This window comes from Salinivibrio sp. PR932 (genome assembly GCF_001996125.1).
In the GTDB taxonomy this organism is placed as follows: Bacteria; Pseudomonadota; Gammaproteobacteria; order Enterobacterales; family Vibrionaceae; genus Salinivibrio; species Salinivibrio proteolyticus.
This window is the reverse complement of the sequence record NZ_MUFM01000003.1, coordinates 1-115343: the sequence shown is the minus strand read 5'-3', so window position 1 is coordinate 115343 and position 115343 is coordinate 1. Positions and strand designations below refer to the sequence as shown.

The window sequence follows — 115343 nt, the reverse complement described above, 5'->3', positions numbered from 1 at the left end:
TTAATTTCAGTGCGCGTAGGGCTGCGGTTTGTAATTCGTTCATGGGTATCTCCAGTCCTCATTCTTTTGCCAAACAGTTATGGGTTGGCCACTGTGTAAACAACCTATTAGCAGGTTGCCGTTCAGCGGACTTGGCTCCTTGAAGTTTGAGGCTGGACATCTCGCCGCCTTCAACCAACCATCCTTGTTGCCGCGTGCAAACGTGATGTGTTTGCGTATTCCGCCGTTGGACGTTCTAGATTGGGGCTAGCCACACCTTGTTGCTAACCATAAGAGGAAAATAAGGGATTGTGGCACCCTCAAACTATGACGGTGTTCACTTATTTTACCAACGCCATCCAAGCAAAACTAGATTTTACCGTTTCTGTTGAAATACACACTGTTGCCCACCAGCACCAATCGCAAAGATGGAGAATATTTAGCCGGTTAAGAAAAGAAACGCTCCACCACCCACTGGTAACCAACGCCTCCCAAATAGACACCGACAATCCCCATTATTCCTGATAACACCGGTGGCGCGGGGATAGGGAGTTTAATCGCACTGAATAACACTCCGACCAAAAAACCTGCTACAAGTGCCAGTAAGACTTCCTGCATAGTGTTTCCTTATTTTGTTGATAGATATCGCACTAACTAAGTATGGCCACCAAAAATAAAAACGCCACACAGTCTCCTGCGTGGCGTTTTTGATGACACATGGTTGGGGGAAATTAACCCATCATGGTCAAGGTTAGGAACAGACCAGCAATGGTTGCAGACATCAGGTTAGATAGCGTACCTGCCGCAACGGCTTTCATACCAAAGCGTGCAATGTCTGGACGACGGTTTGGCGCAAGGCCACCCAGACCACCTAGCAGGATGGCTACCGATGACAAGTTTGCAAAGCCACACAATGCGAATGAAATGATCGCTTGTGTTTTCTCTGTCATCAGTGCACCTGTTTGCGCGACTAACTGACCGTTTTCACCTAGGTACTGGGTGAAGTTCAAGTAAGCGACGAATTCGTTCACAACCAGTTTCTGACCGATGAAAGAGCCGGCAACGATGGCTTCTTCCCATGGCACACCAATCAAGAAGGCAAGTGGAGCGAAGACATAACCTAGGATTAGCTCAAGCGTGATGTCTGGATAACCGAACCAGCCACCGATGCCGCCTAGCATGCCGTTAATCAGTGCAATCAAGCCGATGAATGCCAGTAGCATCGCGCCCACGTTTAGCGCCAGTTGCATACCTGATGATGCACCCGCTGCGGCCGCGTCAATCACGTTCGCTGGTTTATCAACACCTTCAGCAGTTGCATCTGCCATTTGCTCGACAGGCTCTTCCGTTTCAGGCTTGATGATTTTCGCAAACAGAAGACCACCCGGTGCCGCCATAAAGGATGCCGCGATGAGGTACTCAAGTGGCACGCCCATTGATGCATAACCGGCCAGTACACCACCAGCAACAGAGGCAAGACCACCACACATGACGGCGAACAGCTCAGATTGAGTCATACGCGGTACGAATGGACGAATCACCAATGGCGCTTCAGTTTGACCCACAAAGATGTTAGCGGTTGCTGACATAGACTCGGCACGTGATGTACCTAGTGCTTTTTGTAGGCCACCACCCAGTACGTTGATCACAACCTGCATGATACCTAGGTAGTAAAGTACGCTGATCAATGATGAGAAGAAGACGATGACAGGCAGAACTTTCAGCGCGAAGACGAAACCGCCACCGCCGAACAGTTCAAACATTTTGCCAGAAACCAGCCCACCGAAGATAAAGCTGATCCCTTCATCACCATAGGCGATGACGTTGGCAACGTATTGTGATGCACCGTACAAGATGTCACGACCCACGTCGACATACAGTACGAAGGCACCGAAAAAGAGTTGGATAGCGAATGCGCCACCCACGGTACGGAGGTTAATCGCTTTGCGGTTATCGGAGAGAAGGACTGCAATCCCCAGCAGCACCATCATCCCTACCACGCTCATCAGCAGGCTCATAGTTTTGGCATCCTCAAAAATAAAAATTGGCGTCTCGACAAAGTGGAATTTGGTTTCCGGGGGGGATTATACGCATGCAAATCACATTAAAGTAATATTCCAGTCACAGTTCGCTGTAAAACTATTCTGTAATGCATCAATAAGTATGACTTTGATCTACTTTTGTGAGCTTATACGAGTGCAAACGTTTGGCTTTAGATGATAGCGGCTTATTTAAGACTAAACAATCGCTCAGCATTGCCTGATGTTTCAGTCAATAGACGATCTTTATCACAGTCTTTTAACTCACAGAGAACGTCTGCCACCCGAGAAACCTGTGCTGGGGTATTGGCTTTTCCTTGAAACCCTGCCAAAGGCATATCCGGCGCATCGGTTTCCAGTAACAGGTGTGAGAGGGGTAAATGTTGAATCGCTTGACGGGTCTTATTGGCACGCGGATAGGTAATGGTTCCGCCCACGCCCAACATCAAACCCGCATCGATAAATTGTTTGCCTTGCTGCGTACTACCACTAAAGGCATGAAGCACGCCGCGAACCCCAGGATACGCTTTAATCACACGCAATAATTGGTTATGGGATTGGCGACTGTGCAAAATAATGGGTAAATCATAACGGCGAGCCAGCCATAATTGCCCTTCTAGCAAGGCGTGCTGGCGCTGCTTCATCTCAGCGGTATTCGCGACAAAATAGTCCAAGCCGGCTTCACCAACCGCCACGCAAGATAGCGGCCGTGACACCAGCGCGTCTTCTAATGCGGCAAGACTCGAGTCGGTGTGCGTGTCGACAAAACAAGGATGCAGCCCAAGCCCGGCATAGATGCCAGCAAAGCGCTCCGTCAACGCTAATACCGCCTGCCAGTTTTGTTCACTCACGCTGGGCACTATCATCCGCGTGACGCCCATCTCACGTGCCGCTTGCCAATATTGCGCGGGCGCTTGGTTAAACGGAGAAAAATCAAAATGACAATGGGTATCAATCATGCTTGTCAGTGCGATTTATCTGAGTATGTGATTCGCGTTTCACCGGCACGCAACTGCGTCGGTTCTCAGGAGTGAGCCCCATGCGTTGGCACCAGGCATCATAACGCGCTATCCACCTTTTGATGGCCAAAGCTATCTTCATCGCTGTCCTCTTAAAAGTAAAATGCCGCCCTATACAGACGGCATTATAGAAGGTTTGACCCTCATCCGCAGGGAGCCTCACCCGCAGGGAACGAGCTAGCTCCCCTCCATGAGTGCGATGCCTTTGGCATCAACCCGCTTACTTAGTGCTCACGCGTTGCCCGCAATTGAATGTCCGGGAAGCGCTCTTGGGTCAGGTTGAGGTTGACCATGGTCGGTGCGATATAGGTAAGATTGTCACCACCATCCAGCGCGAGGTTGGCTTGGTTTTTACGCTGGAAGTCGTCGAGTTTTTTCTCATCCTCACATTCGACCCAACGTGCCGTCGCCACGTTAATCGACTCATAAATCGCATCAACGTTGTATTCCGCTTTCAAGCGTGCCACCACCACATCAAACTGCAGCACACCAACCGCACCAACGATAAGATCGTTCGATTGTAGCGGACGGAAGACCTGTACCGCACCTTCTTCCGAAAGCTGGACCAGACCTTTAAGCAGCTGTTTTTGACGCAAAGGGTCGCGCAAGCGAATACGGCGGAACAGTTCAGGCGCAAAGTTAGGGATCCCAGAAAACTTAAGATCTTCGCCTTGTGTAAAGGTGTCCCCAATTTGGATAGTGCCATGATTGTGCAAACCGATAATATCGCCAGCGTAAGCATCTTCGGCACGCGCACGATCACCCGCCATAAAGGTCACGGCATCAGAGATATTAATCTGTTTGCCCAAGCGCACATGTTTTAACTTCATGCCTTGCTGGTACTTACCGGATACCACACGAACAAAGGCAATGCGGTCACGGTGACGGGGATCCATGTTGGCCTGAATCTTAAAGACGAAGCCGGTGAATTTTTCTTCGTCGGCATTAACGACACGATCCGGCGTCGGACGAGAGAGTGGTTTCGGCGCCCAAGCCGTCAACCCATCCAACATATGATCGACACCAAAGTTACCCAGTGCCGTACCAAAAAAGACCGGTGTTAAGTCGCCACTGAGAAACAGCTCGCGATCAAATTCGTGCGACGCGCCCATGACCAGTTCGAGCTCATCACGCAAGTCTTGCGCAATATCTGCACCAATTGCCTCATCCAATTCAGGGTTATCCAACCCTTTAATGATGCGAGTTTCTTGAATGGTGTGACCTTGGCCAGACTGATACAAGATGCTTTCATCGCGATGAATGTGATACACCCCTTTAAACCCTTTACCACAACCAATTGGCCATGACACTGGCGCACAGGCAATATTGAGCTCACTTTCTACTTCATCCAGCAGCTCCATCGGATCGCGAATATCGCGGTCCAATTTGTTCATAAAGGTAATGATCGGGGTATCGCGCAAACGCGTAACTTCCATCAACTTACGAGTACGATCCTCAACACCTTTTGCTGCATCAATCACCATCAAACAAGAGTCAACCGCGGTGAGGGTTCGATAGGTATCTTCCGAGAAATCCTCGTGCCCTGGGGTATCAAGCAGGTTGACCAAACAGTCATTGTACGGGAACTGCATCACTGACGTGGTCACGGAGATCCCCCGCTCTTTCTCCATATCCATCCAGTCAGATTTTGCATGGTGGTTAGAGCCGCGCCCTTTGACCGTCCCGGCGGTTTGGATCGCACGTCCGAATAGCAGGACTTTTTCAGTAATCGTGGTTTTACCCGCATCCGGGTGCGAGATAATCGCAAAGGTGCGTCGTTTATCAACTTCCTGTTGCAGCGGTGTATTAGACATAGCAAGTTATCTTCTTGATTTATTCAGGCGGCAATCAGGCGCCAACTGAGGGGGTTAATCACAAAGGGAACGTATTTTCGCTGATCTTGTAGCCAGCTTCAATTCACAAATCTGACTTGGCACTGTTATCTGTATTCGTTAGGGTCAAGATTGCTTGCCAAACACATCACAAATGTTGCCAATTGAACGCCGCGTGGTGTCGTTATTGGTGAAGCACGTGTATAATTAGCGCCACTTTCAGTTGTGACACAGTCAACGAAGTCGACCATCCGGTCGCGGCTATTGACAACACATTGCACGTCCGCCCGCGGGACAAGCCCGCAGTGTGTTGCCATTAGTCGCGATGGTGAACAGCTGAAAGCTTACATTTAGCTCGATAAATCGGATGATTTATCTCCTCAGCAACAAGGAAACATTCTGTGAATCCAATCGTAAAAACATTCCAATACGGCAACCATACCGTGACGTTGGAAACCGGTGTGATGGCACGCCAAGCCACCGGTGCGGTAATGGCAAGCATGGACGATACCTCGGTATTCGTCTCTGTCGTCGGTAAAAAAGAAGCGGCAGAAGGCCAGGGCTTTTTCCCACTGACCGTGAACTACCAAGAGCGTACTTACGCGGCAGGTAAAATCCCAGGTGGTTTCTTCAAGCGTGAAGGTCGTCCTTCTGAGTCAGAAACCCTGACAGCACGTTTGATTGACCGCCCTATTCGTCCGCTTTTCCCTGACTCGTTCAAAAACGAAGTTCAAGTGATTGCGACCGTAGTATCGGTAAACCCAGCTGTTAGCCCAGATGTGGTTGCCATGCTAGGTACCTCTGCGGCACTAGCGATTTCTGGTATCCCATTCAATGGCCCAATCGGTGCGGCACGTGTTGGTTATATCAACGATGAGCTGGTATTGAACCCAAGCGAAGCAGAGCTGGACAACAGCCGTCTTGACCTTGTGGTTGCCGGTACTGAAGGCGCGGTGCTGATGGTTGAATCTGAAGCCGATCGCCTAAGCGAAGAACAAATGCTGCAAGCGGTGATGTTTGGTCATGACCAACAACAAGTCGCTATCAACGCTATCAAAGAGTTCGCCGCGGAAGTTGGCACCCCAGCGTGGGATTGGCAAGCACCAGAAGTGAATGCTGCACTGCAAGCGCGTGTTGCAGAAATGGCGCAAGGCCCACTCGCACAAGCGTACCAAATCACTGAAAAAATGGCGCGTTATGAGCAAGTCGGTAACGTGAAGCAAGAGGTGGTTGCCGCTCTGCTTGAGCAAGACGAGACCCTCGACGAGCGTGAAATCCTCGATATGCTTGGCGATCTAGAGAAGAAAGTCGTGCGTAGCCGCATCATTGCCGGTGAACCACGTATCGATGGTCGCGAAAAAGACATGGTTCGTGCGCTAGACGTACGTACCGGTGTGCTGCCTCGCACACACGGCAGCGCGTTGTTTACGCGTGGTGAAACGCAGGCGCTGGTGACCGCCACACTGGGTACCCAACGTGATGCACAGATCATCGACTCAATCATGGGTGAGCGTCAGGACAGCTTCATGCTGCACTACAACTTCCCTCCATACTGTGTCGGTGAAACCGGTTTTGTCGGTTCACCAAAGCGTCGTGAAATCGGCCATGGCCGTCTTGCAAAACGTGGTATTGCTGCGGTAATGCCAAGCCAAGACGAATTCCCATACACCGTCCGTGTGGTCTCTGAAATCACTGAGTCAAACGGCTCATCGTCAATGGCGTCGGTATGTGGTACCTCTCTGGCACTGATGGACGCCGGTGTACCGGTGAAAAAATCAGTCGCGGGTATCGCGATGGGTCTGGTTAAAGAAGGGGACGATTTTGTCGTACTTTCTGACATCCTCGGTGATGAAGACCACCTTGGCGACATGGACTTTAAAGTCGCAGGTACCGATGACGGTGTTACTGCACTACAGATGGACATCAAAATCGAGGGTATCACCAAAGAGATCATGCAAATCGCCCTGAACCAAGCAAAAGGTGCGCGTCTGCATATCTTGGATGTGATGGATCAAGCGATTGGTTCAGCACGTGATGATATCTCTGAGTTTGCTCCACGTATTCACACCATCAGCATCAACCCAGATAAGATCCGTGATGTGATCGGTAAAGGTGGCGCAGTGATCCGTCAGCTAACCGAAGAAACCGGTACCACAATCGAAATCGATGACGATGGTACAGTGAAAATTGCTGCAACTGACGGCGCGGCGGCACAAGATGCGATTTCTCGTATCGAAGCTTTAACCGCTGAAGTGGAAGTGGGCCGCATCTACACGGGTAAAGTCCAGCGTATCGTTGATTTCGGTGCATTCGTGTCTGTGATCGGTGGTAAAGATGGTCTGGTACACATCTCACAAATCGCGGATCAGCGTGTTGAGAAAGTCTCTGACTTCCTCGAAATCGGCCAAGAAGTTGAAGTGAAAGTGCTAGAGATCGACCGCCAAGGTCGTATCCGTCTAAGCATGAAAGAAGCAGCTTCGGATAAGGCAGCCACTGACGCTGCACCTGCCGATGACGCACCTGCAACTGACGCTTAGAGTCTGATTGTAATTCATGCTATAAAGGGGGGCCGTGGCCCCCTTTTTTTATATGGAGACGCACCGTCATGACCGTTTTTTTGAAGTCGCTGGTCATTGCAGGCCTTTTACTACTCACAGGCTGCACCAGTCAGTGGACTTTCCCGCCCATGGCCGTGCCATTGCAACCCACGTTGCAACAGGAAGTGCATCTTGCTCGTATTGACCAACTACTCGCTCGCGACGATCTGAGCGACGATGCGCGCGCCCAACTCCACTATGAGCGCGGTTTGCTGCACGACAGCCTCGGAATGCGCGATCTGGCACGGCTCGATTTTAATCAGTCACTCTCATTAAAGCCGGATCAACCCGATGTGTTTAATATTCTGGGCGTCTATTTCACCCAAACCGGCCACTACGATGCCGCATATGAAGCGTTTGACTCTACCTTAGAGCTAGATAACACACACACATATGCCGAGCGTAATCGTGGTATCGCGCTTTACTATGGTGGACGCTACCGCCTCGCCTATCAGGATCTTCTCACCCATTACCAAGACGACGTGGACGATCCGTATCGTGTGATTTGGCTGTACTTGGTGGAACGCGATTGGAAAGGCGATGACGCGGCCAAAACACATTTAGCCGAGCGGATAGAAAACAGCGACCAACTGGATTGGGGATGGCAACTGGCGCGGATGTTTTTGGGCAAGGTGAGCGAGCGAGAGTTGCTGGAGCAGTTGGCCACTCAAGCGAGTGATAACCAAGTGCTGGCGGAGCGTTTATGCGAAGCCTATTTTTATCTGGCTAAACACTATCAACATCTTGGCAATCAAGACAAAGCGGTTGCACTGTATAAGTTGGCCATGTCTGGCAATGTGTATGCCTTTGTCGAACACCGCTATGCCCTACTGGAGCTCAATCGTATTGCCTATCACCAATCTCAGCAAAACGACGAATAGCGCAAACCAATAACCGCCTTGTAGAGGCGGTTATTTGATCTGATTAGTCTGTCGGAGCTGGCACTGTCTGGGGTGGCTGCTTACGGGGCTTACTTTTTTGTAATAGCTTTTCAAATTCTCGCCGCGGCATGGGCGAGTGAAAATAATATCCCTGAATGGTGTCACAGTTTAAATTGGTCAGCACCGACGCTTGCTGGCGCGTTTCTACCCCTTCTGCTACCACCGTCATCTCCATGGCTCGCCCAAGGTTGATAATGCTTTCCACCAAGGTCACTTGCTTACTCAACGCATCCATATCGTGAATAAACGCGCGATCGATTTTCAATTCATCCAGCGGAAAACGCGCTAAGTAGGATAACGAGGAATATCCGGTTCCGAAATCATCGATAGACAAAGCAAAACCCAGCTCTTTGATTGCATTGAGCATTTGCATGGCATGGGTATCGTCGTTCATCACCGCACTTTCTGTAAGCTCAAACGTGATATCTTCGGGATTTGCACCGGTTGCGCGCAGCAGCTTTTCCATATGCTCGGTCAGTTTAGGATTACGAAACTGCTCCGGAGAAAGGTTGATGGCGACGCGGCCGGGCAAAACATCATGAAGACGCCAACGACGCACATTTTGAAACACCTCTCGCATTACATTGCGGCCCAGTTGCTCAATCAAGCCACACCGCTCTGCGACCGGAATAAATCGCGCAGGACTGATATATCCTTCGACTGGATGCTTCCAACGCACCAGGGCCTCCGCCCCGTTGACGCGATAATCGCTCGTGTTGACTTTTGGCTGATACCACACCTCTAAACCATTATTTTGTAATGCTTTTTGCAGTTCAATCTCAAGCCAAAGCCGCATCCGAGCTTCTTTGCTCATTTGGTCGTCATAGGCGACGACGCGGTTTCGGCCGCGCTCTTTCGCCTCATACATGGCAGTATCGGCATTTTGCAGTAAACTGCGTGCATCTTTGCCATCTTCTGGATAGCGTACCAACCCAACCGAACACGCCAAGTACTTACTAAAATGGTGCAGCTCAAACGGCTGGCTGATCACAGAGACCACTTTTTCCGCCAGCTGGTCAGGTGCATCATCGGTCGCCGGTTTTGGCAGAATAATTGCAAATTCGTCGCCCCCCAGATGACCCACAATGGTGTCTGGTGACAGTAAACGGCGTAAGCGTTGGGCAATATCTTGTAATACCCGATCGCCAATATGGTGACCTAATGAGTCGTTGATATTTTTAAAGTTATCTACGTCAAGGTACAGCATGGCTAACGGTGTCCCGCTGGCTATCAAACCATCCAGCTCACGACTAAAGCCATGACGGTTATACAACCCAGTTAACGCATCCGTGTACGCCGAATGGAGCATCGCCGCAGGCTGAGGCTCAGCCACGACAGCCTGTGCATGCAAACGCACCATATGCGCGTTTTTACCTAAAATGTGAATAGGTGCACAAGACACCTCGATGGATGCCCCCGTGTTGGCAAGCACACACGAGGTGCTTTGATTGCCAGCAGGCTGTGAAAGCATGGCGACGAGAGATTGATTAGAATCTGCGGGACGCAGGAAGGTCGATAGCGACTCGCCCAATAAGGCGTCTGTGCTGTCAACACCGAGGCGTTCCACTGCCATGGGATTTGCAGAAAGGATCAGCTCATCTTCTACCAAACAGCAGCCGTCATCAATCAATTCACTCAAGCGGTAAAATTTTTCTTCGGCTTCTTCAAGGGCACTTGCAAGCACCTGCCGCTCTGATGTGTCAGCAGCATGAATGACTACATAAGGCAGCCCTTTACTGTCTCGATGCTCACTAAGCGGGGAGACACTAAAATGAAAGCTGGTACTGTGATAGCCATCAGACACCACCACTTCCCCTTCAGTGCTTTTCCCTCGCCGTGCTGACTCGTAATGCGGCTTTACAGCTGCATAAAACTGTTCTCCGAGCGTTTGCTGGTCGTTCGCCCCCACCAAGGCATCCAATGCGACTCCAGTTATATCCGCATATCGCTGATTAGCATAGAGGTAACAATCGTCACTATCGAGAATGGCAAAAAGAAACGGACTGCTGTCGGTTAAGCGGTAAAACCAATCGGTTAACTGCGAAATTGGCATGGATGGCTCACATCTTCCTCGGTACAGGTGCCGACCAACGTGTCGTGGCGAAAAATTCGTCTCACATGTTAGACACTTTCTATCAGCTTGTCAGTAGCACTCTATGTGGTGCTGCTTTAGCGTTCAAGCTTTTAACACTATATACCGTACGTCAACCCGTAAAAATAGATAAGGTGCTCAAAATCAGTCATTGGTGTTGAGTTTGCAGCGAAAGTGCGCAATTTATTACTCAACAATACAGGCTGTGAGCGTCGATATACTGAAACCTTGTTCGCACAGTGCTTGCACCGGATCGGGAATCCGTTATCCTGAGCGCATCATTTGTCATCTAGGCTTTTCGCTATGTTAATCCGCTCAGAAGCGCCCGCCGATTTGGTTCGCCTCGATCAATGGTGGCGAGATACACTCGCTAACCCTCAGCAAGCTGATCAGTTGCAACAATGGCGAGAGCACGGGCTGATCACACTGTCATTGGTCGCCACGGATGATATGGGTAGCACGCTAGGACACATTGCCGTCGTGGATGCACAATCCGAGGATAATGCGCAACTTATCGCGGTTTGGTTTAGCCCCGACCCTGAATTGATTGCTCCCCTTTTAGATGAGGCAGAATCCGTCTTGTTTGAACTTGGCTATTGTCAGCTTAAAATTGCGCCGAGCCCTCAAGCGGCCAATGCTGAATTTGCGCCGATTTCGACCGACAAGCATTGGTGGTACAAGCAACTCGCTGCCGCCACCGTTTAACGAGCACTCGATATGCTGACCGATATTCAACGTTTACAAGCCATGGGTTTATCCGTCTGGCAACTCCGCCATCCTGAGCTTTACGGCCGTGAACAGGAAGTTATCCAACTTCCCGAAAACTGCCAGCTATTGCTGGTTTGCGACGATCCTCTCAGCGAGCAAGATGCGTGGTTATTTGGCAATATCTTAAAAAGTATGAAGCTTGACGCTGATAAGGCGAGGCAACTACCCCACGCCGCGCTCGCAGCACTCGGCGATCACCACTTGGTCTGGTGTTGGTATATTGGTGAGCCGGAAGTCGTGATTGACGGTGTGCGCACACTCCGCTCTCTCCCCTTGGCACAGATGCATGATAACCCTGCGGCAAAACGCGATTTATGGCGTCAGATCTGCCAGTATGACTGATTACACGCTTCAGCCCATTGACGATAAGCACCTGAGCGATATCGTACGTATTGAACAATCCGTGCATATTGCGCCTTGGTCGAAGACACAGCTTTCACCGGCTCAGGGGCGCTTCGATCACCACTATGCGTTAGTCAACCAAAATGATCAGATCATCGGTTATTTTTACACGCGTTGCGTCGCTGGCGAAGCAGAGCTTTTAAACATTGCCGTTGACCGGCCTTTTCAAGGTAAAGGCGTCGGTCACCAGCTGCTCACCTTGCTAAAAAAGACACTCGTTGCTGCAGGCGCGAACACCTTGTGGTTGGAAGTTAGACAAAGTAACCGTGGTGCACGAGCGCTGTATCAAAAACAGGGATTTGAGCTGATAAGCCGCCGAGCAGGCTATTACCCCTGCCCGGATGGCACCACGGAAGACGCACTTATTATGCGTGCTCAGCTTGGCAATGGCGCTGACTGAGCAAGATTGCCCAGTTGAACCGGTGGAAAGATATAGCCTTGGTAACCATGGCAGCCCAATTGATGAAAATATTGGTGCTGGTCAGATTGCTCAATGCCCGTGGCAATGACGCGTATCTCTTGCGCCGCGGCAATATTGATCAGCATACGGATAAAGACATCATCAACATCACTCGACGGCTGTCCAAAGCCAATGTCGAGTTTGACATAATCGGGCTCAATATCGTGGATATAATTCACGTTGTCCATATCACGGCCAAAATGGTCAATCCCCACTTCAAACCCATGCTCTCGGATCATCTTAAACAGGGTTTGGCATGCCGCAATGTCAACCTGCACCGCTTCCTCTGCAACCTCGAACGCAAGCTTATCTGACAAGTAGGTTTTTAATAAGTAGTTGGCTAACCAGTCATAGAACGCGGTGCTTCTCACACTCTCTACCGTCAAGTTAATGGCAAGTTTGTCCGACTCTGGATGTGCTTTTATATACTGATCGGCGCGTGTCAGCACATGACGGTCAAACTCTTCACCCAGCGCGTACATTTCAATACGATTGAGCAGCTGCCCAGCAGACAACCAAGCCTCATCCACCCACAAATGGGCATAGACCTCTTGGTGCCAGTTAGTTTGATTATCACGATGTCTCACTGGCTGAGCATAAAGGGTGAGCGGGTTTTTATTGAGGGCATCAAGCAAAATATTGCGCCACTGCTCTCGGGTTCGACTATCGGCATTCGCATGGCTAGGCCAATGGTAAACCTCACTGCGTCGCTTCGCTTGCTGCAAAGCGTTATCCGCTTTGGCCAGTAACGACGCCGCATCATCGTCTTGTGTTTTCGCTACACCAATATGAAAACCTTGATTAGCAGGCAAGGAAATATTTTCCAGCTCTTGGTTTATCATACGCAGTAAGCGCTGTAGATAAGGACGAATATCCCCCTCATCAATACTGGTCAGGAGAATGGCAACTTCATTGTGGCTTAGACGAGCAACCAGTTTGTGTCGCTCAGCTAACTCACCGTGACTCAAGGCTTCACCCAGCAACCGCCAACATTGATCGCGATACTGATAACCATAACGCGCGCGCAGGCGGGATAACCATTCGGTCTCAATTAATAATAAGGTGCAGTTCACATCGTCTTTAATAAAACTTTGCAACTGATGTTGGAAGTAGCCTCGATTCGGTAAACGAGAGACGGGATCGATCATCAATTTATCGCGTAAACGCGATAGCTCTTCTTGCTGACTTTTGTGGACCCGAGCTACCTGCTGACCCGCGAGGTTAAATGCCTGCAACAAGGCTTGCAGATCCTTAACGCGGGTTCTCGACTTAGCGGGTTGATAATCACCTCGCCCTAACGCGTTTAAGCGCGTATCCAGTTCCGCCAAAGGAGTAGTCACGCGCCTAAACATGAAGGATGCGGCAAAAGGGATCACCGCACACATGGCCGCTAGCAGCGTCACCAGTTGCGACATGCGATTCCAAAGCGCCTCAACGGCAGGGAGTGGGCTGACCGCCACCGTGACCCTGGCCAATTGGGTCCAGCCATTACTGACTGATACCGTTTTCGACGCTGACTCAATGCCAGATAAATGCACAAACCAACTAGGCGTTGCGATCGCTCTTGCATCCGCCTGCCAAAGCTGTCGTTGACCAGAAAGCATCGGCATCACCGATACCGACTTAACTTGGGGAGCCGCCATAAAATGCGCCACGAGCTGATTGAGCCGCTCGTTGTCGCTTTGCTCAATAATAGGTGGCAGTGCCTCGGCTATCGCTGCACTGAGTAAACTGACTTGCTGTTGCTGTTCACTTTTCAGTTGGGTTATACCGAGCTGAAAAGCGACCGCCGCCGTCGCTAACGCAGTTAGCAAAGCGGCGGCGACAACAAACAGGACAACACGTTGATGTAATGTCATGCTTTCTCTTTTAGATCATTCTCTAAGGCGTCTGCTCTGAAGAATAAATTGTCCAGCGCATATGGGTTGAGCCATGCTCACCGGTAACATGAGCAATCACTCTTCGGTTCACTTCATTAGCGTAGTCGTTTTCTTGGTCAATCAACGGACGCGACTCACCATAGCCGATAGCCTCAATACGCGCAGCAGGAATCGCAAACTGTCGCGTCAATACGTCCGCAATGGCTTGAGCACGACGTTGTGAGAGTGCGAGGTTGTACTCTGCCGAACCCACTTTACTGGCATGCCCCTCAATCACCACCTGAGTATTCGGGTAGCGCTGCATAAAGTCAGCTAAGGTTTGGATATCGCCATATTGTGAGACATCCACATCAGCGGAATCCGTGTCAAAACGCACGTTTAACTCGAACGACTCACTGGTTTGCAATTGCTCAGGACAGCCGTTGTTATCAACCAAGGCGCCGTTTGGCGTTTGCTCGCATTGCTCACGGGCAGAAATCACACCATCGTAGTCGGCGTCGCTCAAATCTTGGCTTTGCGCAATGGTGGTTGGCATTGTATCCACCGCTTGCGGTGCACAGCCGGCAAGAAGCATGACGGCTAATCCCGCGATATAAAACTGTTTCATTGGCTGTCCTCCTGCTTCAGTGACGCAGTATTCCAAATAGCAGGGGTATCAACACGCAATGACGCTAAAAGACGACCGGTTGCATTTAAAATTCGGTATTGCGCGTAAAGCTCATCCGCCTCTTTGCTCAAGTATTCACGACGTGCCTCAAAAAGCTCGTTCTGAGAGTCCAATACATCCAGCAACGTTCGTGCATTTAGGCGAAACTCCTCACGGTAAGCATCGCGGGTATCGGTGGCCGCCTCAACATGTTGACGCATAAAGTCACGTTGCTGCTCAAGGTACGTACGCGCGTTCCAAGCAAGGGTTGCCCCTTCAATCACATCCCGATGCGTCATTTCATTAATCTCTCGCGCTTCAATGGTTTGATACGCCGTTTGCCGTTCACGCGCTCGATCCGCCCCCCCATTAAACAGGTTATAGCGCATGCGTAACATCGCTTGGACGTTATTGTTCTCTGGGCCCACGTCAGGCGGGCCCGCCCCATCTTCCCCACCGACGTTTTCGTTCCAATTTGCCGCCACTTCGACATTTAAAGTCGGCAAATACGCAGCGCGCGAACCATCTCGCGCGGCATTGGCCGCCGCAATATCGGATTGCGCAGCATGAATACGTGGATGCTGTTCGAGGGCAATATCCAGCATGGCTTCAAGCGTACGCGGCAGCAACTCAGCATCAGGCATCGGCAGACGCAATGCTTCTGGAGACTCGCCAACCATTTTGGTAAAGCGACTTTGTGCATCAGCAAGATTGTTACGAGCTGACATCAGGTTTGCATTGGCTCTCGCTAAACGCCCAGTAACTTGAGAGAGGTCACTGGCTTTAGCAAATCCGCCCGCATTGCTCTCCGCAATAGCATCATAGATTTCTTGGTGGTTTTGTAAGTTCTTCTCTGCCAAGGTCACCACTTGCTCTGCAACCAACACATCAAGGTAAACGCGAGAGACCTCTAAGGCTTTATCCTCGGCAGTAGCGACCATTGCCCACTGCTCCGCCGTCGCTTCGTTTTGGGTGCGATCGACTTCGTTTTGGGTACGAAAACCGTCAAATAGCATTTGCTGAAGAGAGACACCCAGCTCACGACGCGTTAGGTCCACTTCATCATCGGTGGTGGTATCACGCCGTGTCGCGGGAGAGTCGGTACGCTCCCAACCGATCCCCGCCGTCGCATCGAGCTTGGGATAATAACCGGCTTTCGCTTGATCAATGGCTTGCTCACTGGCTTTATAGCGGGCAAACGCTTGGCGGATCTGAGGGTGTGATTCGAGCGACTGGGCGACCGCTTGCTCCAGTGTCTGTGATAAAACAGCAGGCGAACTTAGCCCTAACATCAAGGCTATGGCAGTCACACGCTTTTTAAATACCACGTGTGGTAAGTGCAGCATGTTGTTTCTCCTATTTTTAATTAGCGCTCGCGGAGCGCATTTTCTTTTGCTCGCAGTATCGGGTTAAGTAAGTACTCAATCACCGTCCGCTTGCCGGTTATAATATCCACTGACGTTAACATGCCTGGTATGATGGGCATTGGGGTCCCATCTTTCTTAGTGAGATGGGAAGAATCCGTGCGTATTCTCACTAAGTAAAAACTGTTGCCTTCTTCATCTTGCGTTGTGTCGGCGCTAATGTGCTCGACAGTCCCGTCCAATCCGCCGTAACGGGTAAAATCATAGGCTGTGACTTTCACGACAGCAGGTAAGCCGGGATGCAAAAAGGCGATATCTTTTGGCAAGATTTTCACCTCAACCAGTAATTGGTCTTCGGTAGGGACAATTTCAATCACGTCTTCACCGGGTTGCACCACACCACCGAGGGTATTGATATGCACCGTCTTTACCGTGCCGTTCACCGGTGAGGTAATCACCGCTTTATCCACTTTGTCTTGCGCACCAACGGTCGCTTCCGTCAACCGAGACAGCCGTGCTTCCATTTCGCTCAGCTTGCCACGTGTTTCGCTGATAAACTGAAGTGCTGCTTCTCGTCGTTTTAGTATTGCCTCATCCAACGCTGCTTTGATTTTAGGTCGGGACAGCTTCAGGTTTGTTAACTCACCTTCCATATCATTGATCTGTCGCTGGAGTTTGAGAAGTTCCACTTCTGAGACAATGCGCTTTTCGACCAGTGGACGTGTGATATTGATCTCACGTTGCATAATCGTCATGCTATTGTTAAGCGTTTTGATCTTCGAGGCGACTTCTTGAAGCTCTTGGCCTTTTTGGACAATCTGGCGTGCCTGTATCTCTAACTGGTTACTCAAGCTATCTAATCGGCTGCGATATTCAGACTTTTGGCGAGCCACCAAATTGGGTTTTCGGCTGGTGAGGGTATCGGGGAAAGTGATCGTTCTGGGTTCAATCACAATTTGCTGTTGCCAAGGCTGGCTAGCGGGCAATAGCGATACGCTATCGAGCTCGTGATACATCCGAGTCACCGCCGCACGAAGGCTATCCACTTCTTGCTCTTGTTGAGCAAGATCAGAGCGGAATCGGGTATCATCAATCCGCGCCAACGGCATGCCCTTCTCGACGAGCTGGCCTTCATCAACGAACATGGCCTGAAGGATCCCTCCATCCAAGCTTTGAATCAGCTGAACATGAGACGACGGGATCACTTTACCACTGCCACGAGTAACGCGATCCAGCTCAGCAAAAGACGCCCAAACGATAAAACTCGCGACCAACAGGAGTGCTCCCCATACCACCGCGCGATAACGCAATGGTGCATCTGTCATCATCGCCCCATAGACATCATCGATCATATCTAGATCGGTATGACGGTCTTTTTTAATTAACCGCTTGATCATGATGCATTTCCTTTATTGAGCTTACTGAGCACCTGATCTCTGGGTCCATCCATGACCACGCGCCCTTTATCCATCACAATCACACGCTTAGCCAGTTTGAGCAGCGCCATATTATGCGTCACCATGATCAGTGTTCGCCCACGCGCCGCCACCTGCATGGCTTTAATGAACTGGTTTTCAGCATGGGCATCTAGGCTTGCAGTCGGCTCATCCATAATCAACATCGGTGGCTCATTGAGCAGCGCTCTTGCTAAGGAGACCGCTTGGCGTTGACCTCGGGACAGCCGCTCGCCTCGCTCACCGACTTGTTTGTCTAGCCCTTCATGATCTTGGGCGGTAAATAGGCTCACACCAGAAAGCTGCACGGCACGCATCAATTGGTGCTCAGTCACTTGCCGCGTACCAAACATTATGTTTTCACGGATAGTGCCATGAAACAGGGCCACATCCTGTGCGAGATACCCGACGTTTCGACGCAGATCAGCGGGGTGTATTTGCCGGCTATCAACGCCATCAAAGCGTAAGCTCCCTTGCTGCGGCTGAAATAGGCCAGCTAATAGTTTGAGTAAGGTTGTTTTCCCTGAGCCGTTTTTACCCAAAATAGCAATGACTTCCCCAGGCTGAACACGGAAGTTTAATGGATAGAGCGCTGGACGCTCTGATTCGGGGTAATTAAACGCCAAGTTGTCAGCACTGATCTCACCTTTTAAGCGTTTGCGACTAACGAGATGGCCTTTTTCTGCAAACTCATCTTCTTGCTCCATCATGGCATTAAGCTGACGAAGCGAGGAACTGGTTTGATTCCAGCGACTGAGCAGGCTCGCCATCTGTGCCATCGGCGACACGGCGCGGCTTGAAAGCATCACCGCGGCAATAATTCCGCCCATGGAAATATCACCATCAGCAACACGATACACCCCTAAAATCACCACCGCGATAGCCATCATTTGGGTCACAAATGTCGCGGTATAGGAGATGCTGTTGGTGATTTGCTTAACTTTAAAGTTCCAGTTGGCCGTGTGTGCAGTCATTTGTTGCCAGCTACGCTGCACAATACCTTCAGCAACATTGGACTTGATCCCCTCTAGCGCCGAGAGGCTCTCAATTAAATGTCCGTGTCGCTCTGATGCATACTTGTTGCTCTCTTCGATGGCCGCTTTTAGTTTGGGCTGAACCGAAATGGTGTAAGCCAATATGATAAAGCCTGCAAGCACCGGCACTATCGCTAAATCCCCTGCAACGAGATAAATCACCGTAATAAAAAATACCGCAAAGGGAAGATCGACAAGCGTGGTTATCGTGGCTGAGGTCAACATATCTCGCACAGCATCAAACTCACCGAGCTGTTTTGCGGTTGCTCCCACACTGGCTCCTCGATTGACCAAAGGGGTTCCCATCAGCCGCGCAAATAAACGAGATGACACAATGATATCGACTTTTTTCCCCGCAACATCAATCATGTAAGAGCGAAGTTTTCGCATTAAAAAGTCAAAACAATACGCTAGCGTCGCACCGCTTGCGAGCACCCACAGAGACTCAAACGCAAGGTTAGGAACCACTTTGTCATAGACATTCATGACAAATAAAGGAGAGACAAGCGCAAAAAGGTTTACCAAGATGGAGGCTAGTAACGCATCTCGATAGATAGGTGCCGCGTCTTTTACCGTCTGCCAAAACCAGTGGATCTTGGTGTCGTGCAAATGCAGATCCACAGACTGATCACCGCGATACTGACGTTTAATCAGAAAACAGTAACCAACGTACATGGCCTCAAGCGCCTCAAGCGCAATGGTCTCTTCGCCTGAATTTTCAGGCAGTTGAATAAGTGCCGTGCCCGCATCACTATCTATTTCACGCAATACACAGGCTTTTTGGTCAGAGAGCAACAGGACACAGGGCAACAATAGAGCGCCGACATTATCCAGATTACGTCGAGACAACCGAGCAGCCAGACCCGCTCGACCCGCGGCTTGTGGAAACATGTCTGGGGTAAGCAAGGCATTGGTCATCGGTAAGCCTGCGACTAACGCATCACCAGAGCAAGGGGTGCCATAGTGCTCAGTCAATAACACTAAGCAATCAAGCAAAGGATCGTCTGTGGGTTGCTCACCGGGCGCAATTCGCCATTGTGCAGTTTGACTATTGTTAGAAGGGTCAGTCACTTACGTCTCTCTTTTGACCGAAAATGAGCAGGCAGCGACATGATAGCCGCTGCCTGGTAGGGATTACCAGTCGGTATCGATCCGAATATCATCCAGTGCATCATGATTTGACGTTACTGAGATTGAACCATCGCTATGCTTATCGATCGTTAATGCCCCTCTTTCGCCATCAATCAGCGTGTTGATCACGACCGTTCCTCCTTCCATTTTGACATTGCTCAGCTCAATGGTCTGATCAGCATCTTGCCTGTTGTGATAATCGAACTTCAACGTTACATCGACTTTACCGTCATTGTCGTTATCATCACTGACCGTAACACTAAAACGACTGAACTCGCCGTTAACAGAATCACCTTTGAACAAGTCATTCAGGTTTAAGGTATCTTCTGCCGAGAAGTCACTGACCGTGTCGGTATATTCATGACCATTTTGTGAGTTCACATCGGCCATCGACCAAGAGAAAGTATCCGCGCCATCAGAGCCGGTCAGCATATCGCTGCCACGACCACCGATTAGGACATCGTCACCTTCACCACCACGGATATCATCATTGCCACCTCCTGCATCAATGACATGATTATCCGTCACCCGCCAGTCAGAGACAAACTCTGACATCCGATGATTCTCAGGTCCACCAATAGTAAAACTTTCGTCGTTAATGACGACTTTTTCAGACCCACTTAAACCGACATTCAGTGCTAACCAGCCACTGTCTGCACTCTGCAACATATCAATTTGATCGACACCATTACCGGTTTCTATCGAATGATTTTGGGGCTCAGGCACGTTTGCTGGCTGAACAGAAAATTCACCCGTTGCCGAATCACCATCGCCATCCGTAACCTGGTATGAGAAGTCGATATCGGCATCACCTTCTGGCGTTTGTACGACTTGATATTGATAGAACTCCCATTTACCTGTCGCAGGGGTCAACTGAACTTCAAAGACCAATGCTCCGTTTTCATCAGTAGCGATGAGGCGATTATTGCCATCAAAACGGGTTGTAATAGCTAACCCTTCAGCGGTGCGCAATCCATCCTCAACACCTGTGAGCTTGAGCGAGCCGAGTCCATCGGCGCCAGCATGGTATTGCAATGTGCCATCAGCAATAGCAATCGCTTGTTGATCAGATGCGCCTGTGAAAGTTATTGACTTGACGGTTAGGTCACTATTATCTGGGCCATTTCGGTTTCCATTGTCAGTGGCCTCAATAGTAATTTGGTCAAAGCCACCTTCCTGAATATCAAAGTTCTTCGCATAGTCACCACTGGCTTCATCGGAGGTGAATGCCTTTTCAGCAATAAGCTGCCCATCACGATAGAAGCGCACAATGCCTGACTCGAGCTCTCCGCCATACATTTTTGAGAACTCAATTTGAGCGCCGTAAGCCACTTTGCCATTTAATGAGAAAATGAGCTGCTCAGACACACCTTGGCCTGTTTCCGTGATGCGATATTCGATCTCATTGGACAACGGATGACCGTGTTCGTCAGGATTACTTGGCCATGGCCAAGGAGTAGGCGAAGACCCGCTATCAACACCGATACCATCAGACGATAGATTCACCTTATCGTATTCAAGTTGTGTGTTGTAATCATTCGCAAACCCGAGCGCGGTCACCGTAACATCACCAAAGGTGACACTATCTCCCGAACTTTGCCCAGTAAACGAGACTTTGCCAGTAAGTACATCTGGGATGTCTTGCAACTCGACAGGAATAGCCTCTGCCGCTGTCGTTTCAGGGCTATCATCCTCAATAGTGACACTCAACGGCTTACTCAAGCCCGTATGGTTGTCATCACTCACAACAACATTGATAGGAAGCGCGAGTGTATCTTCTGTCTCTGGGTCTGAATGATCGAGCGATCCATGCAACTCAACGTCATAAGTCCATACTTCGTTTCCGGGAGTAGGCTCATTGAGCGCAATAGAAACAACAGGGTTTGTGGTGCTCGTATACCCGATTAAGCGATTTGTAGATGCATCCCATGTCCAAGCTACCGCTTCACCGTTAGAGGTCAAACCGCTGCCGCCGGCAAGTGCGACGGTCACATTACCCACGCCTCCCGTCACAGCGAACTCGCCCGACACCGATGTGCTATTGGTCGTATCGGAACCCGTTGGAGAACTGTCGGCGTTCCCACCTTCCAGCCCCTCTTCGGACACGTTGACACCCGAGCCAATGGTAATCACAGGCGCGAAACTTTTCACAACTGAATCATCGAACCATTGACCACCGTTTACATTCGTGGCGACGTTACCATCTTGGTCGATAAATGATGCAAACGCGTCAATGCCGCCATCTTGCAGATTACTGACATCAATACCACTGATGGTAAACAGGCCATTCTGTCCAGAAAGAGTAAGCGCATTTGCGTCAAGCTCTCCACTGATGACGTTAATACGTGGACCGTTATTATCCCAGACCAGTTGCAGTTCAACATCTGGATCATTGCCTGAACTATCTCGCAAGACAATCGTACTGCTTCCAGCCGTTACCCCTTCACCAAAATCGATTGTTATTTCAGCCGTCTCTGAATTTGTGATCACATCATCATTGTCGTTAGCTGTGCTGTCCGTGATGACAATATTAGGTAAACGTATATCACTAGGATCTTCGCCATCTTCACCACCATACTGAGTATCGACGGTCGCGTTGTCGCTGCCTTCCTTCGACACGTTGCCGTAGCGGTCGGTCTGCGTCGCATCCACTTTGATGCTCTCGCCCTCGGCCACGGTTTCTGTCCAGGTGATGGTGCCATTCTCGTACGTGTATTCTGTGCCAGCCGCATCGACCAGCTTGCCTTCGTCGTTCAGGCTCAACGTCACTGTGCTCTCAACGCCACCATTGCTGATGGTCAGGTTCACTGAACCGCCTTTCGCAAGCTCTTCACCGTTCACCGATACGCTCACCTGAACGTTGTCGTTACCCAGCTCGTCTTTGTTGATCACGCCATCGTCGTTCGCGTCATCCACGATGCTCACTGCTGGCGCGTACTCACCGTCATTGATGAACACCGTATCGACGGTCGCGTTGTCGCTGCCTGGTTCTGATGTATTGCCGTCCTGATCTTCCAGCTCTGCAGTCACAGTGAAGGTTTCACCTTCCCCTGGCGCATCGAACGAGGTTGCTACGCGGCCGTTGTCGATGTCGGCCTCGGCCAACACGATCTCGTTGGTCGTGGTGCCATCGCTGACACGGATGGTGTCGCCCACAGAGGCCCCAAGAGGCAGACCGACAATCACATCAACGTCACCATTCAGCTCATTAGCAGTGATAACGCCATCATCGTTAGCGTCTTCACTAATAGTCACTGTTGGCGTAAAGAGTTCATCAATATGTTTTTCATCACCATCAATATTGATTGTCTCAAAATCACGCAGCTCGATACGATCTCCGGTATCACTGTTTTCGACGATGAGATAACCATTGCTGTCTTTACTAAAAGACAAATGATCAACACGAGTATTGAACACAGCTTTATCAGTACCCGCCCCACCATCAATCACCAATTGATCGTTCGCATCATCGGTAATGATATTGACCGTATCGTTACCTTCACCGGTTAGGACATAATCATCTCCTGCTTCGGTATTTGCATTCGCCCAACTACCGTGCCAGTAATGCACTGCATCCGACGGTTCACTTTGATTACCGGCAGCATCACTTTGTACTGCCTCTAGACGAACATTTTCGTTAATGCCAATACTGGCAATGTCCTCTAGAGCAACAGTCCACGAACCGTCTGTATCCACGGTTGCCTGGACAAGAGGCGTTCCACTCTCGCCTTCGAAATAAATCGAAATGGTTGCTCCAGGTTCACCCGTACCGTGCATAGTGACGTCGCTGTAATCACTACCCGCTGAGTCATCAGTAATATTGGTGATGATTGGAGGGTTGGGGGCAACAATATCAACCTCGTAGTCGCCATCTTTATTCTCACCACTCGGACTTGTCGTCGCCGTGAACGGGTTGCCCGCCTTATCGGTGCCAGTCACACTCGCAACAATCGCGCTGTCTGCATCCGATACCAACGCACTCCCCGGGACATTGATGCTATAAGTACCATCATCTTTGACGATACCTGTGTATGTTGTCACATCATCTCCGGCGGCTTGCAGCGTCAATGTCACCGTATCACCCGGTTTCGCATCGCCGCCTACAGCGCCAGTCACTGTCACGTCGCCAGAGGCTTCTTGCTCGTTAACAACGTCATCATCCGCTATCGTATCAATTGTGATCGTCGCTGAAGCTGATGTATCAATTGTGACCTGTAGCCCATCGGATATGTCACTATTACCTGCACTGTCCGTCACCTGCACCGTAAAGTTATACGCACCCGCAGAGAGCAACTTCTGAGGCGTAAACATCCAGTTATCGTTTGAATCTTTTCCAGCAAAGCCCAGTGACGTGCTGCCGAGGAACACTTCCACTCTCACAGCATCACTGTCGATATTGCCCAGTGCGAACGTCGGCGTCGTATCGTTGGTCAGGTTGTCTGTGGCGCTGTCGCCGCTGTCGCTCGACGCAACCAGATCGATGGTCGGTTTGGAGACATTGGTGTCTTTCGCAACCGTGTCGGCTGCGGTCTCTACGTTGCCATCTTGGTCGGTGAACGTCGCGTCCACAGTCAAGGTGCCATCTTTCAGGCTGCTCACGTCCACGTTTTCAAGCGTGAAGTTGCCATCGCTGTCCACGCTGACGTTTGACCACTCAAGCTTATTGCCTGCACTGTCGGTCAGTACCAGATCCACAGTCGCTGCGTCGGTTTCACCGATGTTGCCGCTGATGTTCGCGGTTTCGTCGCCCGTGATTTCATCATCACCGTCGTCAGCTGTGCTGTCGGTGATGAGCACGCTTGGTGCCGTGATGGTATCGCCATCATCGTCGCCGTCTTCGCCGTAAGTGGTATCTTTCGCAACCGTGTCGTCTGCGGTCTCTACGTTGCCATCTTGGTCAGTGAACGTCGCGTTCGCCGTTACGGTGCCATTCGACAGGCCGCTGACGTCCACACCTGTGATGGTGTAGTTGCCGTCTGCATCTGCCTCGATCGTGCTGCCGTCATACGTCAGCGTGCCATCCGCATTCAAGGTAACGTCTAACGTCACTGTCGCGTCGTTATCTGCATCGCTATCGCTGATGACCACTTGCGCTGAGCCTGAGCTCACGCCCTCGCCGAAGTTCACCATGATGGTCGCGGTTTCGTCGCCCGTGATTTCATCATCACCGTCGTCAGCTGTGCTGTCGGTGATGAGCACGCTTGGTGCCGTGATGGTATCGCCATCATCGTCGCCGTCTTCGCCGTACTCGGTGTCTTTCCCGACCGTGTCTGTCTTCTCGGCCTGGTTACCGTCCACGTCGGTGCTGACCGCGGTCACGGTCAACTCGCCATCCGCCAGGTCGCTCACGTCTACGCCGGTCACGGTGTAGTTGCCGTTTGCGTCCACAGTGACATCGCCCACATTGATGGTGATGCTGTTGGTGCCGTCGCTGATGACCAAGCTGTCTAGGCTCGCGCCACCTTCGCCTATGGTGCCACTGATGGTCGCGGTTTCGTCGCCCGTGATTTCATCATCATTGTCGTCAGCTGTGCTGTCCGTGATGCTCACACTTGCCGGCGTGATGCCATCGCCATCATCGTCGCCGTCTTCGCCGTACTCGGTGTCCAGCGTAACTACATCCGTCACGCTGCCCTGGTTTCCGGCTTCATCGGTCACCGTCATGGTCACCGTCAGCTCGCCATCGGCCAGGCTGCTCACGTCTTGGCCTATGACGGTCACGTTGCCATCACCATCCACGCTGATGTCGTTCGCATCCACGGTGATGTCGGCCGTGTTGGCGTCGCCGTCGCTGATCACGATGCTGTCTATCGCCGCACCGTCTTCCACCGTGCCGCTGAAGGTCACGGAGGTTTGTTCGCTCTCGTTGATCAGGTCATCGGCATCGTCGAACGCGATGCTGTTGCTGCTATCGCCACCTTCGCCTGGGGCCGCCGTATCAACCGTATGCTCTGATGAGCCAGTGCTTTCTACCGTATTGCCCGCGTCATCTGTCGAGCTCACAATCACCTCGAACTCGGTATCCGCCGCCAGGTCGCTGCCCGCCACATCCACTGTCCAGTTGCCACTACCATCCACGGTGGTGCTGTACTCGGTACCATTGATGGTCATGGTCACCACATCGCCTTCGCTGATGTCGCCACCTGTCGCCGTACCGGTCACCGTTATGGGCCCGCCTGCTTCTCGCGCGTTGATCACGTCATCGCTGGTGATGTTATCTACGCTTACTATGCCGGCGTCTGCGCTGGTATCAATTGTTGCACTATCACTGCCCGGTGCGGAGGTGTTACCGGAGGTATCGGTAATGGTGGCGTCTACGGTGAGGGGTTCACCGTCTGCGGGAGTATCAGGGAGGGTCACGACGACAGAGCCGTCGGTAATATTGTCGTCTGTCAGGGTGAAGGCTTGTCCATTCACCGTTAACACATCGCCCGGATTAGCGTTAGTGCCCGTTAGATCGATAGATACACGAATACCGTCGCCAATTTCTTGGCTGCTAATCACACCATCATTGTTTGCGTCATTGAGGATGGTCACACCTGGCGCGTTGGGTGCCGTTGCATCAACGAAGCGTCCAAAGCCGTCTTCTTGGTTAGTGCCAATCGCGCCTGCGTTGTTAGCAATCGAGTCAGAGTCAAATCCAGAGCTTGCGATGGTCTCGCTTCCATCACGCGCAATGTTCACATAGCTCCACGAGCCACTTCCGGTCGCGTCTTGCCCCGCAGCCGTCGCCTGATCTTCTTGAATGGTGATCTCGCCTTCACCGTCAAGGATTTGCTGCTGAATGTCTGCGATTTCGTCTTGGACGTCTTGTGGTAATGCGTCAAAAAGAGAGTCCGACGATTCACTCTGCGGTTCAATCATAAGCTGTGTCCCGTCACTCAAGGTGATAACAGTATCACTGCTATCCGGCAAGCCAAGCTGGGTTCCCGACGGGAGCGTAGCCCCTTCGCTGAGTGTGGTCAGTTCACCATTGACTAAAACACGGCCACTGCCTTGAATTGTGTCGATTGTAACGTTGCGAGAGAGCGAGATTGATTTCATAGTACGAGACTCTTTAACCGATAAAAGTGTGAGACGCATTCAAAATATCTATTACCTCAGATTATCTAAGTATATAGACATAGATAAAAGCGATTTTAACCAGAAATGTGCGACCCATACGGCTCAAAAATGAGACAAATAGGCAAGGGAGAACATGTCTTATGAGATCGAGCGAATGTGTCGCTAGAACAGTATGATAATCGACCTTGTATAAAGCTTACTTACTCGCAATGTTCTAGCGATATATCACGCGCCTTGACGATAAAATCATCAATGTAATCATCCCGTTTTTCTTCTCGCATCCCAAGATGAATGGCCTTGTGAATACCTTGTTCGCCCATACGAAGAATATGAAGGTTGAGTCGCTGCTGGTATTCTTGTGCCAGCCATTTGGGCAAAGCCGCAATCCCTCGCCCTGCGGCAACCATTTGCAGCATGATATCTGTGGTTTCAATCGTTTTGTGTTTGCGTGGGGCACAGTGCGCCGGCGCCAAGAACTGGGTAAAGACATCTAAACGCGATTGATCGACTGGGTAGGTGATCAGGACGTCTTGCGTCACTTGATGGGGCTCAACGTAGTCAAACGCTGCCAGAGCACTTTGGCGATGAGTAACCAGCACGAGTTCATAATCGAATACGGATACGTACTCTATACCTGGCTTGAGCAAAGGATCGGGCGTGACGAGTACATCAATCTCATGGCCAAATAATGCGCCCAAACCACCAAATTGGAACTTTTGTTTAACGTCAACATCCACATCCGGCCATTGATGCAAGAAAGGCTCAACCACCTTAAGCAACCACTGATAACAAGGATGACACTCCATACCAATGCGCAGTGTGCCACGCTGGCCTTGTGCAAATTGTTTAAGTTGCTGTTCAGCGTGTTCGAACTGAGGAAGCATACGCTCAGACAGTGTAAGCAAGTACTCACCTGCTTGCGTAAAATGAAGCTGTCGCCCCGACTTTTGCCACAAGCGAATCCCGAGCTGGCTTTCCAGTTTTTTCATTGCGTGGCTGATCGCGGATTGAGTGAGGTATAGCCTCTCTGCGGCTGCGGTAAGCGACCCTTGCTCTTTGATGGCACGCAGAATATGAAGGTGGTGACGTTCTAACATGTCTTTTCCATGACCAAAATTCATTGATTGATGAAATAATGCCATTTTAGTTCATAACGAGAAAGCCCTATGCTGATTTCAATCGAAAAGGAGGACGTATAGATGGCTAAAACTCATAATCTCGGCTTTCCACGTATCGGCGCACAGCGTGAACTTAAATTTGCACTCGAGCGTTACTGGCGTGGCGAATCATCACAACAAGACTTAACCGATCTTGCGAAAGATCTGCGCCGCAGTCACTGGCAACAACAAAGTGAACTCGACATCGCTCCCGTTGGCGACTTTTCATTTTATGATCATGTACTCGACACCAGCTTTTTAGTCGGCAATGTGCCTGAACGTGTTGCCTCGCACCAAGACAACGACCTTGACAACTACTTCCGCGTCGCTCGCGGTCGCTCAGCAAACGATAGTGCTTGCCAGTGCGTGCACGCCGGTGAGATGACTAAGTGGTTTGACACTAACTATCACTACATCGTGCCAGAATTTACCGCGCAAACAACGTTTAGTCTTCATGCTGAAAATCTATTGACGCAAATAGAAGAAGCCAAACAAGCTGGTGTTCAGGCCAAACCGGTTTTAGTCGGTCCCGTCACGTATCTGTGGCTAGGTAAGGAAAAAGATGCCTCTAACAAGCTAGATCTGCTCGATAAGCTCTTACCCGTATATCAAACCTTACTGAGCAAACTGGCAGAAAAAGGCATTGAGTGGGTCCAAATCGATGAGCCGATCTTGGTCACGGAGCTCGCGCCTGAATGGCAGACGGCGCTAAAAACCGCGTATCGTGCATTAAGCCAAACTAAGGTCAAGTTATTGCTGGCGAGCTACTTCGGCGAGCAAGCTGAAAATCGTCCATTAGCGCAATCGTTGCCCGTTGACGGCTGGCACTTGGATGCTATTCGTGGCCGAAGGGATGTGGATGCATACCGTGAAGCGCTTAGCGATCAACACGTTCTGTCTCTGGGTGTGATTAATGGTCGTAATGTTTGGAAAACTAACCTTGATGCTACGTTAGAGTGGCTCGAACCGATTCATCAATCTTTGGGGGATCGCCTCTGGCTCGCACCCTCTTGCTCTTTGCTGCACGTGCCAGTCGATTTGGCGAGCGAACAAAAGCTCGATCCTGAAGTAAAAAACTGGCTTGCCTTTGCCCATCAAAAACTCGAGGAGCTGGATGTACTCGCTCGCGCCCTTAATCACGGCCGTCAGACCGTTCAGTCAGCGCTGGACAATAATCGTGAAGCAATCGAAAGCCGTCAGCAATCACCGCGCGTACACAACCCTAAGGTGCAAGCCGCATTGGCAGCAATCACACCGCAGTTAGGAACACGGCAACGTCCATTTGCCGAACGTATTCGCGTGCAACACGAGCAGCTTAAACTGCCGCGCTTCCCGACCACCACCATAGGGTCATTTCCACAAACCAGTGCCATTCGCCAAACACGCTTGCAATACAAGAAGGGCGACATTGATGCCGCCACTTATCAAGACATTATGCGCAAAGAGATCGCCCATGCGGTGGAAAAGCAAGAAGCGTTAGGGCTCGATGTCTTGGTTCACGGTGAAGCTGAACGTAACGATATGGTGGAGTACTTTGGCGAACAGCTGGATGGGTATGTATTCAGTCAGTTTGGCTGGGTACAATCGTATGGTTCTCGCTGTGTGAAGCCGCCGATTTTATTTGGGGATATTGAGCGCCCGAAAGCAATGACAGTGGAGTGGACCCAGTACGCTCAGTCTCTGACTGATAAGCCGCTGAAAGGCATGCTCACTGGACCGGTCACCATTCTTAATTGGTCATTTGTGCGTGATGATCAGCCACGATCTCAGACCTGTAACCAACTGGCACTGGCGATCCGCCAAGAGGTGCAAGATCTTGAGAAAGCCGGCACTAAAATCATTCAAATAGATGAAGCGGCACTCCGTGAAGGCTTACCTCTGCGCCGCAGTGAGTGGCAACACTACCTCGATTGGGCCATCAACGCGTTTAAAATTGCCGCCAATGGCGTGAGTGACGAGACGCAAATCCATACCCATATGTGTTATTCCGAGTTTAACGATATCATCGCATCGATTGCTGACATGGACGCCGACGTGATCACCATTGAAACCTCACGCTCGGATATGGAACTGTTGGATGCATTTGATCATTTTGACTATCCCAATGATATTGGTCCTGGTGTGTATGACATTCACTCGCCAAACATTCCCAGTCAGGCACAAATCATTGCGTTAATGAAAAAGGCTGCCGCCCGTATTCCGGAAGAAAGGTTGTGGGTAAACCCAGATTGCGGCCTAAAAACCCGCCAATGGGATGAGGTGATCCCGGCATTAGAAAATATGGTTGCAGCGGCGAAAGCGCTTCGTCAGGAATAACGCGTCAGCAGCGTGCCGCTCCCCGCATTGACTGAACCCTATAACGACAAAACGCGCCACGGATAAAACTCCGATGGCGCGTTTTTTATCGCAAAAGAAAAGGGAGCCTGAGCTCCCTTTTCTCCAGAATCTTAGCGACGGATGCCTAGACGCTTGATAACGTCCAAGTAGCGGTCAACATTGTTCTTTTTCAGGTAGTCCAGCAGCTTACGACGACGTGAAACCATGCGTAGCAGGCCACGACGGCTGTGGTGGTCACCTTTGTGCTCAGCGAAGTGCGATTGCAGATCGTTGATAGATGCAGTCAACAGGGCGATTTGAACTTCTGGTGAACCAGTATCGTTCTCAGTTTTACCAAAATCAGCAACGATTTTAGCTTTTGCTTCTGCAGTCAGAGACATAATGCTCTCCTAATAAGAGTGTGTGATTATCATGCACTAGCCAATCTCTGATTCAGCCAGTGCCCGAAGGCGCGAATTCTACCCGTTTTAGCTGGGTATCGCAATGTTATTGCCGACTATCACGCCAATTTCTTACTGTCGCTACCTTACCGCTTGAAAATGCGACAAGTTTATTCGCAGCACGCCCGTAAACGCTCACGCCAGCTGTACTTGGAAAGCGCATGTCTTAGCTAAGCGTGCCGCCAACGTGTAGCTAGGCGTTGTCACTGCTCGCGGTTTGCGGCTCAGGTTGACGGCTCGCGACCAAACGGCGCGGCGCAACCAGACCATCAGCATCAATCTCACCCACACCGATAAACTGACGCTCATCGCCAGCCGTTAAACGCACATATCCTTCGGTCGGAGCGTTAGGCACTTGCACCGCTTGACCTTGTAGCGCATAACTTGCCACGACGGGCAGCAGGTTAATCTCGCGCAGATCTTGTACCGCCGTATCAAGTGGCAATAGCAAAGGATCGAGCAGTTGTTTTGGCTGGATCTCTTGCTCACGCGCTTGGTTAAGCAGGCTTTCAAGCTGCTCTAAGGTCACCATGTTTCGTGCTGGATAGCCTGATACACCAATACGACGCAGCGCCGTGACATGTGCACCACAGCCGAGCATTTCACCTAAATCGTCAACAATGGTCCGGATGTAGGTGCCTTTTGAACAATGCACTTCCATCTCGATTTCATGACCTTCAAAACGCAGCAGCTCAATCTGATAGACCTTAATGGTGCGCGCTTCACGTGGTACTTCAATGCCTTGGCGCGCGTATTCATACAAAGGTTTCCCTTGGTATTTCAACGCCGAAAACATCGATGGGATCTGCTGGGTTTCCCCGCGGAATTTTGCAATACAACGCTCAAGCAAACCTAGGTTTACTTTGACGTCACGGGTTTCTACCACTTCACCATCTGCATCTGAAGTATTGGTACGCTCACCCAGCTTGGCGACCACTCGATAACGTTTATCGGAGTCGAGCAGAAACTGAGAGAACTTGGTTGCCTCACCCAAACAGATCGGCAGCATCCCAGTTGCAAGTGGATCCAGTGCTCCCGTGTGGCCAGCCTTCTCCGCAAAGAAGATACGTTTTACTTTTTGTAAAGCATCATTGGACGTCATGCCGGTTGGTTTATCGAGTAGGATAATCCCATCCACCGGACGACCTCGACGACGTTGACGACGCGCCATCAGTTACTCCTCACCTTTTTCATCATCACCGCGACGTTCATCGTCATCGCGTACTGCCTTGCTGACCAAGTTCGAGATACGCATCCCTTCAGTCAGTGACTCGTCAAACACGAAGGTCAGCTCAGGGGTCACACGCAAACGAATCGCTTTGCCAACCAATGAACGGATGTAGCCACTGGCTTCGTTCAGCGCCTTTAGGCTCTCGGTAGGGGCTTGCTCATCGACGGTTAAAAAGGTCACGAAGACTTTGGCATACGCCAGATCACGTGAAATTTGCACATCGGATACGGTGACCATTCCGATGCGAGGGTCTTTGATTTCGCGTTGTAGGATCAGTGCAATCTCTTTTTGCAGCTGATGCGCAACGCGATCAGTACGGCTAAAATCTTTACCCATAATCTTTTCTCTCAACAAAATGGGGGTAAGCGCATGCGCCTCCCCCCACGGTGTATCCAAACAACCTCGTTGTATTGTCGCGTTCAATTAGTCAATTGAACGTTGAATCTCAACGGTTTCATAAACTTCGATTTGGTCACCAACGCGAACATCATTGTAGTTCTTCACGCCAATACCACATTCGTAGCCTTTCTTCACTTCGTTCACATCATCTTTGAAGCGGCGTAGTGATTCCAACTCACCTTCGTAGATAACCACGTTTTCACGTAGGACACGAATTGGGTTGTTACGCTTAATCACACCTTCAGATACCTGACAACCAGCAATGGCGCCCAGTTTTGGTGATTTGAAGACATCGCGCACTTCTGCCAAACCGATGATTTCTTGTTTGAATTCAGGCGCAAGCATACCGCTCATCGCTTGTTTCACTTCATCAATCATGGTGTAGATGACAGAGTAGTAACGCAGATCCAAGCTTTCCGCTTCAATGGTCTTACGCGCAGCGGCATCCGCACGCACGTTAAAGCCACAGATAATGGCGTTAGACGCGGCCGCAAGTACTGCGTCAGTTTCAGTGATACCACCAACACCAGAACCCACAACTTTCACTTTTACTTCGTCAGTTGAGAGCTTAACCAGTGCATCGTTGATCGCTTCCACTGAGCCTTGTACGTCAGCTTTAAGTACGATGTTCAGCTCAGCCACTTCACCTTCTTCCATGTTCGAGAACATGTTTTCCAGTTTGGCTTTTTGCTGACGCGCCAGCTTAACGTCACGGAACTTGCCTTGACGATACAGCGCCACTTCACGCGCTTTCTTCTCGTCACGTACCACCGTGGCTTCATCACCCGCAGCAGGCACGCCAGATAGGCCCAGAATTTCCACAGGAATCGAAGGTCCCGCTTCTTCTACTTCTTGGCCATTCTCATCGCGCATCGCTCGGACACGGCCATATTCCAGACCACACAGAACGATATCGCCTTTTTTGAGCGTACCTTCTTGAACCAATACGGTAGCAACTGGACCACGACCTTTGTCGAGGCGAGACTCCACCACAACGCCACGCGCCATACCATCTTTAACCGCTTTCAGTTCAAGAACTTCTGATTGCAGCAAGATAGCTTCTAGTAGCGCATCGATGTTTTGGCCTTGTTTCGCAGACACGTGAACAAACATGTTCTCACCACCCCAGTCTTCTGGGATCACGTCATGCTGTGCCAGTTCGTTCTTCACGTTGTCAGGGTTAGCACCCTCTTTATCCATCTTGTTCACCGCCACGATAAGAGGCACACCGGCCGCTTTTGCGTGTTGGATCGCTTCGATGGTTTGTGGCATTACGCCGTCGTCGGCAGCAACCACCAAGACAACGATATCCGTTGCACCAGCACCACGTGCACGCATCGCGGTAAACGCGGCGTGTCCTGGGGTATCCAGGAATGTGATCATGCCATTGTCGGTTTGTACGTGGTACGCACCAATGTGCTGGGTAATACCGCCCGCTTCGCCCGTGGCAACGTGTGCCTTACGGATGTAGTCAAGCAGCGAGGTTTTACCATGGTCAACGTGACCCATGATGGTAACGACTGGCGCACGTGGCGCAACGGGTGCATTGTTGTCACGATCAGACAGTACCGCTTCTTCCAGCTCGTTTTCTTTACGCAAGATAACCTTGTGACCCATTTCCTCTGCAACAAGCTGTGCAGTCTCTTGGTCAATCACTTGGTTAATGGTCGCCATCGCGCCCATTTTCATCATGGTTTTAACGACTTCAGCGCCTTTTACCGCCATTTTGTTGGCCAACTCGGCAACGGTGATGGTTTCACCGATTTCAACTTCACGGTTTACTTTTTGCGCTGGCTTTTTAAAGCCGTGTTGCATCGAGGTTGGCTTAGCCATGCGGCCTTTGCCTTTCCCACCTTTGCCACGACGGCCACGAGGTGATTTATCCTCAGCTTGAGTCGCTTTTTTCTTTTTCTTACGACGCGGTGCAGCACTTTCTTCGCGACGATCCGCTTCGTCTTCCGCTTCGCGGGCATACTGAGAGGTAACTGTATGGTGATCAGCTGCCTCCATGGTGGTTAGCGCTTGATCTTGTTCAGACCAGCGTTCTTGGTTTGCTTCTGCCATTTTGCGTGCCTCTTCTAACTGCCGCTGACTTTCTTCTTCAGCTTTACGCTTGGCTTCCTCTTCCTGGCGACGCTTAAGTTCATCAGCTTCTTTCTTCGCTTGCGCATCGGCAGCACGAGCCGCAGCAGTCTCCGCTGCGTCCTCTTCGGACTGCTCGTTTTGTGGTTGCGCTTGCGGTTTGGCTTCACGCTTAGCTTTCTCTTCGGCTTCGCGTTTGGCTTTCTCTTCAGCTTCGCGTTTGGCTTTTTCTTCAGCTTCACGCTTGGCTTTCGCTTCTGCTTCACGCTTCGCTTGCTCTTCAGCTTCTTGGCGCGCTTTCTCTTCGGCTTCACGTTTGGCACGTTCTTCCGCTTCTTGCGCAACCTTTTGCTCTTCAAGCTCGCTACGTTTCACATAGGTGCGTTTCTTACGCACCTCAACTTGGACATCTTTGTTCTTTCCGCCAGCTCCTGAGACGCTCAGCGTGCTGCGTTTTTTGCGCTGTAGCGTCAGACGCGTCGGAGCATTGCCGTTGTCGCCGTGCTCACGTTTGAGATGCGCCAACAAGGCTTGTTTTTCATCTTGGCTTACCTGATCGTCAGCTGACTTTTGCATACCAGCTTCTTTAAACTGCTTCAGCAGACGATCGACTGGCGTATCAATTTCCTTCGCCAGTGTATGTACTGTAACCTCTGACATTCTGCTCCTCCTTTGCCGTCTTTACGCTTCGTCGCTGAACCAGCAAATATTACGTGCTGCCATAATGAGCTCGCCCGCACTTACTTCGTCCAATCCTTCAATGTCCAACAGATCATCGGTGCCTTGGTCGGCAAGATCTTCCAGCGTTTTCACGCCTTTCGCCGCCAATTTAAAGGCCATTTCGCGAGAAAGACCTTCTAGCGCCAACAGATCGTCAGCAGGCTCAGCGCCTTCCAGCGACTCTTCTTGTGCCAGTGCGATGGTGGTCAACGCTTCTTTGGCACGTGAGCGCAAAATGTCGACAGTGTCTTCATCTAGGCCATCAATTTCGAGCATTTCACTCGTTGGAACGTAGGCCACTTCTTCTAGAGTGGTGAAACCTTCGTCAACCAAGGTCGCGGCAAAGTCTTCATCGATGTCGAGGTGTTTAACAAACAGCTCCAATGAGGCTTGTGCTTCTTCTTGGTGTTTTTTCTGAAGGTCTTCAACCGTCATGACGTTCAGTTCCCAACCGGTCAGTTGTGAGGCTAAACGTACGTTTTGACCATTGCGGCCGATCGCCTGTGCTAGGTTATCTGCCTCAACAGCAATATCCATGGTGTGGGTGTCTTCATCGACGATGATAGAGGCCACATCGGCTGGTGCCATGGCATTGATCACAAATTGTGCTGGGTTATCGTCCCAAAGCACGATATCAATACGCTCACCGCCTAACTCACCTGAAACGGCTTGGACGCGCGCACCACGCATACCGACACAAGCGCCGACAGGGTCAATGCGTTTGTCGTTGGTCTTCACGGCAATCTTCGCACGTGAGCCCGGATCGCGTGCCGCACCCATCAGCTCAATCATTTCTTCGCCAATTTCCGGCACTTCAATGCGGAACAGCTCGATCAGCATCTCTGGCTTTGAGCGTGTCATGAAGAGCTGGAAGCCACGCGCTTCTGGGCGCACAGCATACAGCAAACCACGGACGCGGTCGCCTGGACGGAAGTTTTCACGCGGTAGTTGATCGTCACGCTGAATCACAGCTTCTGCGTTATTACCCAGATCCACGATGATCACATCACGGTTCACTTTTTTCACAACACCGGTAACCAGTTCACCTTCGTTATCCATGAACTGCTCAACCACCTGTGCACGCTCAGCTTCACGTACTTTTTGTACAATCACCTGCTTCGCGGTTTGGGTGGTAATACGGTCAAAAGTGACAGACTCGATTTCATCTTCGATGTAACCACCAAGTTCAATCGTTTCGTCTTCGTATTGCGCCGCTTCCAATGTTATTTCACGGGTCGGCAATGTGACTTCGTCAACCACGAGCCAACGACGGAAGGTATCGAATTCACCGGTTTTGCGATCAATGGCGATACGTACATCAATGTCGGCTTCGTACTTCTTTTTGGTTGCCGTTGCCAGTGCGGTTTCCAGTGCCTCAAAAATACGCTCACGCGGAACGGCTTTTTCGTTTGAGACCGCTTCGACAACAGCCAAGATTTCTTTATTCATCTACTAATGCCTCATTTACTTTTAAAATGAAGGAACCAGGTTTGCTTTGGCGATATTACTCAAGGCAAACGCCTCATCTTGGCCGTCAACGCGAACCGTGATGGTGTCGCCATCGACAGAAAGGATTTCTCCTTTCCACTTACGGCGGTTTTGCATAGCCATTTTCAGCACGATGTTCACTTCATGCCCGATGAATTGCTGATAATGATCAGCGGTGAACAGTGGGCGATCCACGCCTGGCGATGACACTTCCAGGTTGTACGCCACTGTGATTGGGTCTTCCACATCCAACACTGCGCTAACCTGACGGCTTACATCGGCGCAATCGTCGACAGTAATGCCATTTTCATGGTCAATAAAAATACGCAATGTTGAGTGTTGGCCAGCCCGAACGAACTCTAGTCCAACTAACTCATAGTCCAACGCCTCAACCGGCGCGGTCAAAAGTTCAGTCAGTTGTTTCTCTAATCCTGTCATTCCAAACCCCAGAAATAAAAAAAGGGCTTAAAAGCCCAGTTACTATCCGAATGGTCGTTTTCAGATAACAAAAAACCCCGATAATCGGGGTTTAATGTAACTGGACCCTGATGCTATACCAGTGACGCATGTCTTTGGTATAGCCGTTATCGCTGGTCTCGGAAATATTTCAGCAATAACGAGAGAGTAACTCTCCGTGCCGATAAAAATGGTTTTTATTGGCACTGCCCCGAGGGCAAAACGGCCAGCCGTTGGCTAGCCGAGTTAGCGTAACTTTGTAAAAGAACGCTAACGCGTCTTTCAGTTTAGCAGTTGAGTAAACAGCTAACTAAATGTGGTTGCGGAAGATGGATTTTATCGCGAAGTTCAGCTTCGACGACCTTCGGCTATTCAGCAGCCTAACCTTCCAAAACCTAAATTGGTTGCGGGAGCCGGATTTGAACCGACGACCTTCGGGTTATGAGCCCGACGAGCTACCAGACTGCTCCATCCCGCGTCCGAGTGGCGATGATTATATCGCCTTTCCTTTCAAAGGTGCAAGTGATTGCACTTTGAGAACCTTGGTGCCGAGAGCGGGACTTGAACCCGCACGCCCATACAGGCACTACCCCCTCAAGATAGCGTGTCTACCAATTCCACCACCTCGGCAAATTTTTTACTGAGGGATCTCGCTGTTATCAACAGGGATTTCATTCTCAGTTGGTGTCGCTTGCTGTTCTACAGCAGGCTGACTTAAATCTTCAAAACCGCTTTTCGCTTTTGGCTTATGGGCTGTCATGTTACCTAGCACCAAGCTCAGGGCAAAAAATGCAATCGCAAAACCGGTTGTCATTCGGGTTAAAAAGTTTCCAGAGCCGCCAGAGCCAAATACTGTGTTTGATGCTCCAGCCCCGAACGAGGCTCCCATATCTGCGCCTTTACCTTGCTGAACCAGAACCAGGCCAATTACACCGATTGCGGCCAACAGATAAATCACAAGTAGAATTTCGTACATGGTTCCACCTATGCTCCAGGTTGTTGAGCCGGCAGTGTTACTTCTTAGCCAGCGCAGCCCCCTTCGTTGGGAGCGGGTGAATACTAGCGAAAGCCTGATGCCGAAACAAGAGAAAAATGCAAAAAACCCTGATTTCGGCACTGTTTGCGCATTCTATAACCACCCGCTGATGAATTATTAACAGTTTGCTTTGACTGCCTCTGCAATTTCAAGCGCATAAGCCTTTACGGTTTCCGCATCAGGCCCTTCAACCATGACACGGATAAGTGGCTCAGTACCTGATTTGCGCAGCAATACACGCCCTTTTTCACCCAGCTTTTCTTCCACGTTGGCTTTCGCGGCGAGCACGGCTTCGCTTTGTAGTGGGTCAACATCACCTTTAAAACGGACATTTTCCAGCACTTGCGGCAGAAGCGTCATACCGTCGGTCAGTGTTTTTAGATCCATGCCGGTCGCTGCAACACTGGCTAACACTTGTAATGCAGCCACAATGCCGTCTCCGGTGGTCACTTTATCCAACACAATCACATGGCCAGAATTCTCTGCGCCGATACGCCAACCTTTCTCTTGCAGCATTTCCATCACATAGCGATCACCGACTTTGGCGCGTGCAAAAGGAATGCCCAGCGACTTAAGCGCCAGTTCCATGCCCATGTTGGTCATCAGGGTACCAACGACACCACCTTTGAGTTCACCGCGACGCAGACTCTCACGCGCAATGATATAGGCGATTTGATCACCATCGACCTTGTTACCAAGATGATCCACCATGATCACGCGATCGCCGTCCCCGTCAAACGCAACGCCAAGATCCGCTTTTTCTTCCAGAACACGCTGCTGCAACGCACGCACGTCTGTCGCACCAACTTTGTCGTTAATGTTGGTGCCGTTGGGGGCGCAACCAATCGTCGTTACCTCTGCCCCCAACTCTCTGAATACCGAAGGAGCAATATGGTAGGTTGCACCATGCGCGCAATCGAGCACAATCTTTAGCCCGCTCAGGCTTAGTGCGCTGGGGAAGGTGCCTTTACAGAATTCGATGTAGCGCCCCGCGGCATCATTGATACGGCTCGCTTTACCCAGCTCGGCGGACTCCACACAGCTCAACGGCTTTTCAAGTTCAGCTTCGATAGCCAGCTCAACCGCATCGGGTAGCTTGGTGCCTTCCGACGAGAAAAATTTAATTCCATTATCGTAGTGCGGATTATGAGAAGCCGAGATCACAATGCCCGCTTCAGCGCGGAAGGTTTGAGTCAGATATGCGATCGCAGGGGTTGGCATCGGACCGGTAAATGCGGCCTCAAGACCTGCGGCAGATAAACCTGACTCGAGGGCCGATTCGAGCATATAGCCTGAAATCCGGGTATCCTTACCAATCAGTACCTTACGAGTGCCTTGTTGCGACAAGACACGCCCTGCTGCCCAACCAAGCTTGAGCATAAACTCAGGGGTAATTGGGAATTCACCTACCTTGCCACGTACCCCATCGGTACCGAAATATTTACGTTCTGCCATTATTTTTATTCTCCTAGTGCGCCTGCACGCTTTGTCATGGCGACCACACGCAGCGCGTCCGCCGTTTCTTTCACATCATGAACGCGAATAATTTGCGCACCTTTCTGCGCTGCCAAGGTCGCGCATGCAATGCTACCACCTAAAATGTCGTGTGGTGTCTTATCGACTAGCTTATAGATCATTGATTTACGCGACATGCCCGCTAACACCGGCAAGCCAAAATCATGGAAGCTGTCTAACTCGGCAAGCAATTGATAATTGTGGGCCAAGCTTTTACCAAACCCATAGCCAGGGTCAAGGATAATCTGCTGTCTTGAAATGCCGGCAGCTTCACATGCTTGGATTCGCTCGGTTAAAAACGCTTTTACGTCACGGGTAACATTGTCATAGGCTGGCGCAGCTTGCATGGTACGCGGCTGCCCTTGCATGTGCATAATACACACAGGCACTTGTCGTTCAGCTGCCACCTCGAGTGCGCCGGGCTCTTGCAAGGCACGTACATCATTAATCAAGTCCGCCCCCGCCTCTATCGCGGCACGCATCACAGCCGCTTTGCTGGTATCAATAGAAATCCAACAGTCCGATTGGGCACGAATGGCTTTTATGACAGGTACAACCCGATCGATTTCTTCTTGTTCTGCCACGTCAGCAGCGCCGGGACGGGTCGATTCACCACCGATATCGAGAATCGTGGCGCCATCAGCAAGCATTTGCATGGCATGTTCAATCGCTTTGTTCGATTGCTGATATTGCCCCCCATCAGAGAAAGAATCTGGGGTGACATTGAGAATGCCCATTACAACAGGGCTATCCAGGGAGAGTTGTTTATTTTTGTGTGTTATTTCCATGAGATGTCCCAACAAGGATCAAAAAAACCCCGATAAAATCGGGGTTTTATATCGCGTGGGCTTAGGCTTCAGATTGGTTTTCTGAGTCTAGCGGTTTTTGCTTTTTATCATCAGACGCTTCAGAGGAAGCCTCTGGTTTTTTCGGTGTGTCATCCGAAGATGAGCCACCACTGCCACCTTCCCAACCAGCTGGCTCGCGAACATCGCGACGTGCCATCAGGTCATCAATTTGGGCAGCATCAATGGTCTCGTACTTCATCAGTGCATCTTTCATCGCGTGCATGATATCCATGTTTTCTTCTAGGATCTCTTTCGCACGGTGATAGTTACGGTCGATGATGTCACGGATCTCGCTATCAATCAGGCGCGCAGTGTCATCAGACACATGCTTGGTCTGCGTCACAGAGCGACCAAGGAAGACTTCACCTTCATCTTCAGCATAAAGCAGTGGGCCTAACTTCTCGGAGAAACCCCATTGCGTCACCATCTTACGGGCGATATCGGTCGCGCGCTCAATATCGTTTGATGCCCCGGTCGACACTTTGTCTTTGCCATAAATAAGCTCTTCGGCCAAGCGACCACCATAAAGGCTCGAAATCATCGACTCAAGGTGCTGACGAGACATGCTGACTCTGTCTTGCTCTGGCAAGTACATAGTGACACCTAGCGCACGGCCACGCGGGATAATCGACACTTTGTACACAGGATCGTGCTCAGGCACTAAACGACCGACAATCGCGTGTCCTGCTTCGTGGTACGCAGTCGACTCTTTGGTCTCTTCCGACATCACCATCGAGCGGCGCTCAGCACCCATCATGATTTTGTCTTTGGCAAGCTCAAACTCGACCATCGACACCACGCGCTTGTTGCCACGCGCGGAGAACAACGCAGCTTCGTTCACCAAGTTGGCAAGGTCGGCCCCCGAAAACCCGGGTGTACCCCGCGCAATCAAAGATGCATCGACGTCATTACCCAACGGCACTTTGCGCATGTGTACTTTCAAAATATGTTCACGACCACGGACATCTGGCAGGCTGACCACCACTTGACGGTCAAAACGGCCAGGACGCAATAACGCGGGGTCCAGAACGTCTGGGCGGTTAGTCGCGGCAATCACAATCACGCCTTCGTTGCCCTCAAAACCATCCATTTCAACCAGCATTTGGTTCAAGGTTTGCTCACGTTCATCGTGACCGCCCCCAAGGCCCGCACCACGTTGGCGGCCCACCGCATCAATCTCATCGATAAAGATGATACACGGCGACGCTTTCTTGGCTTGTTCGAACATGTCACGTACGCGTGAGGCACCCACACCCACGAACATTTCTACAAAGTCAGACCCCGAGATGGTAAAGAAAGGCACTTTCGCTTCACCGGCAATCGCTTTTGCCAGCAAGGTTTTACCGGTACCCGGAGGACCAACCATGAGTACGCCGGTCGGGATCTTACCCCCTAACTTCTGGAAGCGGCTCGGGTCGCGCAAGTAATCCACCAGCTCTTTGACGTCTTCTTTAGCTTCATCACAGCCAGCCACGTCACTGAAGGTGGTTTTAACTTGCTCTTCACTCATCATTTTGGCTTTGGATTTACCAAATGACATGGCGCCTTTACCGCCGCCACCTTGCATTTGGCGCATGAAGAAAATCCATACCCCAATCAGCAGCAACATGGGGAACCATGAGATGAAGATCGAGGCCAGCATGCTTGGCTCTTCAGGTGGCGTGCCTTTTACGCGCACGTTTTTGTTGAGCAAGTCGTCCAGCAACTTAGGATCGTTATACACAGGCATGAAAGTGACATAGCGTGAGCCGTCACGTCGGGTAATGGTCAGCTCACGATCATCAAACGTTACTTCCTGTATTTGATCGTTGCCGATTTCACGTACGAAGGTGGTGTAGTCGACTTGACGACCGGCGCTGTCGCCTGGTCCAAAGCTTTGGAACACAGACATCAAGACAACGGCGATAACCAGCCACAAAATCAAGTTTTTTGCCATGTCACTCAAGGTGTTAGCCTCGCATAACTGAGATAGATAAATGTAAGGGTACTACAGTTTATAACCTGTAGCCACAATGTAGACCTCACGTGAGCGCGCACGTGACGAGTCAGGTTTCCGAATTTTGACCGCTTTAAACATTTTACGCACTTCGGCCAAATACTGATCAAAGCCTTCGCCTTGAAATACTTTTACAATAAAGGCGCCATCAGGCCCCAATACTTCACGACACATTTCGAGCGCAAGCTCGACGAGGTACATCGCACGAGGTTGGTCCGCCGCTTGATTACCACTCATGTTCGGTGCCATATCGGACATCACCACATCAACCATGTCCGGTTGGATACGATCTAACAGTGCATCAAGGACAGATTGTTCGCGAAAGTCCCCTTGTAAGAAACTGACACCGGGCAGCGAGTCCATTGGTAGAATGTCACACGCAATGACTTGGCCCTCGTCGCCGACTTGCGTCGCCGCGTATTGCGACCATCCGCCCGGCGCGGCCCCCAAATCAACCACTGTCATGCCCGGTTTTAGAATACTGTCTTTTTGCTGAATTTCTTCAAGTTTAAAGATAGCGCGTGAGCGATACCCTTTTTTTTGTGCTTCGTTGACGTATTTATCGTCAAAATGTTCTTTTAGCCAGCGTCCGGAGCTAGCAGAGTGCTTTTTTTTACTCATGGTTTTCCTAAAAGTGGCTCTCGCTTTGGGTCGCATTCAGCGGGAATTCAACGCGTTGTTCCTGCTTTCTCACCTTTCTGGCCATGTCGGCAATCGCGCTCAACCGCCAGCAACACGATGAGCACCATTTATACTGTTTCAGTTTGTGGTGAGATGGCGTTAGAATGGCATGTTTTCAACCCCTAGCAAATAGAAATCGAGCCAACATGAAACTCAGCACCAAACAAAAACAGTATCTCAAAGGACTGGCTCATCAGCTCAAGCCCGTTGTATTGATGGGCGCAAATGGCTTAACCGAAGCCGTGGTCGCTGAAATTGAGCTTGCTCTTGACCACCATGAGCTGATTAAGGTGAAAGTGGCCTCTGAAGACCGCGAGACCAAGAACCTGATTGTTGACGCCATTATTCGTGAAACTGGCGCAGAAAAAGTACAGGTTATTGGTAAAACCTTGGTGATCTATCGCCAAAGCGAAGAGCGTAAAATCGAGCTGCCGCGCAAATAACCGAATGGTTCGCGGTAACCTGCCGCATACCTTAACAAAAAGGCCGCATTGCGGCCTTTTTACTGTGTCAAAGTCAGAGAATGTTTACACTCTGTAACACTTTCTCTTAAAGATACTCGACTTTATCGATTTCGAATTCTTTTAACCCACCCGGTGTCGTGATGCTGACTTCGTCACCTTCATCTTTACCAATCAAACCACGGGCAATGGGGGAATTCACTGAGATCAAGTTCGCTTTGATATCCGCCTCATCGTCACCAACGATGCGATACGTCACTTCCTCGTCCGTGTTCACGTCAATCAGTGTCACGGTCGCCCCAAAAATCACTTTGCCGTTTTGTGGCATCTTGGTGACATCAATCACTTGTGCCACCGAGAGTTTATATTCGATGTCACGGATTTGCGCTTCGCAGATGCCTTGCTCCTCGCGAGCGGCATGGTACTCTGCGTTTTCTTTTAGATCGCCCAGTTCACGCGCCTCAGCAATAGCGTTGGAGATCTCAGGGCGACGCTTGATCAACTTATCCAGCTCTTCACGCAGCAGTTTCTCACCGCGTACGGTCATTGGCACTTTATCCATAAATGACATTACCTCTTTCAATCCGCAGCATAGGGATTTTGGCAAAACAAAGCCACGCCCAAACCAAAGATTCGGGCGCGGCGTAATTCAACTCTTTCATCAGATTGTAAACAAGAATCCGCGCAAAATCACCTTTGATCCAAGCAAAGCGTGAGGCCTATACGGCACGCACCGGTACAAAAGCACGTACAGCCGCAGCCGGCGTGCGTTTGACGCTTGTCTTCAATGCTATACAAGGTAGGATGAGCAAAGACAGAACTGACCGAGCACGCATTCATGACAGGTTTTATTCGACAAACGATTGTACTGGTTGGCGTTTTATTGATCAGCGCCCTTTCGCCCGCCCTTTCGCAATCACTGCGCGTTGAACAGCTCACCCCAGTCCTCCCCCAAGGTAGCCAACTGGCATTGTGGGTGAGTGATGTCAAAACCAATCATCCTCAAGTTGCCTTGCAAGCGGATGCATTACTGCCGCCAGCCAGCACGCAAAAGCTGGTAACCGGTCTCGCCGCTCGCTTATATCTGCCAGAGACCTTTCGTTTTTCTACTCGGTTAGTCCAAGCTGGTGATGATATTGCACTGGTGTTTAGCGGTGATCCGCTGCTCACACGCAAAGACTTGCGCCAACTACTTCGCCAGCTGCCCGCACGAGGGCTCACCACGATTAATAACGTCTTTTTAGATGGTCATATCTTTAGCGGTAAATCACGCGCCGTTGGCTGGCCGTGGGATATTCTCGCTGTATGTTATAGCGCTCCCTCGACGTCCATTGCGCTCAATCACAATTGTGTGCAAGGCGCGATATACAGCACACCAGACGCCGAGCATACCCGTGTCCATGTTCCTAGCCATCAACCGATCACAGTGACGACTGAAGCTCGAGCGGTCAGTGAAGAGCAAAAAGACGCGGCACACTGTGACTTAGACCTTACCGCAACTCCCCGCAATCATTATCGTTTTTCTGGCTGTTTAGCGCATCGAGAGCGACCGCTGCCGCTCAATTTTGCCGTGCAAAATCCGCCCGCTTATGTGAAAGCGATAATTGCCGATGAATTAGCCCGGCTCGGCGTCAAAGTAACAGGCAATATTGTACAGGCGCGCACTCCAAGCCAAGCCCGAGAGCTGGCGCGTCACGACTCCGTCAACTTGGAAGCCTTGCTGACCCGCATGATAAAAGACTCGGATAACTTAATTGCGGATAACCTGCTGAAAACAGTCGGCCAGCGGTATTTTCAGCAACCGGGATCGTACCGAAATGGCGTGGCGGCGGTGAAGGCGATCCTCGCCGAGAAAGGGCTGGATCTTACCCATGCCATCATGGTTGATGGCTCAGGGCTATCGCGGAATAATCGTTTAAGTGCACGGCAGCTTTCTGAGGTGGTGCACTATATTCTCACCCACCCAGAATTAGGCCTCAAAGCGATGCTGCCCATCGCCGGGATTGATGGCACCTTAAAATACCGCCAGAGTGTGCGTCGCGCGCCCATCAAAGGGCGGTTATTTGCGAAAAGTGGTTCACTTTATGGCAGTCATAATTTGGCAGGGTTTATTGAAACTGACGACAATCAGCAGCAAATTGTGGTACAGCTGGTTAGCCACTACCACCCTGATGACGAGGCCTTGCCAGATAACGTGCCAGCCCCCATCACTCAGTTCGAGCGAGAGCTTTATCAGGCGCTAATTCATCGTCGTCTGCAGCCTTAAACGCGCCTTTAGCAAAAAAAACGCCCACCGGATGGTGGGCGCTCTCTGTATCAGCACGTCGTCGTTTACTTATTCAATACGCGCGCATGAAGCGCTTGCACCGAATTGACTTTGCTCATGTCTGCCGCCGTCAATGCCATACAAGTGGCAAAGGCAGCATTGAGTGTGGTGGTATAGTTCACCTTGGCAGCGAGTGCGCCACGACGTAGCACTTTCGAGTCTTCAATCGCTTGGCGTCCTTCGGTGGTATTCACAATGTAGCTGTACTCACCGTTCTTGATCCGGTCAAGAATATGAGGGCGTCCTTCGTGAACCTTGTTGACCAACCGAGGATTGATACCCGCTTCGCCCAAAATCACGGCGGTACCGTGAGTGGCATCCAGCTCAAACCCTAATTTCAGCAGCTTAGCGGCCAAGTCGACCACACGTTGCTTGTCATTGTTACGTACCGATAGCAGTGCGCGTCCCCCTTCGCTGTAGGCTTTTCCGCACGCTAAATCCGCTTTAGCGAACGCTTCAGCAAAGGTGTCGCCAACTCCCATCACTTCACCGGTTGAACGCATTTCAGGGCCCAACAATGGGTCAACACCGGGGAACTTGTTGAAGGGTAACACCACTTCTTTGACTGAGTAGTAAGGCGGGATCACCTCTTGGGTAAAGCCTTGCTCAGTCAATGATTGGCCCGCCATCACTCGCGCTGCAATTTTGGCGAGTGGCACACCGGTTGCTTTCGACACAAACGGCACCGTTCGTGCGGCACGCGGGTTCACTTCGATCAGGTAGATCTCATCATCTTTAACCGCAAACTGCGTGTTCATGAGGCCACTGACCCCCAGCTCCAACGCTAACTTACGCACTTGCTCGCGCATCCGATCTTGAATGTCATCGCTGAGGGTGTAAGCCGGCAGTGAGCAGGCCGAGTCACCGGAGTGCACACCCGCTTGCTCGATGTGTTCCATGATGCCACCAATCACCACGGTTTCACCATCACACACCGCATCAATATCCACTTCCGTGGCATCGTCGAGGAAATGGTCGAGCAATACTGGGGATTCGTGCGACACACTTACGGCTTCGTTAAAGTAACGACGCAGATCGGTCTCGTCGTAGACAATTTCCATCGCTCGTCCGCCTAGAACATAGGAAGGACGTACCACCAGTGGATAGCCAATGTCTTTAGCCTTTTCAACCGCTTGCTCTAACGCGGTCACCGTTGCATTCGCCGGCTGCTTGAGCCCTAGGCGCTGCACGGCATCTTGGAAACGCTCACGGTCTTCCGCGCGGTCAATCGCATCTGGGCTAGTACCAATAATCGCTACCCCAGCCGCTTCAAGGTCACGTGCCAATTTCAGTGGCGTTTGCCCCCCGTATTGCACAATCACGCCTTCCGGTTGCTCAACACGTACAATCGCCAGTACATCTTCAAGCGTCACAGGTTCAAAGTAGAGACGGTCGGACGTATCGTAGTCGGTCGAGACGGTTTCAGGGTTACAGTTAACCATGATGGTTTCATAGCCATCTTCACGTAGCGCCAGTGACGCGTGCACGCAACAGTAATCGAATTCAATGCCTTGACCGATGCGGTTCGGACCACCGCCCAATACCATGATCTTTTTCTTGTCGGTTGGCTGCGACTCACACTCCTCATCATAGCTGGAGTACATGTAGGCAGTATCTGACGCAAACTCCGCAGCGCAGGTATCTACGCGCTTGTACACAGGATGAATGTTGAATTTATCGCGCAACTTGCGGACTTCAATTTCAGACACACCCAGCAATTTGGCAAGACGCGCATCGGCAAACCCTTTGCGTTTTAGCTGGCGCAATGCGGTTTCATTAAGCCCTGCAAAGCCATGCTCGCGGACTTGTTGTTCCTGTTTGACGATGTCTTCAATTTGCACCAAGAACCAGCGGTCGATGTTAGTCAGATTAAAGACACCATCAACTGACATGCCGGCTCGGAACGCATCCGCAATGAACCAAATACGCTCTGCTCCTGGCTCTTTGAGCTCATGACGAATGCGAGTCAGAGCATCGTCGTCGTCCAGATTCACCATCTCATCAAAACCTGACGCGCCCACTTCCAAACCACGCAAGGCTTTTTGCAGTGACTCTTGCTGGTTACGGCCAATAGCCATTACCTCGCCCACTGACTTCATTTGCGTGGTCAAACGGTCATTCGCTCCGGCAAATTTTTCAAAGTTAAAGCGCGGAATTTTGGTCACGACATAGTCGATGGTGGGTTCAAAAGAAGCCGGAGTCGCACCGCCTGTGATGTCGTTCATCAACTCATCAAGGGTAAAGCCGACAGCAAGCTTAGCCGCCACCTTGGCAATCGGGAAACCGGTGGCTTTTGATGCGAGCGCGGAAGAGCGTGACACACGAGGGTTCATCTCGATGATGACCATGCGTCCAGTTTTAGGATCAATACCAAACTGTACGTTCGAGCCGCCCGTCTCAACACCAATTTCACGCAGCACCGCCAGTGATGCATTTCGCATCAATTGATATTCTTTGTCGGTCAGCGTTTGCGCAGGTGCCACCGTAATGGAGTCGCCGGTGTGGACGCCCATGGCATCGAAGTTTTCAATCGAACAAACAATGATGCAGTTATCATTTTTATCCCGCACCACTTCCATTTCATACTCTTTCCAACCAATCAACGACTCATCAATCAGAAGCTCATTGGTGGGGGACAGGTCGAGACCGCGTTCACAAATTTCCTCGAACTCTTCTTTGTTATAAGCGATCCCGCCTCCGGTTCCTCCCATCGTAAAAGAGGGACGGATGATGCAAGGGAAACCGACTTCACCTAAAACCTTGTAGGCTTCATCCATGCTATGGGCAATCCCTGCACGAGGACACTCAAGGCCAATGCTGCGCATGGCTTCATCGAAACGGTGTCTGTCTTCGGCTTTATCAATTGCATCTGCTGTGGCGCCGATCATCTCCACACCGAATTCGGCGAGTACGCCGTGGCGCTCGAGATCTAGCGCACAGTTCAGTGCGGTTTGTCCGCCCATGGTCGGCAAAATTGCATCAGGACGTTCTTTGTCGATGATGTGTTTCACAACCTGCCATTGAATCGGCTCAATGTAGGTCGCATCGGCCATTTCTGGGTCGGTCATGATAGTGGCAGGGTTCGAGTTCACCAGAATGACACGATACCCTTCTTCACGCAGCGCCTTACACGCTTGTGCCCCTGAATAGTCGAACTCGCAGGCTTGGCCAATAATGATTGGGCCTGCGCCCAGGATAAGAATGCTTTTGATGTCTGTGCGTTTTGGCATGCTCAACGACTCCAATTAGGCGCGGTGTTGTTTGATGAGGTCGATAAAGTGATCGAAAAGGGGCGCAGCATCATGTGGCCCCGGGCTTGCTTCAGGGTGCCCTTGGAAGCTAAAGGCAGGCTTCTCGGTATGATGGATCCCTTGCAAGCTGCCATCGAACAAGGACACATGCGTCGCACGTAATGTGTCAGGCAAGCTGTCATTGTCTGCGGCAAAGCCGTGGTTTTGGCTGGTGATCATCACCACCCCACGCTCTAAATCTTTCACCGGATGGTTAGCACCATGGTGGCCAAACTTCATTTTGACCGTTTTCGCGCCGCTCGCTAGCGCCAAGATTTGGTGCCCCAAGCAAATACCAAATAATGGCACGCCTTCCGCTAAGAAGGTTTGGGTGGCCGCAATCGCATAATCACACGGCGCCGGATCGCCAGGGCCATTAGATAAGAAGACACCATCGGGATTCATCGCCAGCACTTCGTCTGCCGGGGTGGTTGCCGGTACCACAGTCAAACGGCAGCCGCGGTCGACCAACATGCGCAAGATGTTGCGCTTGGCACCAAAGTCGTAAGCGACAACATGGTAAGGCAATTCACTGTCCGGCAATGCATCTGGTAGACCCTGATGCAGCTGCCATGACCCTTGCGTCCAGCTGTAACGCTCCTGCGTCGTCACTTCTTTGGCAAGATCCATCCCTTTCAAACCCGGAAAATCTTGCGCCTTGGCCAGCGCCAGCGCTTCATCAACGCTCTCTCCGGCCACAATACAGCCATTCTGCGCCCCTTTTTCACGTAGCAAACGAGTGAGCTTACGGGTATCAATGTCGGCGATGCCAACAATATTGTGTTGTTTGAGGTAATCAGAGAGGGATTGTTGATTGCGGAAATTGCTAGCTAACAGGGGAAGATCGCGAATGACGAGGCCTTGGGCGTGGACTTGGGAGGATTCTTCGTCTTCGGTGTTGGTGCCGGTGTTGCCAATATGGGGATAGGTAAGTGTTACGATCTGACGGGAATAAGAGGGGTCGGTTAATATTTCTTGATACCCCGTCATCGAGGTATTGAAAACCACTTCTCCCACCGCGGTGCCATCAGCGCCGATCGGGGTACCGTGGAACACTGTCCCATCTTCTAGGACTAAGAGCGCAGACTTGCTCAAGACAACCTCCAGTTATATAGAAATGCACTTTTTACGACTAACGTTGCATTCACGTATTCCATCTAAGATCAAAACTCACGTCAAGCTGAATTTTGACAAATTGCGCGCATTCTAGAGATGCAAGGTTTGGCTGTCAATAATGCGTGCTACTTTTTATTGTATTTACTAAGCACTCAAGAAAAACAGACCACCTAAGCAAGATAAAGCACAATCTTGTCTTTATTTTTAAACCAAAGAGCTAGATAAATTGGCAGAGAAATAACTTTTTTACCCAAACCGAGAGAGAAACATAAAACTGGCGTGCGCAAACGTTTACTGCGCAACAAAGATCATAACTGGAAGAGTTATCGCGTCGAAATGCTGTCAACAAGGGGAAAACAAAGCAAAAATCACGACAATATGAAGTGCGTTGCATGAGAAAAAGAAAGGGGGGATAAAAAAACATCGCGCCGAAGCGCGATGCATAATTATTTAAGATTAAGTACATCCTGCATGGTATAAAAACCTTGCTGGTGTTGATTGAGCCATACCGCGGCACGGACCGCTCCCTTGGCAAAGGTGGAACGACTTGACGCTTTGTGCGTGATTTCAACACGCTCGCCAATATCCGCAAACATGGCGGTATGCTCACCCACGATATCGCCAGCACGAATGGTGGCAAAGCCAATCTCATTTTTGCTACGCTCGCCGGTGATCCCTTCTCGGGCATACACAGCGACATCACTCAGCTGGTTTCCCATCGCTCCGGCAATCGCTTCTCCCATTCCCAGTGCTGTGCCCGATGGCGCATCCACTTTATGGCGATGATGGGCCTCAACAATCTCAATGTCGCATTCCTCACCCATCACTTTGGCGGCTTGTTCAAGCAGTTTAAATACAAGGTTGACGCCGACACTGTAATTGGGGGCCATCACCACTGCCGTCGCCTCTGAGGCATCCTGGATGGTTTGCTTTTGCGCGTCATCAAATCCAGTTGTTCCAATCACCAACTGCTTGCCTTTTTGTTGGCACAACGCCAAGTTCGCGAGTGTGGCCGCTGGTGCGGTAAAATCAATGATCACATCGAAGTCATCCGCCACTTTGGCCAGATCGTCCACCACTTGCACGCCGAGACGGCCCACACCCGCCAGTTCCCCTGCATCCGTCCCAATCAAGCTTGATTCAGGCCGCTCACTCGCCGCCCCCAATGTTGCGCCTGCGTATTGCGTAACAGCTTGAATAAGATTGCGTCCCATACGGCCGGCTGCACCAGCAATGGCAATACGTACCATGGTTCTCCCCTTTTTTACTTCACCAGCAGCGCTGGCCACCTATCCATTAACCCATCACTGTAGCGCGTTCGTTTCAGCTTGTATATTGCTGAGAGTGGCTCAGAAGAGAGCTAACAAAAAGGGAAGCCTTCGCTTCCCTTTAATTTTGTCGATGGGTGACTAGGTCACCTCACGAATTTGTAACTCTTTCGGCACTTCGAAGAACATGTTTTCTTCACGGCCACTCAGGTTTTCTACCTCGGTGGCGCCCAACGCCTTCACGCGGGCGATGATCAAATCAACCAATTCTTCTGGTGCCGAGGCGCCAGCGGTGATCCCAACCGTGTGCTTACCCTCGAACCACGCTGGATCAATGTCTTCCGCACAGTCGGTCAAGTACGCCGGGGTTCCCAGTTTTTCCGATAACTCGCGGAGACGGTTTGAGTTCGAGCTATTCTTCGAGCCCACCACCACCATCACATCACAGCTTTGGGCGAGATCACGTACTGCATCTTGGCGGTTTTGGGTCGCGTAGCAGATATCATCTTTGCGTGGGCCTTGAATGTTGGGGAAAACCTGACGCAAGGTATCAATCACATCAGCGGTTTCGTCCACTGACAGCGTGGTTTGACTCACATAATGCAAGTTATCTGGGTCGTTGACTTGAAGCGTGTGCACATCCGCTGGCGTTTCAACCAAGTACATACCGCCAGTTTCACTGGCATATTGACCCATAGTGCCTTCTACCTCGGGGTGTCCAGCATGGCCAATCAGCACTACTTCCATATTTTTACGACTGGCACGTGCCACTTCCATATGTACTTTGGTCACCAAGGGGCAGGTTGCATCAAATACTGTCAGTTGACGGGATTTGGCTTCATTGCGCACCGCTTGCGAGACACCGTGGGCCGAGAAGATCACAATGCTGTCATCAGGCACTTCGCTTAATTGTTCCACAAACACCGCGCCGCGTTGCTTTAGGCCTTCCACCACAAATCGGTTATGCACCACTTCATGGCGCACATAAATGGGAGGCTGATAAATTTCCAGAGCACGTTCAACGATGCTGATCGCGCGATCGACGCCAGCACAAAAGCCTCGGGGATTCGCAAGTAGGATCTTCATGACTTTGCCTTATTGCACACTGATTATTTCTACGTCAAAAATCACGGTTTTCCCTGCCAACGGATGATTGAAATCGACCGTCACAGATTCGCCGCTGACCTCGGTCACGATACCGGGAATTTCTTGTCCTTGAGGACCGCTAAACGCAATGATGGCACCCACTTCAGCAGGCGTGTCTCCCCCAAACTGACGGCGGTCCATATAGTGGATATTATCCGGGTTTGGCTGGCCGAATGCATCTTCAGGTGCCAGCGTAAAGCTGCTTTGTTCCCCTTCATGCAGCCCTAACAGACAACGCTCAAAGTTCTCGGTCAAGCTGCCGTCTCCCATCACTAACTTAGCGGGTTTTCCGGCATTGTGGGTGCTGTCGGCGACCGAGCCATCTTCAAGCTTAATGGTAAAGTGCATCAATACTTCGCTGGATGCGCTAATCGCTTTCATGATCTGTCCTTATCGAAAGTCGTGTTGGGCTAATTACTACGAGCGACCCCTAGGTCGCCGATGACTGCTCATGACGAAAACTGTCTAGCACCACTAAAACGGCGCCGACACAAATGGCTGAGTCAGCGAGATTAAAAGCAGGCCAATGTGAATTGCCAATGAAAAAGTCGAGAAAATCGATCACATAGCCATGAACGAGGCGATCAAATAAGTTGCCCAATGCGCCGCCGATGATCATGGCATAGGCGATATTGAGCATGCGCTTGCTCGCCGGTGTCACTCGCATCCAGTATGTGAGCAAGCCGCTCACGCCCAACGCGATAACGCTAAAAAGCCAACGCTGCCAACCGCCGGCATCGCTTAAAAAGCTAAATGCCGCACCATGATTATGGACGTAAGTAAGATTAAAAAACGGCAGCAATTCAATGCGGTTTGCGGGACCATAGCCCATGGTATTCATCACCAGCCACTTACTGCCAATGTCTAAAACGAAAACCAGAGGCGCCAGCCAAAGCCAGCGCCATCCTGATTGCGAGAGTGAGTGAGAGGTCATCACGCAAATTGGCGAGTTTCGCCTTCTCCTGCAATGTTAGTCACACAGCGGCCACAAATTTCTTCGTGTCCTTCGATCGTGCCTACATCAGCAACATGGTGCCAACAGCGGTCACATTTTTTCGCTTCAGACGCCACAACGTCAACAGATAATCCTTCCACATCCGTTTGCGTCGCAGAAGATGGCGCCTCACCAGCGATCACTGTTGCTTTCGAGGTCAGCAGCACAAAGCGCAATTCATCGCCCATCATTTGCAGCTTTTGCGCAAATTCCGCTGGCGCGTACAATGTGACTTCGGCTTCGAGTGAACCACCAATGACCTTGTCATTACGGGCCTGTTCGAGGGTTTTATTCACCGCGGCACGCACATCCAGCAGTTTTGCCCAGAATGCATTGTTGAGCACCGCATCGTCTTCTAAGCCAAACAAGCCGTCATACCAGACATCGGTGAACACAAACTTGCCGCGTTCGCCAGGCATTTCATTCCAGATCTCATCTGCCGTGAACGACATAATCGGTGCCATCCAACGTACCAGCGCTTCGACAATGTGGAACAGCGCGGTTTGGCAACTACGGTGCGCGTGGCTCCCCGCTTTCGCGGTGTACTGACGATCTTTGATGATATCCAGATAGAAAGAGCCCATCTCAATCGAGCAGAATTGCATCAAGCGTTGGGTGACTTGGTGGAAGTTGCAAGCTTCAAACGCTTCGGTGATCTCTTGTTGTGCTGCTAATGCACGCCCTACCGCCCAGCGGTCAACCGCCACCAGCTCATCGGCTGCGACACTGTCTTGCTTAGGATCAAAACCATGCAGGTTTGCCAGCAGGAAGCGCGCTGTATTACGAATACGGCGATACGCATCAGCGCTACGTTTTAGGATCTCATCCGATACCGTGATCTCACCGGTGTAGTCGGTTGATGCCACCCACAGACGCAGGATATCGGCGCCCAGTTTGTTCATCACATCTTGCGGCGAGACAGTATTCCCCAGTGATTTCGACATCTTGCGGCCTTTGCCGTCAACCGTGAAACCATGGGTCAGTACTTTGCGATACGGTGCTTTGCCTTTGATCGCCACCGAGGTCATCAACGAAGACTGGAACCAACCACGATGCTGATCTGACCCTTCGAGGTACATATCTGCTTCTTGGCCGTTAAACTCGTCGCGCTGGTTGACCACCGCGTAGTGCGTCGCACCGGAGTCAAACCAAACATCCAGCGTATCGAGGACTTTCTCATACTGTTCAGCGTCATCACCCAACAGTTCATTCAGATCCAGATCCCACCAAGCTTGAATTCCCGCTTTCTCAACCCGTGCGGCAACTTGTTCAATCAAGTTCAACGTGTCTGGGTGCAGCTCTGCGGTTTCTTTGTGAACAAATAGCGCAATCGGCACGCCCCATGTACGTTGACGTGAAATACACCAATCAGGGCGACCATCTACCATCGACTCAATACGGTTTTGGCCCCACTCAGGGATCCAATCAACGTTCTTGATCTCTTGCAACGCTTTATCACGCAGGCCGGCTTTCTCCATCGAGATAAACCACTGCGGTGTGGCGCGGAAAATGATTGGCGTTTTGTGACGCCAGCAGTGTGGGTAGCTGTGCTCATAAGCATGGTGATGCAGCAGTGCATCGTGCGCTTTCAGCGCTTCAATCACACTGTCATTGGCTTTAAAGACATGTTGGCCGGCAAACAGTGGGGTATCCGGTAAATAGACCCCGTTACTACCCACTGGGTTTGCGACTTCAAGATCGTATTTTTGACCGACCACAAAGTCTTCTTGGCCGTGGCCAGGTGCGGTGTGTACCACACCCGTACCCGACTCTGTCGTGACGTGATCACCCAAGATCACGGGCACATCAAAATCGTAAAATGGGTGTTTTACGCGTTTAAGTTCAAGCGCGTCACCTTTACAGAAGCCGAGGTTGTGATATTGCTCAATACCCGCACGATCCATCACCTCTTTGACCAGTTCGGCCGCGACGATAAGGCGCTTAGGTTGCTCGCTTTCAACTTGTACTAAAACATATTCAAGGTCAGCGGCCACCGCTACCGCACGGTTAGCAGGCAAGGTCCAAGGCGTCGTGGTCCAGATCACCACACCCACTTCGCCTTCACCTTGATGATCACCGGCGAGGTTAAAGGCACTGATCAGTGCTTGTTCGTCAACCGCACGAAAGATCACATCAATCGATGGCGAGGTTTTATCTTGATATTCCACCTCAGCTTCTGCCAAGGCCGAGCCACAGTCCGTACACCAGTGCACCGGCTTAAAGCCTTTGTGCAAGTGTCCATTGGCGGCAATTTTACCCAACGCGCGGATGATGCTGGCTTCAGTATTGAAGTCCATGGTCAGGTAAGGTTTGTCCCACTCACCTAAAACACCAAGACGTTTAAAGTCCGCCTTCTGACCTTCCACTTGTTTGGCTGCGTATTCACGGCACTTTTCACGGAACTCAGCGGTTGAGACTTTTTGACCGGGTTTACCGACTTTTTTCTCTACCATCAGCTCAATCGGCAAGCCGTGGCAATCCCAGCCAGGTACATACGGTGCGTCGTAGTCCGCTAGCGTTTTTGATTTAATAATAATGTCTTTGAGAATTTTATTAACTGAGTGACCAATATGAATGTTGCCGTTCGCGTACGGAGGACCGTCGTGCAAAATAAATGTTTTTTTGCCTTTCTTCGCTTGACGGATAGCACCGTACAGATCTTCATCGTACCAACGCTTGAGCATATCAGGCTCGCGCTTAGCAAGATTACCTCGCATCGGAAACGCAGTTTCCGGCAGGTTTAAGGTATCTTTATAGTCACTCATTGATTATTGATTCCGTATGGAGGTTACACTCTAGACATTATTCACATCAGCCAGCCACGCACGCGCAGCTGATGCATCTCGTTGAATTTGCATTTTTAGTGCGTCAATAGACGCGAATTTGGTTTCATCGCGAAGTTTATGCAAAAGATAAACTTCCAGCTGTTTGCCATATAAGTCGATTGATTGATCAAATAGATGGACTTCGAGCTGCTGGCGTACACCGTCGACCGTCGGCCGTACACCAACGTTGGCCACGCCGGGTAACCGCTGTCCGGTCACGGCGCCTTCCACTTGTACGGCATACACACCTGAAACCGGGGAAACGCGGCGTTTTAGCAATACATTGGCGGTCGGGAAGCCAATCGTGCGTCCTAACTTACGCCCATGCGCGACACGCCCACAGATGCTGTAAGGTCGCCCCAACATGTCACCCGCCTCGGCAAGATGACCTGCGGCTAACGCATCGCGAATCGCTGTGCTGCTCACTCGGCGGTCACTGACGCAAAAACTTTCGGTACTGACCACATCAAAGTGATGTTCCTGGCCTGCTCGTGCGAGGCGCGCAAAATCACCGCTTCGCTTCAAACCAAAGCGAAAGTCATCGCCGACTACCAGAAACTTAACACCCAATTGTTCGACCAACAAGCGGTCAACAAAGTGATCAGCACTCATGGCCGCAAATGCAGGGGTGAAATTTACACACAGCAGGCGGTCAACGCCCAGCTTCGCTAACTGGGTATATTTATCTCGCAACCTCGACAGGCGCGCCGGCGCTTTTTCACCTTTAAACAGCTCTAACGGCTGCGGTTCAAACAGCATCACAGTCGCAGGTAGGTTCAGCGCTCGGGCCTTTTCCACCACTTGGCGCAACACCGCCTGATGTCCCAAATGGACACCATCAAAGTTACCGATGGTCAGGACACAACCTCGGTGGCGCGCTCGTATGTTATGGATACCTCGGATTAATTCCATCGCCTGCTGACTATTTGAACTATTGAAACTGGCGGATTATATACTAGTCAGGGCCGGCAATCAGCCCTGGATTCACATCCGACCCTTGAATTACCCGCGATGACGAATATCACCCAGTCGCACACCACATAACAGTGCGGTGCATAAATACACCACACTGCCACCGAGGATAAGTCCAACCAATACCATGCTGCGCATCGACAGTGACATCTCGACCCAGCCATTTAATGTCGGCATCAGTGTTATTAACACCGCCACCATTGCTGCTACCGCAACCACTAAACGGCCGATATATAAAGCCGTCGCTCGAGACAAACGGTAAACACCGGCACGGTGTAGGCCTTGATAAAGCAAGCCTGCATTGATCAGTGCCGATAAAGCCGTGGCGATCGCAAGGCCAACATAACTGAACAAATAGGCAAAGATAGCGTTAAACACCATATTGCTTATCATGGCAATCACACCAAATTTCACCGGTGTTTTGGTGTCTTGTCGTGCGTAGTAACCGGGCGCGAGGACTTTGATCAGCATAAAGTTGACCAATCCACAGGCATAGGCCACCAGCGATAAACTGGCCGCCTGCACATCGTCGACACCGAACTCGCCTCGCATAAAGAGTACCATCAGCATCGGCTTTGCTAACAAAATCAACCCCACCATGGCAGGAATGCCCAGCAGCAACACCATGCGCACCCCCCAATCCATGGTCGCAGCAAATTGGATGGGCGATTTATCGACATGGCGCTGGGAAAGCGCCGGCAGGATCACAGTCGCAATGGCAATGCCAAATAAGCCCAACGGAAACTCGAGTAAACGATCGGAGTAATAAAGCCAACTGATGGAGCCTGTCATCAAAAAGCTGGCAATGAAGGTATCAAACAATAGGTTAATCTGGCTCACCGAGACCCCAAAAAGAGCCGGGATCATCAGTTTGCGGATCTTTACCACCCCAGGATGGTGCCATCCCCACTTGGGTTTTACCAGCATGCCCTCTTGCGATAAGAAAGGAAGCTGAAACAGCAACTGAACCAATCCACCGATAAAGACCCCGACCGCCAAACCGATTTCAGGTTGTGCAAGATAGGGCGACAGCCAAATCGCCGCGGCAATAATCGCAACATTGAGGAATACAGGGGTAAAGCTCGAAACGGCAAACTTATTGAGCGTATTCAGGATGGCGCCCGATAGCGCCACGAAAGTAATAAACCACAAGTACGGGAAGGTGATTTTCAGCATCAAGCTCGCTAACTCGAACTTGGCCCCGTCAGGGCGACCATCCAACCAGTCGACAAACCAACCGGTCCCAAATAACGCCGCCAACACAGGCGAGCCAATGACACCGAGCAGGGTGACAATCGTCACTAACCCACCCAAGGTACCGACAACATTGGCAACCAGCTCGCGAGATTGCGTCCGATGATTATCGTCTTTATCCAGCGCCTGATATTCAGTCAATACGGGGACAAAGGCCTGTGAAAACGCGCCTTCTGCGAATAAGCGACGCAAAAAGTTAGGGATTTTATTGGCGAAGAAAAACACATCGGCGGCAGCCCCTGCCCCCATCAAGTTGGCAATCACCACATCCCGCACCAGCCCCAACACGCGGGACACCAGTGTCATGGTGCTAACGATTAGCCCAGAGCGTAATAGTCGCTTACTCACGGTTACCTCTTGAAAACACGTGCCTCTATTGTGTGCCATCCCATGCGTGTTGATGCTCGCTCACTCAGGCAGGCCAAGCGAATAATGACACGCGAAACGGAAATAAAGGTGACGTAGAGCCTGAAATGCTGATAGAATCAGCCGCCATATTAACCGTGATAACCCCGCAGCGCCAACACTACCTTGGGGCGGCGGATATTTGCACAAATGAATTGACAATAGAGGCAAAAAGAGGCATAGTCCTCCGCCTTGAAATGTCACCGAACAAAAGATTTGGGAGTTAGACCCTTGGCGAATATCAAATCTGCTAAGAAGCGTGCGATCCAATCTGAGAAGCGTCGCCAGCACAACGCAAGCCGTCGCTCTATGATGCGCACTTACATGAAGAAAACTGCTGCTGCTATCGCTGCAGGCGACAAAGAAGCGGCAACTGCTGCTTTTGCGCAAGTACAGCCTATTCTTGATCGTTCAGCCACCAAAGGCCTGATCCACAAGAACAAAGCAGCACGTTACAAAGCAAGCTTCGCAGCACAAATCAAAGCGCTGTAATAGCTTTTTGCTTTGCATCATGCATAAAAAAACCGGCCTCGGCCGGTTTTTTTATTGCGCGTTGATTGATGTGCTTTCTCAATCAACGCAATACAGATCGTGTAATAGCTGGATCACCGCTTTCACTTCTTCACTTTTCAGTGAGTAATAGACCGTTTGCGCCTCTTTTCGCGTATTCACCAAACCGTCTTTACGTAACCAAGCAAGATGCTGGGATAAGGCCGACTGGCTCAAAGGCACCCGTTCAACCAACTGCCCAACCGAAAGTTCGCCTTGCAGTAAATAGCACAGAATAAACAGACGCTTTTCGTTTGCCATGGCTTTCAGCAAGCTTACCGCTTTCGGCCCGTTTTGTTGCATTTGGGCTAAATCCATTTGACTACCACTTCAATTATTACCACCTTGCTCGAGTCTAGCACGATCTCACCACAAGCCTGTAACTAAACGAATAAGTGGCTGTAATCAGCTTCGCAAATCCGTTTGACGGCGGGGTGCTGAATCATTCGCTCAGCAAAAATCACATAGTACTCTTCCTTGACCGTCTCCAGGTTTGCAATCGGTGCAACATTACCGACACCACTGATTTCATTGGCATAGCTGCTGGGAGCGATAAACAATGCCTGATGGTTGATCCCAAACGCTTTCATTAACGCGGAGTCATCAAACTCCCCCAAAATATTGGGAACAATACCTTGTTGATCAAACCACTGCATCAGTTTGCGACCCATCGCTGTCGCGCGGCTTGGGATCAACAATTTCTGGCTCGCAAGCAGTGTGGCGAGCGGTATATCAGCCAATATATCTGGGTGAGAGGCAAACAAGCTCATACTGCACTCGCCCAGTTTGACGCTGAATAACCCCGCTTGCTGCGTCGAATCAACCGGACAGTCCGACAAAATCATATCCAATTTGTGCTGGGAAAGTTGCTCTAACAACATTTCATGTGTCGACTCAAAACAGCGCAAATGAATCGCGTTATCGTCAGGTACTGCGTGGAGTAAAACCTGACTGACTAACCGCTTGGATAATGCATCGGCGACACCAACGTCAAATAGGATATTCTCTTGCTGACTGTAATTAACGATATCGAGCATTTCGTAGCTCAAACCAAACATACGATCCGCATATTGAAACACCAGCTGCCCCAACTCTGTGGGCTCAACATGCCGGCCGTTTCGCTTAGTCAGCTTCCCATTAAGTCGTTGCTCGAGTGCTCGGATTTGTCCAGTGACCGTTTGAGGGGTTAAGCAAAGCTTATCGGCACCTTTGGTAATCGAGCCTTGCTTGCAAACCATCCAAAAATAGTAAAGGTGGTTGTAATTAAGATGCGCCATGACTTGCCATAAAAAAACGCCAAGCCAGCAGCTTACGCTGCCAACTTGGCGCCTTCAAGCGAAATGAATGGGTTAGTTTTTCATATCGTCTTTATCCAGTGGCTTTCTCACGCGCTCACCGGCGCGATGCTCTAACGCTCGCTCTGAGAAACTTGAGCTTTCCGCGTCGCGCGTAGACTCTACATCAGCGGACACCGCCGCTTTGCCGTCCTCGACGCCTGCAAGGTAGGCCTCGCATACTTGGCTGTTGTCGTTATTGCCTTGACAATATGTCTCGTAATTCGCCGCAAGCGCCGTTCCCGAGACACCCAACAGACTAGTAATCAACGCTAACTCCATTTTCTTCATCTTCGTCTCCTTCTTCAAAGGCGCTGGCTGGCGGCAACATAAAATGCAGAACCAAGTAGCCAATCACTGCCGACAAGGTTGATCCTATCAAGATCCCGAGTCGAGAGAATGTGACGAACTCACCATTCACACCGACGAAGGCCAGTGACGAGATGAAAATCGACATGGTAAAACCAATACCACACAGCAAGGACACCCCAAAGATTTGCGGAAATGTCACTCTTGCCGGCATTTTCGCAATACCAAGTTTTACGGCTGCCCAACTGAAGGTAAAGATACCGAGAGGTTTACCAATCAGCAGACCTAACGCAATACCGAGAGGTAGCATTTCGGTCAAGCTTGCTAGCGAGACGCCATCGAGCGAGACGCCGGCATTAGCAAACGCAAATATCGGCAGAATCAGATACGATACATAAGGATGCAGTGCATGTTCGAGCTTTTTCAGTGGTGACGGTGCATCCTCTGTTTTGCCTTTCAACGGAATCGCAAAACCTAATACCACACCCGCGAGTGTCGCATGCACGCCTGACTGTAAGACACTGAACCAAAGCACCAAACCAACCACAATATAGGCCGCAATATTGGTGACATTGCGCATATTCATCCCAACCAGTACCAAAGTTGCGACAAAGGCACTGGCGAGCGCCATGATGGAAAGGTCGCTGCTATAAAACAGGGCAATAATCACGATAACGCCTAAGTCATCGATTATCGCCAGTGCTAATAAGAACACTTTGAGAGCTAAGGGAACACGGTTACCTAACAGCGCTAATACACCTAAGGCAAAGGCAATATCCGTGGCTGCTGGAATCGCCCAACCGGACACAGCAAGCGGGTCACCCCAGTTAAACGCTAAATAAACCAGCGCGGGTGCCAACATACCGCCCACCGCCGCAACGGCAGGGAAAGTGGCTTTATCTTTGGTGTTTAACGCCCCTTCGATTAATTCCCGTTTAACTTCTAAACCAATCAGCAGGAAAAAAATCACCATCAGGCCGTCGTTGATCCAGTGACCCACGGACAGACCTGCAACATAGGTATGAAGCGTGCTGTCATATAAAGGCTGTAAACCCGAGTTCGCCACGAACATCGCTAGCACAGCCGCAATAATCAGCACAATACCTCCTGCAGATTCCATTTTTAGAAACTGACGAATGACATCAGTCATTTAAGCACTCCATACAAAAAAAGTGGATTTCCGTAGTCTAGACAGCCAGACCCGTTTTCTAAAAATCGTTTGTTCTGATAGTAAACATCGGAAAAACCGATGTAAAATCTCACTTACTATTGATTTATTCGCAGTCTAAACATTTGTCAACGAATTTTACCGTCCACCATTTAGCATAGTGGCAATCGCTTTGTTGTTGTTACATTTTTTATATCGGTTTTTTCTACTTGGGTGACACGGCCTAAATTTTAATTATAATCATACACATAACCCCATCCAACCCTACCAACCCATCGACCCAGATCGGATTTTATGAACACTGCAGTATTTGTGTCATATTTCTGAAATATTCCCTTCTTACTATCGCCGCTGATTTTGCTTTGACACAAAACCGACATCGAATTGTCACGGAGATAACTTATGACTCCCCATGCTACAGCGGTAGAGGCAACCCAAAGCTCCTCGAACTGGTTCCGTTGGACCAAGCTCGCCGTCATGCTTTATGTACTACTGGTGGCGGTTGCCATGGTAGGGAGCGGCTTTAAATTAGCCGTGGGCGATGAGGCCAAGACCTTATTCGAATTTGCTTCTCACCCCGTAGCTGGCTTGATGATAGGGATTGCCGCCACGGCGCTGATCCAATCGTCAAGTACGGTTACTTCTATTATCGTTGGTCTGGTTGCAGGCGGCTTACCGGTTGAAACAGCGATTCCAATGGTAATGGGCGCAAACGTGGGCACCACAGTCACCAATACCTTGGTGAGCTTGGGCCATGCGCGTTGCAAAGAAGAGTTCCGTCGTGCATTCAGTTGCGCCACGGTGCATGATTTCTTCAACTTATTCGCCGTGGCTATCTTCTTGCCGCTCGAAATGATGTTCGGCTTGCTGAACAAGTTGTCACAATGGTTGGTTTCGCCACTGTCACAAACCGGTGACATGAGCATCAAAGGCCTGAATTTCGTTAAGCCGCTGACCAAACCTGCTGTGAACATGGTGCAGTCTCCTTTAGAGTCAGTTCTACCCGGCAACCTAGGTGGCTTGTTGATGATCGGTTTAGGTATCTTTGCCATCGTATGTGCCATCACTGTGATGGGTAAGGTGATGAAGAAGCTAATGGTCGGTCGTGCCAAAGATATGCTGAAAAACGCGATTGGTCGTGGTCCATTGCATGGCATCTTCTCAGGCTCAGTGGTTACCGTACTGGTACAATCTTCATCCACCACTACAAGCTTGATGGTTCCGCTAGTTGGTACCGGCGTGTTAAAAATTCGCGATGTTTATCCCTTCACCCTGGGTGCAAACATTGGTACCTGCATTACTGCCTTGCTTGCAGCGACTGCTGTTACCGGTGAATTCGCGGTGTTCGCGCTGCAAATTGCGCTCGTGCACCTTTGCTTTAATATTCTCGCTACGGCGCTCATTTTCGGTATCCCGGTATTGCGTGAGTTGCCGCTAAAAGGCGCAGAATGGCTGGGTCACTTGGCCGCGAAATCGAAAATGGCGGTCCTGGCCTACATCACACTGGTATTCGTGGTAGTACCCGGCGGGATTGTGCTGTTGTCGCAATAACGCCCATCCAGACGCTTATCGAATCAAAGCCATCGCTCCTCGCGGTGGCTTTTTTGTTATGAATCGCAACCGCCCCGCCACGCAGAGACCACGCTGTAGGCATAAAAAAACGCAGCGGCTTGGCTGCGTTTGTACTGATGAATGCGTCCTACGTCATTAAATGGCAATCGGCGCTTTAATGGTGGGGTGCGGGTCGTAACCTTCAATCTCAAAATCTTCAATCTTGTAGTCGAAGATGGAGGCGGGTTTGCGCTTAATCGTCAGTGTTGGCAATCCTCGCGGCTCGCGCTTTAACTGCTCATACACAATCTCATCGGTCAGGTGATTGTGGTAAAGGTGCACGTCGCCAAATGTATGGACAAAATCGCCCACTGCCAAATCACATTGCTGTGCAATCATATGCGTTAGCAACGCGTAACTGGCAATATTGAACGGTACTCCTAAAAAGTAATCGGCACTGCGCTGATAAAGCTGGCATGAGAGCTTGCCATCGGCCACGTAGAACTGAAAAAGACAGTGACAAGGGGCAAGAGCCATCTTACCCTGCTCCGCGTTCTCAGAGGGGCTAACAGACTCGTCGGGTAAGTCTGCGGGGTTCCACGCCGTAATGATATGACGGCGCGAATGTGGTTTGGTTTTGATTTGCTCCACCAGCTGCGCAATTTGGTCAACCGTCGAACCATCAGGACACGCCCATGAGCGCCACTGGGCGCCATAAACCGGTCCTAGATCGCCTTGCTCTGTCGCCCATTCATCCCAAATACGTACTTTGTTGTCTTGTAAGTATTGGATATTAGTCTCGCCGTTAAGAAACCACAGTAATTCGTGGATAATGGCGCGGGTATAAAGCTTTTTGGTCGTGAGCAGCGGAAAACCTTCAGCAAGGTCGAACCGTAATTGGCGTCCAAACACTGAACGTGTACCTACACCCGTGCGGTCGCCTCTATCCGTACCATTGTCAAGAATATCCTGCATCAAAGCTAGATACTGCTTCATAGTGTTTCCTATCGTTGGACAAACAAAAGGCACCGCCCGCGGTGCCTTGGTGTGGTCAATAGTATATCTGATTACTCGACGTTGATCATCGAGCTGCAACAGAGCCTCGTCGGTACGCCCAGACAATCATGAGCGCCCCTACAACGACCATCGGTAATGATAATAACTGCCCCATGCTGAACAAGTCACCAAACAAGCCAAGATGCGCATCCGGCTCACGGAAGTATTCGACGATAAAGCGGAACGTGCCATACCCGACTAAGAATAATCCCGATACCGCCCCCATAGGACGAGAACGGCGAATAAACAGATTGAGGATCACAAACAAGGCCACCCCTTCGAGTGCAAACTCATAAAGCTGGGAGGGATGACGCGGCCAAGGACCGCCGGTGGGGAAAATCATCGCCCAAGGCACATCGGTAACACGTCCCCAAAGTTCACCGTTAATAAAATTGCCTAATCGCCCCGCGCCTAAACCGAAAGGAACGAGCGGCGCAATGAAATCAGCCACGGTGAAAAAATGACGTTGGGTTTTACGCGCATACCATGCCATGGCCACGATGACACCAAGTAAGCCGCCATGGAAGGACATGCCGCCAGTCCACACTTTAAACAAGAATAAGGGGTCGGCAACAAACGCATCAAATTGATAAAACAATACATAACCGATGCGGCCGCCCAGTACGACACCAAGAAAACCTGCGAACAGTAAATCACTGACTTCCTCTTTGCTCCAACCACTGTTCGGTTTCGTAGCACGGTGATTGGCAAGCCATAGGGCAAACACAAAACCAACTAAATACATCAGTCCGTACCAGCGAATGGCAATCGGGCCAAGCTCGACTAATATCGGGTCTATCGACGGAAAGGTAATGTAACCTTCTGTCATGGATTCCATCCTTTACTTCAACAACATGCTTGCGCCGACAATAACAAGAAAGCCAGCAAAAATACGTTTTATTTGCCGCGTTGGAAGCCTTACTGCAAGCGTGGCGCCAACACGTGTCATCAACACGGAAGTCGACACCACACCCAGCAAGGCGGGCAAATACAAATATCCGACACTGAGTGCCGGTAAGGGTTCCGTCTGTCGCCAGCCCAACCAAACAAAACTTACCATCCCTGCCAATCCAAGTACGGCGCCGCCAAGCGCAGAGCTGCCAATCGCTTTGTGCATCGTGACACCACGCCAATGCAAGTAAGGGACGGTAAAGGAACCGCCGCCAATGCCAGCCAAGCTTGATAGCGTACCGATCAAGGTACCCGCCAGAGATATTCGCCACGGGGGCGGTAAAGGGCGGAGGATGACTTGGGGACGGCTGAGCAACATTTGCGTCGCCATGGTCAGCACGATGACGCCAAAGATACGTGGCAGCCAGTCGGGGGGAAGTTTATCCGCCAATGAAGCACCTAATACGCCGCCTAGCATCATCCCGGGAACTAGGGCTCTAACCGCACGCATATCCACATTGCCCATACGAAAATGTCGCCACGCTGAGGCACTGGAGGTTAAGACAATGGTGGCCAACGATGTCGCCAGCGCCATCGGCATGACGATATCAGCAGACAGACCAAATAATGGCAGCAAAAAGCTTAACGCCGGCACCACTACCAAGCCACCGCCAATGCCAAGGAGTCCGGAGAGCGTGCCAACTAACGCTCCCAACAGCATACAAATAAACGCTAACAACAAGGTTGCGGTGGTGATCATCGCATCCGTCCAATTTGGACCAGCGCATCCAAGCCTTGTTCGGCTAAAAAGCCTTCCATCTGAGTACGGACCTGTCCGGGTTCACTCAAACTCAGCATCTGCTTGGTTTGCTTTTGTAAGCGTGGTAAGGAAAGACGACTGAGTAAGTACTTAATCTTCGCCACATTACGCGTATTCATACTCAATTGGCGATATCCCAGTCCTACTAATAATGCTGCGCCCACCGGATCGCCCGCGAGTTCACCACATACGCTCACCGGCAATTGATGACGATCACTGGTGGTCGCAATCAAACTAAGCGCATGAAGTACCGAAGGATGGAGTGCATCAAAGATGTTGGCGACGCGGGCATTGTTGCGATCCACAGCCAATAAATACTGCGTTAAATCGTTGGTGCCAACGGAAAGAAAATCGACTTCTTGCGCGATCCCATCGAGCTGATACAGCACGGAGGGCACTTCAACCATAATGCCAAGCAGCGGTTTCGCCAGAACTTCTCCCGCCAACTGTGCCTCTTGGCGTACTTCCTCAAACGCGCGAGCAATTAACGTTTTCGCTTCCAGCAGTTCATTCACACCGGAGATCATCGGCAACAAGAGTTTCAAATTATCCAAACCCAAACTGGCACGCAGCATCGCACGCACTTGGATCAGAAAAATATCGGGATGATCTAAGGTAAAACGAATGCCGCGCCAGCCAAGAAACGGGTTATCTTCATCGACACTCAAATAGGGTAATGGCTTATCCCCGCCAATATCCAAGGTGCGCATCACCACAGGTTTATCTGGGTAGCTGGCTAAAATCGCACGGTATTGTTTGACTTGTTCGTCCTCGGAAGGAAAACGGCGCTGCATTAAAAAAGGCACTTCGGTCCGAAACAAACCCACACCATCGACACCTTGGTTGATGGCGATGCTACTGTCGGCGCTCAAGCCAGCGTTCAAATGGATCTGGATACGGGTGCCATCTTGGCTTTGTCCGGGCGAGGCCAGCGCCGTATCTAAAGTCGATTGCAAACTGACTTCCGCTTGAACCAGCTGCTGATACTCCTTCAGCAAAGGTGCGGCAGGCTCAATCATCAACAGCCCTTTGTGACCATCCAAGATCACCGATTTGTTGTGGAGTCTTGGCGCGGAAAAGCTCACTCCCATCACCGCAGGAATGCCAAGTGCCCTTGCCAATATGGCCGCATGGGAATTCGCCGCGCCCTCTTCGGCTACGACCCCCGCGAGCAGCGCGCGTGGAATAGAAGCCAGCATGCCAGCCGTCAGTTCACGGGCGAGCAAGACGATAGGCGACGCGATAGGTTGATGATTGCTCGAGGCTTCAGAAAGAAAATAGAGTAAACGCTGACCGAGCTCCTTCACGTCAGCAGCCCGTGCCTTAAGATAGGGATCATCCATGGCCGCAAAACGGGATGAAAAGGTTTCCACCGTTTGTCGGACTGCCCACGCGGCTTCGTCGCCCTGTTGGATACGTAGGGTCATATCCTCGCGCAGCATAGGATCGTTGAGCAAATGGACAAACAAATCAAAGATTGCCAGCGCCTCTTTTTGTAGCTCCTTATCAAAGCGTTTTCTAAGGCGACGAAACTCCACTGACGCATCATCTAATGCGGCATCTAAACGATCGAGCTCTTTTTGAACATGCAAACAGCTAGCCGGTGCAATGTCCTCTAACCGTGGCTGAGAATCGTCACACCATGCATTCGCAATCCCTACCCCGGGTGATGCAGGAACCCCTTCCAACAACACGGGTGACTGTGACGCATTCAGCCATCCACCTTGTGCATTGGCATGGGCAAACACCACTGCCAGTTGCGCGGCAAGGGTGACAAGAAACGACTCTTCACTTTCGTCAAATTGACGCGGCTGGTGTTGCTGAACCACAAGTACGCCCAGTACCGTTTTGCGATAAATAATGGGCGTACCTAGAAAAGACTGGAAGGCATCTTCCCCTGTAGCCGGGAAAGGTTTAAACGCGGGATGCTCGCGCGCATGGGCCAAATTAATCGGCTCTGCGCGCTCGCCAACTAATCCTACCAAGCCTTCACCAAAAGACAGTGAAACTTGCGCGGCAGGATCCAAGCCTTGGGTGGCCATCAGATTAAAGCTGGCTTGCTCGGGATTGGCAAGGTACACAGAGCAACACTCGGTATGCATCGCAACACAGGTTTGCTGCACTAGGGTTTGCAGCGCCTGATGAAGATCCGCCGATGCGGCTACGCTCTGAACAATATTTCTAAGCTGTGTCAGCACCGGCTTCCTCCTTAAACGTTATCCTCGCTTGTTCCGACGTCGAGGCTTACGCTCCTTAAAAGGCATCGCTAACGGCGCAAACTCTTTCATTGCGCGGCGGTATACTTCGCGTTTGAAAGACACAACCTGACGTACCGGATACCAATAACTGACCCAACGCCAGCCATCAAATTCCGGGGTTCCCCCGCGGGACACATTCACTTTCGACTCATCGCATTCCAGCTTCAACAAAAACCATTTTTGTTTTTGCCCAATACAGACTGGCTTGGAGTCCCAACGTACCAAACGTTTCGGGAGCTTATACCGTAGCCAATGACGGCTAGTACCCAAGATGCGGACATCTTTTTTGGTCAGCCCCACTTCTTCGTAAAGCTCACGGAACATGGCTTGTTCGGGACTTTCCCCATCATCAATCCCGCCTTGCGGGAACTGCCATGAATGCTGACCATATCGACGAGCCCAGAGAACCTGACCGTGGCCGTTACATATTACTATCCCCACATTGGGACGATAGCCATCGCCATCAATCACTGGACGACCTCAATGATAAATCTCTACTGAGTCTGATTTTTTCACAAAAAGCCGCTAAGGGTAAACAAACATTGTGGATTAACCCGTGTTTTTGCGCACTCGTCGTCATCTGAGGATAACTTAGGGCCTAACAGGAAGTTATAAACATAGCAATGAGAGTTTGCGCACATTTATTCACGCTTTCTGTGGATAGATTTGTGAAGAAGCAACGAAAAAGTCTAAAACGTCATCAACTCAAGATCATAAAATCTGATTCACAATTAAACAAAGAACAAAATAATCGTTATAAATCAAATCATTGAATAGACAAAAACCAACAAAGATCCTTGTGGCGATCTTTCGATCATCCTTTGCACACAGATCGCTCAAAGATCCATCAGTTAGTAAATTATCCACATCGTTAGCGCAAAAATCCAACAATATCGTGGATTACACACTTAACACTGGCAAAAAGGGTACTGTATATATGATCATGGTCGTGAATCTTATACGCAACACTTATCTTTCTGTGGATAACTAAAGCAACGCCAGATAGATCTTCACCATGAGGATCCTTGCGCCTTGCTCGACGCTTAACGATAATGCCGGTCATCTTGTGCCAAACATTATCCGTTGCCGAAAAGCTATCCGTATGCAGTCACCACAGTCCGAATCAGAACTCATGCAGCGTGCCGCTGATTTAGCCGGTTTCACGCTAGGGGAAGTCAGCCAAGAGCATGGGATCGTCTGTCCGGCCGATCTGAGCCGAGAAAAAGGCTGGGTAGGCATGTTGCTAGAAACCTGCTTGGGCGCGACGGCAGGAAGTAAACCCGAGCAAGACTTTGCTCATTTAGGGATTGAGCTAAAAACGATCCCCGTAAACGCGCATGGCAAACCACTCGAAACCACCTTTGTATGTGTTGCGCCTTTGACAGGTATTAGTGGTGTACAGTGGGAGCACAGCCATGTTCGACACAAACTCTCCCGTGTCCTTTGGGTTCCCGTTGAAGGAGAACGCACCATCCCACTCGCAGAGCGACGCATAGGCACTCCCCTGCTCTGGTCACCCAGTCGAGAAGAAGACGCGCAGCTGCGTGCCGATTGGGAAGAGCTGATGGATTTGATTGCCTTAGGACGGGTGAATGATATTACCGCGCGTCACGGCCAGTATTTACAGCTGCGCCCTAAAGCCGCTAACAGCCATGCACTTACCGATGCGTTTGGGGCAAAGGGCGAACCGATCAAAACCCTACCGCGTGGCTTTTATCTGCGCACCCAGTTCACCCATCATATTCTAAGCCGATTTTTCGTCAGCTGACCGAACGGCTTAAAAGCGTATCGGCATATCCTCTTTGCAGGGCGGTTGATCACCGGTGGCAAACTCGTCGTAGGGGTCGAACAAGCGCAACACACCTTGTTCAATCCCCAGCGCCTTTAAGCGGTCTCCCACTTGACCCACATTATCAAACTGCATCACTTCACCAGTAGCATCGTCACGCAAAGGTTCGAGGTGGTGTTTCACCTCCACTTCAACGGAATATTTCGCACCACCGGCGTGGGCCATCACATAACACTGGGGGCAAGAGCGCGGGTCGGCGCGCATCCATGCCTTAAGTTGTCCATAGTTCATGATGCTCTCCTCATTATGATCTTTATCAGTTAAGAGCAGGATCTGAGAAACTGTCAAGCAAGGCACACAATGCTTTTGCTTCGCAATAAAATTCTCTACTATGGAATGCCATAGGTCGATTGCAGACAAGGAGACAGGATGCAATACCACCGCCTGCCCCATTCCACCTTAGATGTCAGTAAAGTGTGCTTGGGCACCATGACCTTCGGTGAGCAAAACACCGAAGCCGATGCTCATGCGCAATTGGATTTTGCCTTCGAGCGCGGCGTTAATTTTATCGATACCGCCGAAATGTATCCGGTTCCGCCCAGCCAAGCCACGCAAGGCCGCACTGAGGCGTATATCGGTAGCTGGTTAGAAAAGTCGGGGAAACGTGATCGTGTGATTTTAGCGACTAAGGTCGCAGGCCCACGCAATGTTCCTTACATCCGTGAGGATATGTCCCTCAATCGTCGTCATATTCATCAAGCGGTTGAAGACAGCTTATCGCGCTTAAAAACTGATTACATCGATTTGTATCAGGTGCACTGGCCACAGCGTCACAATAACTGTTTTGGCAAATTGAACTATCCGTATCAAGACGAGCACTCCGGCGTCACCTTGCTAGATACCCTGGATGCGTTAAATGATCTGGTGAAAGCCGGTAAAATTCGCTACGTCGGGGTGTCCAATGAAACGCCTTGGGGCGTGATGAGCTATTTGCACTTAGCCGAGAAACACAGCCTGACGCGGATTGTATCGATCCAAAATCCCTATAATTTACTTAACCGTAGCTTTGAAGTCGGCCTGTCTGAAATCAGTCATCACGAAGGCGTCGAGCTACTTGCCTACTCCCCCCTTGCCTTCGGGGCACTCAGCGGGAAGTATTTGGGCGGCGCGCGTCCCTCTGGTGCGCGTTGTACCTTACATCAGCGTTTTTCCCGCTATTTTACTGAGGCGGGACAAAAAGCGACGCAGGAATACGTTGAGTTAGCCCGAGCGCACGGCTTAGATCCGGCGCAAATGGCGCTCGCCTTTGTCAACTCTCGCCCTTTCGTTGCCTCCAATATTATTGGCGCAACCACCCTAAAACAGCTAGAAAGCAATATCGACAGCCTCGATATTACCCTCAGTGAAGACGTCCTCGCGGGGATTGACGATATCGCTACTCGCTATCCAAACCCATGCCCTTAAACCAGAAACGGCAGCCTTATAGGCTGCCGCGGAGAGGATGATTAGATAGGGCGGCGTTTGCTCTCAAACGCCGCTTTCTGGGACCCATTACAGCCACCGCCATCGTCGTCGCCATGTCACAAGATAGCGTTTTGCCGCGAAATGTGTACTCACAGGCAACCCATCTTGAAAGTCGGCGGTGATAGCAAGATCACGCTGCAAATGACGGTTCAATGCAACATTGGCAATTCGATAGCGGTTCGCGTTGGTACGACGCCGACGAAGTGTATCGATACGAACAACAACTTGCGCTAATGGGTATAAAGATAGTTGAGTCATGTTGGCTCTCCTTGTTGGTTAAAGGAGGCCACAGGCACAATACGTAGTGGGACTGCAATCTGGCCGCATTATGCCCGCGGCCAGTTACAATTGGTCGCAGAGTCAGATGTATAAGCGGGTATCTCGTGCGCAATGATTGGCACGACCCATCGCTGAGGCAAAGATGACACCCTGTTTTTGGCTCGGTATGTATGTCATGTTGCCTCCTAAATACACATGAATCTGCGTGACTTGAGGGTTTATTGTTCAACATCACGTCATTATATTCAATAACTTATTCGAAAATTGTGCAAATTTAACGCAATACTCTGCTGTCGTTTTTAGCAACCTTGTATTTGCACTGCTCTGGTTAACAAGGCTGTGACATAAATAGATAATTATTCTGTTCCTATCTCAGCATCAGCTGTCGCTTTCATCCCCTTCGAGCCTTAAACTCATTGAACGGGCGATAAGTTGACCTTTGAGGCAATAAGCTGTTGGCGCAACGCTTGTAGGGCTATCCCCATAGCCTGCTGAGGCAACCAAACCAAATCGACAAAAAGTTCCCAGCTATCTTGTGCAAGATCGGAAGGCAAAATCACTAACTCACCTTGTTGAACCGCCGTTTCCACCAATGAGAAGGGTAGCTCCGCCCAACCAATCCCCGCCTCAACCAAACGCAATGCCACACTCAAGTTTTCTGTTCGCCATGCGCTGTCTGCATATTGCCAACGCGGCGCCGCGTGCCTATCTCGTCCGGCCACCACAATTTGGCGATGCTTCACAATTTCAGGCCAATCAAAGTGCGTTAACCGCGCGAGTGGATGTTGAGCACTGCAAACCGCGCACATGCGCATCATCTCAAGGTTATAAAATTCAAAGGCGGTCGGCAGCTGTTGCTCCTGCACCAGCAGCCCTAATTGCGCGCGCCCTTGCTCAAGTAAGCTAATCACATCCACATAAGCGGCGGTGAGAATTTCAATTTCGACCTGTGGAAACTGCTGTTCAAACGCCGCCAGACGCGCAGCAATACTGGGCGAGATCGCGGCAGACTCTGCAGCAATGGTGAGGCGGGTTTCGACACCGGTTGCAAACGCATCTGCGCTGGCTTGAAGACGCTGCATTTCGGTTAAAATTCGTTTCGCTTTACCCAGCAGTGCCTCACCTTGCTCTGTCAGCACCGGGTAGCGCCCTTGACGGTCGAATAACGTCACCGCCCAATCAATCTCGAGATTCGCGACCGCGGTGCTGACCACAGATTGTGCTTTACCCAGCTTTCTCGCCGCCGCAGAAAATGAGCCAGTCTGTGCTGTCGTCACAAACGCGGCTAATTGATCCAATGAAAACGCCATCAAGCTCTCCCGAGAATTATCATCTATCTATTTATACGATAGTTAATAACTTAGATACATCGATTTTATCTATACAATAGTTCAGAAGCTCGATAGTGGACGAAACGGTGTCTTCTCCCTAGCGTCGCCACTATCGATCGCGAATAACGTAAATTGATTGGGTTGTGTGAGGTTGTAATGCGAACAAAAGCCGACCGCTGGCGCCATGCCATTGGCTTTGAATTAATAGGCCTAATTCTAGTGGTATTCGGGCTCAATTTGATATTGGGGGCTGATATCGGCCACTTGGGGGTGATGGGCGTGCTGTTTTCTGTGATCGCGACGGGTTGGAACTATGTGTATAACATCCTGTTTGATAGAGCCATGCTCGCGATGCGAGGCAGTGTCCTCAAAACCCTACCAATCCGAATCCTGCACGCCGTGCTGTTTGAAGCTGGGCTTTTGGTGGTCACCATTCCGTTTATTATGTGGTGGCTCTCGATGACCCTTTGGCAAGCCGTGGTGATGGATTTAGGTATGGTTGTGTTCTACTTGTTTTACGCCTTTGTTTATAACTGGGTCTATGATCAAATCTTTCCGATCCCTTCCCATTCGCCCCAAGCGTAATGGTCAGGCTGCACGGAAGCAGCCCAACCCAATCTCTTTATTGACGAAATGTGCGAGGGGTGGGGATCAAGTTATGTTTGTTGAGCAAGCGATACATGGTAGCTCGCGACACGCCCAACTCTCTCGCCGCTGCCGACACCTGCCCTTTGTTCGACTCGAGTACCGCAATCAATGCATCGCGCTCTGACTCTTCGCGTATTTTGCGCAGACTTTGTTTGTAGTCCCCTTGGCGAGGTAAATCGAGATGTTCCGCTTCGATGACCAAGTGATCGGCAAGAAGCACGGCCCGTTTGACTTGATTGATCAACTCCCGCACGTTCCCCGGCCATGAATAGGCGCTTAATACACTCTTGGCTTCATCTGAAAACGTTCGCGCTTGGGTATTATATTGACGGGCAAACTTGAGCAGAAAATAGTCGGCTAAGTCGATGACATCAGCTTGTCTATCTTTCAACGACGGCATGTTAATACGCAACACATTCAGCCGATAATACAGATCTTCGCGGAACAATCCTTCAGCGACCCGTTTCTCTAAATCCATATGGGTTGAGGCGATAACACGCACATCCAAATCACGATTGTATTTGTCATGACTGATGTCGAGCATCCCCTCTTGCAATAAATGCAATAAATGGCTTTGTAAGTGCAGCGGTAAGTCACCGATTTCATCAAAAAATAAGGTGCCTTGATGGCATTGGCGTATTTTTCCGGGCGTCTCGTCATCACCCAATAATTCTTGCTGCATTTGCTCGTCGGCCAATGCCGAGCATTTAATCGACTCAAACGGGCCTTTGGCGCGGGTAGATGCATTATGAATAGCCAGTGCGACCAGCTCTTTACCTGTCCCACTCTCACCGGCCACCAATACAGACACATCGGTTGGCGCGACACGTCGCACCTGATCGCGCAGCTTTTTCATTGCAGGGCTTTTGCCTTCCAAGCCCATATCACTGTGATCGCCCAAATGGGGCCACACCTGACGCTCCAAACGCAGCATACCCAATTGGTGACCAATGGTGCTCATCAACTGTGAGTTCGGCACTGGCGAGGTGAAGTAATCAATGCAAAAGCTGACAATAAACTGGCAGATTGCTTCATTCCCCAATTGCTCTTCGCGCACCAAGGCCAACCAACGCACTTGCTTGTTACGGTTAACCATAGACGCGACGCCATTGAGGCTAAAATCATCGTGGCTTAAGTCAACAATACCAATACAGGGGCCAATGTCTTGCAACAAAGATTGCGCTGCGCGCAAGTCGTAACAACGATGACACCGCCAGCCTGCTTGTTCCAGGGTTGCTATCCAAGGCTCATACGGGCCCCCGACGACCACCAATGAGCTCAAGTTTGTTTCACTCCCTGTGTGTAATCCCATAACCTCTGCCTTACATCCAGTCTGTGATACTGCGGAAGAACCAAAGCCCCATTATAAGGAGGCTCAGTCCTGATTCTGTCTCAATAAAGAGACATTGAGTAGGTCAGAATACGTATAATTTTAGTCACTCGTCGCAAAAAGCAGAATAAAATAAAGCTTTTAGCGCGGGCATGATGCCGCTGATAGAAAAAAAGCGGCTCGAAAGCCGCTTTTTGATCAAACCTGACGATTTAGCCGTTTTGTTGTGGGCGCATCGCTGGGAATAGAATAACGTCACGGATGGTATGCGTGTTGGTAAACAGCATTACCAAGCGATCAATACCAATCCCTTGTCCTGCCGTTGGCGGCAAACCATGCTCAAGCGCGTTGATGTAGTCTGCATCATAATACATGGCTTCATCGTCGCCCGCGTCTTTCGCTTCCACTTGGGCTTTAAAGCGCGCGTCTTGATCTTCCGCGTCATTCAGCTCCGAGAAACCGTTCGCCACTTCACGACCACCGACAAAGAACTCAAAGCGATCGGTTACAAACGGGTTGTCATCGTTGCGACGTGCTAGTGGTGAAATATCTGCCGGATACTCAGTGATAAAGGTTGGCTGAATCAACTGAGGCTCGGCGGTTTCACCAAAGATTTCTTCCATCAGCTGACCGGCAGTCCAAAATGACTCCACACTGATTTTCAGTGATTTGGCAATCGCCGCGAGATGATCACGGTCTTGCGCATTCTCGTAGGTCAATGCTTGGATCTCAGCATGATCGGGGTTGTATTGCTTAATCGCATCCAGCATGGTCATGCGTGGGTATGGACCAGCAAAGTTAATTTCATGCTCGCCGTATGGCATCACAGATTGCCCCAGAACCTCGAGAGCAACACGCGATAGCATGTCTTCGGTCAAGTCCATCAGATCATTGTAATCCGCGTACGCCATATAGAATTCCATCATAGTGAATTCTGGGTTATGACGAGGCGACAAGCCTTCGTTACGGAAGTTGCGGTTAATCTCGAACACACGCTCAAAACCACCCACGACCAAACGCTTAAGATAAAGCTCTGGCGCCACACGCAAGTACATATCAATATCTAGCGCATTGTGGTGAGTGATAAATGGACGTGCAGTCGCGCCCCCAGGGATGACATGCATCATCGGGGTTTCTACTTCCATAAAGTGTTTTTCTACCATGTAGTTACGGATGGCTGTCACTACACTGGAACGGATTTGGAACGCCTGACGCGATTCTTCGTTGACGATCAAGTCGACATAGCGCTGACGATAGCGCAGCTCTTGATCCGCCAAGCCATGGAATTTTTCAGGCAATGGACGCAAGGCCTTGGTCAGCAACTGGTAGCGTTCCATATTGACATACAGATCGCCTTTGCCGGATTTGTGCAGCGCACCGTGTACACCGATGATGTCACCGATATCCAAGCCGTGGTATTCGGCTTTCAGTGCCTTTTGAACGTCTTTAGAGGCATAGGCTTGAATACGGCCCGAGACGTCTTGTACCACCAAGAAAGGACCACGTTTTGCCATGATACGGCCTGCGATGGTCACTTTATGATCGAGCGCTTCTAGCTCAGCTTTTTCTTTTTCGCCAAATTCAGCTTGTAGGTCCGCAGCAAGGTGCTCGCGACGGAAATCATTAGGATGACCGTTCGCCTTGCAGTTTTCACGGATGTGATTCAGTTTGGCGCGACGCTCGGCTATCAGCTTATTTTCGTCTTGTAACTGGTCAGTCATAGAAAACCCTTTACTCAAAGTCGTGATTACAGGCCAGATTTGAGGCTGGCTTCAATAAATTTATCCAAATCGCCGTCAAGTACGGCCTGTGTATTGCGGTTTTCAACCCCGGTGCGCAAGTCCTTGATGCGTGAGTCATCCAGCACGTAGGAACGGATCTGGCTTCCCCAGCCGATATCTGACTTCGCGTCTTCGTTGGCTTGTTTTTCCGCGTTTTGCTTTTGCAACTCAAGCTCAAACAGTTTGGCGCGAAGCTGCTTCATCGCTTGGTCTTTGTTTTTATGCTGCGAACGGTCGTTCTGGCACTGCACCACCGTATTGGTCGGCACGTGAGTAATACGGACCGCTGACTCTGTGGTGTTAACGTGCTGACCACCTGCGCCAGATGCGCGATACACATCAATACGCAGATCGGCAGGATTGATGTCGATGGCAATATCATCATCAATTTCAGGGTATACGAACGCAGACGCAAACGAGGTATGGCGGCGACCACCCGAATCAAATGGTGACTTACGAACCAAACGATGCACCCCGGTTTCGGTACGTAACCAACCGTAGGCGTATTCACCTGTAATCCGCACGGTGGCAGACTTTAAGCCGGCGACTTCACCTTCAGATACTTCAATGACTTCCGCTTTAAAGCCTTTCGCATCGGCCCAACGCAAGTACATGCGTAACATCATGTTGGTCCAATCTTGCGCTTCTGTGCCGCCGGAACCGGCTTGCAGATCGATATAGCAATCTGACGCATCGTGTTCACCGGCGAACATACGGCGAAATTCCAGCTTCTCAAGTTTGGCTTCTAAGTCGGCAAGCTCTGGCTCGACTTCATCAAAGGTTTCTTGATCGTCTTCTTCAACGGCGAGCATCAAAAGCTCGTTAACATCCTCACCACCTTGGGTGAGTTGGTCAATGGTTTCAACCACAGCTTCCAACGAGGCACGCTCTTTGCCCAGTGCTTGTGCGCGCTCAGGTTCGTTCCAGACGTCTGGCTGTTCTAATTCGGCATTAACTTCTTCTAGACGCTCTTTCTTGGCATCGTAGTCAAAGATACCCCCGAAGAACATCGGTGCGTTCAGCGATGTCCGCGAGGCGGTTTTTGATTGGATTGATCTCAAACATGGTCAAGCATCTTCATTTGCGGAAATTTAACCGCCGAATTTTAGCGAATTGTGGGGTCAATAAACAGGGCATGACGGAAAAAGCCGCACAATTAAGCACTCTCCAGATGAGAAACAATCAATTGCGCACTGCGATTACCACGAAACTCGTTAATATCCAGCCGGTAGACTAACCGCATCTGCTTCACACTCGGGTCCGGCCAACGGCGCACATCGATATTAAACGCAATTGCATCAATCATGGCACCACCGTCTGGATGCTCCACCATTAATTTCAGATGCTTACTGCCAACCAGCTTTTGCTGTAACACCTTAAACGTGCCATCAAATTGCGGCTCCGGAAATCCTTGTCCCCAAGGTCCCCCCGCTTGGATAAGCTCCGCGGTTTCGATGCTCAAGTCACGACTCGACAGTTCCCCATCACTGAGTAGTACGCCTTTGAGATCATCCTCGCTGACTGCCTCACGGACTTGCGTATCAAACAGACGGGCAAAACGCTCAAATTCACTCTCATCGATAGTCAGCCCTGCCGCCATGGCATGCCCGCCAAACTTTTTGATCAAGCCGGGATGCTGAGTATCGATCCGATCCAGCGTATCGCGCATGTGCAATCCTGGAATCGAACGCGCCGAGCCTTTAATGGTGCCATCGCCCCCATCGGCAAAAGCGATCACGGGACGATGAAACTGCTCTTTCAGACGCGAGGCTAAAATACCAATCACGCCTTGATGCCAATCTCGTTGAAAGAGTGCAAGGCCAACGGGTAAGTCTTGTTCGCTTTTTTCGGCAATCAAGCGCTCACACCATGCCACCGCTTCTTGCTTCATCCCGGCTTCAATTTCTTTGCGAGTTTGGTTAAGTGCGTCCAACTCAGAGGCCATGCGGCGCGCGGCGTGGATATTGTTGCTCAGTAACAGCTCCACCCCAAACGACATATCATCCAGTCGACCCGCCGCGTTGATCCTTGGGCCTAAAGCAAATCCAAAGTCGCTGGCCACCAAGGTCGCCATGTTTCGGTTAGCGACTTCGATCAGTGCCTGAATACCGGGGCAACATCGCCCTGCACGAATGCGCTGTAAGCCTTGGTGCACCAAGATACGGTTGTTGGCATCCAATGCCACCACGTCAGCTACGGTTCCCAATGCAACCAAATCAAGCAGTTCCGCCAAGTTCGGTATCGCAATGCCTTGTTGCTCAAACCAACCTTGTTCACGCAAATGGGCCCGCAATGCCAACATCAAATAAAATGCTACCCCAACACCGGCAAGGGCTTTGGACGGGAAGCCACAGTCATTTAGATTAGGGTTTACCATCGCATCTGCGTCAGGCAGCTGCTCTCCGGGTAGGTGGTGATCGGTCACCACCACTTGCATGCCTAGCGCTTTGGCATGCGCGACTCCGGCCAACGATGACACACCATTATCAACGGTCATGATGAGATCAGCATCACGCTCGGCCGCTTGTTCGACGACGTCAGGACTCAGTCCATAACCATCGTCAAAACGGTTTGGCACTAAATAATCGACTCGCGTTGCGCCCATCATGCGAAGCGCCTTCACCGAGAGCGCCGACGAGGTCGCGCCATCAGCGTCAAAGTCTCCCACGATAAGAATCGACTTGTGGGTTGCGATCGCCTCCGACAGTAGTGCGACAGCGCCTTCGATACCGGTTAACGCTTGGTATTGATGTAAGCCTGCCACACTGCGGTTTAACTCACTGTCTTCGCGCAGTCCTCGATTGGCATACAAGCGTTGTAGCAAAGGGGGAATATCATCACTAAAGGCCGGCGTGACCGTCGGCATTCGTCGTTTTATCTCTATCATAATCACCAATCAGGGTTAGCCGCGTGGATGATGAGTTTGATGCAGCTGTTTCAAGCGCTCAGTCGCAACATGGGTATAGATTTGGGTCGTCGAAAGGTCGCTATGGCCAAGTAACATTTGTACCACACGCAAATCAGCACCGTGATTGAGCAAATGGGTGGCAAACGCGTGGCGTAACACATGCGGGGAGAGCGCGTCGCTATCAATCCCTGCCAGCTGAGCGTAATACTTAATACGATGCCAAAACGTTTGGCGTGTCATCTGTCGCGCCCGTTTGCTGGGGAAAAAAACATCGGTACTGGTTTCGCCAAGCAGCACAGGCCGGCTGTGTGCCAAATAATGCTCCAACCAATCTACCGCAGTTTCTCCCATCGGCACCAAGCGCTCCTTGTCGCCTTTACCAACCACACGGACCACACCTTGCCGTAAACTCACATTTTCAGTGGTCAAGCCCACCAGCTCAGTAACACGCAACCCCGTGGCGTAAAGCAACTCAAGCATGGCTTTATCGCGCAGCTCCAGCGGATCGTCGGTATTGGGCGCATCGAGTAATGCGTCAATTTGCTCTTCACTGAGATCTTTCGGCAAGCGTTTCGGTTGTTTAGGGCTAATTAAGGTGGCACTCGGATCATCCGGACGCAGCTTTTGACGGTATAGATACTGGAACAAACGACGCAGTGCCGACACCATACGGGCTCGGCTGCTGGGCTGATAGGCTTGCTCGTGCAACCAGTACTGATAATCCTGCAAGTCCTGTTTACTCACCGACAGCAATGCACGGCTATCAAGCCAGTGGCAGAGCTTAAGCAAGTCATTCCGATAAGAGCCGAGGGTGTTTTCCGATAGCCCCCGCTCCATCCACATGGCATCGAGGAACTGCTCGATTAATTCAACATTCTTGTTCACATTCAGCCTGCTTATTGGGGAAAACTCGAATAATAACGGCGCCACACGCGACTTAGCGCGGGTCATTATACAAAATGTCGGCGCCGCTTGCTGGATCAAATTACCCACCAGCAGGTAAACTGCAGGTAATCAAACCAAATGAGTCAAACTATGAGAATCGGTCTGTTTTATGGCTCAACCACCTGTTATACCGAAATGGCAGCGGAAAAAATCCGTGACTTTATCGGCGACGATTTGGTTGAGTTGCACAACGTCAAAGAAACGCCGCTGGCCAAAATGGCAGAGTATGACTTGCTACTTCTCGGCATTTCAACTTGGGACTTCGGTGAGCTGCAAGAAGATTGGGAAGCCGTTTGGCAAGACATTGATAGTCTGCAACTGCAAGGCAAAGTGATTGCATTATTTGGCCTTGGCGACCAAGAAGGCTATGCCGAATGGTATCTTGATGCCATGGGCATGCTCCACCAGCAGCTGCAAGGCAGTGGTGCGCAATTTATTGGCTATTGGCCCACCGAAGGCTACCGCTTTGATGCGTCTAAAGCTGTGACAGACGACGGAAAACAGTTTGTTGGCTTGGCCCTAGACGAAGACAGTGAGTACGACCTAAGCGACGAACGGATTCACACCTGGTGCGAGCAAGTTTTGGTTGAATACCAAGCGTTACTCGAACAGGCCTGATACCTCGCCTGTTGATATAAAAAAACCGCGCCTGAGCGCGGTTTTTTTATTGGGTAAGATCGTTACGCTTGCGCGAACTTGTCCGAACTTGTCCCAAGCCATTTCGCCACAATCATGGCCGCCACGGTCGGGAGCAACCATGCCATGCCAACATCGAACAATGGCAAGAAGTTAAAGGCGCTCATATCCACACCCATCACTTTCACCGCATCGAGCAGGCTAAACAGCAAAGCTACGCCAAGTACGACACGATAACCCAATGCTGGGTTTGGCAACCAGCGACGGATAAAGGTTAAACCGATCAGGGCAATTGCAACCGGATACAAGGCAAACAATACCGGCACTGAGATCGCGATCAGTTGTTTAAGACCCACGTTTGCAACAATTGCACACACTAAAGACACCACAACTACCCAGCGGCGATAAGTCCAACTGGTCAAAGTGCTAAAGTAATCGGCACAGGCGCTTACCAAGCCAATTACTGTGGTGAGACAGGCCAAGCCAATAATCGCCGCCAAAATCATTTGCCCTACAGGACCAAACAACGCATTAACGTAGGCGGCCATGATTTCGCCACCATTTTGCGTCCCAGCGGCCACTTCACTGGCAGTCGATCCCAAATAAAACAGAGAAATGTAAACAAACGCCAAGCCGGCTGCTGCAATCACGCCTGCATAAATCAGATACATACAGGTCGTTTTATTGTCTTCGATGCCTTTTTTGCGAATCACATCGACAATCAGCATACCGAACATCAGTGCCGCAAAGGTATCCATGGTGTTGTAACCTTCGAGGAAACCTGTAGTCAACGCATTGTTCACATAGGCGCCTTGCGCCGCTGCCACGTCACCCTGAGGATTGACAATCACAGCAATCGCAAGAGTTGCCAACGCCGCGAATAGCAGCGGAGTCAGTAGCTTACCAATCGAGTCAATCAATTTGCCCTGAGAGAGTGAGAAAAACATAGCAACGGCAAAAAAGACGATGGAGAAAGCTGTCAGTTCAACTTGACCTGGCTCGAGCAAAAAGGGTTTAAAGCCAATTTCGTAAGCAACGAGCCCGGCACGAGGCGCAGCAAAAGCAGGACCGATAATGATAAAAATCAGCACTGCCATTAAAGTGGCGAGTCCCGAGGGTAAATCACGCGTCAGGCCTTTCCAGCCGCCACCAGCGATGGCAACCGCAATGATACCAACCAGCGGGAGACCAACAGCCGTGATCAAAAAGCCCGTCATGGCGGATGTGAAGTGTTCACCGGCTAACATGCCAGCTTGAGGCGGGAAGATGATATTCCCTGCGCCTAAGAAAAAGGCGAAGGTCATAAAACCTAACGCTAAAATATCAACTAATTTTAAACGCTTAGTCACGATTAATTCCTACAGCTTTAGATGGTGTTTGCAATGAGTAATGATTCGCCCAGCTGAAACCTAGATTTATAATATTTTGTTTCATACAACGGGCAGAATTTAGAATAATGAACAAGATCATCATCACAGTAAAGCCATGACAGCAAAACCTTGTGATCTTCTGTTTTAAAAGTAACAGTTAGCTCAATAAACTGGCTGTGATGTTAAAAGCGATATTTTTTAACAGACCCCACCAGTAACATACTGATTACATAACAGTAAAAAACACTGCTCTTCGGGCAGGATGCATCAAGCGGAGAAGGCAACCTAGTGAGCGAGTTTCGATTCAAACAATTTAGCGTGACCCAAGACAACTGTGGAATGAAAGTCAGTACCGATGGGGTATTGTTGGGCGCTTGGGCTGATCCCAAACAAGCGAAAAGTAGTCTCGATATTGGCACAGGAACCGGCCTCCTAAGCTTGATGCTTGCGCAGCGTTTTCAACATTTATCGCTCACCGCCATCGAGTACGATCCCGCCGCTTATGCCTGTGCAACCCAAAATGTGCATGCCTCCCCCTTTGCAACGCAAATTCAGCTACGACAAGGCGACATTACACAGTGGCACACGAGCACACGCTTTGAGCATATCGTATGTAACCCTCCCTATTTTACCAGCGGACAAACCGCACGCGATGCAAAGCGTGCCACGGCTCGGCATGCACATACATTGACGCATGAGGCGCTGCTTCACGTGCTCGTTGCGCGATTAACCCCAAGCGGATGCGCCGATCTTATCTTGCCGGTTACCGAAGGCGAGCGATTGATTGCCGATGCGACACAATATGGCCTGCACCTCCATCGTCAGGTGTACGTTTACCCGACCCCTGGCAAACCCGCATCACGATTACTTTTTACCCTCAGCCCCACGACGCATCCATTGATCTCTGATACGCTGGTGTTACGTGATGACCATAACCACTTTACCCCCGCGTTTGCAGCATTAACGCGCGATTTTTATCTAAAATTGCCCTAATCAGTACACACCTTTCTGGTAGTCACTCGATGTGATCTATTTACTGATACTCTGCATATCGACGCGATTTACGTATATAATGCTGCTCTTAACTGTCCTTGGAGAAAAACCCTGTGCGAAGCTTTGCCGAACTTGAGCTCGATCCTGAATTGCTCAGTGCCCTCGACGATATGGGCTATCAACGTCCAACGCTTATCCAATCCGAGGTTATCCCCCACGGGATGGATGGACGCGACATTTTAGCCTCTGCGCCAACAGGTACAGGCAAAACCGCCGCCTTCTTGTTGCCTATGTTACAGCACTTGCTCGACTTTCCTCGCCAAAAGCCTGGACCGGCGCGCGTGCTGATCTTGACCCCAACCCGAGAGCTCGCGATTCAGGTCGCTGACGAAGCGCGCGCCTTGGCAGTCAACACAGAGCTCAAGATTTTCACCATCACCGGCGGTATTTCCTATCAAGATCATGCAGAACAGTTAGGCAAAACACAGGATATCGTCGTCGCCACACCGGGGCGACTCATGGAGTACATTGAGGCAGAACGCTTCGACTGTCGCGCCATCGAGTGTTTGGTGTTAGATGAAGCCGACCGCATGCTCGATATGGGATTTGCCAGTGCGGTAAACCGCCTCTCTGATGAATGTCAGCGTCGCAGTCAAACCATGTTGTTTTCCGCCACACTTGAAGGTCGCGGCGTCACTGGATTTACCGAAAGCTTGTTGACCGACCCTGAGCTTATTAATGTGGAGCCACCCCGCCGGGAACGCAAAAAAATCACCCAGTGGTATCACCGTTGTGACGATCTCGCGCATAAACGCGCCTTGCTGAAACATATTCTTACCGAGCAAGCCGAGCGCGCTATTGTGTTTGTCAAAACACGCGAGCGTTTAGCCGATCTGCGTGATTACATGCAGTCACAACAACTGGATTGTGCGTGGATCCAAGGTGAAATGCAGCAAGCCAAACGCAACAATGCAATTAGCCGGTTTAGTGAAGGTAAAGTGAACGTCTTACTGGCCACCGATGTCGCCGCACGCGGTATTGATGTGCCAGATATTACCCACGTGATTAACTACGACTTACCGCGTACCGCAGATGTCTACTTACACCGCATTGGTCGCACCGCACGCGCAGGTAAAAAAGGCTCAGCCTTGTCATTGGTAGAAGCCCATGATCAGCCGATGATGGAACGTATTTCGCGTTACATGGATGAAGATGTTAAAGAGCGAACCATTGATGGCCTGAAACCAAAACATAAAAAAGCAGAGCATAAGAAGAAAAAGAAGAAGCAAACCGGTAAAAAAGCCGTTTCTGCTAAAAAGCCGAAAAAGCGTAAAAAGAGCTAGACAGCCCTTGCCTGATGCGACAGCTTGATTGTCCATCGCTTATATGAAGGAGGCCGCATAAGGCCTCCTTTTGTTTTGTTATCCCGCCTATTTTTCTGAACACAAAACGATCAGATTCACACATCAAAAAACCAAATGACACAAAATATTAACAATTGAGCACCGAATCAGTTTAAGATGCGGGTGGATAAAAAAACAACATGATGCAAACACAGTAGAAGGAACTCACTATGCAATCGTTTGTCGATTTTTTAAATAGCATCATTTGGAGTCCAGCGCTGATCTATACCTGCTTGGGTGCCGGTCTGTTCTACTCCATTTTGACGCGTTTCGCACAAGTCCGTCACTTCTCAGAAATGTGGCGCTTACTCTTCTCCAATAAAAGCTCAAAAAAAGGGATTTCCTCCTTCCAAGCACTCGCGGTCTCACTTTCGGGGCGTGTCGGTACCGGTAATATCGCTGGGGTTGCTGCTGCCATTGGGTTTGGCGGCCCAGGTGCGGTATTCTGGATGTGGGTCGTCGCCTTTCTCGGTGCGGCTACCGCGTACACAGAGTCAACCCTCGCACAGATTTATAAAGAAGAGGACAACGGCGAATTCCGCGGCGGTCCGGCCTACTACTTTGAAAAAGCGTTAGGTCAAAAGTGGTACGCCATCTTGTTTGCATTCGCGACCCTACTTGCATGTGGTGTAATGCTGCCGGGCGTGCAGTCTAACGCCATTGGTAACGCAGTAGAGACCGCTTTTGGTTCTGGCGCTATGGTTGATACGGCGATGTTTGGCGCCCTAGAGGTGTCGAAAGTCATCACCGGTGCCTTTATTTCCGTTGTACTTGGCTTCATCATTTTTGGTGGTGTAAAGCGTATTGCCCACTTTACTCAAATCGTTGTGCCATTTATGGCGCTTGCTTACATCATCATTGCGTTCGTGATCATCTTGCTGAACATCAGCGAGATCCCTGGTGTCATTGCTATGATCATCGGTGATGCCTTTACACCGATGGCAGGTGCCGGTGCTGCGATTGGCTGGGGTGTGAAACGTGGCGTCTACTCTAACGAGGCCGGACAAGGAACAGGCCCTCATGCCGCCGCCGCAGCCAACGTTGAGCACCCGGCACAGCAAGGTTTAGTGCAGTCATTCTCCGTCTATATCGATACTCTGTTAGTTTGTTCTGCCACCGCGTTTATGATCATCATTACCGGTGCCTATAACGTACACGGTGCGGGTGACGCCTTTATTGTGCAAAATCTCGCGTCATCTGTTGCGGCAAATAGCCCTGAGTTTACGCAGCTGGCTATCGAGCAAGCAATGCCGGGCCTAGGTAAACCCTTTATTGCCTTTGCGCTGTTCTTCTTCGCATTCACAACTATCTTGGCGTACTACTATATTGCCGAAACCAACGTTGCATACTTGCGCCGCACTTTCAAAGTGCCCGGTATGATGTTTGCGCTTAAAATCGTGCTGATGTCAGCGGTATTCTACGGGTGTGTACGTAGCGCGAACCTTGCGTGGGCATTTGGTGATGCCGGTGTCGGTCTGATGGCATGGCTCAACATTGTCGGTATTATCATTATTTTCTTTATTGGTAAACCGGCACTCAAAGCGCTTAAAGACTATGAAGAACAACAAGCGAAAGGGGTTGAGACCTACACGTTTGATCCTGTGAAATTAGGGATTAAGAATGCAGATTATTGGGAACAACGCCTTGCTCGTCGCCAACAAGCGCAAAGCGACCAAGCAGAAGATGGAAAAGGTAAGCCGGTGAATCCCACCGCGTAACCACCGCTTAGTTAGCCGCAATAAGGGCGCCCATCGGCGCCCTTTGTATTAATGAAGAGAGGCAGGATTAATCGTCAAGACGAAAAATAATATCTACTTGATCACGCACTTCCATCGTCGCATCTTGATAACTGGCCGCCACATCCGCTTTAGCACCGCGCATTTCAGCCTGCATCATGACTGGGCGAGGCGAGCTTGAGCGATAGCGAATCTGCCATACACCATCTAACTTCATCGCTAAACTTTCGGCCAATGCGGCTGCTTTTTCTCGCGCATCTTTCACCGCCGCCTCTCGGGCTTTCGCTTCTAACGCGGCATAATCACTGCTCGTCAGTTGAATATGGCTAATACGGTTTATGCCATCACCTAACGCACCATCCAGTACCGCGTTTAGATTAGTGAGATCATTTAAGGTCACTGTCACTTGACGCTCGGCGCGGTAACCCGTTAATTCTGGAGCTTTATCTTTGGGATACTGGTAACGTGGTGACAAATTGATGTGCGCACTTTCTATTTGTTCACGCGTAACGCCTTGCTTATTCAAACGGTTAATAAACTCAGCTACCGCTTTATCCGAGGCGAGCTTGGCGGCTTTGGCGCTTTTTCTTTCTGTCACTACGGCCACATGGATCATCGCCATATCTGGCTTGGCTGTCACTTCACCGACCCCTGTGATTTCAAGATGGGGAAAATCGATATTAGCCATGGCGGCAGGTGCCATCACCAGTGCACTGGTCAACAGCACCATAGCTTTGAGTTTACGCATACGGTCTCCTTAAATGGATTCACGATTTTACTAACACTCAGGTAAGACTCTCGATGAGCCAAAAGGCTCCCTGTATTTGGTCAATTTCCGGTTAAGATTGCACTAATGCACGCTGTGCCGCTTGTTGGCAAGCATGGGTCATTTCCGACAACACACCACTTTCCATTGCCCAATAGTGCCAATAAAGATGGCGGGCCTCGACTTTACCCGGCATCACATCAATCAAGGTTCCCTCCTCGAGCTGCTTTAACACCATTAAACGGGGGATTAAACAATACGCCATACTTTTACTCGCCATCGCGACAAAGGCCTCAGACGAACGAACAATGTGACGCCGCCACCCTGCGGCAGGCATCGCAAAATGGGACGCAAGAAAGTCCGCATGCATATCATCATGCGCATCGAAAATGACGGCGGGTGCCGCCATTAAGGCCTCCCTATCAATCCCTTGGGAGAAATATCGCTGTGAAAATGCAGGGGTTGCCACACAGCTATAGTCCATGCGACCCAAATACAGGCAATCACATCCATGCATGGGTGTGGAGTCTGTGCTAATGGCTGCAATTGCCTCACCACTTCGCATCCGTTTCAAGGTGCGGCTCTCATCTTCAACGAGCAAATTGAGATCAATCGCTTGCGCGTCTAACAAGGGGGCGAGTGCCGGTAGCAACCATGTCGCGAGACTATCAGCATTGGTGGCAATTGATACCGAGAGTACGGAGCCATCCGCATCTGGAGCAAGCTCTGGCAATGTCTCTTGCTCCAAAAGCTGAACACGCCGGTACAAACCCAGTAGACGCTGTCCAATCGGTGTTAGCCGAGGTGGCTGCTCGCGAACCATCACAGGTTGCGCAATTTGTCGCTCCAGTTGTTTGATCCGCTGCGAGACCGCCGATTGGGTAATAAACAACGCCGCAGCGGCACGCTCAAATCCCCCTAAGGTGATCACCGCGTCTAACGCTTCCACGCCTCGATAGTCCATTCACACCCCCATAAGTTAAACTAATTAACCATAAATATAATTAAGTTCACTTAATAGCCATCCCTGCTTAAAGTGGGAGTCATACCTCGTGATAAAAGGATCAAACTGTGAGTAGTTTTTTTGTGGCGCTCCAAGGCTTGGGGCTAAGCCTAACCATGATTATTCCTATCGGCGCACAGAATGCCTACGTGATTAACCAAGGGATCAGCCGTGAACATCATATGACCACTGCTTCCATTTGCTTTTTATGCGATATCATACTGATTTCAAGCGGCATTTTTGGTGGAGGCGCACTACTGGCTAGCTATCCGGTGTTGCTCAACACCATTACATTAGCCGGTATCGCATTTTTAAGTATGTATGCATGGCAGTTTATTCAAAGTGCTCGCCAGCCTGCTGAAAATGACGTTTACACGCCCACGATGAGCCGAGGTCGACGTGCCGTGATTATTGGCGCGCTAGCGGTGACGCTACTCAATCCACATGTCTATTTGGATACAGTGGTCGTCCTAGGTGCCATTGGTGGACAGTTTGCCTTTGATGAGCGTGTAGCCTTTACGGTTGGCGCATTACTCGGCTCTTGCTTATGGTTTTATGGTTTATCCGCAGGGGCGGCGCGATTATCTCCTTGGCTATCAACCCCATCAATTCGCCGCCTGCTCGATACCTTAATGGCCAGTATGATGCTTTTTGTCGCGATAAAACTCGCATTAGGCTTGTACACGCGCCTCGTCGCAGGATAAGAAAACGGCACCTCGTAGGTGCCGTTCGATGACCAACGTCAAAGCACAAGTTATTCACTCACATCGCTTCGGTTGATATGCACGCTCATCTGCGGGAATGGGATCTCAATATTGTGTTCATCCAAGGACTCTTTTATCGACTGCAGCAGCTCATAATACACGCTCCAATAGTCGCTGGTTTTCACCCAAGGACGAACCACAAAGTTCACGGATGAGTCCGCTAATGTCATCACACCAATAGTCGGTGCGGGATCCTTCAATACCAAAGGATGATTGGTAACCACTTCCGTTAAAATGGCTTTGGTCTTTTTCAGATCCGCGTTGTAAGACACGCCAATGGTGTAATTAATACGACGCGTCGCATGTTTCGAATAGTTGGTGATTGGACTACTGATCACCGAGCCATTAGGCACCACCACCATCTTATTATCAGGCGTGGTCAGTACCGTGGAGAAAATTTGAATCGACTCGACCGAACCGGCAACGCCGGCTAACTCCACGTAATCGCCTGATTTAAAAGGCCTAAAGGTGACAATCAGGACACCAGCAGCAAAGTTGGCTAACGACCCTTGCAAAGCCAAGCCCACCGCCAAACCTGCCGCACCGAGAATCGCGATGACAGACGCGGTTTGTACCCCAATCCGGCTGAGCGCGGCAATCAATACAATGATAAAGAGCAGATAACGCACCAAGCCGTGAATAAACTCCACCACCGCGTTATCCATTTGACGCTTACGCATCACCGCAGCCAGTGAATTGGCCAAGCCTTTCACCACCAGATTACCGATAATTAGGATCAGTAACGCAGACAAGATGTTTACGCCATACTGGATCAATAGGTCCTGATGGTCGATAAACCATGTTTGCGCAAACTTAGCACCTTCTACTACCGCGTTTTCTTCACTCATTCCCTTGCCCCTCTTTTTGGACCATCAATGATAAAGCTATGCTAGCAGGGTTTGACCCACTTGTGTCTAGCTTTGTAGAACGAAACTGAGACAGTTATGACTACACCTTCACTGAGGCTCCCAGTGAAGATATAAAAAAACCCGCCAAGTGGCGGGTTTTGATGACCGGAGAGACAATACTTATAGTACGTCAATCGCGTTAAGGTCAGAGAATGCTTGCTCCAAACGGGCAACCATAGATTCTTGACCTTTACGTAGCCATACGCGTGGGTCGTAGAATTTTTTGTTTGGTTGGTCGTCGCCTTTCGGGTTCCCGATTTGGCCTTGCAGATAGGCTTCGTTCTCTTGGTAGTATTGACGAATACCGTTCCAAGTTGCCCACTGGGTATCGGTATCGATGTTCATTTTGATCACACCGTAACCGATAGACTCTTCGATCTCTGCTTGTGAAGAACCAGAACCACCGTGGAATACAAAGTTCAGCGCGTTTGGTGCTAGACCAAATTTCTCTGCACAGTAAGCTTGAGAGTCACGCAGGATGGTTGGTTTTAGAACCACGTTACCTGGCTTGTACACGCCGTGTACGTTACCGAATGAAGCGGCGATGGTGAAACGGTGGCTAACTGCAGACAGTTTCTCGTACGCGTAGGCAACTTCTTCTGGCTTGGTGTAAAGATCGGCGGTATCAACATCGCTGTTGTCCACGCCATCTTCTTCACCACCGGTGATGCCCAGTTCGATTTCCAGCGTCATGCCCATTTTGTCCATGCGCGCTAGGTACTCAGCACAGATTTCCATGTTCTCTTCCAGTGACTCTTCAGACAAGTCAATCATGTGAGAAGAGAACAAAGGTTTACCGTGTTCTTTGTAGAAAGCTTCACCAGCGTCTAGCAGACCATCAATCCATGGCAGCAATTTTTTCGCAGCGTGGTCAGTGTGCATGATCACAGGCACACCATAGACTTCAGCCATCGCGTGTACATATTTTGCACCCGCTACTGCGCCTTTGATTTGAGCTTCTTGACCGTCTAGCTTCAGGCCTTTACCTGGGAAGAAGCCAGCACCACCGTTTGAGAACTGGATAACAACCGGTGCTTTTACTTTCGCAGCGGCTTCCATCACAGCGTTGATAGAGTCAGTGTTCACCACGTTGACTGCTGGCAGCGCAAATTTGTTCTCTTTGGCGACTTCAAATACTTTCTGAACGTCATCGCCCCAGATAACGCCAGGTTTTACAAAATCAAAAACTTTAGACATGGCTCTCGTCCTATTAACTCGGGTTGTCTTTGCTTAAACTTCGTGAAGGTGCCACAGCACCTTAACTAGAAATGGTGCAATCGTTTACGACTCGGCCTATTGTAGTCAAACGAATGCGAAAACGGGAGACATCGCTCCCGTTTTATCACGTCAATTACGCGTCTTTGGCACGTGCTTCTAGCATTTCTACCGCTGGTAGTGGTTTGCCCTCAACAAACTCGAGGAACGCACCGCCACCTGTGGAAATGTATGACACGTCAGCTTTGATGCCAAACTTATCGATGGCAGCCAAGGTGTCACCGCCACCGGCGACAGAGAAGCCTTCTGACTCTGCAATCGCTTGTGAAATACCCTTAGTGCCCGCTTCAAAGTTCTTGAATTCAAACACGCCTACAGGGCCATTCCACAGGATAGTTTTGGCATTTTTCAGAATGTCAGCCAGTGCTTGGGTAGATTCTGGGCCTAGGTCGAAGATCATGTCATCGTCTTGCACGTCTTCAACACGCTTGATCTCAGCGTCTGCGTTTTCATCAAACGCTTTGGCACACGCCACATCTGTTGCCACTGGAATATGACACTCTTCCATCAGTGATTTTGCAGTCTCGACCAAGTCTGCTTCGTACAGAGACTTGCCTACATTGTGACCGGCTGCAGCGATAAAGGTGTTGGCGATACCGCCACCGACAACGAGCTGATCCGCCACGGTTGACAGAGATTTCAGCACAGTCAATTTGGTCGATACTTTTGAACCACCCACAATCGCCACCATTGGGCGCGCAGGGTTATCCATCGCTTTACCCAGTGCATCTAGCTCGTTCGCCAGAAGTGGACCTGCACAGGCAATCGGTGCATGCATACCCACGCCGTGAGTCGATGCTTGCGCACGGTGTGCAGTACCAAATGCGTCCATCACAAACACATCACACAAAGCAGCGTATTGTTTTGATAAAGCTTCGTCGTTCTTTTTCTCGCCTTTGTTAAAGCGTACGTTTTCTAGAACCACCAGCTCACCGGCATTCAGCTCAAGGCCATTCAGGTAGTCTTTGGCCAAGCTAACCTTGCAATCCAATGCATCGTCAAGGTAGTTCACAACAGGCTGTAGCGAGAATTTGTCTTCAGGCTGGCCTTCTTCAGGACGGCCAAGGTGAGAGGTCACCATCACTTTCGCACCTGCCGCCAGGCAGTGTTTGATGGTTGGTAGTGACGCCAAAATACGCGCGTCAGATGTGACTTTGCCATCTTTCACTGGCACGTTGAGGTCTGCACGGATAAAGACACGCTTTCCGGCAAGATCCAAGTCGGTCATCTTAATTACAGACATAAGGTCCTCTCTATAAGGTTGCAAATTGAAACTGACTTAATCAGGGCGATACCCCCACTTGCTGGCTACTGCGTTGTCGCTGCCATGGCAAGGGTGGTATCCAACATTCGGTTGGCAAAACCCCACTCGTTGTCACACCAAACCAGCGTTTTAATCAGCTGATGGTTACTCACCCGCGTTTGTGACCCATCGACAATGGCGCTGTGTGAGTCATGGTTGAAGTCAATCGACACCAAGGGCGCTTCGGTATAATCCAGGATACCGTCTAATGTACATCGAGATGCGGTTTGCAGAGCTTGATTTACGTCATTAACTTTCACTTTAGTACGTACAGTGACACTTAAATCCATCGCTGTCACGTTTATCGTCGGTACTCGAACCGAGATCGCCTCAAACTTGTCAGAAAATTTCGGAAAAATCCTACCAATCCCGACATGTAATTTGGTGTCTACCGGAATAATAGACTGACTTGCCGCACGTGTGCGACGCAGATCGGTATGGTAGGCATCGATCACTTGTTGATCATTCATCGACGAGTGAATCGTGGTAATGGTGCCTGACTCAATGCCAAAGTGCTCGTCAAGCGCTTTAATCACGGGCACAATGCAGTTGGTGGTACAAGAACCGTTTGAGACGATACGATCATCGCTGGTCAGTGCTTCGTGATTCACACCAAAAATAACCGTACGATCGACATCTTGGCTGGCGGGATGGGAAAACAGTACTTTTTTCGCCCCCGCGGCAATGTGAGCCTCACCATCGGCGCGCGTGCCGAATTTACCGGTACAATCGAGCACAATATCAACGTCTAGGTCGCGCCAAGGCAAAAGGTGGAGTTCGGATAAGTGAAGGAGACGAATGCTGTCAGTAGCAACGAACAGATGTTCTTGATTGAAAGACACCGGCCACCCGAAACGCCCATGGCTGGAGTCATACTGCAGCAGGTGGGCCATCGCTTCTGGTTCCGCGAGTTCATTGATCGCCACCACTTGGATGCGATCCTGTTTGCCGCTTTCATACAAGGCGCGCAATACACTGCGACCTATGCGACCAAATCCATTAATTGCGACTCTTAGTGTCATGTCCATCGGTGCTCGTTTGACAACGCCGCCCAGTGTATCTCAAGCACGTAAAAGACGCACGTCTTATGTGAGGCTAATCACGCGACTGATCACCCTACCCCATCCAAAAGCGCCCGTTTGGCAATAGACCAAAACGGGCGCGGCAGTGTTATCGCTGTCTCTATCCTGATGATAAAAGAGTCATATAGGGAAGAGCCTCCTTAGAAGTGGATATTCATCCCTACCCAGTAGCGACGCTCATCGCTGATGTAACCGTAGTCGTCATAGTCCAGCGATTTATCCAGCAGATTGTATATCGCCCCTTGCAACTCAATGGCATCGGTCAGTTGGTAGTTCGCCCCGGCATCCACCATGGTATACGCAGGTTCGATATTGCTGCGCGATGATGGGCCTGTTACCGGATCCATTTCTTTACCACGGTAAGTCACGCTCGCCCATGGGCTGAGTTTTTCGGTCGCTTGCCAGTTCACTTCACCATGCGCTAGCGATTTCGGGATTTGATTGAGTGGCTGCCCTTTATACTCACCGGTTTTTTGTTCCGAGTCGGTATAGGTGTAGCTGGCACTTACATCCACGGTATCACCGATGGGCACGAAAATACTCGCTTCCACCCCTTGGGTAACCGCTTCATCCACATTGACACGATAAGTTGGATCCGAGCCCCATTTGTTTGGTCCCGCAGTACATACGGTATCGGGGCACGTCACACGGGTGATCTTGTCTTTAAAGTCATTGTGGAACACACCAATCGATCCCGTGATGCCGTTATCCCCTTGATAGTTGAGGCTCAGCTCGGTATTCACGGATGTTTCAGGGTCAAGGTCGGGGTTACCGTAGATATTACCGCCACGGCTCACCTGGGCCCAGTTAGGCGTAATTTCGCGAAGCTGCGGAGACTTAAAGCCTGTCGCCACCCCACCTTTTACAATCCATTTATCAGTAACTTGATAAACCCCATACAGGCGAGGACTGGCGTGGTAATCGTAGTTTTCATCGTGATCGACTCGAAGCCCTAAAGTCACACTCAACGGCTCCAAGACGCGCCATTCGTCCTCAACAAAAATCGCTGATTGCGTATTATCGATACTGGTCTTGGTCGACGCTTGGTTGGAGGTAAAATCTTCCAACTTCGCATAGACAACAGAGCCACCCACCGTCAGGGTATGTGCCTCGAAATCACGCACTAAGCTGGTTTTAAATTCGGTATTTTCGATGGTCATTTCGCGGCTTTTATTCCGACTCTGTTCGTATTGCAAGTGGCTGTCAGACCATCCCCAGTCCCAATTCCCTTTGTGGCTGACCGCTATCGACTGACGCCGATATTCATTATTACTGTTCTCACAGCTGCCGCGACAAAGGCTATCGTCACTCGGTACGGAGCGGCCGACATGACCACGGCGATCTTGTGCGTTGACGCCGAGGTCAAGCTCCCAACGGTGCAAATCATTATGATCGTAAGTCAAAGTGGTGGATAAAGAGCGTAATGACTTATCTTCATAGCCGTACTGGATATCATCTTCTTGGCGCTGCGTGTTTTGACCCGTCAGTTTCAATCCAACTTTGTCACTTAACATGCCTGATAGGTAAAAGTTAGCGCTTTGCTCATCGCCCGATGCGCGGTTTTCTTGCATCACCGTACTCAACTGCACGTTACCGTGCCAATCTTGTTCACCACGGCGCGTAATAATGTTGATAACCCCCCCGATCGCATCCGAGCCATACAGGGTTGACATAGGGCCACGAATGACCTCAATACGTTCAATCGCTTGTAGCGGTGGCAACCACCCCTGCTCAATACCCGGGCCATCACTGTTAGGGCGTGTTTCACGGCTTGAAGTTCGTCGACCATCCACCAAAATCAGGGTGTATTTTGAGGCCATGCCGCGAATACTGATGTCCGTCGTATCACCACCGCCAGTCACCACCACACCCGGTACCCGTTTTAATGCGTCGGTCACATCACGATAGTAGCGCCCTTCTAACTGATCTCGGCTGATCACACTGATACTGGCAGGTGCTTTGGCTGTCACTTGCTCAAACCCAGAAGCGGTGATCACCATGGTTTCCGTGTTGGCTGCCTCAGCGGCAGAAAGTGAGGCTATCGGCATTCCCGCTAATACCATCCCAACCACAACGGGACGAAGACGACTAGACATATCTTACTCCATTATTTGATAATAATTATCATTTGATTAGTGAGAATTATTCATATTAGAGTAAGGAAACCCAGCCCTAAAACTGGAACAACTTGTTCCAGTTTTCGAACGTGAGACGAGTAAGGGTTTATTTCATCTTACTGATAAAAAAGAAAAATAGGATAAGGAAGTATGCAGGATCTTGCCGCTATCCGTGCGTTCGATGCCCTTTGCCGCCATCAAAGCTTGACCGCAGCGGCTGACGCACTTCACCAGCCCAAATCGACCATTAGTCGGCGACTGGCACAATTAGAAAGTGACCTTGGCCAAGCGTTAACCCAACGGCAGGGAAATCGCTTGGTACTCACTAAAGCCGGCGAAACCTTTTCGCGCTATTGCTCGCAAATTTTGGCCCTGGCAGAGGAAAGCCAAGAAGCCATTCACGGTCTGAATAATGAGCTAAAAGGGCCAATTGAAGTCATTTGCCATCCGGCGCTCATGCGTGGCTGGGCTGGCCCTTTACTGAATCATTTTTTAACCGAGCATCCCAAAGTGTCCATCACTTTAACCAGTGAGCTGAGTGCACAGCGTATCCAAGCGGCTGATATTGTTATCTGGGCCGACGATGTGATGGTCCCCACTAACTGTCGCACCCAAACACTGGGTCACTGGCACTACGGCATTTACGCCTCGCCCGCGTATGTGCAGGCACATGGTCCGTTTTCACACCCCTCCGCGTTGGATGATCACGCTTGGCTGGATGTATTTGCGCTCCGCCGACGTGGACTCACGCTGTTTCATTCCCATCAGCCTCCCTATCATTTGAGCGCGCTTCCCAGCCGGTTTAACTGCGATATGGTTGCGATTCAAATCGATGCCATTGCCAACGGACAAGGTGTGGGCCTACTACCTACATGGAATGCTGAAGGGTATCAGGCGCATCACCCAGACAAGATTATTCGCTGTTTGCCACAATGGCAGTCAGCCGCGATACCGATTCGATTATATAGCGCCTCAGGGAGGCTGCCTTTGCGCATAGATACACTGGTGGAGCGGTTTATCACTCGCGCTCCCAAAGCGTGGACAGAGGCTCAGATGGCCGATGATGTTATGCCTGCAGCCGTCGAATAACGCCTCATGGCGCAATCGTTTGCTATACCTAAATGCATGACGCTATGCATCAACTTGCTTGCGTTTGTCACAATTACGAATAGAATAGACGTCTAGAAGTTAAAACATCTGAGATGATCGGCGATCGATTTCGCCTCGTATCGTCGGTATCCTTGATAAACAATGAGAGTGTCACATGGCTAAGCACCTGTTTACTTCAGAGTCTGTCTCTGAAGGCCATCCAGATAAAATCGCAGACCAAATTTCAGATGCCGTTTTGGATGCAATTCTTGAGCAAGATCCAAGAGCGCGCGTTGCCTGCGAAACTTATGTAAAAACCGGCATGGTAATGGTCGGCGGCGAGATCACCACCTCAGCGTGGGTCGATATTGAAGAGCTGACACGCCAAACGGTTCGCGACATTGGCTATGTACACTCAGACATGGGCTTTGATGCCAACTCGTGCGCGGTTCTCAACACCATTGGTAAGCAGTCACCAGATATTAACCAAGGTGTTGACCGTGCCGATCCCAAAGATCAAGGCGCAGGCGACCAAGGCATTATGTTTGGTTACGCAACCAACGAAACCAATGTCCTTATGCCTGCCCCGATCACTTACTCGCACCGTTTGGTCGAGCGCCAAGCGCAAGCGCGTAAAGATGGCACCCTAGATTGGTTGCGTCCAGACGCTAAAAGTCAGGTCACTTTTGCGTACGACAACGGCAAGATCGTCGGCATCGACGCAGTTGTACTTTCTACTCAGCATTGCGACAGCGTCTCTACCGAAACTCTGCGTGAAGCGGTGATGGAAGAGATTATCAAGCCAGTTCTGCCCGCAGAATGGCTGACCAAAGAAACCAAATACTTCATCAACCCAACCGGTCGTTTCGTGATTGGTGGCCCAATGGGCGACTGTGGTCTTACTGGCCGTAAAATTATCGTCGATACCTACGGCGGTGCAGCCCGTCACGGTGGTGGTGCATTCTCCGGTAAAGATCCATCGAAAGTTGACCGCTCAGCCGCCTATGCGGCACGCTATGTGGCGAAAAACATTGTCGCTGCCGGTCTGGCGGACCGCTGTGAAATCCAATTGTCTTACGCGATTGGTGTCGCCGAGCCGACTTCTATCATGGTCGAAACCTTTGGTACCGAAAAAGTGGCCCCTGAAGTCATTATCAAGGCGGTGCGTGAAAACTTCGACTTGCGCCCATACGGTCTGCAGGAAATGCTAGATCTGCTACAACCGATTTATAAGCAAACCGCCGCATACGGTCACTTTGGTCGTGATATTTTCCCTTGGGAGAAAACCGACAAAGCCGAGCTATTGCGCGAATTTGCTAAACTTGGTTAACCTTGGGCTAACGCTCATTGTGCGCAAAGAAAGGAAGGGAAGCAGCGGCTTCCCTTTTTTTAATCACCCATGTGTTGTGACACATGTTAAATGACGCATGTTACATGACCCCAAGACGTTAACTCGAGTGAGGTAACGATTGCCATGCCCGCAGTCTCTGAACCACTGGCTGATGCCGTTTTTGAACGGGTACGCGAGTGCATTGACACCGCCAACCACCAGCTCGGTATTCAACTGACTTATCCCGACACTAGCCTGTCGCTGCGGGGAAGTGCCGCCGGCACAGCGCATCCGACCCAATGGCGATTGCGTTTTAATCCCGTGCTGCTTCAACAGTCTCCTCATGTGTTTTTTGAGGAAGTGATCCCGCATGAAGTCTGTCACCTCGTCACCTTCGCATTGTATGGACGCGTTAAGCCTCACGGCTCACAATGGCGTACCTTGATGGAAACCGTGTTTCAGGCACCGGCCAACACCACCCATCAACTCGATATTACTGCCGTTCAAGGCAAAACGTTTGCCTATGCGTGCCATTGCGGGGAAGTGGCCTTGACCGTACGGCGCCACAATAAAGTGCGACGCGGTGAGGCGAGCTACCGATGTAAACGCTGTCACCAAACGCTGATGCCGGTATCCGCGGTACTATAATCGCGTTTTTCTCGTCTTGGTTTTTTTCGTGTCTGTCCCCATATCAACACAAGCCTCCCAGTCACAGAACAGCGTGTTACACTGGCAACTTATTGATCACGGAACTCAAGCATTATGCGTATTCCTCGAATTTATCACCCAGACCCTTTGCCATCACAAGGCGATGTGACGCTCACCGACGATGCGGCCAATCATATTGGTCGCGTATTGCGCATGCAGCCGGGCCAAGCCGTGCTGCTTTTTGATGGCAGTGGCGCTCAGTTTCCCGCCACTTTAAGCGATGTCACTAAAAAACAGGTGTCCGTGACCATCAGTGCACGAGACGATCACAGTGTGGAGTCGCCACTTGACCTCGAGCTTGGACAAGTGATCTCGCGCGGCGAGAAAATGGAGTTCACCATTCAAAAGTCGGTCGAACTGGGCGTCAATGTGATCACTCCGCTGATATCAGCACGGTGCGGCGTGAAGCTCAATGCAGAACGACTCGAGAAAAAACGCCAACAATGGCAAAAGATCGCCATTGGCGCCTGCGAACAAAGTGGCCGTAATCGCGTCCCAGAAGTTCGTCCTGTGATGATGTTGGAGGCGTGGAGCCAAGAAGCCTTTGCCGGACTGAAGCTCAACCTACACCCTCGCGCCCCGTATTCCATTAATACGCTGCCAGAGCGTCCATCGAAGCTACGCTTATTGATAGGCCCCGAAGGTGGATTGTCCGATGAAGAAATCGCCATGACGCGCGATTGTGACTTTAAAGAAATTTTACTCGGCCCCCGTGTATTGCGGACCGAAACCGCCGCACTGACGGCCATTACCGCTTTGCAGGTTCGTTTCGGTGATTTGGGCTAGTTGGCGAACAGGAGAATCAAGATGAAAATTGGTGTTGTGATGGATCCGATCTCGGCCATCAATGTAAAAAAAGATTCCACGTTTGCCATGATGTTGGCAGCACAAAAACGCGGTTGGGAAGTGCATTATATCAACATGGATGATATGTCGATGTTGCAAGGCGCGCCGTACGCGAAAACCCATCAAGTCTCGCTACAAGACAATCCGAACGATTGGTATCAAATTACCCACACTCAAACACAGCCACTGAGTGCGTTTGATGCCATTTTGATGCGTAAAGATCCCCCGTTTGATACCGAATATATTTATGCGACCTATATGCTAGAGCGTGCCGAGCAAGCGGGAGTATTGATTGTTAACAAACCGCAGAGCTTGCGCGATTGCAATGAAAAGCTTTATACCGCGTGGTTCCCAGAACACACTCCGACCACATTAGTGACCCGTCGTGCCGACGAGATCAAAGCATTCCAGGCCGAACATGGCGATGTGATTTTAAAACCGCTCGATGGCATGGGCGGCGCGTCTATCTTTCGGGTCAAACAAGGCGATCCGAACCTGTCAGTAATTATTGAAACCCTGACCGAGCACGGCAACCGTTTTTGCATGGCGCAAACCTTCGTGCCTGATATCAGCAATGGCGACAAACGTATCTTAGTGGTCGATGGTGAGCCGGTGCCGTACTGCTTGGCGCGTATTCCTGCCGATGGCGAAACACGTGGTAACCTTGCCGCTGGCGGACGTGGTGAAGCACGCCCCTTATCCCCGACCGATTGGGAGATTGCGCGCGCGGTTGCACCAACGCTTAAAGAGAAAGGCTTAATTTTTGTCGGCCTTGATGTCATTGGCGACAAGCTGACTGAAATCAACGTCACCAGCCCCACCTGCATCCGCGAAATTGATGCAGCGTATGATATATCGATTGGTGATTTGCTGATGGATGCCATTGCAACACGTTGCCAAGGGTAAGTCAGTGGGCGCATTTAATGCGCCTATTTTCACCTAACTTTGTTTTTTAGCGCATACTCAAAGTACGCGCCTCAACGGGAGAACGGCGATATGAATCTGAAAAATCATTTTTTAGTCGCAATGCCAAGCATGACCGATAGCCGTTTTCAACATGGTGTGATTTACGTGTGTGAGCATAACGATGACGGCGCGATGGGATTGATGATCAATCAGCCTATCAATATCTCGGTGGGCAAAATGCTCGACCAAATCGAGGTTGAGCGGCAGCTTCCGCTCTCACAAGCCAAAGATAGCCTAGCGCAACCCGTCCTGTTTGGCGGCCCAGTGTCGGAAGATCGCGGCTTTGTGCTCCACCGTGCAGATCGAAGCTTTGGCACGAGCATCCCACTGTCTGACGATCTTGCGGTTACTACCTCCAAAGACATACTGTCTATTTTGGGAACCGATGAGCAGCCCGACCAATTTATTGTCGCGCTCGGCTATGCCGGATGGGAGCCCGGGCAACTTGAGCTGGAGTTAGCCGAAAACAGCTGGTTAACCTTGGAAGCCGATCCCAAAGTGATTTTTGACACCCCCCTTAGTGAGCGTTGGCAAAAAGCCCTCGATCAACTGGGGATCAAGGCGGCGAATTTATCTTCAGAAATAGGACACGCATGACTTCACACACCGTGCTTGGGTTTGATTATGGCGTCAAAAGTATTGGCGTTGCGATCGGTCAATCGTTAACGGGAACCGCACGCCCTCTATGTGCATTAAAAGCCCGCGATGGGATCCCCAATTGGGAAGAGATCGCGTCATTACTCAAAGAATGGCAACCCGATGTTTTGGTGGTCGGGTTGCCACTTGACTTGAATGGTGAACCACTTGAGACCATTACCCCGCGCGCCCGCAAGTTTGCCAACCGTCTGCATGGACGTTTCGGTTATCCTGTCGAACTGCACGACGAACGTCTTTCCACTCGGGAGGCCCGTGCGGCATTGTTCGAACGTGGTGGCTATAAGGCACTGCAAAAAGGCGCGGTCGATGCACAATCTGCGGTGGTGATTATCGAAAGTTGGTTTGAACGCCAATACGCCGATTAATCCTGAGAACCCGCTCTTTCAATTCGTACATGATCCAGTGCGCAGCCCGGCGCACTGTGCTTGGCACCGGTTTTGATCATCAACTTCAATTCATTGGCCGAGTCAGCATGCCGCAGCGCCTCATCCTCACTGATACTCCCTTGCACATAAAGCGCATACAGTGATTGATCAAAGGTCTGCATACCAAAATGCTCCCCGCTCAACATGGCTTTTTTCAACGCGTGCAGTTCACCATTACGGATCAGCTCTGCCACATGCGCGTTATTAATCAATAGTTCAAAGGCACCATGCCGCCCAACTCCATTCACGCCCGGTACCAACTGTTGAGCGATGACACCTTTTAAGTTCATCGATAAATCAAATAAAAAGGTCTCTCGCTGTGCTTTAGGCATCAAGTGTAATGCTCGCTCTAGTGCTTGGTAAGCGTTATTCGCATGTAAAGTGGCCAAGCAAAGATGGCCCGTTTCCGCAAACTGAAGCGCGAAGTTCATGGTTTCTGGTGTGCGTATTTCACCAATCACCACCATATCTGGTGCTTGCCTGAGCGCATTTTTTAGCGCTGTTTGATAATCTTGGGTATCAATACCAATTTCGCGTTGACTGACAATGCATTGCTGATGCTCATGAACAAATTCGATTGGATCCTCAACCGTTAGGATATGGCCTTGGCCATAATGATTACGAAACCCCATCATCGCAGCCATGGTTGTCGACTTACCCGACCCCGTCGCCCCAACCACTAGCACCAAGCCTCGCTTTTGCATCGCAAGCTCTTCGAGCACCACTGGGGTGCCTAACGATGACAAACGCGGAATCTCGGTTTCTATCCGACGGATCACCATGCTGGGCATATCGCGCTGCCAGTAAGCACTGATCCGAAAACGCCCAACACTGCGTTTTACCGCAAAGTTCGCTTCTCGCGTGGTAATAAATTGCTGCTTTTGTTCCTCGTTCATCGCACTGTTCAACATGACGTTGATTGCCGCCAACGACAACGGCGAAGACAGAGGTTTTAAGCGTCCATCCACCCGTAACATCACAGGCGCATCCACAGAAATATACGCATCCGAGGCGGTGTGTTCTTGCATCGCCACCAGCACACTACTGAGTTTCATGCTTCCTCCTAAAGCGCACGTAATACGCGATCGCGTTGTTCAGGCGCGATCGTCCCTTGCCCGACTAAATCGGCCAGTGCTTGCTCCATGGTTTGCATCCCTTGATTGGAGCCGGTTTGAATCATCGACACCATTTGCGCCACCTTATCCTCACGGATGAGGTTACGAATCGCTGGGCTTGCGATCATGATTTCATGGGCGGCCACGCGCCCACCTTGCGCTGTTTTTATCAGTTGCTGAGACACGACCGCCCGCAGTGAGGCCGAAAGCATCGAGCGGACCAGCGGCTTATCACTGCCGGGAAAGACATCAATAATACGGTCGACTGTTTTCGCTGCGCTTGACGTATGCAAGGTGCCGAATACCAGGTGTCCGGTTTCCGCCGCCGTTAACGCCAAGCTAATGGTATCGAGATCACGCAGCTCTCCCACCAAAATCACATCCGGATCCTCACGCAACGCCGAACGCAGCGCTTGCTGAAACGATAAAGTATCGCGCTTCACTTCACGCTGATTAATCAAACTTTGTTGCGGGTGATGAATAAACTCAATCGGATCTTCAATGGTAAGAATATGTTTGGGCGCATGGCGATTAATATGATCAACCATGGCCGCCAGCGTGGTGGATTTCCCCGAGCCCGTCGGGCCGGTGACCAACACTAATCCGTTTGAGAGCCGAGCAAAATCCGCAAAAATCTCTGGTGCATGGAGGTCCGCCAAACTGGGGACTGTCTCGGGGATCACCCGAAATACCGCCGCGCAGCCGTGTTGCTGATGAAATGCATTAACCCGAAAGCGTCCCACAGACTGCATATGAAATGAAAAATCCACTTCCAACTGCGCTTGAAATTCACGCTGCTGGTTATCATTCATAACATCCAGGACCAATTGATTGACCTCTTGATGGCTCAACGCTGGCAAACTCAACTTGCGCACATCGCCATCTACCCGCACCATAGGCGCCACTCCCGCGGAAAGATGTAGATCTGACGCATTATGTTTTACACTAAAGGCCAATAGCTCAGTGATATCCATTCATTTTCCTCGCAGAATCAAGTATGTGTAGTATCAAGAAAAACATTGAACAGGTCATGGAACACATAGACCACGCGACGCAAAAATGCGGCCGACCCGAAGGTTCGGTGCAATTGCTTGCGGTGAGTAAAACCAAGCCCATCGAAGCCATCGCAGAAGCGTTGGCGGCAGGACAACACGCGTTTGGTGAAAACTACGTACAAGAAGGCGTGGAAAAAGTGCAGCATTTTGCTCAGCATGCCGCACATTCCGCATTGGAATGGCACTTTATTGGCCCCATTCAGTCCAACAAAACGCGTCAAATTGCCGAGCACTTTGATTGGGTACATTCTGTGGATCGCTTAAAAGTCGCCAAACGTTTGAGTGAGCAACGTCCCGCACATTTACCCGCCCTGAATGTATTGGTGCAAGTGAATAGCAGCGGGGAAACGTCAAAGTCAGGGGTCGCTTTTGAGGAGGCCGAAGCGCTGATTGAGGCAATCGCTCAGTTACCGAATCTCACCGTACGGGGTTTGATGTCGATTCCTCAACCTGAAACCGACTATATCCAACAATGTGCCGCCTTCACCCCTTTGGCTGACATGTTTTCAGCATTAAAAGCGAAATACGAGAGCGTCGATACGCTATCAATGGGGATGAGCGGCGACATGGAAGCAGCGATTGCATCCGGAAGCACCATGGTACGAATTGGGACAGCGGTATTTGGGGCACGAGAAAAACGCTAACGCACTGCGGGAAAAAGAAAATAGAACGACACGTGACGTGCTGGTTATCAGCATCAGGTACCACCAACAATAGGAACGTCATTCATGGAACATCGCGCACTGACTTTTATTGGCGCAGGGAACATGGCTCGCTCCATTATCGCGGGCTTAATTCAATCGGGCTATCCAGCCTCAGCGATTACGGCGGCGTCACCAAGTGCCTCGCCGAATAGCGGCTTGCAGGCCGAATGGGGTATTCAGACCACCGCCGATAATCTTGCCGCATGCCAAGGGGCAGAGGTGGTGGTATTGGCGGTCAAGCCACAGCTGATGGCGCAAGTGCTCGCCTCGCTGACCGACGTCGATTGGCAAAACAAATTAGTGATTTCGATCGCAGCAGGGATCCATGCCGATCGCCTGATGGCGATGGCAGGCACAACACTCAACCTCGTTCGCGTGATGCCCAATACTCCCTCTTTAGTCGGACAAGGGATGAGTGGCCTTTACGCCGTCCCTACCGTGTCGGATGAGGATCGTGATTATGCGGGCGCACTCATGCAAGCTGTCGGTGAGATCTGCTGGGTCAACCAAGAATCTGACATCAATGGCGTGATTGCGGCAGCCGGCAGCGCACCCGCGTATTTCTTCCGATTTATGGAAGCCATGCATCAAGAAGCGATGCAGCAAGGCTTTGACGACCACACCGCACGTCGTTTGGTGCAACAAGCGGCGCTTGGCGCTGCGCAAATGGTGGTAGCCAACCCAGATATCGGATTAGGCACTCTACGCGAACAGGTGACCTCCAAAGGAGGCACAACCGCTGAAGCATTGCGTGTGTTTGACGAAAACCGGATCGGTGATATTGTCGCGCAAGCCATGCAAGCGGCAGTTAGCCGTGCCGAACAAATGGAAAAAGAATTTTAATCACTAAGGCGACGATATGAATGCAATGACCTTTCTGATCAACACCGCGTTTGATCTTTACATCATGGTGGTGCTGTTGCGCGTTTGGCTACAATTAGCCCGTGCCGACTTCTATAATCCTTTCTCCCAGTTTGTGGTGAAAGCAACCCAGCCTGTTGTCGGACCGCTACGCCGTCTGATCCCATCACTGGGCAGCTTAGATCTCGCTACCGTGCTTTTTGGCTACCTGTTAATGGTCGCGAAGTTTGCCGTGCTCGATTTGGTGGCGGGTAATCCATTGACGCTAAGTGGTGGCATGTTTATTTTCTCCGCCATCGCACTCCTAAAAGCCGCTGGGAAACTGCTGTTCTGGGTGCTGATTCTGCGCGCCATTCTTAGCTGGGTCAGCCAAGGGAATAATCCGGTTGAATACGTGTTCCACCAACTGACTGAGCCCGTATGTGCGCCGGTACGTCGCGTGATCCCACCGATTGGCGGGCTCGATTTAAGCATCTTGGTGGTGTTTATTGCGTTACAGTTTATCAATATGCTGATTGGCGATTTTCTCGGCCCAGTGTGGTACGCGCTGTAATGCCCGTCCGTGTTGATACTGAGACAGGCGCAATCACATTGCGTCTGTACGTACAACCCAAAGCAAGCCGAGACCAGTGTCTGGGCCAACATGGCGATGCGCTTAAGATCGCCATCACAGCACCACCCACGGATGGCAAAGCCAATGCCCATTTATGCCGATGGCTTGCCAAGCAGTGTAAGATCGCAAAAAGCAATGTGACAGTGACCCACGGGTTAACAAATCGACACAAGCAAGTGCAGATTGAAGCCCCCCAACAGCTTCCTGATTGGCTAACCCCGTATCTTCCCCACTGATCACTCATCGTCAATTATCCGTATTCAGGCGAGGCGACTCGCACGACAACAAGGAAGAATTATGCGTACATTTACGGTAATGCTGGTCAGTTTTCTGAGTCTATTCTCGCTGTCAGCGTGGTCAGGGCAATACAAAGAGGTGGGTGAGCTCGAAGTGCACTACAACACGATCTCGACCACCTTTTTAACCCCTGAGATCGCAAAACAGTACGACATCACGCGAAGTGGCTACCGCGGACTAGTGAATATCGCCGTGCTTGATAAAATGCAGCTCGGCAAACCGGCGGTCAGTGCGACCTTGACAGGAAGCGTGAAAAACCTCGTTGGCAATAGCCGTGAGCTAGACTTCAAGGAAATACGTGAAGGTGAGGCGATTTACTACATCGCGACCTTTGCGGCTGACGATGAAGAAACGTATCAGTTTCATATCGAATTAAACGCCCAAGGCAACCGATCCGCCACCTTGGACTATCGCTACAAATTTTACGTTGATACCCCTTAATCGGGCTTTAAGCAAATAGGTACTATTCATGAACAAAGTTGTACTCGCCACCGGCAATGCTGGAAAAGTAAAAGAAATGGCTGGCTTACTCTGCGAGTTCGGTTTTGAGGTCTTGCCTCAGAGCGATTTTGCCGTCAAGGATGCCGATGAGACTGGAACCACGTTCATTGAAAATGCCATTATCAAAGCCCGTCATGCGGCAAAAATTACTGGCCTGCCTGCCATCGCAGACGACTCAGGTCTAGAAGTTGATTACCTCAACGGCGCGCCTGGAGTCTACTCTGCCCGTTATGCAGGTGAACAAGCGAGCGATAGCGACAATGTCGTCAAACTGCTAGACGCGATGCAAGACGTACCGGATGCGCAGCGTACCGCACGTTTTCACTGTGTGCTCGTATATATGCGTCATGCCAATGACCCTACTCCTCTGGTGTGCCATGGTGTGTGGGAAGGCAAAATTGCCCACACCCCTCAGGGTGACAATGGCTTTGGTTATGATCCTGTGTTCTTACCCCATGACCAACAGTGCGCCGCCGCAGAGATGCCCGCATCAGAGAAAAAACAGCGCTCCCATCGCGGCCAAGCGCTCAACCACTTATTCAATGCGTTAAAAGCGGCCCAGTAAGCATGATCCCTCTGAGTTTGTACGTACACATCCCGTGGTGTGTACAAAAATGCCCATACTGCGACTTTAACTCTCATGCGCAAAAAGGGGTGATCCCAGAGTCGGACTATATCAGTGCATTGCTCGATGACCTTGATACCGACTTGGCCGCTTATCCTTCTGTCGCTGAGCGACCACTGCATTCGATTTTTATTGGTGGTGGCACGCCAAGCTTGATGTCGGCCCCCGAAATTCAGCGCTTGCTGGATGGCATCAAAGCACGCCTAATGCCAAGCGCAAACATGGAAGTGACCATGGAAGCGAACCCCGGCACGGTGGAAGCCGATAAGTTCATTGGCTACCGTCAAGCGGGCGTCAATCGAATCTCTATTGGTGTACAAAGCTTTTCCGCCGATAAACTCGAGCGCTTAGGGCGTATTCATGGTCCGGGAGAGGCCGAACGTGCGGCTCAGCTCGCACACCAAGCCGGATTGGATAGCTTCAATCTCGATTTGATGCACGGCTTACCCAATCAATCGGAGCAAGAAGCGCTGGCGGATCTTGAAAAGGCCATTGCACTGAATCCACCGCATTTGTCTTGGTATCAGTTAACCATCGAGCCTAACACCCAGTTTTACTCCAAACCGCCTACGCTGCCAGAAGAAGATACCCTTTGGGATATTTTTGACAAAGGCCATCAATTGCTCACAGACGCCGGCTATGTGCAGTATGAAACCTCGGCCTACAGCCTTGAGAACAAGCAATGCCAGCACAATCTCAACTACTGGCGATTTGGCGACTATTTAGGGATTGGCTGCGGGGCTCATGGAAAACTGACATTGCCAGATCAAGGTCAAGCACGGGTGTTGCGCACAGTCAAAGTCAAGCATCCGCGCGGCTACCTCGACCCGGAAAAGGCCTACCTGACCGATAGTCAATGGGTCAAACCCACAGAGCTGGCCTTTGAGTTCTTTATGAATCGCTTCCGTTTATTGGAAGCTTGTCCCAAAGCTGAGTTTGTCCAGCGGACAGGCTTGCCGCTATCGACACTCGATGCGCCTATGGCAGAGGCAATTGAGCAAGGGTTAATCACAGACACCCGATCACACTGGCAAATCACGCCAAAGGGAAAATTATTCTTAAACGATCTGTTGGCGATTTTTTTAGCTGACGCAGACTAATCTGTCTATGGTAAGGTGCTCATAAATACGGCGGATCACCGATCCGCCTTAGTTTATCGAGGGCATCGCCCACCGACATTCAGCAAAAAAGGATACGCCTGTGAGCCCGTCATTTCGCGTCGAGCCCAAACACTGGACCCTGATTGCAGCGCTTATCGTTGCCACCTACGCGTGTTATCTGCTTATTGAGCCCTATATTGGCGCCATTGTGCTGGCCTTTATCGTCTCGCTATTGTTTTTTCCGGTGCATAACCGTATCGAGCAACGCTTGGGCGATCGCCCGAATACTGCCGCGGTGCTGTCCTGTGTGCTGCTAACCTTTATTATCATTATCCCGCTGACCTTAGTCGCCGCGGCCATCATCCAACAAGGTGTTAGCTTTTTTACTCAAAGTTATGACTGGTTGAATAATGGTGGCGCAAAATCCCTGATGAATAACCCACAAGTTCAGGGTGCGCTCCACTTTTTCAATCAATGGCTTCCGTTTGATTTGATAGACCCGCAAGAAACGGTGAAGAAACTCGCTGCTTGGATGTCATCATTCAGTGGGCAAATGTTAGAGTTCAGCTCCAAAGTACTGGGCGATGTGACCAACTTTTTTATCAATTTTATGCTGATGCTGTTTGTGCTCTTCTTTTTACTCCGAGATCACGAAAGCATCATTCAAACTCTGCGTCATGTGATCCCACTTTCTCGCAGCCAAGAAGACCAACTGCTCGATGAAGTCGAGAAAGTCGCCAAATCTGCCGTGTTAGGCTCATTTCTCACCGCACTCGCCCAAGGCGCAGCCGGTGGCTTAGCCATGTGGGCCGTGGGACTGCCCGCCCTATTCTGGGGAACCATGATGGCTTTCGCTTCCTTTATTCCCGTGGTGGGCACAGCACTTATCTGGCTGCCGACAGTGGTGTATTTAGCCATCACGGGCGAATGGCAATGGGCGCTAGGGCTATTGATATGGAGCGTGGTGGTGGTCGGCTCGATTGATAACCTGCTACGCCCGTTTTTGATGCAGGGGAACTCGGGGATGAATACCTTGCTCATCTTCTTCTCTTTGCTTGGCGGCCTGCACCTATTTGGATTGATGGGACTGATTTATGGCCCCATCATCTTCTCGCTCACCCTCGTCCTCTTTCGCATGTATGAAATTGAGTTCGAGCGTTTCCTCGACCGCCAAGACAATGCCTAACTTGGCATAGGTTGGCCTAGTGCGCGCTTTGTGGGACAATCCGCTCCCCAGCGCGCACCTAAGCGCGTCGATTGTCACGTCTGAATCACGTAAAGAGAACGATCATGAGTTTAACGGCCCCGAGTGAAATTGCGCAGCGCCACCTGACGCTATTTGAAAACAAACATGTTCTATTGGCAGGTGAGCTGGAAGATGACTTTGCTCGGCAACTCCTCGCACATGCAAAAAGTGTCTCTGTGTTTACCACGCATCACGGCTATGCAACGCGCATGGCCGATACGGGTGTCACTGTGCACGCAGGTGCTGAGTATAATGATGAGCAGCCGGTGGACCTTGTGCTCTTTTATTGGCCCAAATCGAAAGCAGAAGCTGACTTTCTTCTCGCGATGCTCACCCATCGCCTCGGCGCCAACGTCGACTGGATAGTGGTGGGTGAAAACCGTAGTGGCGTCAAAAGCATCGAAAAACGTTTTGCGCCTTATGGCCACGTCACCAAACAAGACTCTGCGCGCCGGTGCAGCCTGTATTACGGCGAGTGCACGTCCCCAGCGCCTCAGTTTGAGTTAGCGGCATGGTTTAATGATTACCCGTTGCAAATCGCAGAGATGGCCCTCACGATCCGAGCACTCCCCGGCGTATTTAGCCAAAAAAGTTTGGATGACGGGACCGCTTTACTGCTGAAAAACCTCCCCGCTATGGAAGGGGATGTAATTGACGTCGGTTGTGGCGCTGGTGTCATTGGCACCGCATTGCTGGCGAGCAACACCAAGCTCGCACTGACGTTTGTCGATGTGAATCACTTAGCCGTTGCCTCGACACAAGCGACCCTTGAGGCCAATGGACTCAAAGGTTCTGTGTTGGTTTCAGATATGCTAAGTGCCGTCAGTGGACAGCAGTTTGATGCCATTATCAGCAATCCCCCATTCCATGAAGGGCTAGAGACACATTATCACGCCACCGAGTCGTTACTGGAAAGCGCCCCTCGCTATCTGCGCCGTCGCGGCCAACTGGTGATCGTCGCCAATAGCTTCTTACGTTACCCACCGCTTATTGAAAAAGGGTTTGGTCAGTGCGATACCCTCGCGAAAACACGTCGATTCGCAGTTTATCATGCGCAAAAAGCGCGCTAGTTGCTGATAACACCATCAATCAGCGCACTAACACAGTTTTAAGGCTTGATACCTGACAGCAGGTCACAGTTTTAGCTCATCGGACGTGTTAGCGTTTACTCTCTCGCGGCTGCCTTTTGGCAGCCGCTTGTGATTCAAGCCCGCGTGATCAGGGAGAGGTACTCACAGCGTGCAAATGGATATGGGTTACTCGACGCGTCTTCAACGCCGCTTTATGTGGTGGTTTTTTAGCCTTAGCATTATTCCTGTGATAATTCTGACCGGTTACTTTACATGGAGTCAGTCACAGCTGTTGATCACCCAAGCCCACCAACAGCTGGAGAACGAACGAGATCGCTACTACTTCACCATCAAAGAATATTTTCATGATCAGGTGCGTGCCGTTGTTAACCTTGCAGACTCCGACTTGGCGATCAGTAGTGGTGGGCGCTTCTATGGCTTTCCGAATGCGTTCGCCCAATTAGGTGAAGACACGTCCCAAGCGCACCGACAGCTCATGCAAATCCTGCAGCAAAACGCAGGAACACACCTCAATACCAACAACCAGAACTATCATCGCCTTTATCGACAGTTTAACCGTCAATACCAATCATGGATGGCAAGGTATGAGTTCAATAATGTGGCGATGTTTGACCGAAACCAACACCTCGTTTTTGCCGTCAAAGCCACGCCACAGTTGCTCGCGGATACCAGACTACGCCAAGCTGTCACCCAATTATTAGATGCCCCGCCTAAGCGGCGCCCTAAGTGGGTACGCACTCACTTTGCTCCCCAAGGCTCACGCACCATGCAAGCATGGTATCTCGCCCCGATACTGAAAAGCGGTCAGATCCAAAGTATCCTTGCCGTAAGTACCACGACGGATAACTTATCCGCCATGCTTCGCCAGCTTCAACGCCCTCACTCAGCCTTATGGCTTATTGATCAATCGCATCAGTCCTTACTCAGTGGCTGGGTACCCCGCTCAAGTCATGCCAAACTCGCTGTTTCCCCTCCCCAAGCGGCAATTATAAAAAGCTTGGAGGGTCAACAAGGAGTATTGTCACCCAGCGACTATGCATTGATGCCACAACTGACCGCTTATCGTCCCGTCAGCATCGGCAACACATCTTGGGCACTGATAACTTGCACCCCCAAGCAAAGCGCGTATCAGCCGCTTTATCGACTGTATTCAATCAGTGTGGCCTTGGTGATAGTCCTGATTGTATTACTGCTATTTATTGGGCACTGGCTCTCCCATCGTCTTGCTCTCCCTATGTTGCAACTGACTTGGTGCGCCGAACAATTTGCAGCCGGTGAGCTTGACTATCCAGTGACGCATCGGCAACGCCAAGATGAAATCGGACGGCTTGCCACGGCCTTATCGCACCTGCAACACCGCTTAAAAGCGACGTGCTTTTCAACATCATCTCCCTCACCCAGTGAGCACACGCCTGCAATGCAGTCAGACAGCTTACATCACAGCTTAGTCATCGCGATGAACCTCGCGTTAGAGGCATGGGGCGGTGATAAAGTTGGTTTGGCCGAGCAAAGTGGTCTATGGCGCGTCTATTCCGACAAAGGTAGCCTGCAAACAAGAACCTTGGATAAATACCTGCACCTTGAAACGGTTCCCAAAACGCCACGTTGGCGGAATGTGGTACGTAGTCTCGATTTCGTTCTCCAGCATACGGACAGACAATCGCCGTACTACCAACCCTTAAAACAGGCCCAACAAGAAATCCAACATTGGATTACCGACCGTCGTTAACGTTGTCATTGAGAGTCCGCGGCCTTATAGTGGCTCAAACCCTTAATCGCTAGGTCGTAATGGCGCTTTCACTTCCTCAATTGCGAGTGTTTTTAACTATCGTGCAAGAGGGCACGATCACCGCCGCCGCCAAGAAACTGTTTCTCAGTAAACCAGCGGTCAGCATGGCGCTTGCCGAGTTAGAAAGTCAGCTCGGTTACCCCTTGTTTGATCGACGCGGCAACCGACTCCACCTTAATGACCAAGGTGCTGCGCTGATCCCTAAAGCAGATGAATTGCTGACCCGTAGCGATGAGATTAGCGCAGCACTGAAAGACGACAGCCAGTTGATTGGCTGCCTACGTTTAGGGGGAAGCGATACGGTGGGCAACCAGCTTTTGCCGGCACTGATCGGCGATTTTCGTCATGCAACCGCGCATCAACAACAAACATTAGTGATTGCAAACAGCCAAGAGATCATCGCTCGTCTGCAACATTTCGAGCTGGATATCGGATTAATAGAAGGTGAAATCCAACATCCTGATTTACTGCAAACGCCTTGGCTAAGTGATCAGATGGCAGTGGTGTGTCACCCTGATCACCCACTTGTCAGTCAAGCGCCGTTAAGTGTTGGGGATCTAGACAATCAAACTTGGCTGATCCGCGAATCTGGCTCAGGCACACGCGAGCACTTTCTCTCACGCCTTGCTCCTCGCTTCGAGCGCTGGCACCTTTCTTTCGAGCTTAATACCACAGAAGCGATTTTAAACGCAGCGAGTGCCGGGTTAGGCTTGGCATATCTATCTAAGCTCTCCGCGCAACACGCCATTGCCGACGGTCGAGTCGTTGCCCTCGAACTCCCTCTGCTATTATCCCGGCGCTATTGGCTCGTGCGTCACAAAGATAAATACCAGTCAGGTTTACTCACCCGCTTCTGGGATTTTTGCTTACACTGGCAACCTCAATCCCATTCTTCTACTTAACCAGCAATCACCCAAGCGACAGATACAAAAAAGCCCCGACCGTCAGGTCAGGGCTTGATGTTTTCTCATCAAAGTCTTACGCATATCCGCTTTGATGCTTAAATTTTTGCTAACTAAAGCCCAACATTAAGCTCTAATTAGATTATCTTGTTTGATGCGATGAGGATGTTGAATCGAGACGCGCAGTGTATGCCAATACATGAGCATCGCAGATATCAACAGCATCGAGCTATCAACAAGATAAGCAATGAGAGCCTGGCGATGTCCTACTCTCACATGGGGAGACCCCACACTACCATCGGCGCTGCTTCGTTTCACTACTGAGTTCGGCATGGAGTCAGGTGGGTCCAAAGCGCTATGGTCGCCAAGCAAAATTTTGTAATCTAGAAAGCTGTTTGTTCTCGCCACAATCAACTGGCTTATTTTAAGTCCAACCCAAAACCTCTTGGG

At 50.6% G+C, this 115343-nt stretch carries 98 protein-coding genes, 2 tRNA genes and 1 rRNA gene (1 of these 101 running past the window's edge); 36 read left to right on the top strand and 65 right to left on the bottom strand.

Annotated elements, in window-relative coordinates; translation table 11 throughout:
• The 6 genes from deoC to prfC all read right to left on the bottom strand — a co-directional run.
• Positions 1–43, bottom strand: partial view of a deoxyribose-phosphate aldolase gene (gene deoC / locus BZG84_RS02145; protein ID WP_069589160.1) — the 5' portion only. Its footprint begins 734 nt before the window's first position; only the first 43 of its 777 coding nucleotides appear in the window; the start codon lies at positions 41–43; its stop codon lies beyond the left edge, outside the window.
• Between the two features lie 383 nt (positions 44–426).
• Positions 427–597 carry a XapX domain-containing protein gene (locus BZG84_RS02140; RefSeq protein ID WP_069589159.1) on the bottom strand — a complete coding sequence of 57 codons (171 nt, stop codon included), beginning with the start codon at positions 595–597 and terminating at the stop codon, positions 427–429.
• A gap of 113 nt (positions 598–710) precedes the next feature.
• Positions 711–1997: a NupC/NupG family nucleoside CNT transporter gene (locus BZG84_RS02135; RefSeq protein WP_077479901.1), complete on the bottom strand. Its 1287-nt coding sequence runs from the start codon at positions 1995–1997 to the stop codon at positions 711–713.
• A 209-nt stretch (positions 1998–2206) separates the two neighbouring features.
• A complete protein-coding gene (locus tag BZG84_RS02130; RefSeq protein ID WP_077479900.1) occupies positions 2207–2977 on the bottom strand; it encodes a TatD family hydrolase in 771 nt (256 codons plus the stop codon).
• The gene (locus BZG84_RS16425) at positions 2970–3113 is read right to left on the bottom strand and encodes a DUF5363 domain-containing protein (protein WP_232112125.1); all 144 of its coding nucleotides are present in this window, start codon (positions 3111–3113) and stop codon (positions 2970–2972) included. Before BZG84_RS16425 ends, BZG84_RS02130 begins: the two co-directional genes overlap by 8 nt.
• Positions 3114–3261: 148 nt before the next feature.
• Positions 3262–4851, bottom strand: coding sequence for a peptide chain release factor 3 (prfC, locus tag BZG84_RS02120; RefSeq protein ID WP_077479898.1), 1590 nt, complete (start codon positions 4849–4851; stop codon positions 3262–3264).
• A 419-nt stretch (positions 4852–5270) separates the two neighbouring features.
• On the opposite strand from prfC, the gene pnp reads away from it, so the two are divergent.
• Together pnp and nlpI are read left to right on the top strand one after the other, a co-directional pair.
• Complete coding sequence (gene pnp / locus BZG84_RS02115; RefSeq protein WP_077479897.1) at positions 5271–7406, top strand: polyribonucleotide nucleotidyltransferase; 2136 nt, start codon at positions 5271–5273, stop codon at positions 7404–7406.
• Positions 7407–7474: 68 nt separating this feature from the next.
• Positions 7475–8347 carry a lipoprotein NlpI gene (gene nlpI / locus BZG84_RS02110; RefSeq protein ID WP_069589153.1) on the top strand — a complete coding sequence of 291 codons (873 nt, stop codon included), beginning with the start codon at positions 7475–7477 and terminating at the stop codon, positions 8345–8347.
• 43 nt (positions 8348–8390) lie between these two features.
• Here nlpI and BZG84_RS02105 read toward each other — a convergent pair whose 3' ends face one another.
• Positions 8391–10460: a putative bifunctional diguanylate cyclase/phosphodiesterase gene (locus tag BZG84_RS02105; protein ID WP_077479896.1), complete on the bottom strand. Its 2070-nt coding sequence runs from the start codon at positions 10458–10460 to the stop codon at positions 8391–8393.
• 342 nt (positions 10461–10802) lie between these two features.
• On the opposite strand from BZG84_RS02105, the gene BZG84_RS02100 reads away from it, so the two are divergent.
• Genes BZG84_RS02100 through rimI form a run of 3 tightly spaced genes read left to right on the top strand, consistent with a single transcriptional unit; the run spans position 10803 to position 12069 of the window.
• Positions 10803–11204, top strand: coding sequence for a hypothetical protein (locus BZG84_RS02100; protein ID WP_077479895.1), 402 nt, complete (start codon positions 10803–10805; stop codon positions 11202–11204).
• Positions 11205–11216: 12 nt separating this feature from the next.
• The gene (locus tag BZG84_RS02095; RefSeq protein WP_069589149.1) at positions 11217–11609 is read left to right on the top strand and encodes a DNA polymerase III subunit psi; all 393 of its coding nucleotides are present in this window, start codon (positions 11217–11219) and stop codon (positions 11607–11609) included.
• Positions 11602–12069 (top strand): ribosomal protein S18-alanine N-acetyltransferase, encoded by a 468-nt coding sequence (gene rimI / locus BZG84_RS02090; protein ID WP_158011461.1) that lies wholly within the window; start codon positions 11602–11604, stop codon positions 12067–12069. The genes BZG84_RS02095 and rimI overlap by 8 nt, the downstream gene beginning before the upstream one ends.
• On the opposite strand, the gene BZG84_RS02085 is transcribed toward rimI, so the two are convergent.
• From BZG84_RS02085 to BZG84_RS02055, 7 genes are all read right to left on the bottom strand, one after another.
• Positions 12045–13988 (bottom strand): bifunctional diguanylate cyclase/phosphodiesterase, encoded by a 1944-nt coding sequence (locus BZG84_RS02085; protein ID WP_077479892.1) that lies wholly within the window; start codon positions 13986–13988, stop codon positions 12045–12047. The two genes, rimI and BZG84_RS02085, sit on opposite strands and share 25 nt — an antisense overlap.
• A gap of 22 nt (positions 13989–14010) precedes the next feature.
• Positions 14011–14616: an OmpA family protein gene (locus BZG84_RS02080; protein ID WP_077479891.1), complete on the bottom strand. Its 606-nt coding sequence runs from the start codon at positions 14614–14616 to the stop codon at positions 14011–14013.
• A complete protein-coding gene (locus BZG84_RS02075; RefSeq protein ID WP_077479890.1) occupies positions 14613–16001 on the bottom strand; it encodes a TolC family outer membrane protein in 1389 nt (462 codons plus the stop codon). Before BZG84_RS02075 ends, BZG84_RS02080 begins: the two co-directional genes overlap by 4 nt.
• 20 nt (positions 16002–16021) lie before the next feature.
• Positions 16022–17413: an HlyD family type I secretion periplasmic adaptor subunit gene (locus BZG84_RS02070; RefSeq protein ID WP_198536707.1), complete on the bottom strand. Its 1392-nt coding sequence runs from the start codon at positions 17411–17413 to the stop codon at positions 16022–16024.
• A complete protein-coding gene (locus BZG84_RS02065) occupies positions 17413–19578 on the bottom strand; it encodes a type I secretion system permease/ATPase (protein WP_077479889.1) in 2166 nt (721 codons plus the stop codon). Before BZG84_RS02065 ends, BZG84_RS02070 begins: the two co-directional genes overlap by 1 nt.
• A gap of 63 nt (positions 19579–19641) precedes the next feature.
• Positions 19642–26682, bottom strand: a complete 7041-nt coding sequence (locus BZG84_RS02060) for an Ig-like domain-containing protein (RefSeq protein WP_198536704.1) — start codon at positions 26680–26682, stop codon at positions 19642–19644.
• 221 nt (positions 26683–26903) lie between these two features.
• Positions 26904–27800 (bottom strand): LysR family transcriptional regulator, encoded by an 897-nt coding sequence (locus BZG84_RS02055; RefSeq protein ID WP_077480643.1) that lies wholly within the window; start codon positions 27798–27800, stop codon positions 26904–26906.
• Positions 27801–27902: 102 nt separating this feature from the next.
• On the opposite strand from BZG84_RS02055, the gene metE reads away from it, so the two are divergent.
• The gene (gene metE / locus BZG84_RS02050) at positions 27903–30176 is read left to right on the top strand and encodes a 5-methyltetrahydropteroyltriglutamate--homocysteine S-methyltransferase (protein ID WP_077480627.1); all 2274 of its coding nucleotides are present in this window, start codon (positions 27903–27905) and stop codon (positions 30174–30176) included.
• A 131-nt stretch (positions 30177–30307) separates the two neighbouring features.
• On the opposite strand, the gene rpsO is transcribed toward metE, so the two are convergent.
• From rpsO to rlmE, 13 genes are all read right to left on the bottom strand, one after another.
• A complete protein-coding gene (gene rpsO, locus BZG84_RS02045; RefSeq protein ID WP_069589916.1) occupies positions 30308–30577 on the bottom strand; it encodes a 30S ribosomal protein S15 in 270 nt (89 codons plus the stop codon).
• 253 nt (positions 30578–30830) lie between these two features.
• Positions 30831–31808 (bottom strand): tRNA pseudouridine(55) synthase TruB, encoded by a 978-nt coding sequence (gene truB, locus BZG84_RS02040; RefSeq protein ID WP_069589915.1) that lies wholly within the window; start codon positions 31806–31808, stop codon positions 30831–30833.
• A gap of 3 nt (positions 31809–31811) precedes the next feature.
• Positions 31812–32204, bottom strand: coding sequence for a 30S ribosome-binding factor RbfA (rbfA, locus tag BZG84_RS02035; RefSeq protein ID WP_069589913.1), 393 nt, complete (start codon positions 32202–32204; stop codon positions 31812–31814).
• An 87-nt stretch (positions 32205–32291) separates the two neighbouring features.
• Positions 32292–35009 carry a translation initiation factor IF-2 gene (gene infB / locus BZG84_RS02030; RefSeq protein WP_077480629.1) on the bottom strand — a complete coding sequence of 906 codons (2718 nt, stop codon included), beginning with the start codon at positions 35007–35009 and terminating at the stop codon, positions 32292–32294.
• A 21-nt stretch (positions 35010–35030) separates the two neighbouring features.
• Entirely contained in the window at positions 35031–36518 is a 1488-nt protein-coding gene (gene nusA, locus BZG84_RS02025; protein ID WP_069589911.1) for a transcription termination factor NusA, read from the bottom strand.
• Between the two features lie 21 nt (positions 36519–36539).
• Entirely contained in the window at positions 36540–36995 is a 456-nt protein-coding gene (gene rimP, locus BZG84_RS02020) for a ribosome maturation factor RimP (RefSeq protein ID WP_069589909.1), read from the bottom strand.
• A gap of 419 nt (positions 36996–37414) precedes the next feature.
• Positions 37415–37491 (bottom strand) — tRNA-Met (locus tag BZG84_RS02015).
• A gap of 65 nt (positions 37492–37556) precedes the next feature.
• Positions 37557–37643, bottom strand: a tRNA-Leu gene (locus tag BZG84_RS02010).
• A gap of 7 nt (positions 37644–37650) precedes the next feature.
• The gene (secG, locus tag BZG84_RS02005) at positions 37651–37989 is read right to left on the bottom strand and encodes a preprotein translocase subunit SecG (RefSeq protein WP_077480633.1); all 339 of its coding nucleotides are present in this window, start codon (positions 37987–37989) and stop codon (positions 37651–37653) included.
• 177 nt (positions 37990–38166) lie between these two features.
• Positions 38167–39504, bottom strand: coding sequence for a phosphoglucosamine mutase (glmM, locus tag BZG84_RS02000; protein WP_069589906.1), 1338 nt, complete (start codon positions 39502–39504; stop codon positions 38167–38169).
• Positions 39505–39509: 5 nt separating this feature from the next.
• Positions 39510–40352 (bottom strand): dihydropteroate synthase, encoded by an 843-nt coding sequence (gene folP, locus BZG84_RS01995; RefSeq protein ID WP_077480635.1) that lies wholly within the window; start codon positions 40350–40352, stop codon positions 39510–39512.
• A gap of 61 nt (positions 40353–40413) precedes the next feature.
• Positions 40414–42348, bottom strand: a complete 1935-nt coding sequence (gene ftsH, locus BZG84_RS01990; protein ID WP_077480637.1) for an ATP-dependent zinc metalloprotease FtsH — start codon at positions 42346–42348, stop codon at positions 40414–40416.
• 51 nt (positions 42349–42399) lie between these two features.
• Complete coding sequence (rlmE, locus tag BZG84_RS01985; RefSeq protein WP_077480639.1) at positions 42400–43029, bottom strand: 23S rRNA (uridine(2552)-2'-O)-methyltransferase RlmE; 630 nt, start codon at positions 43027–43029, stop codon at positions 42400–42402.
• Positions 43030–43235: 206 nt separating this feature from the next.
• Here rlmE and yhbY point away from each other — a divergent pair, with 206 nt between their 5' ends.
• Positions 43236–43532: a ribosome assembly RNA-binding protein YhbY gene (gene yhbY / locus BZG84_RS01980; protein WP_069589899.1), complete on the top strand. Its 297-nt coding sequence runs from the start codon at positions 43236–43238 to the stop codon at positions 43530–43532.
• A gap of 106 nt (positions 43533–43638) precedes the next feature.
• Here the strand turns inward: yhbY and greA are convergent, their stop codons facing one another.
• The gene (gene greA / locus BZG84_RS01975; protein WP_069589897.1) at positions 43639–44112 is read right to left on the bottom strand and encodes a transcription elongation factor GreA; all 474 of its coding nucleotides are present in this window, start codon (positions 44110–44112) and stop codon (positions 43639–43641) included.
• A 276-nt stretch (positions 44113–44388) separates the two neighbouring features.
• On the opposite strand from greA, the gene dacB reads away from it, so the two are divergent.
• The gene (gene dacB / locus BZG84_RS01970) at positions 44389–45816 is read left to right on the top strand and encodes a serine-type D-Ala-D-Ala carboxypeptidase (RefSeq protein WP_241825744.1); all 1428 of its coding nucleotides are present in this window, start codon (positions 44389–44391) and stop codon (positions 45814–45816) included.
• 65 nt (positions 45817–45881) lie between these two features.
• On the opposite strand, the gene carB is transcribed toward dacB, so the two are convergent.
• The 9 genes from carB to murJ form a co-directional block, all read right to left on the bottom strand.
• On the bottom strand, positions 45882–49106 hold the full coding sequence (carB, locus tag BZG84_RS01965; protein ID WP_077677953.1) for a carbamoyl-phosphate synthase large subunit: 3225 nt from the start codon (positions 49104–49106) through the stop codon (positions 45882–45884).
• Between the two features lie 15 nt (positions 49107–49121).
• The gene (carA, locus tag BZG84_RS01960) at positions 49122–50261 is read right to left on the bottom strand and encodes a glutamine-hydrolyzing carbamoyl-phosphate synthase small subunit (RefSeq protein ID WP_077456281.1); all 1140 of its coding nucleotides are present in this window, start codon (positions 50259–50261) and stop codon (positions 49122–49124) included.
• A 467-nt stretch (positions 50262–50728) separates the two neighbouring features.
• Positions 50729–51532, bottom strand: coding sequence for a 4-hydroxy-tetrahydrodipicolinate reductase (gene dapB, locus BZG84_RS01955; protein WP_077480561.1), 804 nt, complete (start codon positions 51530–51532; stop codon positions 50729–50731).
• A 159-nt stretch (positions 51533–51691) separates the two neighbouring features.
• Entirely contained in the window at positions 51692–52636 is a 945-nt protein-coding gene (gene ispH, locus BZG84_RS01950) for a 4-hydroxy-3-methylbut-2-enyl diphosphate reductase (RefSeq protein ID WP_069586573.1), read from the bottom strand.
• A gap of 9 nt (positions 52637–52645) precedes the next feature.
• Entirely contained in the window at positions 52646–53077 is a 432-nt protein-coding gene (fkpB, locus tag BZG84_RS01945; RefSeq protein ID WP_069586572.1) for an FKBP-type peptidyl-prolyl cis-trans isomerase, read from the bottom strand.
• A gap of 49 nt (positions 53078–53126) precedes the next feature.
• On the bottom strand, positions 53127–53630 hold the full coding sequence (lspA, locus tag BZG84_RS01940; RefSeq protein ID WP_069586571.1) for a signal peptidase II: 504 nt from the start codon (positions 53628–53630) through the stop codon (positions 53127–53129).
• Positions 53630–56455 (bottom strand): isoleucine--tRNA ligase, encoded by a 2826-nt coding sequence (gene ileS / locus BZG84_RS01935; protein ID WP_077480563.1) that lies wholly within the window; start codon positions 56453–56455, stop codon positions 53630–53632. Before ileS ends, lspA begins: the two co-directional genes overlap by 1 nt.
• 30 nt (positions 56456–56485) lie before the next feature.
• Complete coding sequence (ribF, locus tag BZG84_RS01930; RefSeq protein WP_069586569.1) at positions 56486–57427, bottom strand: bifunctional riboflavin kinase/FAD synthetase; 942 nt, start codon at positions 57425–57427, stop codon at positions 56486–56488.
• A gap of 90 nt (positions 57428–57517) precedes the next feature.
• Positions 57518–59128 (bottom strand): murein biosynthesis integral membrane protein MurJ, encoded by a 1611-nt coding sequence (murJ, locus tag BZG84_RS01925; protein WP_198536703.1) that lies wholly within the window; start codon positions 59126–59128, stop codon positions 57518–57520.
• A gap of 249 nt (positions 59129–59377) precedes the next feature.
• Here murJ and rpsT point away from each other — a divergent pair, with 249 nt between their 5' ends.
• Complete coding sequence (gene rpsT / locus BZG84_RS01920; protein ID WP_069586567.1) at positions 59378–59638, top strand: 30S ribosomal protein S20; 261 nt, start codon at positions 59378–59380, stop codon at positions 59636–59638.
• 78 nt (positions 59639–59716) lie between these two features.
• Here the strand turns inward: rpsT and BZG84_RS01915 are convergent, their stop codons facing one another.
• The 4 genes from BZG84_RS01915 to nhaA all read right to left on the bottom strand — a co-directional run bounded on the left by BZG84_RS01915 (position 59717) and on the right by nhaA (position 62488).
• Entirely contained in the window at positions 59717–60013 is a 297-nt protein-coding gene (locus BZG84_RS01915; protein ID WP_077480567.1) for an ArsR/SmtB family transcription factor, read from the bottom strand.
• 65 nt (positions 60014–60078) lie between these two features.
• On the bottom strand, positions 60079–60972 hold the full coding sequence (gene nhaR / locus BZG84_RS01910) for a transcriptional activator NhaR (RefSeq protein ID WP_077480569.1): 894 nt from the start codon (positions 60970–60972) through the stop codon (positions 60079–60081).
• A gap of 72 nt (positions 60973–61044) precedes the next feature.
• A complete protein-coding gene (locus BZG84_RS01905; RefSeq protein WP_077480571.1) occupies positions 61045–61320 on the bottom strand; it encodes a hypothetical protein in 276 nt (91 codons plus the stop codon).
• Positions 61289–62488, bottom strand: coding sequence for a Na+/H+ antiporter NhaA (gene nhaA / locus BZG84_RS01900; RefSeq protein WP_077480573.1), 1200 nt, complete (start codon positions 62486–62488; stop codon positions 61289–61291). Before nhaA ends, BZG84_RS01905 begins: the two co-directional genes overlap by 32 nt.
• Before the next feature lie 420 nt (positions 62489–62908).
• On the opposite strand from nhaA, the gene BZG84_RS01895 reads away from it, so the two are divergent.
• Positions 62909–64057 carry a Na/Pi symporter gene (locus BZG84_RS01895; protein WP_077480575.1) on the top strand — a complete coding sequence of 383 codons (1149 nt, stop codon included), beginning with the start codon at positions 62909–62911 and terminating at the stop codon, positions 64055–64057.
• A gap of 156 nt (positions 64058–64213) precedes the next feature.
• Here BZG84_RS01895 and BZG84_RS01890 read toward each other — a convergent pair whose 3' ends face one another.
• The 5 genes from BZG84_RS01890 to rppH form a co-directional block, all read right to left on the bottom strand.
• A complete protein-coding gene (locus tag BZG84_RS01890; protein ID WP_077480577.1) occupies positions 64214–65053 on the bottom strand; it encodes a thymidylate synthase in 840 nt (279 codons plus the stop codon).
• Positions 65054–65138: 85 nt separating this feature from the next.
• Positions 65139–65942, bottom strand: a complete 804-nt coding sequence (gene lgt / locus BZG84_RS01885) for a prolipoprotein diacylglyceryl transferase (RefSeq protein ID WP_077480579.1) — start codon at positions 65940–65942, stop codon at positions 65139–65141.
• Positions 65943–65954: 12 nt separating this feature from the next.
• Complete coding sequence (locus BZG84_RS01880; RefSeq protein ID WP_108743586.1) at positions 65955–66761, bottom strand: sulfite exporter TauE/SafE family protein; 807 nt, start codon at positions 66759–66761, stop codon at positions 65955–65957.
• Positions 66761–69022, bottom strand: coding sequence for a phosphoenolpyruvate--protein phosphotransferase (gene ptsP / locus BZG84_RS01875; protein ID WP_077480583.1), 2262 nt, complete (start codon positions 69020–69022; stop codon positions 66761–66763). The genes BZG84_RS01880 and ptsP overlap by 1 nt, the downstream gene beginning before the upstream one ends.
• 18 nt (positions 69023–69040) lie before the next feature.
• Positions 69041–69553 carry an RNA pyrophosphohydrolase gene (gene rppH / locus BZG84_RS01870; protein WP_069586557.1) on the bottom strand — a complete coding sequence of 171 codons (513 nt, stop codon included), beginning with the start codon at positions 69551–69553 and terminating at the stop codon, positions 69041–69043.
• A gap of 631 nt (positions 69554–70184) precedes the next feature.
• Here rppH and mutH point away from each other — a divergent pair.
• A complete protein-coding gene (gene mutH, locus BZG84_RS01865; protein WP_077479860.1) occupies positions 70185–70850 on the top strand; it encodes a DNA mismatch repair endonuclease MutH in 666 nt (221 codons plus the stop codon).
• Between the two features lie 9 nt (positions 70851–70859).
• On the opposite strand, the gene BZG84_RS01860 is transcribed toward mutH, so the two are convergent.
• Entirely contained in the window at positions 70860–71162 is a 303-nt protein-coding gene (locus BZG84_RS01860) for a DUF6482 family protein (RefSeq protein WP_077456307.1), read from the bottom strand.
• A gap of 138 nt (positions 71163–71300) precedes the next feature.
• On the opposite strand from BZG84_RS01860, the gene BZG84_RS01855 reads away from it, so the two are divergent.
• Positions 71301–72335: an NADP(H)-dependent aldo-keto reductase gene (locus BZG84_RS01855; RefSeq protein WP_077479859.1), complete on the top strand. Its 1035-nt coding sequence runs from the start codon at positions 71301–71303 to the stop codon at positions 72333–72335.
• A gap of 87 nt (positions 72336–72422) precedes the next feature.
• Here the strand turns inward: BZG84_RS01855 and BZG84_RS01850 are convergent, their stop codons facing one another.
• The gene (locus BZG84_RS01850) at positions 72423–72653 is read right to left on the bottom strand and encodes a hypothetical protein (RefSeq protein WP_077479858.1); all 231 of its coding nucleotides are present in this window, start codon (positions 72651–72653) and stop codon (positions 72423–72425) included.
• Between the two features lie 434 nt (positions 72654–73087).
• Complete coding sequence (locus BZG84_RS01845; RefSeq protein ID WP_077479857.1) at positions 73088–73984, bottom strand: LysR family transcriptional regulator; 897 nt, start codon at positions 73982–73984, stop codon at positions 73088–73090.
• A 177-nt stretch (positions 73985–74161) separates the two neighbouring features.
• On the opposite strand from BZG84_RS01845, the gene BZG84_RS01840 reads away from it, so the two are divergent.
• Entirely contained in the window at positions 74162–74590 is a 429-nt protein-coding gene (locus BZG84_RS01840) for a PACE efflux transporter (protein WP_077663262.1), read from the top strand.
• 37 nt (positions 74591–74627) lie between these two features.
• Here BZG84_RS01840 and BZG84_RS01835 read toward each other — a convergent pair whose 3' ends face one another.
• From BZG84_RS01835 to xerD, 5 genes are all read right to left on the bottom strand, one after another.
• Positions 74628–75965: a sigma-54-dependent transcriptional regulator gene (locus tag BZG84_RS01835; protein ID WP_077479855.1), complete on the bottom strand. Its 1338-nt coding sequence runs from the start codon at positions 75963–75965 to the stop codon at positions 74628–74630.
• A 230-nt stretch (positions 75966–76195) separates the two neighbouring features.
• The gene (gene lysS, locus BZG84_RS01830; RefSeq protein ID WP_069586549.1) at positions 76196–77704 is read right to left on the bottom strand and encodes a lysine--tRNA ligase; all 1509 of its coding nucleotides are present in this window, start codon (positions 77702–77704) and stop codon (positions 76196–76198) included.
• A gap of 26 nt (positions 77705–77730) precedes the next feature.
• Positions 77731–78829, bottom strand: a protein-coding gene (gene prfB, locus BZG84_RS01825) for a peptide chain release factor 2 (protein WP_101494789.1) whose coding sequence is annotated in 2 segments (ribosomal slippage) — positions 77731–78753 and positions 78755–78829 — 1098 coding nt in all. Because the reading frame shifts where the segments join, the coding sequence is not laid out codon by codon here.
• Between the two features lie 91 nt (positions 78830–78920).
• Positions 78921–80651, bottom strand: a complete 1731-nt coding sequence (gene recJ / locus BZG84_RS01820) for a single-stranded-DNA-specific exonuclease RecJ (protein WP_077479854.1) — start codon at positions 80649–80651, stop codon at positions 78921–78923.
• A 15-nt stretch (positions 80652–80666) separates the two neighbouring features.
• Positions 80667–81515 carry a site-specific tyrosine recombinase XerD gene (xerD, locus tag BZG84_RS01815; protein WP_232112119.1) on the bottom strand — a complete coding sequence of 283 codons (849 nt, stop codon included), beginning with the start codon at positions 81513–81515 and terminating at the stop codon, positions 80667–80669.
• Between the two features lie 192 nt (positions 81516–81707).
• Between xerD and fldB the strand changes: the two genes are divergently transcribed.
• Positions 81708–82235 (top strand): flavodoxin FldB, encoded by a 528-nt coding sequence (gene fldB / locus BZG84_RS01810; protein WP_069586546.1) that lies wholly within the window; start codon positions 81708–81710, stop codon positions 82233–82235.
• A gap of 62 nt (positions 82236–82297) precedes the next feature.
• Here the strand turns inward: fldB and brnQ are convergent, their stop codons facing one another.
• Positions 82298–83602, bottom strand: a complete 1305-nt coding sequence (gene brnQ, locus BZG84_RS01805; RefSeq protein ID WP_077479853.1) for a branched-chain amino acid transport system II carrier protein — start codon at positions 83600–83602, stop codon at positions 82298–82300.
• Between the two features lie 267 nt (positions 83603–83869).
• Between brnQ and BZG84_RS01800 the strand changes: the two genes are divergently transcribed.
• The 3 genes from BZG84_RS01800 (at position 83870) to BZG84_RS01790 (ending at position 87737) form a co-directional block, all read left to right on the top strand.
• Positions 83870–84616, top strand: coding sequence for a tRNA1(Val) (adenine(37)-N6)-methyltransferase (locus BZG84_RS01800; protein ID WP_274533683.1), 747 nt, complete (start codon positions 83870–83872; stop codon positions 84614–84616).
• Positions 84617–84729: 113 nt separating this feature from the next.
• The gene (gene srmB, locus BZG84_RS01795; protein WP_077640932.1) at positions 84730–85959 is read left to right on the top strand and encodes an ATP-dependent RNA helicase SrmB; all 1230 of its coding nucleotides are present in this window, start codon (positions 84730–84732) and stop codon (positions 85957–85959) included.
• Between the two features lie 230 nt (positions 85960–86189).
• Entirely contained in the window at positions 86190–87737 is a 1548-nt protein-coding gene (locus BZG84_RS01790) for an alanine/glycine:cation symporter family protein (RefSeq protein ID WP_077479851.1), read from the top strand.
• A 67-nt stretch (positions 87738–87804) separates the two neighbouring features.
• Here the strand turns inward: BZG84_RS01790 and BZG84_RS01785 are convergent, their stop codons facing one another.
• Complete coding sequence (locus BZG84_RS01785; protein ID WP_077479850.1) at positions 87805–88503, bottom strand: oxidative stress defense protein; 699 nt, start codon at positions 88501–88503, stop codon at positions 87805–87807.
• A 91-nt stretch (positions 88504–88594) separates the two neighbouring features.
• Complete coding sequence (locus BZG84_RS01780) at positions 88595–89485, bottom strand: LysR family transcriptional regulator ArgP (RefSeq protein WP_077479849.1); 891 nt, start codon at positions 89483–89485, stop codon at positions 88595–88597.
• Between the two features lie 155 nt (positions 89486–89640).
• Between BZG84_RS01780 and BZG84_RS01775 the strand changes: the two genes are divergently transcribed.
• On the top strand, positions 89641–90228 hold the full coding sequence (locus BZG84_RS01775; protein WP_077479861.1) for a LysE/ArgO family amino acid transporter: 588 nt from the start codon (positions 89641–89643) through the stop codon (positions 90226–90228).
• A gap of 50 nt (positions 90229–90278) precedes the next feature.
• On the opposite strand, the gene BZG84_RS01770 is transcribed toward BZG84_RS01775, so the two are convergent.
• The 5 genes from BZG84_RS01770 to BZG84_RS01750 all read right to left on the bottom strand — a co-directional run bounded on the left by BZG84_RS01770 (position 90279) and on the right by BZG84_RS01750 (position 96952).
• Positions 90279–91136, bottom strand: a complete 858-nt coding sequence (locus tag BZG84_RS01770; protein ID WP_077479848.1) for a mechanosensitive ion channel domain-containing protein — start codon at positions 91134–91136, stop codon at positions 90279–90281.
• A gap of 180 nt (positions 91137–91316) precedes the next feature.
• Complete coding sequence (gene fbaA / locus BZG84_RS01765; RefSeq protein ID WP_069591186.1) at positions 91317–92393, bottom strand: class II fructose-bisphosphate aldolase; 1077 nt, start codon at positions 92391–92393, stop codon at positions 91317–91319.
• 154 nt (positions 92394–92547) lie between these two features.
• Positions 92548–93714, bottom strand: a complete 1167-nt coding sequence (locus BZG84_RS01760; protein WP_077479847.1) for a phosphoglycerate kinase — start codon at positions 93712–93714, stop codon at positions 92548–92550.
• Between the two features lie 65 nt (positions 93715–93779).
• Entirely contained in the window at positions 93780–94796 is a 1017-nt protein-coding gene (epd, locus tag BZG84_RS01755) for an erythrose-4-phosphate dehydrogenase (protein WP_077457434.1), read from the bottom strand.
• Between the two features lie 200 nt (positions 94797–94996).
• Positions 94997–96952, bottom strand: coding sequence for a ligand-gated channel protein (locus tag BZG84_RS01750; protein ID WP_077479846.1), 1956 nt, complete (start codon positions 96950–96952; stop codon positions 94997–94999).
• Between the two features lie 171 nt (positions 96953–97123).
• On the opposite strand from BZG84_RS01750, the gene BZG84_RS01745 reads away from it, so the two are divergent.
• The 7 genes from BZG84_RS01745 (at position 97124) to ruvX (ending at position 102934) form a co-directional block, all read left to right on the top strand.
• On the top strand, positions 97124–98062 hold the full coding sequence (locus BZG84_RS01745; protein ID WP_077479845.1) for a LysR family transcriptional regulator: 939 nt from the start codon (positions 97124–97126) through the stop codon (positions 98060–98062).
• A 175-nt stretch (positions 98063–98237) separates the two neighbouring features.
• Positions 98238–99392 (top strand): methionine adenosyltransferase, encoded by a 1155-nt coding sequence (gene metK / locus BZG84_RS01740; RefSeq protein WP_077479844.1) that lies wholly within the window; start codon positions 98238–98240, stop codon positions 99390–99392.
• A 144-nt stretch (positions 99393–99536) separates the two neighbouring features.
• On the top strand, positions 99537–100040 hold the full coding sequence (locus BZG84_RS01735) for a SprT family zinc-dependent metalloprotease (protein WP_077677952.1): 504 nt from the start codon (positions 99537–99539) through the stop codon (positions 100038–100040).
• A 114-nt stretch (positions 100041–100154) separates the two neighbouring features.
• Positions 100155–100886, top strand: coding sequence for a 16S rRNA (uracil(1498)-N(3))-methyltransferase (gene rsmE / locus BZG84_RS16370; protein ID WP_069591180.1), 732 nt, complete (start codon positions 100155–100157; stop codon positions 100884–100886).
• Between the two features lie 21 nt (positions 100887–100907).
• Positions 100908–101852: a glutathione synthase gene (gene gshB, locus BZG84_RS16365; RefSeq protein WP_077479842.1), complete on the top strand. Its 945-nt coding sequence runs from the start codon at positions 100908–100910 to the stop codon at positions 101850–101852.
• A gap of 90 nt (positions 101853–101942) precedes the next feature.
• A complete protein-coding gene (locus tag BZG84_RS01720) occupies positions 101943–102509 on the top strand; it encodes a YqgE/AlgH family protein (RefSeq protein ID WP_077479841.1) in 567 nt (188 codons plus the stop codon).
• Positions 102506–102934: a Holliday junction resolvase RuvX gene (gene ruvX / locus BZG84_RS01715; protein WP_069591176.1), complete on the top strand. Its 429-nt coding sequence runs from the start codon at positions 102506–102508 to the stop codon at positions 102932–102934. Before BZG84_RS01720 ends, ruvX begins: the two co-directional genes overlap by 4 nt.
• On the opposite strand, the gene BZG84_RS01710 is transcribed toward ruvX, so the two are convergent.
• Positions 102931–104049, bottom strand: coding sequence for a PilT/PilU family type 4a pilus ATPase (locus BZG84_RS01710; RefSeq protein WP_077479840.1), 1119 nt, complete (start codon positions 104047–104049; stop codon positions 102931–102933). The genes ruvX and BZG84_RS01710 overlap by 4 nt on opposite strands.
• Before the next feature lie 8 nt (positions 104050–104057).
• On the bottom strand, positions 104058–105083 hold the full coding sequence (locus BZG84_RS01705; RefSeq protein WP_069591174.1) for a type IV pilus twitching motility protein PilT: 1026 nt from the start codon (positions 105081–105083) through the stop codon (positions 104058–104060).
• A 23-nt stretch (positions 105084–105106) separates the two neighbouring features.
• Here BZG84_RS01705 and BZG84_RS01700 point away from each other — a divergent pair, with 23 nt between their 5' ends.
• From BZG84_RS01700 to BZG84_RS01650, 11 genes are all read left to right on the top strand, one after another.
• Entirely contained in the window at positions 105107–105808 is a 702-nt protein-coding gene (locus BZG84_RS01700) for a YggS family pyridoxal phosphate-dependent enzyme (RefSeq protein WP_077479839.1), read from the top strand.
• Positions 105809–105892: 84 nt separating this feature from the next.
• The gene (gene proC, locus BZG84_RS01695; RefSeq protein ID WP_077479838.1) at positions 105893–106711 is read left to right on the top strand and encodes a pyrroline-5-carboxylate reductase; all 819 of its coding nucleotides are present in this window, start codon (positions 105893–105895) and stop codon (positions 106709–106711) included.
• 16 nt (positions 106712–106727) lie between these two features.
• Positions 106728–107282 (top strand): YggT family protein, encoded by a 555-nt coding sequence (locus BZG84_RS01690; RefSeq protein ID WP_077677951.1) that lies wholly within the window; start codon positions 106728–106730, stop codon positions 107280–107282.
• Complete coding sequence (locus BZG84_RS01685; RefSeq protein ID WP_077479836.1) at positions 107282–107578, top strand: DUF167 family protein; 297 nt, start codon at positions 107282–107284, stop codon at positions 107576–107578. Before BZG84_RS01690 ends, BZG84_RS01685 begins: the two co-directional genes overlap by 1 nt.
• 61 nt (positions 107579–107639) lie before the next feature.
• Positions 107640–108080 carry a DUF4426 domain-containing protein gene (locus BZG84_RS01680; protein ID WP_069591168.1) on the top strand — a complete coding sequence of 147 codons (441 nt, stop codon included), beginning with the start codon at positions 107640–107642 and terminating at the stop codon, positions 108078–108080.
• Between the two features lie 28 nt (positions 108081–108108).
• A complete protein-coding gene (gene rdgB / locus BZG84_RS01675; protein ID WP_077479835.1) occupies positions 108109–108705 on the top strand; it encodes an RdgB/HAM1 family non-canonical purine NTP pyrophosphatase in 597 nt (198 codons plus the stop codon).
• A gap of 2 nt (positions 108706–108707) precedes the next feature.
• Positions 108708–109865, top strand: coding sequence for a radical SAM family heme chaperone HemW (gene hemW, locus BZG84_RS01670; RefSeq protein WP_077479834.1), 1158 nt, complete (start codon positions 108708–108710; stop codon positions 109863–109865).
• Positions 109866–109965: 100 nt separating this feature from the next.
• Complete coding sequence (locus BZG84_RS01665) at positions 109966–111051, top strand: AI-2E family transporter (RefSeq protein WP_077457424.1); 1086 nt, start codon at positions 109966–109968, stop codon at positions 111049–111051.
• 104 nt (positions 111052–111155) lie between these two features.
• Entirely contained in the window at positions 111156–112181 is a 1026-nt protein-coding gene (rsmC, locus tag BZG84_RS01660; protein WP_077677950.1) for a 16S rRNA (guanine(1207)-N(2))-methyltransferase RsmC, read from the top strand.
• Between the two features lie 175 nt (positions 112182–112356).
• Positions 112357–113931: a HAMP domain-containing protein gene (locus BZG84_RS01655; protein WP_077479832.1), complete on the top strand. Its 1575-nt coding sequence runs from the start codon at positions 112357–112359 to the stop codon at positions 113929–113931.
• A gap of 59 nt (positions 113932–113990) precedes the next feature.
• Positions 113991–114893: a LysR substrate-binding domain-containing protein gene (locus BZG84_RS01650; RefSeq protein ID WP_077677949.1), complete on the top strand. Its 903-nt coding sequence runs from the start codon at positions 113991–113993 to the stop codon at positions 114891–114893.
• A 253-nt stretch (positions 114894–115146) separates the two neighbouring features.
• Here BZG84_RS01650 and rrf read toward each other — a convergent pair.
• Positions 115147–115262 (bottom strand): 5S ribosomal RNA (rrf, locus tag BZG84_RS01645).
• Between the last annotated feature and the right edge of the window lie 81 nt (positions 115263–115343).

Excerpts from the sequence above, each read along its gene's own strand:
- xerD (WP_232112119.1), bottom strand. The coding sequence starts at position 81,515 with ATGTGGATGGAGCGGGGGCTATCGGAAAACACCCTCGGCTCTTATCGG.
- BZG84_RS01770 (WP_077479848.1), bottom strand. The coding sequence starts at position 91,136 with ATGAGTGAAGAAAACGCGGTAGTAGAAGGTGCTAAGTTTGCGCAAACA.
- BZG84_RS01835 (WP_077479855.1), bottom strand. The coding sequence starts at position 75,965 with ATGGGATTACACACAGGGAGTGAAACAAACTTGAGCTCATTGGTGGTC.
- lspA (WP_069586571.1), bottom strand. The coding sequence starts at position 53,630 with ATGACCTCTCACTCACTCTCGCAATCAGGATGGCGCTGGCTTTGGCTG.
- nhaR (WP_077480569.1), bottom strand. The coding sequence starts at position 60,972 with ATGGCGCATCTTAATTACAACCACCTTTACTATTTTTGGATGGTTTGC.
- recJ (WP_077479854.1), bottom strand. The coding sequence starts at position 80,651 with ATGATAGAGATAAAACGACGAATGCCGACGGTCACGCCGGCCTTTAGT.
- BZG84_RS01655 (WP_077479832.1), top strand. The coding sequence starts at position 112,357 with ATGGATATGGGTTACTCGACGCGTCTTCAACGCCGCTTTATGTGGTGG.
- metE (WP_077480627.1), top strand. The coding sequence starts at position 27,903 with ATGGCTAAAACTCATAATCTCGGCTTTCCACGTATCGGCGCACAGCGT.
- BZG84_RS01840 (WP_077663262.1), top strand. The coding sequence starts at position 74,162 with ATGCGAACAAAAGCCGACCGCTGGCGCCATGCCATTGGCTTTGAATTA.
- BZG84_RS01845 (WP_077479857.1), bottom strand. The coding sequence starts at position 73,984 with ATGGCGTTTTCATTGGATCAATTAGCCGCGTTTGTGACGACAGCACAG.
- epd (WP_077457434.1), bottom strand. The coding sequence starts at position 94,796 with ATGACACTAAGAGTCGCAATTAATGGATTTGGTCGCATAGGTCGCAGT.
- BZG84_RS01735 (WP_077677952.1), top strand. The coding sequence starts at position 99,537 with ATGCCCGCAGTCTCTGAACCACTGGCTGATGCCGTTTTTGAACGGGTA.
- BZG84_RS01775 (WP_077479861.1), top strand. The coding sequence starts at position 89,641 with ATGATTATTCCTATCGGCGCACAGAATGCCTACGTGATTAACCAAGGG.
- BZG84_RS01895 (WP_077480575.1), top strand. The coding sequence starts at position 62,909 with ATGACTCCCCATGCTACAGCGGTAGAGGCAACCCAAAGCTCCTCGAAC.
- hemW (WP_077479834.1), top strand. The coding sequence starts at position 108,708 with ATGATCCCTCTGAGTTTGTACGTACACATCCCGTGGTGTGTACAAAAA.
- ruvX (WP_069591176.1), top strand. The coding sequence starts at position 102,506 with ATGACTTCACACACCGTGCTTGGGTTTGATTATGGCGTCAAAAGTATT.
- BZG84_RS01760 (WP_077479847.1), bottom strand. The coding sequence starts at position 93,714 with ATGTCTGTAATTAAGATGACCGACTTGGATCTTGCCGGAAAGCGTGTC.
- metK (WP_077479844.1), top strand. The coding sequence starts at position 98,238 with ATGGCTAAGCACCTGTTTACTTCAGAGTCTGTCTCTGAAGGCCATCCA.
- BZG84_RS01685 (WP_077479836.1), top strand. The coding sequence starts at position 107,282 with ATGCCCGTCCGTGTTGATACTGAGACAGGCGCAATCACATTGCGTCTG.
- BZG84_RS01915 (WP_077480567.1), bottom strand. The coding sequence starts at position 60,013 with ATGGATTTAGCCCAAATGCAACAAAACGGGCCGAAAGCGGTAAGCTTG.
- rlmE (WP_077480639.1), bottom strand. The coding sequence starts at position 43,029 with ATGAGTAAAAAAAAGCACTCTGCTAGCTCCGGACGCTGGCTAAAAGAA.
- BZG84_RS02140 (WP_069589159.1), bottom strand. The coding sequence starts at position 597 with ATGCAGGAAGTCTTACTGGCACTTGTAGCAGGTTTTTTGGTCGGAGTG.
- fbaA (WP_069591186.1), bottom strand. The coding sequence starts at position 92,393 with ATGTCTAAAGTTTTTGATTTTGTAAAACCTGGCGTTATCTGGGGCGAT.
- ileS (WP_077480563.1), bottom strand. The coding sequence starts at position 56,455 with ATGAGTGACTATAAAGATACCTTAAACCTGCCGGAAACTGCGTTTCCG.
- lysS (WP_069586549.1), bottom strand. The coding sequence starts at position 77,704 with ATGACTGACCAGTTACAAGACGAAAATAAGCTGATAGCCGAGCGTCGC.
- BZG84_RS01680 (WP_069591168.1), top strand. The coding sequence starts at position 107,640 with ATGCGTACATTTACGGTAATGCTGGTCAGTTTTCTGAGTCTATTCTCG.
- BZG84_RS02080 (WP_077479891.1), bottom strand. The coding sequence starts at position 14,616 with ATGAAACAGTTTTATATCGCGGGATTAGCCGTCATGCTTCTTGCCGGC.
- BZG84_RS02075 (WP_077479890.1), bottom strand. The coding sequence starts at position 16,001 with ATGCTGCACTTACCACACGTGGTATTTAAAAAGCGTGTGACTGCCATA.
- BZG84_RS01700 (WP_077479839.1), top strand. The coding sequence starts at position 105,107 with ATGTGTAGTATCAAGAAAAACATTGAACAGGTCATGGAACACATAGAC.
- secG (WP_077480633.1), bottom strand. The coding sequence starts at position 37,989 with ATGTACGAAATTCTACTTGTGATTTATCTGTTGGCCGCAATCGGTGTA.
- BZG84_RS02060 (WP_198536704.1), bottom strand. The coding sequence starts at position 26,682 with ATGAAATCAATCTCGCTCTCTCGCAACGTTACAATCGACACAATTCAA.
- rpsO (WP_069589916.1), bottom strand. The coding sequence starts at position 30,577 with ATGTCTCTGACTGCAGAAGCAAAAGCTAAAATCGTTGCTGATTTTGGT.
- BZG84_RS01750 (WP_077479846.1), bottom strand. The coding sequence starts at position 96,952 with ATGTCTAGTCGTCTTCGTCCCGTTGTGGTTGGGATGGTATTAGCGGGA.
- BZG84_RS01850 (WP_077479858.1), bottom strand. The coding sequence starts at position 72,653 with ATGACTCAACTATCTTTATACCCATTAGCGCAAGTTGTTGTTCGTATC.
- rsmE (WP_069591180.1), top strand. The coding sequence starts at position 100,155 with ATGCGTATTCCTCGAATTTATCACCCAGACCCTTTGCCATCACAAGGC.
- BZG84_RS02130 (WP_077479900.1), bottom strand. The coding sequence starts at position 2,977 with ATGATTGATACCCATTGTCATTTTGATTTTTCTCCGTTTAACCAAGCG.
- BZG84_RS01890 (WP_077480577.1), bottom strand. The coding sequence starts at position 65,053 with ATGAAGCAGTATCTAGCTTTGATGCAGGATATTCTTGACAATGGTACG.
- nhaA (WP_077480573.1), bottom strand. The coding sequence starts at position 62,488 with ATGACTGATGTCATTCGTCAGTTTCTAAAAATGGAATCTGCAGGAGGT.
- prfC (WP_077479898.1), bottom strand. The coding sequence starts at position 4,851 with ATGTCTAATACACCGCTGCAACAGGAAGTTGATAAACGACGCACCTTT.
- BZG84_RS02135 (WP_077479901.1), bottom strand. The coding sequence starts at position 1,997 with ATGAGCCTGCTGATGAGCGTGGTAGGGATGATGGTGCTGCTGGGGATT.
- rimI (WP_158011461.1), top strand. The coding sequence starts at position 11,602 with ATGACTGATTACACGCTTCAGCCCATTGACGATAAGCACCTGAGCGAT.
- BZG84_RS02105 (WP_077479896.1), bottom strand. The coding sequence starts at position 10,460 with ATGCCAATTTCGCAGTTAACCGATTGGTTTTACCGCTTAACCGACAGC.
- ribF (WP_069586569.1), bottom strand. The coding sequence starts at position 57,427 with ATGGAATTAATCCGAGGTATCCATAACATACGAGCGCGCCACCGAGGT.
- mutH (WP_077479860.1), top strand. The coding sequence starts at position 70,185 with ATGCAGTCACCACAGTCCGAATCAGAACTCATGCAGCGTGCCGCTGAT.
- BZG84_RS01785 (WP_077479850.1), bottom strand. The coding sequence starts at position 88,503 with ATGCGTAAACTCAAAGCTATGGTGCTGTTGACCAGTGCACTGGTGATG.
- folP (WP_077480635.1), bottom strand. The coding sequence starts at position 40,352 with ATGGAAATAACACACAAAAATAAACAACTCTCCCTGGATAGCCCTGTT.
- murJ (WP_198536703.1), bottom strand. The coding sequence starts at position 59,128 with ATGGCACACAATAGAGGCACGTGTTTTCAAGAGGTAACCGTGAGTAAG.
- glmM (WP_069589906.1), bottom strand. The coding sequence starts at position 39,504 with ATGGCAGAACGTAAATATTTCGGTACCGATGGGGTACGTGGCAAGGTA.
- proC (WP_077479838.1), top strand. The coding sequence starts at position 105,893 with ATGGAACATCGCGCACTGACTTTTATTGGCGCAGGGAACATGGCTCGC.
- rimP (WP_069589909.1), bottom strand. The coding sequence starts at position 36,995 with ATGACAGGATTAGAGAAACAACTGACTGAACTTTTGACCGCGCCGGTT.
- BZG84_RS02085 (WP_077479892.1), bottom strand. The coding sequence starts at position 13,988 with ATGACATTACATCAACGTGTTGTCCTGTTTGTTGTCGCCGCCGCTTTG.
- rsmC (WP_077677950.1), top strand. The coding sequence starts at position 111,156 with ATGAGTTTAACGGCCCCGAGTGAAATTGCGCAGCGCCACCTGACGCTA.
- fkpB (WP_069586572.1), bottom strand. The coding sequence starts at position 53,077 with ATGAAAGCGATTAGCGCATCCAGCGAAGTATTGATGCACTTTACCATT.
- BZG84_RS01690 (WP_077677951.1), top strand. The coding sequence starts at position 106,728 with ATGAATGCAATGACCTTTCTGATCAACACCGCGTTTGATCTTTACATC.
- nusA (WP_069589911.1), bottom strand. The coding sequence starts at position 36,518 with ATGAATAAAGAAATCTTGGCTGTTGTCGAAGCGGTCTCAAACGAAAAA.
- dacB (WP_241825744.1), top strand. The coding sequence starts at position 44,389 with ATGACAGGTTTTATTCGACAAACGATTGTACTGGTTGGCGTTTTATTG.
- truB (WP_069589915.1), bottom strand. The coding sequence starts at position 31,808 with ATGGCGCGTCGTCAACGTCGTCGAGGTCGTCCGGTGGATGGGATTATC.
- BZG84_RS01720 (WP_077479841.1), top strand. The coding sequence starts at position 101,943 with ATGAATCTGAAAAATCATTTTTTAGTCGCAATGCCAAGCATGACCGAT.
- BZG84_RS01710 (WP_077479840.1), bottom strand. The coding sequence starts at position 104,049 with ATGAAACTCAGTAGTGTGCTGGTGGCGATGCAAGAACACACCGCCTCG.
- BZG84_RS02100 (WP_077479895.1), top strand. The coding sequence starts at position 10,803 with ATGTTAATCCGCTCAGAAGCGCCCGCCGATTTGGTTCGCCTCGATCAA.
- BZG84_RS01905 (WP_077480571.1), bottom strand. The coding sequence starts at position 61,320 with ATGAAGAAAATGGAGTTAGCGTTGATTACTAGTCTGTTGGGTGTCTCG.
- BZG84_RS02055 (WP_077480643.1), bottom strand. The coding sequence starts at position 27,800 with ATGTTAGAACGTCACCACCTTCATATTCTGCGTGCCATCAAAGAGCAA.
- ftsH (WP_077480637.1), bottom strand. The coding sequence starts at position 42,348 with ATGGCAAAAAACTTGATTTTGTGGCTGGTTATCGCCGTTGTCTTGATG.
- BZG84_RS01745 (WP_077479845.1), top strand. The coding sequence starts at position 97,124 with ATGCAGGATCTTGCCGCTATCCGTGCGTTCGATGCCCTTTGCCGCCAT.
- BZG84_RS01860 (WP_077456307.1), bottom strand. The coding sequence starts at position 71,162 with ATGAACTATGGACAACTTAAGGCATGGATGCGCGCCGACCCGCGCTCT.
- lgt (WP_077480579.1), bottom strand. The coding sequence starts at position 65,942 with ATGACAGAAGGTTACATTACCTTTCCGTCGATAGACCCGATATTAGTC.
- BZG84_RS01855 (WP_077479859.1), top strand. The coding sequence starts at position 71,301 with ATGCAATACCACCGCCTGCCCCATTCCACCTTAGATGTCAGTAAAGTG.
- nlpI (WP_069589153.1), top strand. The coding sequence starts at position 7,475 with ATGACCGTTTTTTTGAAGTCGCTGGTCATTGCAGGCCTTTTACTACTC.
- fldB (WP_069586546.1), top strand. The coding sequence starts at position 81,708 with ATGAGAATCGGTCTGTTTTATGGCTCAACCACCTGTTATACCGAAATG.
- BZG84_RS01650 (WP_077677949.1), top strand. The coding sequence starts at position 113,991 with ATGGCGCTTTCACTTCCTCAATTGCGAGTGTTTTTAACTATCGTGCAA.
- rbfA (WP_069589913.1), bottom strand. The coding sequence starts at position 32,204 with ATGGGTAAAGATTTTAGCCGTACTGATCGCGTTGCGCATCAGCTGCAA.
- BZG84_RS01790 (WP_077479851.1), top strand. The coding sequence starts at position 86,190 with ATGCAATCGTTTGTCGATTTTTTAAATAGCATCATTTGGAGTCCAGCG.
- BZG84_RS01705 (WP_069591174.1), bottom strand. The coding sequence starts at position 105,083 with ATGGATATCACTGAGCTATTGGCCTTTAGTGTAAAACATAATGCGTCA.
- BZG84_RS02095 (WP_069589149.1), top strand. The coding sequence starts at position 11,217 with ATGCTGACCGATATTCAACGTTTACAAGCCATGGGTTTATCCGTCTGG.
- infB (WP_077480629.1), bottom strand. The coding sequence starts at position 35,009 with ATGTCAGAGGTTACAGTACATACACTGGCGAAGGAAATTGATACGCCA.
- gshB (WP_077479842.1), top strand. The coding sequence starts at position 100,908 with ATGAAAATTGGTGTTGTGATGGATCCGATCTCGGCCATCAATGTAAAA.
- BZG84_RS01780 (WP_077479849.1), bottom strand. The coding sequence starts at position 89,485 with ATGGACTATCGAGGCGTGGAAGCGTTAGACGCGGTGATCACCTTAGGG.
- rdgB (WP_077479835.1), top strand. The coding sequence starts at position 108,109 with ATGAACAAAGTTGTACTCGCCACCGGCAATGCTGGAAAAGTAAAAGAA.
- dapB (WP_077480561.1), bottom strand. The coding sequence starts at position 51,532 with ATGGTACGTATTGCCATTGCTGGTGCAGCCGGCCGTATGGGACGCAAT.
- carB (WP_077677953.1), bottom strand. The coding sequence starts at position 49,106 with ATGCCAAAACGCACAGACATCAAAAGCATTCTTATCCTGGGCGCAGGC.
- greA (WP_069589897.1), bottom strand. The coding sequence starts at position 44,112 with ATGGATAAAGTGCCAATGACCGTACGCGGTGAGAAACTGCTGCGTGAA.
- ispH (WP_069586573.1), bottom strand. The coding sequence starts at position 52,636 with ATGAAGATCCTACTTGCGAATCCCCGAGGCTTTTGTGCTGGCGTCGAT.
- yhbY (WP_069589899.1), top strand. The coding sequence starts at position 43,236 with ATGAAACTCAGCACCAAACAAAAACAGTATCTCAAAGGACTGGCTCAT.